Annotated in this window: 96 protein-coding genes, 2 tRNA genes and 9 pseudogenes (1 of these 107 running past the window's edge); 51 read left to right on the top strand and 56 right to left on the bottom strand. The window is 36.0% G+C overall.

What is annotated here, in order from left to right; genetic code table 11:
• From K3248_RS04115 to K3248_RS04095, 5 genes are all read left to right on the top strand, one after another.
• Nucleotides 1-1,059, top strand: partial view of a lipoprotein-releasing ABC transporter permease subunit gene (locus K3248_RS04115; RefSeq protein WP_220717097.1) — the 3' portion only. The gene continues 210 nt to the left of window position 1, outside the view; 1,059 of the gene's 1,269 nt are visible here — the last part of the coding sequence; the start codon falls outside the window, past its left edge; the stop codon is at nt 1,057-1,059.
• Nucleotides 1,059-1,739, top strand: coding sequence for an ABC transporter ATP-binding protein (locus K3248_RS04110; RefSeq protein WP_220717095.1), 681 nt, complete (start codon nt 1,059-1,061; stop codon nt 1,737-1,739). The genes K3248_RS04115 and K3248_RS04110 overlap by 1 nt, the downstream gene beginning before the upstream one ends.
• Nucleotides 1,740-1,816: 77 nt before the next feature.
• On the top strand, nt 1,817-2,125 hold the full coding sequence (locus tag K3248_RS04105; RefSeq protein ID WP_220717094.1) for an FAD assembly factor SdhE: 309 nt from the start codon (nt 1,817-1,819) through the stop codon (nt 2,123-2,125).
• Complete coding sequence (mfd, locus tag K3248_RS04100; protein ID WP_220717090.1) at nt 2,113-5,613, top strand: transcription-repair coupling factor; 3,501 nt, start codon at nt 2,113-2,115, stop codon at nt 5,611-5,613. Before K3248_RS04105 ends, mfd begins: the two co-directional genes overlap by 13 nt.
• 832 nt (nt 5,614-6,445) lie before the next feature.
• Nucleotides 6,446-7,057: an invasion associated locus B family protein gene (locus K3248_RS04095; protein ID WP_220717088.1), complete on the top strand. Its 612-nt coding sequence runs from the start codon at nt 6,446-6,448 to the stop codon at nt 7,055-7,057.
• Between the two features lie 63 nt (nt 7,058-7,120).
• Here the strand turns inward: K3248_RS04095 and K3248_RS04090 are convergent, their stop codons facing one another.
• Complete coding sequence (locus K3248_RS04090) at nt 7,121-9,751, bottom strand: Rne/Rng family ribonuclease (protein ID WP_220717087.1); 2,631 nt, start codon at nt 9,749-9,751, stop codon at nt 7,121-7,123.
• Between the two features lie 606 nt (nt 9,752-10,357).
• Between K3248_RS04090 and K3248_RS04085 the strand changes: the two genes are divergently transcribed.
• The 3 genes from K3248_RS04085 (at nt 10,358) to prfB (ending at nt 15,542) form a co-directional block, all read left to right on the top strand.
• Complete coding sequence (locus K3248_RS04085) at nt 10,358-11,587, top strand: N-acetylmuramoyl-L-alanine amidase (RefSeq protein ID WP_220717085.1); 1,230 nt, start codon at nt 10,358-10,360, stop codon at nt 11,585-11,587.
• A gap of 178 nt (nt 11,588-11,765) precedes the next feature.
• Nucleotides 11,766-14,249: a penicillin-binding protein 1A gene (locus K3248_RS04080; protein WP_220717084.1), complete on the top strand. Its 2,484-nt coding sequence runs from the start codon at nt 11,766-11,768 to the stop codon at nt 14,247-14,249.
• Nucleotides 14,250-14,413: 164 nt separating this feature from the next.
• A protein-coding gene (gene prfB, locus K3248_RS04075; protein WP_220717082.1) for a peptide chain release factor 2 occupies nt 14,414-15,542 on the top strand; the annotation gives its coding sequence in 2 pieces (ribosomal slippage) (nt 14,414-14,482 and nt 14,484-15,542; 1,128 coding nt in all).
• Nucleotides 15,543-15,676: 134 nt separating this feature from the next.
• Here prfB and K3248_RS04070 read toward each other — a convergent pair.
• The 3 genes from K3248_RS04070 to K3248_RS04060 form a co-directional block, all read right to left on the bottom strand.
• The gene (locus K3248_RS04070) at nt 15,677-16,165 is read right to left on the bottom strand and encodes a peroxiredoxin (RefSeq protein WP_220717080.1); all 489 of its coding nucleotides are present in this window, start codon (nt 16,163-16,165) and stop codon (nt 15,677-15,679) included.
• Between the two features lie 367 nt (nt 16,166-16,532).
• On the bottom strand, nt 16,533-17,786 hold the full coding sequence (gene tyrS, locus K3248_RS04065; protein ID WP_220717078.1) for a tyrosine--tRNA ligase: 1,254 nt from the start codon (nt 17,784-17,786) through the stop codon (nt 16,533-16,535).
• A gap of 247 nt (nt 17,787-18,033) precedes the next feature.
• Nucleotides 18,034-18,714: an alpha/beta hydrolase gene (locus K3248_RS04060; protein ID WP_220717076.1), complete on the bottom strand. Its 681-nt coding sequence runs from the start codon at nt 18,712-18,714 to the stop codon at nt 18,034-18,036.
• 167 nt (nt 18,715-18,881) lie between these two features.
• Between K3248_RS04060 and K3248_RS04055 the strand changes: the two genes are divergently transcribed.
• The 11 genes from K3248_RS04055 (at nt 18,882) to K3248_RS04005 (ending at nt 34,258) form a co-directional block, all read left to right on the top strand.
• Nucleotides 18,882-20,027 (top strand): cysteine desulfurase family protein, encoded by a 1,146-nt coding sequence (locus K3248_RS04055; RefSeq protein WP_220717074.1) that lies wholly within the window; start codon nt 18,882-18,884, stop codon nt 20,025-20,027.
• A 143-nt stretch (nt 20,028-20,170) separates the two neighbouring features.
• Nucleotides 20,171-21,682: a Fe-S cluster assembly protein SufB gene (sufB, locus tag K3248_RS04050; RefSeq protein WP_220717073.1), complete on the top strand. Its 1,512-nt coding sequence runs from the start codon at nt 20,171-20,173 to the stop codon at nt 21,680-21,682.
• A gap of 53 nt (nt 21,683-21,735) precedes the next feature.
• A complete protein-coding gene (gene sufC / locus K3248_RS04045; protein WP_220717072.1) occupies nt 21,736-22,491 on the top strand; it encodes a Fe-S cluster assembly ATPase SufC in 756 nt (251 codons plus the stop codon).
• Nucleotides 22,492-22,502: 11 nt separating this feature from the next.
• Nucleotides 22,503-23,771 carry a Fe-S cluster assembly protein SufD gene (gene sufD, locus K3248_RS04040; RefSeq protein ID WP_220717071.1) on the top strand — a complete coding sequence of 423 codons (1,269 nt, stop codon included), beginning with the start codon at nt 22,503-22,505 and terminating at the stop codon, nt 23,769-23,771.
• Between the two features lie 10 nt (nt 23,772-23,781).
• Nucleotides 23,782-25,026: a cysteine desulfurase gene (locus K3248_RS04035; protein ID WP_220717168.1), complete on the top strand. Its 1,245-nt coding sequence runs from the start codon at nt 23,782-23,784 to the stop codon at nt 25,024-25,026.
• Nucleotides 25,019-25,420, top strand: coding sequence for an SUF system Fe-S cluster assembly protein (locus K3248_RS04030; protein ID WP_220717070.1), 402 nt, complete (start codon nt 25,019-25,021; stop codon nt 25,418-25,420). The genes K3248_RS04035 and K3248_RS04030 overlap by 8 nt, the downstream gene beginning before the upstream one ends.
• 84 nt (nt 25,421-25,504) lie before the next feature.
• The gene (locus K3248_RS04025; protein ID WP_220717069.1) at nt 25,505-27,142 is read left to right on the top strand and encodes a site-specific DNA-methyltransferase; all 1,638 of its coding nucleotides are present in this window, start codon (nt 25,505-25,507) and stop codon (nt 27,140-27,142) included.
• Between the two features lie 18 nt (nt 27,143-27,160).
• A complete protein-coding gene (locus K3248_RS04020) occupies nt 27,161-28,804 on the top strand; it encodes a site-specific DNA-methyltransferase (protein WP_220717067.1) in 1,644 nt (547 codons plus the stop codon).
• Nucleotides 28,805-28,827: 23 nt separating this feature from the next.
• A complete protein-coding gene (locus K3248_RS04015; RefSeq protein ID WP_220717065.1) occupies nt 28,828-30,468 on the top strand; it encodes a site-specific DNA-methyltransferase in 1,641 nt (546 codons plus the stop codon).
• A 22-nt stretch (nt 30,469-30,490) separates the two neighbouring features.
• A complete protein-coding gene (locus K3248_RS04010) occupies nt 30,491-33,220 on the top strand; it encodes a DEAD/DEAH box helicase (RefSeq protein WP_220717063.1) in 2,730 nt (909 codons plus the stop codon).
• Nucleotides 33,221-33,325: 105 nt separating this feature from the next.
• Entirely contained in the window at nt 33,326-34,258 is a 933-nt protein-coding gene (locus K3248_RS04005) for a COG2958 family protein (RefSeq protein WP_220717062.1), read from the top strand.
• Between the two features lie 124 nt (nt 34,259-34,382).
• Here K3248_RS04005 and K3248_RS04000 read toward each other — a convergent pair whose 3' ends face one another.
• The 4 genes from K3248_RS04000 to K3248_RS03985 form a co-directional block, all read right to left on the bottom strand.
• Complete coding sequence (locus K3248_RS04000) at nt 34,383-34,907, bottom strand: superoxide dismutase family protein (protein ID WP_246588267.1); 525 nt, start codon at nt 34,905-34,907, stop codon at nt 34,383-34,385.
• 486 nt (nt 34,908-35,393) lie between these two features.
• Nucleotides 35,394-35,720 carry a hypothetical protein gene (locus tag K3248_RS03995; protein ID WP_220717061.1) on the bottom strand — a complete coding sequence of 109 codons (327 nt, stop codon included), beginning with the start codon at nt 35,718-35,720 and terminating at the stop codon, nt 35,394-35,396.
• Nucleotides 35,698-36,042 carry a hypothetical protein gene (locus K3248_RS03990; protein WP_220717060.1) on the bottom strand — a complete coding sequence of 115 codons (345 nt, stop codon included), beginning with the start codon at nt 36,040-36,042 and terminating at the stop codon, nt 35,698-35,700. The genes K3248_RS03995 and K3248_RS03990 overlap by 23 nt, the downstream gene beginning before the upstream one ends.
• A 294-nt stretch (nt 36,043-36,336) precedes the next feature.
• Nucleotides 36,337-37,521 (bottom strand): UbiH/UbiF family hydroxylase, encoded by a 1,185-nt coding sequence (locus tag K3248_RS03985; RefSeq protein ID WP_220717058.1) that lies wholly within the window; start codon nt 37,519-37,521, stop codon nt 36,337-36,339.
• 211 nt (nt 37,522-37,732) lie between these two features.
• On the opposite strand from K3248_RS03985, the gene pcsA reads away from it, so the two are divergent.
• From pcsA to K3248_RS03970, 3 genes are read left to right on the top strand one after another with little or no spacing between them, the layout of a single operon-like run.
• On the top strand, nt 37,733-38,515 hold the full coding sequence (pcsA, locus tag K3248_RS03980; RefSeq protein ID WP_281421930.1) for a phosphatidylcholine synthase: 783 nt from the start codon (nt 37,733-37,735) through the stop codon (nt 38,513-38,515).
• A gap of 11 nt (nt 38,516-38,526) precedes the next feature.
• Entirely contained in the window at nt 38,527-39,573 is a 1,047-nt protein-coding gene (locus K3248_RS03975) for an enoyl-CoA hydratase/isomerase family protein (protein ID WP_220717056.1), read from the top strand.
• A complete protein-coding gene (locus K3248_RS03970; RefSeq protein WP_220717054.1) occupies nt 39,570-39,989 on the top strand; it encodes a DUF6163 family protein in 420 nt (139 codons plus the stop codon). Before K3248_RS03975 ends, K3248_RS03970 begins: the two co-directional genes overlap by 4 nt.
• A gap of 767 nt (nt 39,990-40,756) precedes the next feature.
• Here K3248_RS03970 and K3248_RS03965 read toward each other — a convergent pair.
• The 8 genes from K3248_RS03965 to K3248_RS03930 all read right to left on the bottom strand — a co-directional run bounded on the left by K3248_RS03965 (nt 40,757) and on the right by K3248_RS03930 (nt 48,828).
• Nucleotides 40,757-41,566 carry an MBL fold metallo-hydrolase gene (locus tag K3248_RS03965; RefSeq protein WP_220717052.1) on the bottom strand — a complete coding sequence of 270 codons (810 nt, stop codon included), beginning with the start codon at nt 41,564-41,566 and terminating at the stop codon, nt 40,757-40,759.
• An 11-nt stretch (nt 41,567-41,577) separates the two neighbouring features.
• On the bottom strand, nt 41,578-42,351 hold the full coding sequence (locus K3248_RS03960; RefSeq protein ID WP_220717051.1) for a TatD family hydrolase: 774 nt from the start codon (nt 42,349-42,351) through the stop codon (nt 41,578-41,580).
• Nucleotides 42,341-43,900, bottom strand: a complete 1,560-nt coding sequence (metG, locus tag K3248_RS03955; RefSeq protein ID WP_220717049.1) for a methionine--tRNA ligase — start codon at nt 43,898-43,900, stop codon at nt 42,341-42,343. The genes K3248_RS03960 and metG overlap by 11 nt, the downstream gene beginning before the upstream one ends.
• A 60-nt stretch (nt 43,901-43,960) precedes the next feature.
• Nucleotides 43,961-45,013: a DNA polymerase III subunit delta' gene (locus K3248_RS03950; RefSeq protein WP_220717047.1), complete on the bottom strand. Its 1,053-nt coding sequence runs from the start codon at nt 45,011-45,013 to the stop codon at nt 43,961-43,963.
• On the bottom strand, nt 45,010-45,654 hold the full coding sequence (gene tmk, locus K3248_RS03945; protein ID WP_220717046.1) for a dTMP kinase: 645 nt from the start codon (nt 45,652-45,654) through the stop codon (nt 45,010-45,012). The genes K3248_RS03950 and tmk overlap by 4 nt, the downstream gene beginning before the upstream one ends.
• 31 nt (nt 45,655-45,685) lie before the next feature.
• Nucleotides 45,686-46,846, bottom strand: coding sequence for a D-alanyl-D-alanine carboxypeptidase family protein (locus K3248_RS03940; protein WP_220717045.1), 1,161 nt, complete (start codon nt 46,844-46,846; stop codon nt 45,686-45,688).
• A 149-nt stretch (nt 46,847-46,995) separates the two neighbouring features.
• Entirely contained in the window at nt 46,996-47,910 is a 915-nt protein-coding gene (locus tag K3248_RS03935; protein WP_220717044.1) for a septal ring lytic transglycosylase RlpA family protein, read from the bottom strand.
• Nucleotides 47,911-48,752: 842 nt separating this feature from the next.
• A tRNA-Lys gene (locus K3248_RS03930) sits at nt 48,753-48,828 on the bottom strand.
• 369 nt (nt 48,829-49,197) lie between these two features.
• Between K3248_RS03930 and lexA the strand changes: the two genes are divergently transcribed.
• Nucleotides 49,198-49,902 (top strand): transcriptional repressor LexA, encoded by a 705-nt coding sequence (gene lexA / locus K3248_RS03925; protein WP_220717043.1) that lies wholly within the window; start codon nt 49,198-49,200, stop codon nt 49,900-49,902.
• A gap of 193 nt (nt 49,903-50,095) precedes the next feature.
• Here lexA and ttcA read toward each other — a convergent pair whose 3' ends face one another.
• The 4 genes from ttcA to K3248_RS03905 form a co-directional block, all read right to left on the bottom strand.
• Entirely contained in the window at nt 50,096-50,974 is an 879-nt protein-coding gene (gene ttcA, locus K3248_RS03920; protein WP_220717042.1) for a tRNA 2-thiocytidine(32) synthetase TtcA, read from the bottom strand.
• Nucleotides 50,975-51,240: 266 nt separating this feature from the next.
• Nucleotides 51,241-51,858, bottom strand: coding sequence for a 30S ribosomal protein S4 (gene rpsD / locus K3248_RS03915; RefSeq protein WP_220717041.1), 618 nt, complete (start codon nt 51,856-51,858; stop codon nt 51,241-51,243).
• 170 nt (nt 51,859-52,028) lie between these two features.
• Nucleotides 52,029-52,850 carry a glutamate racemase gene (gene murI / locus K3248_RS03910; RefSeq protein WP_220717040.1) on the bottom strand — a complete coding sequence of 274 codons (822 nt, stop codon included), beginning with the start codon at nt 52,848-52,850 and terminating at the stop codon, nt 52,029-52,031.
• On the bottom strand, nt 52,843-53,679 hold the full coding sequence (locus K3248_RS03905) for an RNA methyltransferase (protein WP_220717039.1): 837 nt from the start codon (nt 53,677-53,679) through the stop codon (nt 52,843-52,845). The genes murI and K3248_RS03905 overlap by 8 nt, the downstream gene beginning before the upstream one ends.
• Before the next feature lie 240 nt (nt 53,680-53,919).
• Between K3248_RS03905 and sfsA the strand changes: the two genes are divergently transcribed.
• From sfsA to radC, 3 genes are read left to right on the top strand one after another with little or no spacing between them, the layout of a single operon-like run.
• A complete protein-coding gene (gene sfsA / locus K3248_RS03900) occupies nt 53,920-54,636 on the top strand; it encodes a DNA/RNA nuclease SfsA (protein ID WP_220717038.1) in 717 nt (238 codons plus the stop codon).
• A complete protein-coding gene (gene map / locus K3248_RS03895; protein WP_220717037.1) occupies nt 54,629-55,465 on the top strand; it encodes a type I methionyl aminopeptidase in 837 nt (278 codons plus the stop codon). Before sfsA ends, map begins: the two co-directional genes overlap by 8 nt.
• A 12-nt stretch (nt 55,466-55,477) precedes the next feature.
• Nucleotides 55,478-56,272: a RadC family protein gene (radC, locus tag K3248_RS03890; RefSeq protein WP_220717036.1), complete on the top strand. Its 795-nt coding sequence runs from the start codon at nt 55,478-55,480 to the stop codon at nt 56,270-56,272.
• Nucleotides 56,273-56,313: 41 nt separating this feature from the next.
• Here radC and K3248_RS03885 read toward each other — a convergent pair whose 3' ends face one another.
• From K3248_RS03885 to K3248_RS03870, 4 genes are all read right to left on the bottom strand, one after another.
• A complete protein-coding gene (locus K3248_RS03885; RefSeq protein ID WP_220717035.1) occupies nt 56,314-56,526 on the bottom strand; it encodes a DUF3126 family protein in 213 nt (70 codons plus the stop codon).
• Nucleotides 56,527-57,102: 576 nt separating this feature from the next.
• A complete protein-coding gene (locus K3248_RS03880; RefSeq protein WP_220717034.1) occupies nt 57,103-57,876 on the bottom strand; it encodes an alpha/beta fold hydrolase in 774 nt (257 codons plus the stop codon).
• A complete protein-coding gene (locus K3248_RS03875) occupies nt 57,866-58,339 on the bottom strand; it encodes a DUF192 domain-containing protein (protein WP_246588265.1) in 474 nt (157 codons plus the stop codon). The genes K3248_RS03880 and K3248_RS03875 overlap by 11 nt, the downstream gene beginning before the upstream one ends.
• A 287-nt stretch (nt 58,340-58,626) precedes the next feature.
• A complete protein-coding gene (locus K3248_RS03870) occupies nt 58,627-59,205 on the bottom strand; it encodes a cold-shock protein (RefSeq protein WP_220717032.1) in 579 nt (192 codons plus the stop codon).
• Between the two features lie 302 nt (nt 59,206-59,507).
• On the opposite strand from K3248_RS03870, the gene K3248_RS03865 reads away from it, so the two are divergent.
• From K3248_RS03865 to K3248_RS03845, 5 genes are all read left to right on the top strand, one after another.
• Nucleotides 59,508-60,641: an ABC transporter substrate-binding protein gene (locus K3248_RS03865; RefSeq protein WP_220717030.1), complete on the top strand. Its 1,134-nt coding sequence runs from the start codon at nt 59,508-59,510 to the stop codon at nt 60,639-60,641.
• Between the two features lie 118 nt (nt 60,642-60,759).
• On the top strand, nt 60,760-61,836 hold the full coding sequence (locus K3248_RS03860) for a branched-chain amino acid ABC transporter permease (RefSeq protein WP_220717029.1): 1,077 nt from the start codon (nt 60,760-60,762) through the stop codon (nt 61,834-61,836).
• The gene (locus K3248_RS03855; protein ID WP_220717027.1) at nt 61,836-62,894 is read left to right on the top strand and encodes a branched-chain amino acid ABC transporter permease; all 1,059 of its coding nucleotides are present in this window, start codon (nt 61,836-61,838) and stop codon (nt 62,892-62,894) included. Before K3248_RS03860 ends, K3248_RS03855 begins: the two co-directional genes overlap by 1 nt.
• Nucleotides 62,891-63,673 (top strand): ABC transporter ATP-binding protein, encoded by a 783-nt coding sequence (locus tag K3248_RS03850; protein WP_220717025.1) that lies wholly within the window; start codon nt 62,891-62,893, stop codon nt 63,671-63,673. The genes K3248_RS03855 and K3248_RS03850 overlap by 4 nt, the downstream gene beginning before the upstream one ends.
• Nucleotides 63,660-64,370, top strand: coding sequence for an ABC transporter ATP-binding protein (locus tag K3248_RS03845; RefSeq protein WP_220717024.1), 711 nt, complete (start codon nt 63,660-63,662; stop codon nt 64,368-64,370). Before K3248_RS03850 ends, K3248_RS03845 begins: the two co-directional genes overlap by 14 nt.
• Before the next feature lie 101 nt (nt 64,371-64,471).
• On the opposite strand, the gene gatA is transcribed toward K3248_RS03845, so the two are convergent.
• Together gatA and gatC are read right to left on the bottom strand one after the other, a co-directional pair.
• Complete coding sequence (gene gatA, locus K3248_RS03840; RefSeq protein WP_220717023.1) at nt 64,472-65,956, bottom strand: Asp-tRNA(Asn)/Glu-tRNA(Gln) amidotransferase subunit GatA; 1,485 nt, start codon at nt 65,954-65,956, stop codon at nt 64,472-64,474.
• Nucleotides 65,957-65,987: 31 nt separating this feature from the next.
• Complete coding sequence (gatC, locus tag K3248_RS03835; RefSeq protein ID WP_220717022.1) at nt 65,988-66,275, bottom strand: Asp-tRNA(Asn)/Glu-tRNA(Gln) amidotransferase subunit GatC; 288 nt, start codon at nt 66,273-66,275, stop codon at nt 65,988-65,990.
• A 142-nt stretch (nt 66,276-66,417) separates the two neighbouring features.
• Between gatC and ruvX the strand changes: the two genes are divergently transcribed.
• Complete coding sequence (ruvX, locus tag K3248_RS03830) at nt 66,418-66,897, top strand: Holliday junction resolvase RuvX (RefSeq protein WP_220717021.1); 480 nt, start codon at nt 66,418-66,420, stop codon at nt 66,895-66,897.
• Here ruvX and K3248_RS03825 read toward each other — a convergent pair.
• Entirely contained in the window at nt 66,882-68,510 is a 1,629-nt protein-coding gene (locus K3248_RS03825; protein WP_220717020.1) for an acyl-CoA dehydrogenase family protein, read from the bottom strand. The genes ruvX and K3248_RS03825 overlap by 16 nt on opposite strands.
• A 125-nt stretch (nt 68,511-68,635) precedes the next feature.
• On the opposite strand from K3248_RS03825, the gene K3248_RS03820 reads away from it, so the two are divergent.
• From K3248_RS03820 to dprA, 4 genes are read left to right on the top strand one after another with little or no spacing between them, the layout of a single operon-like run.
• Nucleotides 68,636-69,601 (top strand): aspartate carbamoyltransferase catalytic subunit, encoded by a 966-nt coding sequence (locus K3248_RS03820; RefSeq protein WP_220717019.1) that lies wholly within the window; start codon nt 68,636-68,638, stop codon nt 69,599-69,601.
• Nucleotides 69,598-70,893 (top strand): dihydroorotase, encoded by a 1,296-nt coding sequence (locus tag K3248_RS03815; protein WP_220717018.1) that lies wholly within the window; start codon nt 69,598-69,600, stop codon nt 70,891-70,893. Before K3248_RS03820 ends, K3248_RS03815 begins: the two co-directional genes overlap by 4 nt.
• A 17-nt stretch (nt 70,894-70,910) precedes the next feature.
• The gene (gene plsY, locus K3248_RS03810) at nt 70,911-71,531 is read left to right on the top strand and encodes a glycerol-3-phosphate 1-O-acyltransferase PlsY (RefSeq protein WP_220717017.1); all 621 of its coding nucleotides are present in this window, start codon (nt 70,911-70,913) and stop codon (nt 71,529-71,531) included.
• Nucleotides 71,521-72,735, top strand: a complete 1,215-nt coding sequence (dprA, locus tag K3248_RS03805) for a DNA-processing protein DprA (protein ID WP_220717016.1) — start codon at nt 71,521-71,523, stop codon at nt 72,733-72,735. The genes plsY and dprA overlap by 11 nt, the downstream gene beginning before the upstream one ends.
• Here dprA and K3248_RS08710 read toward each other — a convergent pair.
• Nucleotides 72,665-72,871 (bottom strand): hypothetical protein, encoded by a 207-nt coding sequence (locus K3248_RS08710; protein ID WP_246588264.1) that lies wholly within the window; start codon nt 72,869-72,871, stop codon nt 72,665-72,667. The two genes, dprA and K3248_RS08710, sit on opposite strands and share 71 nt — an antisense overlap.
• A 241-nt stretch (nt 72,872-73,112) precedes the next feature.
• Between K3248_RS08710 and topA the strand changes: the two genes are divergently transcribed.
• The 7 genes from topA (at nt 73,113) to K3248_RS03770 (ending at nt 81,762) form a co-directional block, all read left to right on the top strand.
• Nucleotides 73,113-75,674, top strand: a complete 2,562-nt coding sequence (topA, locus tag K3248_RS03800) for a type I DNA topoisomerase (RefSeq protein WP_220717014.1) — start codon at nt 73,113-73,115, stop codon at nt 75,672-75,674.
• A 3-nt stretch (nt 75,675-75,677) separates the two neighbouring features.
• Nucleotides 75,678-77,960, top strand: coding sequence for a ribonuclease R (gene rnr / locus K3248_RS03795; RefSeq protein WP_220717013.1), 2,283 nt, complete (start codon nt 75,678-75,680; stop codon nt 77,958-77,960).
• A 271-nt stretch (nt 77,961-78,231) separates the two neighbouring features.
• Nucleotides 78,232-79,404 carry an MFS transporter gene (locus K3248_RS03790; protein WP_220717012.1) on the top strand — a complete coding sequence of 391 codons (1,173 nt, stop codon included), beginning with the start codon at nt 78,232-78,234 and terminating at the stop codon, nt 79,402-79,404.
• Nucleotides 79,405-79,510: 106 nt separating this feature from the next.
• Entirely contained in the window at nt 79,511-79,678 is a 168-nt protein-coding gene (gene rpmG / locus K3248_RS03785; protein ID WP_220717009.1) for a 50S ribosomal protein L33, read from the top strand.
• A gap of 339 nt (nt 79,679-80,017) precedes the next feature.
• Nucleotides 80,018-80,566, top strand: coding sequence for a thermonuclease family protein (locus K3248_RS03780; RefSeq protein WP_220717008.1), 549 nt, complete (start codon nt 80,018-80,020; stop codon nt 80,564-80,566).
• A 45-nt stretch (nt 80,567-80,611) separates the two neighbouring features.
• Entirely contained in the window at nt 80,612-81,247 is a 636-nt protein-coding gene (locus K3248_RS03775) for a uracil-DNA glycosylase family protein (RefSeq protein ID WP_220717007.1), read from the top strand.
• Nucleotides 81,248-81,270: 23 nt separating this feature from the next.
• Nucleotides 81,271-81,762, top strand: a complete 492-nt coding sequence (locus K3248_RS03770) for an Lrp/AsnC family transcriptional regulator (RefSeq protein ID WP_220717006.1) — start codon at nt 81,271-81,273, stop codon at nt 81,760-81,762.
• 42 nt (nt 81,763-81,804) lie between these two features.
• Here the strand turns inward: K3248_RS03770 and cobT are convergent, their stop codons facing one another.
• The 3 genes from cobT to glpD form a co-directional block, all read right to left on the bottom strand.
• Nucleotides 81,805-82,791 (bottom strand): nicotinate-nucleotide--dimethylbenzimidazole phosphoribosyltransferase, encoded by a 987-nt coding sequence (cobT, locus tag K3248_RS03765; RefSeq protein WP_220717005.1) that lies wholly within the window; start codon nt 82,789-82,791, stop codon nt 81,805-81,807.
• A gap of 396 nt (nt 82,792-83,187) precedes the next feature.
• Complete coding sequence (gene dusA, locus K3248_RS03760; RefSeq protein WP_220717004.1) at nt 83,188-84,168, bottom strand: tRNA dihydrouridine(20/20a) synthase DusA; 981 nt, start codon at nt 84,166-84,168, stop codon at nt 83,188-83,190.
• 319 nt (nt 84,169-84,487) lie between these two features.
• Nucleotides 84,488-86,005, bottom strand: a complete 1,518-nt coding sequence (glpD, locus tag K3248_RS03755; protein ID WP_220717003.1) for a glycerol-3-phosphate dehydrogenase — start codon at nt 86,003-86,005, stop codon at nt 84,488-84,490.
• A 291-nt stretch (nt 86,006-86,296) separates the two neighbouring features.
• On the opposite strand from glpD, the gene K3248_RS03750 reads away from it, so the two are divergent.
• From K3248_RS03750 to K3248_RS03735, 4 genes are all read left to right on the top strand, one after another.
• Nucleotides 86,297-87,145, top strand: coding sequence for a DsbA family protein (locus K3248_RS03750; protein WP_220717002.1), 849 nt, complete (start codon nt 86,297-86,299; stop codon nt 87,143-87,145).
• A 254-nt stretch (nt 87,146-87,399) separates the two neighbouring features.
• On the top strand, nt 87,400-87,894 hold the full coding sequence (gene accB / locus K3248_RS03745) for an acetyl-CoA carboxylase biotin carboxyl carrier protein (protein ID WP_220717001.1): 495 nt from the start codon (nt 87,400-87,402) through the stop codon (nt 87,892-87,894).
• Between the two features lie 14 nt (nt 87,895-87,908).
• A complete protein-coding gene (accC, locus tag K3248_RS03740; protein ID WP_220716999.1) occupies nt 87,909-89,261 on the top strand; it encodes an acetyl-CoA carboxylase biotin carboxylase subunit in 1,353 nt (450 codons plus the stop codon).
• 148 nt (nt 89,262-89,409) lie between these two features.
• Nucleotides 89,410-89,485, top strand: a tRNA-Thr gene (locus K3248_RS03735).
• 84 nt (nt 89,486-89,569) lie between these two features.
• Here the strand turns inward: K3248_RS03735 and K3248_RS08705 are convergent.
• The 3 genes and pseudogenes from K3248_RS08705 to K3248_RS03725 all read right to left on the bottom strand — a co-directional run bounded on the left by K3248_RS08705 (nt 89,570) and on the right by K3248_RS03725 (nt 90,873).
• Nucleotides 89,570-89,774, bottom strand: a pseudogene (locus K3248_RS08705) (helix-turn-helix transcriptional regulator).
• Nucleotides 89,775-89,796: 22 nt separating this feature from the next.
• Nucleotides 89,797-90,224: pseudogene (locus K3248_RS03730) on the bottom strand (YqaJ viral recombinase family protein); the annotation flags it as partial.
• Between the two features lie 331 nt (nt 90,225-90,555).
• Entirely contained in the window at nt 90,556-90,873 is a 318-nt protein-coding gene (locus K3248_RS03725; protein WP_246588263.1) for a type II toxin-antitoxin system HicB family antitoxin, read from the bottom strand.
• Nucleotides 90,874-91,204: 331 nt separating this feature from the next.
• On the opposite strand from K3248_RS03725, the pseudogene K3248_RS08700 reads away from it, so the two are divergent.
• Nucleotides 91,205-91,475, top strand: a pseudogene (locus tag K3248_RS08700) (late control protein); the annotation flags it as partial.
• A gap of 83 nt (nt 91,476-91,558) precedes the next feature.
• On the opposite strand, the gene K3248_RS03720 reads toward K3248_RS08700, so the two are convergent.
• The 4 genes and pseudogenes from K3248_RS03720 to K3248_RS03705 form a co-directional block, all read right to left on the bottom strand.
• Nucleotides 91,559-91,879: an addiction module antidote protein gene (locus K3248_RS03720; protein WP_220716998.1), complete on the bottom strand. Its 321-nt coding sequence runs from the start codon at nt 91,877-91,879 to the stop codon at nt 91,559-91,561.
• Nucleotides 91,866-92,048 (bottom strand): annotated as a pseudogene (locus tag K3248_RS03715) (type II toxin-antitoxin system RelE/ParE family toxin); the annotation flags it as partial. The pseudogene K3248_RS03715 and the gene K3248_RS03720, both read right to left, overlap by 14 nt.
• Nucleotides 92,045-92,368 carry a type II toxin-antitoxin system PemK/MazF family toxin gene (locus K3248_RS03710; protein WP_220717161.1) on the bottom strand — a complete coding sequence of 108 codons (324 nt, stop codon included), beginning with the start codon at nt 92,366-92,368 and terminating at the stop codon, nt 92,045-92,047. The gene K3248_RS03710 and the pseudogene K3248_RS03715, both read right to left, overlap by 4 nt.
• Entirely contained in the window at nt 92,368-92,592 is a 225-nt protein-coding gene (locus tag K3248_RS03705; RefSeq protein WP_220716996.1) for an antitoxin MazE family protein, read from the bottom strand. Before K3248_RS03705 ends, K3248_RS03710 begins: the two co-directional genes overlap by 1 nt.
• 142 nt (nt 92,593-92,734) lie before the next feature.
• On the opposite strand from K3248_RS03705, the pseudogene bgtA (K3248_RS08695) reads away from it, so the two are divergent.
• From bgtA (K3248_RS08695) to K3248_RS03685, 3 pseudogenes are all read left to right on the top strand, one after another.
• Nucleotides 92,735-93,375 (top strand): annotated as a pseudogene (gene bgtA / locus K3248_RS08695) (gene transfer agent endolysin BgtA).
• A pseudogene (locus K3248_RS03690) lies at nt 93,372-93,596 on the top strand (hypothetical protein). Before bgtA (K3248_RS08695) ends, K3248_RS03690 begins: the two co-directional pseudogenes overlap by 4 nt.
• A 128-nt stretch (nt 93,597-93,724) precedes the next feature.
• Nucleotides 93,725-93,937 (top strand): annotated as a pseudogene (locus K3248_RS03685) (hypothetical protein).
• A gap of 121 nt (nt 93,938-94,058) precedes the next feature.
• On the opposite strand, the pseudogene K3248_RS03680 reads toward K3248_RS03685, so the two are convergent.
• From K3248_RS03680 to K3248_RS03595, 18 genes and pseudogenes are all read right to left on the bottom strand, one after another.
• Nucleotides 94,059-94,949: pseudogene (locus tag K3248_RS03680) on the bottom strand (tyrosine-type recombinase/integrase).
• A gap of 394 nt (nt 94,950-95,343) precedes the next feature.
• Nucleotides 95,344-95,841: a hypothetical protein gene (locus tag K3248_RS03675; RefSeq protein ID WP_220716994.1), complete on the bottom strand. Its 498-nt coding sequence runs from the start codon at nt 95,839-95,841 to the stop codon at nt 95,344-95,346.
• 125 nt (nt 95,842-95,966) lie between these two features.
• The gene (locus K3248_RS03670) at nt 95,967-97,151 is read right to left on the bottom strand and encodes an alpha/beta hydrolase (protein ID WP_220716993.1); all 1,185 of its coding nucleotides are present in this window, start codon (nt 97,149-97,151) and stop codon (nt 95,967-95,969) included.
• A gap of 323 nt (nt 97,152-97,474) precedes the next feature.
• Nucleotides 97,475-98,257, bottom strand: a complete 783-nt coding sequence (locus tag K3248_RS03665) for a DNA adenine methylase (RefSeq protein WP_220716992.1) — start codon at nt 98,255-98,257, stop codon at nt 97,475-97,477.
• Between the two features lie 27 nt (nt 98,258-98,284).
• Entirely contained in the window at nt 98,285-98,515 is a 231-nt protein-coding gene (locus K3248_RS03660) for a hypothetical protein (RefSeq protein WP_220716844.1), read from the bottom strand.
• A gap of 116 nt (nt 98,516-98,631) precedes the next feature.
• Complete coding sequence (locus tag K3248_RS03655) at nt 98,632-98,859, bottom strand: hypothetical protein (RefSeq protein ID WP_220716843.1); 228 nt, start codon at nt 98,857-98,859, stop codon at nt 98,632-98,634.
• Entirely contained in the window at nt 98,856-99,518 is a 663-nt protein-coding gene (gene bgtA / locus K3248_RS03650; RefSeq protein ID WP_220716842.1) for a gene transfer agent endolysin BgtA, read from the bottom strand. The genes K3248_RS03655 and bgtA (K3248_RS03650) overlap by 4 nt, the downstream gene beginning before the upstream one ends.
• A 74-nt stretch (nt 99,519-99,592) precedes the next feature.
• The gene (locus K3248_RS08680) at nt 99,593-105,100 is read right to left on the bottom strand and encodes a phage major tropism determinant (protein ID WP_246588260.1); all 5,508 of its coding nucleotides are present in this window, start codon (nt 105,098-105,100) and stop codon (nt 99,593-99,595) included.
• Nucleotides 105,101-105,134: 34 nt separating this feature from the next.
• Nucleotides 105,135-105,356, bottom strand: a complete 222-nt coding sequence (locus tag K3248_RS03640) for a hypothetical protein (protein ID WP_220716841.1) — start codon at nt 105,354-105,356, stop codon at nt 105,135-105,137.
• Nucleotides 105,357-105,365: 9 nt separating this feature from the next.
• Complete coding sequence (bgtC, locus tag K3248_RS03635; protein WP_220716991.1) at nt 105,366-106,505, bottom strand: gene transfer agent tail collar protein BgtC; 1,140 nt, start codon at nt 106,503-106,505, stop codon at nt 105,366-105,368.
• 8 nt (nt 106,506-106,513) lie between these two features.
• On the bottom strand, nt 106,514-107,527 hold the full coding sequence (bgtC, locus tag K3248_RS03630; RefSeq protein WP_220716926.1) for a gene transfer agent tail collar protein BgtC: 1,014 nt from the start codon (nt 107,525-107,527) through the stop codon (nt 106,514-106,516).
• 7 nt (nt 107,528-107,534) lie between these two features.
• A complete protein-coding gene (gene bgtC, locus K3248_RS03625) occupies nt 107,535-108,542 on the bottom strand; it encodes a gene transfer agent tail collar protein BgtC (protein ID WP_220716925.1) in 1,008 nt (335 codons plus the stop codon).
• Between the two features lie 11 nt (nt 108,543-108,553).
• Nucleotides 108,554-109,210, bottom strand: coding sequence for a transglycosylase SLT domain-containing protein (locus tag K3248_RS03620; RefSeq protein ID WP_220716989.1), 657 nt, complete (start codon nt 109,208-109,210; stop codon nt 108,554-108,556).
• Between the two features lie 14 nt (nt 109,211-109,224).
• Complete coding sequence (locus K3248_RS03615; RefSeq protein WP_246588259.1) at nt 109,225-111,534, bottom strand: hypothetical protein; 2,310 nt, start codon at nt 111,532-111,534, stop codon at nt 109,225-109,227.
• Nucleotides 111,531-113,024, bottom strand: coding sequence for a hypothetical protein (locus K3248_RS03610; protein WP_220716987.1), 1,494 nt, complete (start codon nt 113,022-113,024; stop codon nt 111,531-111,533). The genes K3248_RS03615 and K3248_RS03610 overlap by 4 nt, the downstream gene beginning before the upstream one ends.
• A 24-nt stretch (nt 113,025-113,048) precedes the next feature.
• Nucleotides 113,049-113,987, bottom strand: a complete 939-nt coding sequence (bgtD, locus tag K3248_RS03605) for a BaGTA-type gene transfer agent maturation protease BgtD (protein ID WP_220716986.1) — start codon at nt 113,985-113,987, stop codon at nt 113,049-113,051.
• Nucleotides 113,977-114,414, bottom strand: coding sequence for a hypothetical protein (locus K3248_RS03600; protein ID WP_220716920.1), 438 nt, complete (start codon nt 114,412-114,414; stop codon nt 113,977-113,979). The genes bgtD and K3248_RS03600 overlap by 11 nt, the downstream gene beginning before the upstream one ends.
• A pseudogene (locus tag K3248_RS03595) lies at nt 114,414-115,343 on the bottom strand (hypothetical protein); the annotation flags it as partial. The pseudogene K3248_RS03595 and the gene K3248_RS03600, both read right to left, overlap by 1 nt.

Raw genomic sequence — 115,343 nt, 5'->3', positions numbered from 1 at the left:
GGTCATCTTATTGTTCAAACAGTTAATTCTGGTTTTTCTGATTATGAAACTCTTATTTCCTCTTTAGAATCCGTGAAGGGTGTGAAATTTGCTTTACCTGTTATTGAAGGCCAAGCACTTGTGCAGGGACAACTACAAGGAGGATCAGGTGCTTTGGTTCGTGGTATGCGTAAACAAGATTTAGAGAAACTTAAAACAGTATCCCAAAATATTAAATTAGGATCTCTTTCACATTTTGATAAAGAAGAAGGGGTAGCAATTGGAAGTGGCTTAGCTGCAAAGTTAGGCCTGTCAATTGGGAGTGATCTTCGTATTGTTACTCCAGATGGTGATGAGACTCCTTTTGGGATTACACCACGTGTTAAAGCTTATAAAGTATCTGCTATTTTTGAAGTTGGTATGTCTGAATATGATTCAATATTTGTTTTTATGCCTCTTCATGAAGCACAAATGTTTTTTAATTTGGGGAATAAGGTTCAGTCTTTAGAGCTCTTTCTCAATGATCCAGATTCGGTTGATCTAATAAAACCAATGATAGAAAAAGCTATTGAACAACAGGTTTATTTAATTGATTGGCGTGCGCGCAATCAAGCTTTTTTCTCAGCTTTACAAATTGAACGAAATGTTATGTTTTTTATTCTTTCGCTAATTGTTCTCGTTGCTGCTTTAAATATTATTTCAGGACTGATTATGCTTGTAAAAGACAAAAGCCATGATATTGCAATTTTACGTACAATGGGTGCACAACAAAGTGCAATTTTGCGTATATTTATTATTACTGGTATGATGATTGGGTTTATTGGAACAATATTAGGCTTAATTTTTGGTATCATAGCAACTGCGAATATCAATCATATTCAAAATTTTATCTCTTGGTTGTTTAATGTTGATGTTTTTAATCCTCAACTTTATTTTTTAACAAAATTGCCTGCACAAATTGAGTGGGGAGAGACTGTTATGGTTGCTGTGATGGCTTTAGCTTTGTCATTTTTTGCTGCAATTATTCCGGCATGGCGTGCAGCTAAGCTAGATCCTGTGCAAGCTTTGAGGTATGAATAATGACAGCAATTTTAGAGCTTGTAGAGATTGAACGGCATTTTTTTGAAAGTAATAAACCTCTCATTATTTTGGATAAAGCAAATTTTATCCTTAATCGTGGAGAGCTTGTTGCACTTGTCGCACCATCTGGTGCTGGAAAATCAACTCTTCTTCATATTGCGGGATTATTGGAAAAACCTACAGCTGGTGATGTCATGTTAAGAGGGATTTCTTGTGCAAAGCGTTCTGATGATGAACGAACTGCTATCAGACGAAATGATATAGGCTTTGTGTATCAATTTCATCATTTGCTTCCAGAGTTTACAGCTTTAGAAAATATCATGATACCACAAATGATAGCGGGGTTTAAAAAATCTGTAGCAGAAGATCGTGCATTTAAGCTTTTGAAATATTTACGTGTTTCTCATCGCGCAAACCATCGTCCATCGGAATTATCTGGTGGCGAACAACAACGTGTTGCTATTGCACGTGCAGTAGCTAATGCCCCTTCAGTTCTTTTGGCCGATGAACCTACAGGAAATCTTGATCCTGTCACTTCAGCTTATGTTTTTCAAGCTTTATCAGCGCTTGTTCGTCAATCTGGTCTTGCTGCTCTTATTGCAACACATAATTATGCTTTAGCCAAACAAATGCATCGTAGAATTACGCTTAAAGAAAAAAAGATTATTGAACTTCCCTAAGGATAAGCTACAAAGTTTATTCCAAATATTAAAAAAGTATAAATATATCACTTTTCAGTGAATTCAAGGAGATTTTTATGGCAGTTTTTGTCGTTAACAAAAATCAATTGGATGCGCGTCGTCGCCGATTGCTTTTTCGTGCATGGCACCGCGGTATTCGTGAAATGGATTTTATTTTTGGACATTATGTAGATGCCCATATTACTGAAATGAGTGATGAAACAGTTTCTGAATTTGAATATATTATGTCTTTTAATGATCGGGATTTATTGAAATGGATTACTGGAGAAATTTTACCACCCTCTGAAGTTGATAGCTTACTTTTTCGTGATATTGCCAATTATTATGCTCGTTTAAAATTTAATGAATTCCGATGCCTATATTAAAAAAAATTACTGTCCCCAAAAATATTTCTACTCATATGATTTTTGATGGGATTCCTGAAGGCTTTGAAGCTTTTGCACTTGCAAAAGTGCGTTCAGAAATTGCACAGGATACCCCTTTGATTTATGTCGTTCGCGATGGGACAAAACTTGCTCATTTAAAGCAAGTCTTGAGTTTTATTGAGCCCAGTTTGCCTGTACTTCAATTTCCTGCATGGGATTGTTTGCCTTATGATCGCGTGTCACCTGGAATTGCTATTGTGGCACATCGTTTATCAACTTTAGCGCATATAGCGAGTTTGCGTAAGAATCCACATACTGCAATTATATTAACAACAGCCAATGCAGTGATGCAGAAATTACCTCCTCGTGAAATCATTGAAGATCAAATTATTCATGTACGCGTTGGACAATCTATTCGTATGGAGCATTTAATTAAGTCTCTAGAATGCAATGGTTTTGAACGTGTTACAGTGGTCCGTGACGTTGGTGAATTTGCAGTGAGAGGAGGAATCCTCGATATTTTTTCTCCTATGGATATTAAACCTTTGCGTCTTGATTTTTTTGGAGAGACCCTAGAAAGCATCCGCGTTTTTGATCCAGAAACCCAAAGAACAACAGAGCAAAAAACAGATTTTTTATTACACGCTATGAGTGAAGTTGTTCTGACACCGGAACGCATAAGTCGCTTTAAAAGCAACTATATTCGCACATTTGGTGTATCACAAAAAAATAACATGCTGTATGAGGCAATTTCCCAAGGACGGCGTTTTGCTGGTATGGAACATTGGCTTCCATTTTTTTATGAAAAGCTTGATAATTTTTTTGACTATTGTGGTAACTTACCTGTTGTTTTTGAGCATCTCACAGAAGAAATATTCATTGAACGTTATCGTCTTATAGAAGATTATTATAATGCACGCAAAGAGCGTGAAAATGATAAAGAAATTTCTGTTCCTTATCATCCAATAGAGCCTAATCTTCTTTATTTAACTCCAGAGCATGTTTTAGAATGTGCGCAAAAATCTAAGAAACATATTGATTTTATACCTTTTCATGCTCCACCAACTCTTGAGAAAACTATTATCCATGCGAATGTTAATGCAGGATATGATTTTGTAACAGAGCGTAATGCACAAGAGAGGAATGTTTTTTCAAGTGTTATTCATCATATTGCTTCATTACGCGCTTCTGGTAAGAAGGTCCTTTTAGCCTGTTGGAGCGAAGGGGCTCTCAATCGTTTGATACAGGTTCTTGACGAATACGGGTTAAAAAAAATAAATGTTGTAAAGTCATTGCAAACTGTCAGTGCAATGCCACGTGATCATGTATCAGCAGCTGTTATAAGGATAGAACACGGTTTTGAAACTGAAGATTTTGCTCTTATCGCAGAGCAAGATATTCTTGGTGATCGATTAAAGAGAACAGTAAAACGACGTAAGAATAATACAAATTTTATTTCTGAAATTTCTGCTTTAAATTCTGGCGATATTGTTGTGCATATCGATCATGGTATTGGAAAATTCATAGGTCTTAAAACCATTACTACAACAGGAATTTTACGAGATTGTCTCGAAATTAAGTATGCTGGAGGTGATAGGCTGTTTCTTCCTGTTGAAAATATTGAACTTCTTTCACGTTATGGGTCAGAAGGAACAGATATTACATTAGACAAACTAGGTGGTGTTGCTTGGCAAGCACGCAAAACACGGCTTAAAAAACATTTATTGGAAATGGCTGGTCAATTAATCCGTATAGCCGCAGAACGTGCTACACGTTCTGCACCTGCTCTCGTTCCACCAATTGGACCATTTGATGAGTTTATTGCATGCTTTCCTTATGAAGAAACGGAAGATCAATTAGATGCTATTGATGCTGTTATAGACGATTTAGCATCAGGTAAACCGATGGATCGTTTGATATGTGGCGATGTTGGTTTTGGAAAAACAGAAGTTGCTATTAGGAGTGCTTTTGTTGCTGCATTAAATGGATATCAGGTTGCTGTTGTTGTACCAACAACTTTACTTTCACGACAACATTATAAGACTTTTAGTTCACGGTTTCAAGGATTACCTGTTAAGATTGCTCATGCTTCAAGGCTTGTCAAAGCTAAGAAACTCGCACAAGTTAAAAAAGGTATTGCTGATGGTACAATTGATATTGTTATTGGAACGCATGCACTCTTAAGCAATGCAGTTAATTTTTTACGGTTAGGGCTTCTTGTTATTGATGAGGAGCAGCATTTCGGTGTAAAACACAAAGAGCGCTTAAAAGAGCTTAAAAGTGATATTCATGTTCTTACGCTTTCAGCAACCCCCATACCACGTACTTTGGGGTTAGCATTATCAGGGATACGTGAGCTTTCATTGATAACAACTCCACCTATCGATAGAATGGCGGTGCGTACTTTTATTTCACCTTTTGATGCGCTTGTTATACGAGAGACATTGCTTCGAGAATATTATCGTGGTGGACAAAGTTTTTATGTATGTCCTCGTATTTCTGATCTTGGTGTTGTAGAAGAATATCTTAAGACACATGTACCAGAACTCAAGTTTGTTATCGCGCATGGACAAATGCCAGCTGGACAACTTGATGATATTATGAATGCATTTTATGATGGCCAATATGATGTTTTGTTATCAACAAGCATCATTGAGTCAGGGCTTGATATTCCAACAGCCAATACTTTAATCGTGCATCGTGCTGAGATGTTTGGTCTTTCTGCTCTTTATCAATTACGAGGGAGGGTAGGGCGCTCTAAACAACGTGCTTATGCACTTTTTACTTATCCTTCAGGTAAGATTTTAACCCCTGCTGCCGACCGTCGTCTTAAAGTTTTACAATCCCTTGATACATTAGGGGCAGGCTTTCAATTAGCAAGTCATGACATGGATATTCGGGGTTCAGGTAATTTTTTAGGTGAAGAGCAATCTGGGCATATTAAAGAAGTTGGATTTGAGCTCTATCAAAAAATGCTTGAGGAAGCTGTTGCTGAATTAAAAGAGGGAGAAAAAAGTGAAGATAAGCAATGGTCACCTCAAATTTCACTTGGTATAACCATAATGATACCAGAAAGTTTTGTGCCTGATCTATCATTACGAATGGGACTTTATCGTCGTTTGACAGAACTTGATGATTTAGAACAAATTAATGAATTTGGGGCTGAATTAATTGATCGATTTGGTCCTTTACCTCTCGAAGTCCAGCATCTTCTTAAAGTGTTTTATATTAAAATATTATGTCGGAAAGCACATGTAGAAAAATTGGATTCTGGACCAAAAGGTGTTGTTATACAATTTCGTAATAATTATTTTGCAAATAGTGTTGCTCTTGTCCAGTGGGTTGGAAAACAAGGTTCAATGGCAAAAATTCGATCGGATCAGAGTATTGCTCTTATTCGAAATTGGGCTACTGTAGATGAAAGACTTGTTGGAGCGGCAACGATTATGACACAGCTTGTAGAAATGGCAGAACAACATTCTGTTTGATTTACTCTATGATTTAATAGCTATCATTTACTTTGTAAGGTTATTATCTAAAGTTATTTTAAATAAATGCATATTAATATAATAAAAAATATTCTAAATGATAGCAGTCATAAAATGCTAAGCTGAATAATTTTTATGGTTTTTTTCAATATAAAAATGCATGTTATGACTATGGTTTCATTATTAGAAATAGCTTATCTGCGAAGTGCAACACTGGATTTTTAAAAAATCAATCCAGTGGATTCATTGTTGCGTGAATAAGACCAGAAAATTATTTACTAGAGACAAGCTTCTTTGAAAGTTGTTTCAAAATTATAGATGATAAAAGAAATTTAATCCATAAATTGTTCCAATGATACGATAAGTAGCTTTATTTTCTCTCTTTTTAGCAGAAGATGGAATAAGGAAAATGTTCAAATTTTTCTGATCATTGGGAAATAGCATGCATTGTATGCTTGTTGCAAGAAGACTGCGGTTGAAAAGGAAAAATGCAAATGTAAAAAAATGAAAATAATCAAAATTATAGCATAGGTACACATTAATTTTAATTAATCTTGCAATATTAATTCGTTTATGTAATTTTACCTTCTCTAATTATACTGAGGTATTTTATGGATTAATTTCATCAAATGCCTAGATGATGGAGAGGGGATGCCATATATGAATATAAAAGTTTTATTGGCTATTTATGTTTTTTCTTTATATTGAAGTAAAAACATAAAAGTAAATGGTATTCTATGAGATTTAAGCTAATACATTTGGCTTTAAACTGTATTTAATCTTCCCAATGTAGGGGTTATTTAAAAAGCGCGTTGAAAGGATTAACTTAATCATGTCGCACAAAAATATTTATTCTGCTGTTGTAGCATTCGTTGGAGCCGCTGCTCTTTTTTTCATAGTTGGTCTTCCTGCAAATGCACAGACTGTATCTCAAGGTTGGTACAAGGTTTGTAGTAAGCAGCATGATGTTGATATTTGTAATACAATGAATACTGTTTTATCAAACACTGGACAGCCTTTGACAGCTTTTAATATTGTTGAAATAAAAGGAAAACAAAATGAAAGCCGCATAGGCATTCAAGTACCTACAGGTCGTTTTTTGCCAGAAGGTATTCATATTCAAATAGGAAATGAGTATTCTAAAAAAGTGCCTTACATTATTTGTAATGGACCAAGCTGCATTGCCAATGATGTTTTAGATGATAAGCTTGTAGCGGCTATGAAAAATGGTACAAAAATGGTTGTAACTACAGTTAATTTCCGTGGTTCAGCGAATCCTATTGAGTTTTCTCTTAATGGGTTCACAGCTGCATACACAGGTCCTGGTATGGAAGAAAAAGATTTTCAACAAGAACAAATCAAGTTGCAACAATCCATTCAGGAAAAGCAAAAAGAAATCGAAGACCGTATGCGGGCTGAGCAAGAAAAAGCAAAGCAAAACTAATAAAGCTAAGGCATAAAATGTTTAAAAAACCGCTACAAATATTTTGTAGCGGTTTTTTAATATTTAATTTTTAGAAAGTGTTCTGCGTTTCCACCAACCAATACGTTCAGTTTTTGGGGTATCACTAGGTGCTGATGATATAACAATAGGCTGATCAACTATTTCTTCAATTTTTGAGGGAGTTGATTTTATAGCTTTCTTTTCTATAGTTTTTTTCTCTGATTCCTCTTGTATTTGAGTGATTTCTTTAGAGACTGATTTTTTCCGTGTTCTACGTGTTGTTTTTTTATTATCTTCAGACGTTTTTTCTACCACTTTATCAGCGATTTCATTTATCTTTCTTGTTGTTATTTTATTTTTTGGCCTGATTGTAGATTTTTCTTTAAGTGTTTCTTGTGTTTCTACACTCTGATCATTTTCAAGAGAAGGCTGATTTTGTATGGCTTTGGCAGAACGTGTTTTACGCTTTTTAGGTTTTACAATTGTATCAACTTTTACTACTTCATTTTGTTGAGTATCTAAGTACTGTTCAGTATTGCTTTTTATTTCTTCGGGTTCAGCAAGTTGAGCACTTGAAACACGATTTTGATGCCGTGTTGTTTTAATTTCTGCTAAAATTTGCTCAGCGAAGTCACCTACTGGTTCTGCATAAGGAACTCGAATTTGGAAAAAGTTATTATCTTGATTACGTCGACCACCACGACGTCCACGACGACGTCCACGACGACGAGAGTCATCATTAGATGTATCATCTTTTTTCTGAAGAGTCGCAGAAGAATTATTATTTATTTCATTTTGATGATTTTTCCGCCGACGTTTCTGCTTCTTTTCAGTGGAGGGACTATCTTGAATAGATTGCCCCTCTATTAAGAGAGATGGAACAATTTCTTCTTTATTTTCATCTTCCACGATTAATGATGGTTTAGAAGACGCCTCAGCTATTGAGCCTTTAGAAATAATAAGATGTTGCGTTCCTATGCTATCATCAGCTTCAATGCTAATATTCAGTTTAAAGCGTGTTTCTAAGTTAACAAGAATATTACGTTTGTGGTTTAATACATAAAGTGCCGTTGTTACAGGTGTGCGTACAATAATGTTATATTGTGGATTATGAAGAAGATATTCTTCAATTGAGCGCATAACGTGTAAAGCAATGGATGATTCAGAACGTATATTTCCTGTTCCAGCGCAATGTGGACAAGGTCGTGTTGTACTTTCTAAAACAGATATACGAATACGCTGACGGCTCATTTCTAGAAGGCCAAAGTGCGAAATATGGCCAACTTGAATACGGGCGCGATCATTTTTTAAGCACTCTTTCAACTTTTTTTCGACGAGTTTTATATTACGCTCTTCAAGCATATCGATAAAATCAATTACAATCAATCCAGCAAGATCACGCAAGCGTAATTGACGCGCTATTTCTTCTGCAGCTTCAAGATTTGTTTGTAAAGCTGTTTTTTCAACGGAGAATTCTTTGGTAGAGCGTCCAGAATTCACATCAATGGCAACAAGTGCTTCTGTTTGATTAATAACAAGATAACCACCAGATTTTAAAGAAACTTGTGGGTGCAACATTTTATCAAGTTGAATTTCAATATTATTTTGTGCGAAAATAGGGATAGGATCGCGATAAGGTTGTACAACTTTTGCATGACTTGGCATAAGCATGCGCATAAAGTCTTTTGCTTCACGGTAACCTTGATCTCCGGAAACAAGGATTTCATTGATATTTTTATTATAAAGATCTCGTATAGAACGCTTTATGAGATTACTTTCTTCATGGACAAGGCATGGAGCCGTTGATTTGAGTGTCAAAGTACGAATAGTATCCCATAATCGCATGAGATATTCGTAATCGCGTTTAATTTCAGCTTTTGTTCTATTTGCTCCAGCTGTTCGTAAAATAACGCCCATACCCTTTGGAACAGCTAATTCTTTTACAATTTCTTTAAGACGCTTACGATCTTGTACATTCGTAATTTTTCGTGAAATACCACCACCACGTGCTGTGTTAGGCATTAAAACAGAATAACGACCAGCTAGTGATAGATATGTCGTGAGAGCTGCACCTTTATTGCCACGCTCTTCTTTGATAACTTGCACCAATAAAATTTGACGCCGTTTAATGACTTCTTGAATTTTATACTGACGTCCTTGTTTCCTCTGATAAGTTGGAAGTTCTTCACGTACATCTTCTGCACCAACCATTTCTATCTCATCATGAGAAACATCTGAATCAAAGACTTCATCTGCATCATCAGCTATTATTGCATCCGATGTGACGTCATTTGCAATATCTGCTGCTATGGTACGATTTTTTTTATCTTTTTTTGTTTTTCGAGAGCGTTTTCTATTTTTATTGGTTTCCTCAGTGAGATCATCTGAATGATTTTCTTTCACGGCTGCCTTTTCTTCTTCTTCAAGGAGGGCAAGGCGATCAGCAATAGGAATTTGATAATAATCAGGATGAATTTCAGAAAATGTCAAAAAACCATGGCGGTTTCCACCATATTCAACAAAAGCAGCTTGAAGCGAAGGCTCGACACGCGTAATACGTGCTAAATAAATATTCCCTTTGAGTTGTTTTTTGTGTTCTGATTCAAAATCAAGTTCTTCAATTTTATTGCCGTGAATAACGACAACACGTGTTTCCTCCGGATGAGAGGCATCTATAAGCATTTTGTTTGACATAAGTTAAAATCCTGAAGGCGACATGCGCAATTTTATTCAAAAGAATAGTATGACTATTCGCAGACATAAAGGGCGGTCTGCCATAAAAGGGGAATACCAGCAAAACAGAATAAGACACTCCATGCAGGTGCATGACTACATGTGTAGTATTTCTCATCATCATCTCTATCTGTTTTGTATGACTCATACTTTTTAAAAGTCTCCGGTAAAATAATCTTTAAACAGTTCGACTATTCGAACCAGCGAATCTTAAATACCGCAATCTTAGCTTTTATAACATAAAGGCTTTTCATCAATCAAAAGCCTCAATATATAACATTGCAAAAAACCCTCTAAAGATAACATAATATGCATTACAGATAATTTAGACGGTAACTATTAGCTAGAAAGCGTAAATGTTCTTTTATGTTGATATCATATTTTTGGCAAGTAACAATATAAATATGAAAGCACTATAACATTCTCTTGCTTTAATGTACAATGTATTGGAATGTTTAAGGCTGAAAGATTCATCGTTTGTTGAAAAATAAAGAGTAAATTTGATGTATTTCTTTATCTACGAATAAAATAAATTATTATTGACAGAGAATATAGAGTGTTTTGCTTATGAGAAAAGGAGTTTCTATCAAAAAGTCAAAAGCAGCTTATTGGAATGTTTTTTTATATTTCATATACTGTTTATCGTTTTTTTTTATATTCCAAACAAATATTCAAGCTACAGAGATATTAAAACTTGTTGATTTACGAACTATAGGCGATAATGCGCACACACGTATTATTGCTGTTTTTAATGCTGAGCCTAATGTTCGTTTACAGGTTTTAGATAAACCAGCGCGTTTGATTATTAATTTACCTACAGTTGATTTTTCAATACAAAATAGATCTGTAAAAAAGCAATATAAATTATCAAGAATGCTTTCAGATGTGCGTTATAGCTTTTTTGATATACGAACTTCACGCATTATTGTGACAAGTAAGGTTTCTTTCACTGTTGAAAAGAATAAAGTACAAAAATTAGAGAATGGTTTATGGCAATTGCTTATTGATATAAGTAAAACAACACAAAAAAAATTTGATGAAGTTATAAAACAGCAACAAATAACCAATCTTTATACAAAGATACAGCCAATACCGGTCAATAATTTCCGTGTTGTTCTTGATCCTGGTCATGGTGGAATTGATGGTGGTGCACAGGGTGTTAATGGAGTTTTAGAAAAAAATATTACATTAGCTTTTGCACGTGCATTACGGGATGAATTAAAAAAAGACTCTCACATCGCGGTTTCTTTAACACGTGATTCCAATATATTTCTAAGGTTAAGTGAAAGAGTAAAAAAAGCGCAAGAATTTGATGCTGATCTTTTCATATCCATTCATGCAGATACCATTAATGTGCATTCTTTGCGTGGAGCTACAGTATATACTATATCAGACAAAGCATCTGATGCAATTGCAAAATCTTTAGCTGAAAGTGAAAATAAGGTTGATTTGCTTGATGGTTTACCGGCAGATGAAACCCTTGAGGTTACAGATATTTTAAACGATCTTATTCGACGTGAAACACATGCATTTTCTGTTTATTTTGCAAATAATGTTATTTCAAATTTATCAAAGGATCATATCCACTTAATAAATAATCCTCATAGATATGCTAATTTTCAAGTTTTAAAGGCTGCAGATATACCCTCTATTTTAATAGAGATAGGTTATTTATCAAACAAAGAGGATGAAAAATTACTAAATAGTCCCCAATGGCGAAAAAAAATGGCGCGCTCTCTTGCTTACTCTATTCGCCAATTTGCAAACTATAGGAAGAAAATCATGCAGCCTCTTTAAATTTATGAGAAAATAGAGTATCAGTGTAAACTTCTAATATTATTTTGTATAAAGAATGAAAGAATAAAAATATTTTTTTCTTTTCTCAGTTTCATGGTAAAAGCTGCTTAATGCAGGTGAGATGATATATCTTTATCTTTAATCAATTTTGAAAAAAGCGAAAGCGATAGCTGTTTCGATGATAATTTTTTTTAGGTATCTTTTTAGTTTTTTTGCGACCATTGGGATTTTTGGAGCAATAATGTGGAGTATCATAATGAAGAGTCAGGCAAGTGGTCTTCCTGACTATGAGGTTCTTTCACTTTATGAACCTGCTGTGATGACGCGCGTCCATGCGTCAAATGGTAGTCTTATGGCAGAGTTTGCAACAAAACATCGCCTTTATTTACCAATTCAATCAATACCAGAGCTTATTAAAAATGCTTTTATTTCAGCTGAAGATAAAAATTTTTATCACCATTTTGGTTTAGATCCTGAAGGACTTCTGAGAGCCTTAATTAATAATATTCGTAATATTGGTTCTGGAAAACGTCCAGAAGGAGCATCAACCATTACACAACAAGTTGCTAAAAATTTTCTTTTAAGTTCAGAAGCAACGTTAGAGCGTAAGTTTAAAGAAGCTATCTTGGCAATGCGTATTGAAAAGACCTATTCAAAAGATCATATTCTTGAGCTTTATCTCAATGAAATTTATCTTGGTCGTGGTGCATATGGTATTGCGGCAGCGTCATTGACCTATTTCAATAAATCTGTCAAGGATCTCACTTTAGAGCAATGTGCTTATTTGGCTGCTCTTCCAAAAGGTCCAGGGAATTACGATCCATTTAAAAATACACAACGTGCTATTAATCGGCGCAATTGGGTTATAGATAGGATGGTTGCGAATGGATATGTAACCTATGAACAAGGTGAAAAAGCGAAAAAAAAGCCTTTGGGCATTACAATGCGTGGGAAAGATAGCTACGTTTTTGCTGCTGACTATTTTACTGAAGAAGTCCGTCGCCGCTTAATACGTCGCTATGGAGCTAAAACACTCTATGAAGGTGGACTTTCTATCCGCACAACTCTTGATCCGCATTTACAGCTTATTGCTCGACGCGCTTTGCAAAATGGATTGATTAAATTTGATCATTCACAAGGATGGCGTGGTGCTTATGCGCACATTGATAAGAAAAAGGGGGATTGGGATAAAAGAGGAGATTGGGGAGTAGAGCTTGCAAAAATAACGGGATTAAGCGATGTACCTGAATGGCGTTTAGCAGTTGTTCTTTCGGCGACAGCTCATAAAGTGGAGATCGGTTTACAGCCACAGCGGGAAGATTCGGGATCATTATCAAAAAAACGAGAAATTGCTATTTTATCTGAAGCGGATTCAAAATGGGCATTACATGTTGTTAAAGAAAATGGTCATAGAAAAACGGTCCAGAATTTATCTCATGTTTTGCAGGTTGGAGATGTTGTTTTTGTTGAAAAAATATCAACGACGAGCAATACTTACCGTTTACAACAAATCCCAAAGGTTGAAGGTGCTATTGTTGCTATGGATCCTCATACAGGGCGTGTTCTCGCAATGGTTGGGGGGTTTTCTTTTGCAGAATCTGAATTTAATCGTGCAACACAAGCGTATCGCCAGCCCGGGTCTGCTTTCAAACCTTTTGTATATGCTGCAGCACTTGATAATGGATATACACCATCATCTGTTATTTTGGATGGTCCTATTGAAATTCGCCAATATAACGGTGAGGTTTGGCACCCTAAGAATTATGGTGGTACATTTTCGGGTCCAGCAACACTACGCTATGGTATTGAACATTCTCGTAATCTTATGACAGTACGGCTCGCTTATGATATGGGAATGCCTATTGTTTCTGAATATGCAGAACGTTTCGGTGTTGTTGATAAATTGCCGCCTTATCTTTCCATGGCTTTGGGAGCAGCTGAAACAACAGTTTTACGGATGGTTACAGCTTATTCAGTGATTGCAAATGGGGGGCGTTCTATTCATCCTTCTTTAATAGATAGAATTCAAGATCGTTATGGAAAAACGATTTACCGTCATGATGATCGTATTTGTGAAAATTGTAATACACAGTCATGGGATAATCAACGTGAGCCTAAATTGATTGATGAACGAGATCAAGTTCTTGATCCTATGACAGCTTATCAAATTACATCAATGATGGAGGGAGTTATTCAGCGTGGTACTGGTGTACGTTTACGCTATCTCAATCGACATATTGCCGGAAAAACAGGAACAACAAATGATTCTAAAGACGTATGGTTTATGGGATTTACGCCTAATCTCGTAGTTGGTGTTTTTGTTGGTTATGATCAGCCTGCACCTTTAGGATATGGAACAGGTAGTTCATTGGCAGCACCTATTTTTGGTGAGTTTATGGAAGAAGCTCTTAAAGACAAACCAGATATACCATTTAAAATGCCAGAGGGTATGATTTTAATGCCAATTAATCGTAAAACAGGTATGCTCGCAGAGAGGGGAGATCATGACGTTATTATAGAAGCATTTAAACCAGGTACTGGACCTTCTGATATCTATCAGGTAATTGGTAGTACAAATTCTTTTCAAGAAGGTGTTCCTACAATGACGACTTCACCGCAAGTTAATAAAGCTCTTGAAAGTGGTACAGGTGGGCTGTATTAATCAAAAAGAAATCTTTTTATCTGAGTTATTTTAGAAAAGATTCTTTTCTGTGCTTATAATAGCTATAATTTAAAAGTTGATGTAGTTATGTTATCTAATTGTTGCATTTATTAGATATCTCTAGAATATTGAAAGTATAAAAAATAAAAACTACGGTGTTCATTATGCGAGCAGAAATAGAAACATTAGTTGATGAAATTCAAAAGGCAATTCAGTTGCTAAGGGGGCATCTTTGACTGGGATAACTCACTAAAACGCCTTGAGTATCTCAATCAGAAAGCAGAAGAGCCGTCGTTTTGGAATGATGCACAACAAGCGCAAGATATGATGCGTGAACGGCAGCGTCTTGATGATTCAATTAATAGTATTTTTTCATTTTCCAGAACACTGGAAGAGTGTATTGAACTTATCGCAATAGGTGAAGAAGAAAGTGATGTAGAAATTGTCACTGATGCAGAGAATTCAATACGTAATCTTAAGAATGAAATAGATAAAAGACAAATTGATGTGCTCCTTTCAGGAGAAGCAGATCCAAATGATGCTTATCTAGAGGTTCATGCTGGTGCCGGGGGTACAGAAAGCCAAGATTGGGCTTCTATGCTTTTGCGCATGTATATGCGCTGGGCTGAACAACATAAAATGAAGGTTGAAATATTAGAAGTTCATGATGGAGAAGAAGCTGGGATAAAGTCAGCAACTCTTCTTATAAAAGGGCATAATGCTTATGGATTGTTAAAAACAGAATCAGGTGTTCATCGTTTGGTACGCATTTCTCCATTTGATTCAAATGCAAAGCGTCATACTTCTTTTGCAAGTATTTGGGTTTATCCTGTTATTGATGATAATATTGAAGTTGATGTTTCAGAAGCCGATGTTCGCATTGATACATATCGTGCATCAGGAGCAGGAGGGCAACATGTTAATACGACAGATTCTGCAGTTCGTATCACACATATAAAAACAGGTATTGTTGTTCAATGTCAAACAGAACGTTCACAACATAAAAATCGTGCAACAGCTTGGTCTATGTTGCGTGCACGACTTTATGAGGAAGAGCTCAAAAAAAGAGAAGAAGAAACAAATGCCGTTGAATCCTCCAAAACAGACATTGGATGGGGGCACCAAATTAGATCTTATGTTCTTCAACCCTATCAGCTTGTAAAAGATTTACGCACAGATATAGAAAATACTGATCCGCAATCCGTACTTAATGGAGATTTAGATGCGTTTATAGAAGGAGCATTGGCTCAACGCATTTACGGAAAAGAACCCAAAAGAAAAGATATGAACTGACAGCATAATATTTTAAAATTCCGTTAAATTTATTTTAGGAATGTTAATTCCACCTTATCATGCTTAAATGTGTCATTTAGAAAAGTAGATTTTTTTGAAAAGAATGGTATTCTTTTTCAGCTATATTACACTATTTACTTTTTTGATTCATTATGTTGGAAAAGTGTCGCGGCAGCTAAAACATTTTCAGCATGTCCAGATATACTTACTTTGCGCCATTCTTCTACTATTATCCCAGTTGAATCAATCAAAAAAGTGCTTCGTTCAACTCCCATATATTTGCGCCCATACATGCTTTTTTCAATCCAAACGCCATAAGCTTCAAGCGTTGTTTTTTCTTCATCAGAAATAAGAATGATATCAAGTTCATGTTTTGTTTTGAATTTATCATGTTTATGAACACTGTCTGGAGACATTCCAATAATGACAACTCCAATTTCATCAAATTTTGTCTTCAATTTAGTAAAGTCAACCGCTTCATTTGTACACCCACTGGTATCATCCTTTGGATAAAAATATAAAACAACTGTTTTTCCTTGAAGATCAGAAAGACGTAATGTACCTCCTCCATCGCGTGGTAAATTAAAGTCAGGAGCGATAATCCCTTTCATTGATTTTGTCATGATTATATCTTTCTTTTTGTTTGAATATTAAGCATTAGAGTACAGAGAAAAAATAAAGATTCAACTCTTGAATATTTCAGAGAATTTTTATTTGCTGTACAGAGTTATAAAAGACATCTATTTTAGAAAATACGGTGGGCAATAAGCTATAAATGCGGAGAAAGAGTTCTACGGATAGAAGTCCACTTTTGTAGAGTTTTTTGCTTCATAGTAATGCATAAAAAGGCAAAGAATTTCCCTCGTAAAATAACCGGCAATGCCTTTATATAGTAATTAAACTAGAAAAATAATATCAAAATAAAGAGCATAAACATGATATTTCATAAAAAATCTTAAAATCATAGAATGAAAAAACAACATTAATAAACTACAGAGGTTTTATCAAAACATGTTTTTTCTTACCTAAAGAAAGTTTGATAATTCCTACTTTGTTGATATCTTTTTCAGTAATAAGGTATGTTTCATTCTTAACAATTTGATCATTGATACGTACACCCCCACCTTGAATATGGCGTCGTGCCTCACTATTAGATTTTGCAAGTTCTGCTTGTACTAAAAGAGTTAATAATCCTACACCTGTTTTTAATTCTAAAATATTTATTTCAATAGTTGGAAGATTTTCTCCCAGTGTTTTTTCTTCAAAGGTTTTTCGAGCAGTTTCTGCAGCTGAATTTGCAAGATTATGCCCATGTAACATTGCTGTAATTTCTGTGGCAAGAATTTTTTTTGCTTCGTTAATTTCATTTCCTTTTAACGCAGAAAGCTTGAGAATCTCATCCATTGGCAATGTGGTATAAAGCTTTAAAAATCGTATCACATCAGCATCTTCTGTGTTACGCCAATATTGCCAAAATTGGTAAGGTGAAAGTAGATCTGCATTAAGCCATACAGCTCCATTCAGTGATTTACCCATTTTAGCACCGGAAGAAGTTGTAAGAAGTGGGGATGTTAATGCATATAACTGGGCTGTTCCTAAGCGATGTCCCAATTCTATTCCATTGATAATATTACCCCATTGGTCAGACCCCCCCATTTGCATACGTAGCCCATAACGCTTATAAAGTTCAACAAAATCATAAGCTTGCAAAATCATATAATTAAATTCAAGAAATGATAAAGAATGTTCACGTTCCAGCCTGAGTCGGACAGAATCAAATGATAGCATGCGATTGACAGAAAAATGTCTTCCAATATCACGTAAGAACTCTAAGTAGTTTAAATCACACAACCACTCAGCATTATTAACAATATATGCATCAGTGCTTTTATCACCAAAGGTTAAATAGCGAGAAAAGATTTTTTTAATACTAGCAATATTTGTAGCAATATCTTCTTGTGTTAGAAGGAGGCGAGCTTCATCTTTGAAGGAGGGATCACCAATTAATCCTGTTCCTCCTCCCATTAAAGCGATAGGTTTGTGACCTGTTTTTTGCAACCAATAAAGCATCATAATTTGAAGAAGGCTTCCAGCATGCAGACTGGAAGCTGTAGGATCAAAGCCAATATAAGCGGTTACAACTTCTTTTAAAAAAAGAGCATCTAAACCTTCTTTATCCGAAATTTGGTGAATAAAGCCACGTTCGCTCATAATGTGTAAAAAATCAGATTTAAAGGCAGACACAGATTTTATTTCCTAATTCATATAGTATTTTATATAATAAGGTGCTTTCTCTAGCACAAAAAATGCTTGTCTCACAAGAGAACGAAAAATATTACAGCAATGAATAACACTATAGATGTTATTTTTCTAAAATATTCTGCACATGAAAAAATGAGGAATAATCTTTATTTCCAAACATAGATGGATAGTAGAACGCTTAAAAAGGGTAAAAAAGGATTTTATTATTTGTAATAAATTATTGGTGGCTTTAGGTAAGTGAGAGTATTTCAGTAGGAGGGATAAGAAATTCATTGGTAATATGATTATCCAAATATTGTGCACATTTTTCAATAAGCTCTTCATTACATCCACTAAAAAAGTGGTTAGCACCCTCTAATATTTCTTGTGTAATTGTAATACCTTTTTGTGTTTTTAACTTATCTACAAGAGTCTGAACATCTTTTGGAGGAGCAACTTTGTCGATAGCACCATGAATTATAAGTCCAGAGGACGGACAAGGCGCAAGGAATGAAAAATCGTAAACATTGGGCTGAGGAGAAACGGATATAAACCCTTCAATTTCCGGACGGCGCATTAAAAGTTGCATACCAATCCAAGCACCAAATGAATATCCAGCTACCCAGCAATTTTTGGAATCAGGGTGCTGTGTTTGTACCCAATCGAGTGCGGCCGCAGCATCTGAAAGCTCTCCTATTCCATAATCAAATTCACCTTGACTACGACCAATACCGCGAAAATTAAAGCGTAATGTGGTAAAACCACGTTGTTGGAACATATAAAAGAGGTCATAAACAATTTTATTGTTCATTGTTCCACCAAATTGGGGATGAGGATGCAATATAATTGCAATTGGCGCATTTCTCTGTTGTGAAGGTTGATAACGTCCTTCGAGCCGCCCTGCGGGACCATTAAAAATAATTTCTGGCATTAAATGCTCCTTAAAATGCTATAAAGACTCTCATTGACCTTGGACGGCTTTTACCATAGAATCCTATAGTTAATCATTAGATATTCTTTTTTAAATGCATTTTTTAAGAAAATTGCACTATTTTTTCAAATAAATTCATATGATGTAATAACTGATTGCGATGTACAATGGTTATAAAGCGCCGATATTTTGATCATAATGCCACAACACCACTTAAAAAACGTGCACGAATGGCATTATTGGAATCTTTAGAGATCTTTGGTAATCCATCATCAGTTCATACGGAAGGTCGTGCTGCAAAAGCTTTATTGCAAAAAGCGCGTCGGCAAATCGCTGAAAAACTCAATACAGATCCAGATCATGTTGTGTTTACCTCTGGCGCAAGTGAAGCAGCGATGACGTTATTAACTCCCTTTTACGATATGGGGAATGCAAAAATTCAATTTTCTCATCTTTATATTGGAGCGACTGAACATCCATCTGTTGCAGAAGGGGGACGTTTTTCTAAAGAACTGATAAGTGTAGTTGCTGTTGATAAAAATGGGCTGATTCAACAAGATAAATTACGTTCTCTCTTAAAGCTTCACGATAATACAAAAGGTTTACCTCTTATTGCTATTCAAGCAGCAAATAGTGAAACTGGTGTGATTCAGCCAATAAAAGATATAGCTTCTATTGTTCGAAGTTTTGGAGGCACTCTTATTGTTGATTTGACGCAATATGTAGATAAAACATTTGTTGATATTCATCAGATGGGAGGAGATTTTTTTATACTATCTGCACATAAAATTGGTGGTCCTAAAGGAATTGGTGCTTTTGTTTCATGCGGTAACCTTCTTACACCACATCCTCTTATTATTGGGGGTGGACAAGAAAGAGGTTTGCGTGGAGGAACAGAAGCATTGCCGTTAATTGCGGCTTTTGGAGCAGCTATCTCTGATTGTTTTACTCAAGAAGAAATAAAACAATTAATGTATTTACGCAATAAATTAGAAGATGGATTACAGAAAATAACCCAAGATGTTGAAATTTTTGGACAAAAAGTTCCACGTTTATCAAATACAACATACTTTACTGTACAAAATATAAAAGCTGAGACTATGCAAATTGCTTTTGATTTAGCAGGTTTTTCAGTATCAGCAGGTTCTGCTTGTTCTTCCGGAAAAGTGAAACACAGCAAAGTCTTGGAGGCAATGGGCTATCATACCTCCAACGGTGCAATTCGTATTTCAATAGGACGTGGCATAACGTCAAAAGATATCGATGATTTTTTATTGTTTTTTTCTGAAATTATGAGTAATACTAAAAGGTAGCAGTTATTATTTTTAAAATAAAAGAATTTTGATTAAAATTTTCCTATTTTACCTATACTATAGAAATTGCTTTGCTTGCTTAATCTTATAAAAAACAAGATCTTTAATCTCAAGTTTTTGATGAGAAAGAATGGAGAAAATCGATGCCGGCAGTACAGGAAACAATACGCCAGGTACGTGAAATAGATGTTGATCAATATAAATATGGTTTTGAAACCAAGATTGAAATGGATAAAGCTCCTAAAGGGCTTAATGAAGATATTATTCGATTAATTTCTGCAAAAAAACATGAACCTGAGTGGATGTTAACATGGCGTTTACAAGCTTTTCAGCGCTGGTTGACAATGCAAGAGCCTAATTGGGCGCGTATTAAATATCCTAAAATTAATTTTCAGGAACTATATTATTACGCTGCTCCTAAAAGTCATACAGGACCGAAATCTTTAGATGAAGTTGATCCTGAGTTATTGGCAACTTATGAAAAACTTGGCATTCCTCTTAAAGAGCAAGAAATTTTAGCGGGTGTAAGAAAACAGTCTGATCCTTCTACTGTTGATGATAATTTTTATGGTTCAGGACAAGTAGCTGTTGATGCAGTTTTCGACTCTGTTTCTGTTATAACAACATTTAAAAAAGAGTTAGCACGTGCTGGTGTTATTTTTTGTTCTATTTCAGAAGCAATCATCGAACATCCTACTCTTATTAAAGAGTATCTGGGAACCGTTGTACCAGTAAGTGATAATTATTATGCTGCCTTAAATGCAGCTGTCTTTACAGATGGTTCATTTGTTTATATTCCCAAAGGTGTTCGTTGTCCTATGGAACTTTCCACGTATTTTAGGATCAATGAGCGCAATACAGGCCAATTTGAGCGCACATTAATTATTGCAGAGGACGATTCTTATGTTTCTTATCTTGAGGGATGTACTGCCCCACAACGAGATGAAAACCAACTTCATGCTGCTGTTGTTGAGCTTATTGCACTCAAAAATGCAGAAATAAAATATTCTACAGTACAAAATTGGTATCCTGGTGACAAAGAGGGGAAGGGAGGGGTCTATAATTTTGTAACAAAACGTGGAGATTGTCGGGGCGATAATTCTAAAATTTCATGGACACAGGTGGAAACTGGTTCTGCAATTACTTGGAAGTACCCATCTTGTTTATTGCGTGGTAATAATACACGTGGAGAATTTTATTCTATAGCTGTTGCCAATGGGCATCAACAGATTGATTCTGGTACAAAAATGATCCATTTAGGCAAAAATACATCTAGCCGTATTGTTTCCAAAGGTATTTCTGCTGGTTTTTCAAATAATACTTATCGAGGGCAAGTTGCTGCATATAAAAAAGCCCAAAATGCGCGTAATTTTACCCAATGTGATAGTTTGTTAATTGGTAATGATTGTGGAGCTCACACAGTACCTTATATTGAAGCAAAAAATGCAACAGCACAATTTGAACATGAAGCGACAACATCCAAAATTTCGGATGATCAGCTTTTTTATGTTATGCAACGGGGAATTCCTGAGGAAGAAGCTATCGCATTAATTGTGAATGGTTTTGTAAAAGAGGTTATTCAAAAGCTTCCAATGGAATTTGCGGTTGAAGCACAAAAGCTTATTGGTATTAGTCTTGAAGGTAGTGTGGGATAACTTTTAAAGTAAAGAACACGCTTAATGTAGAACAGCTAAAACAGGATTAAATGATGTTAGAGATAAAAAATTTACGTGCCCGTATTGCAGGAACCGATACAGAAGTTATTCGCGGTCTAGATTTAACAATTCAAGATGGTGAAGTTGCTGCTATCATGGGACAAAATGGAGCAGGAAAATCTACTTTGTCTTATTTGCTTGCTGGACGTGATGATTATGAAGTGATAGAAGGTGATATACTTTATAATGGACAATCACTTTTAGAAATGGATCCAGCAGAACGTGCTGCCTATGGTGTTTTTCTTGCTTTTCAATATCCAATGGAAATACCTGGAGTAGCAACGATGGAATTTTTAAAAGTTGCGATGAATTCTCAACGCAAAGCACGCGGTCATGAAGAGCTTAAAATTCCTGAATTTCTAAAATATGTTAAAGAAGCTTCTACTAAACTTGAAATAGATATGGATATGTTAAAACGTCCATTAAATGTAGGTTTTTCAGGTGGAGAAAAAAAACGAGCTGAAATTTTACAAATGGCACTTCTTGAACCTAAACTTTGTATTTTAGATGAAACAGATTCTGGTTTAGATATTGATGCGCTAAAAATTGTTGCAGATGGTGTTAATAAACTTCGTGATTCAAAGCGTTCTTTTTTAGTTATCACTCATTATCAGCGTTTGCTTAATTATATTGTTCCTGACACAGTACATGTTCTTTATAAAGGACGTATTATTAAAAGTGGAGATAAATCATTAGCGCTTTATTTAGAGCAAAATGGATATGCTGATATTATCAGTGAAGCAGCTTGAGGTCATTGAGTATGAAAGTAAACGCACAGCAAGAATTATTAACAATTGAGAAAGATATACTCAATAATTTCAATCAATGTCTAAGTAATTTACCAGGCAATCAGTCAGTGCGAGAAATGCGGGAAAAAGCTATTGAATTATTTCAGGCTAGACGACTTCCTTCTCGTAAAATTGAAAATTGGCACTATACTAACCTACGCACTTTATTAAAGTCTGTAAGTGATTTTTCAAAAGAAAACGATGAGCAGTTTGTTCATCCCTTGCTTTCTGAAAATATTGTTTTTTCTGTTAAAAATGGAAAAGCATCTAGGCAATCAGCAGGAGAGAATATTACAGCAACATGTTTGGCAGATGCGCTAAAAGAAAATTCTATAAAGATAGATAAAGTTATTTCTGATGAAGATTTTATCGGACAACTCAATACAGCTTTTGTTACGGATGGATGGCTTTTACACATTCTTGAAAATACAAAACTAAAACATCCTATTGAATTGCAAAATATTCAAATGGGTGGGCAATCCCATACCTTTTCAGATGTAAAAATTGATGAAAATAGCCAAGCTGTATTTATTGAACGTCAGATTGGTAATGATAAAGATACCTTTGTAAGTTCAATATATTCATTAAATGTTGCTGATAATAGTGATGTGACATGGATTCTTCTTCGAGATCGTGGTTTTAACTCTACACAATTTGGTAGATTTCGTGCTGTTCTTGGACAAGGTGCTAAATTATCGCTTTATGTAATCAATATTGGCAGTCAACTTAATCGCCAAGAAATTGATGTTAAATTACAAGGAGAAGATTCTGATTTTCAATTACGAGCAATAAACTTATTATCGGGGCAAACACATAGTGATATTACAATGAATGTCCGTCACCTTGAAGAGAATTCAACTTCAACTGAAATTATACGCAATGTAGTTACGGATAAGGCAGTTGGTGTTTTTCAAGGAATGATAGGTGTGGATAAAAAAGCCCAAAAAACAGATGCACGCATGGCTTGTAATAGTCTCATTCTTTCCGATGATGCAGAATTTAATGCAAAGCCTGAATTAGAAATTTTTGCTGATGATGTTGCATGTGGTCATGGTGCAACAGTGGCTAGTATTCATCATGATCATCTTTTTTACCTTATGGCGCGTGGTATTCCTTTTAAAATTGCACGTGCACTTTTAATTAGAGGTTTTGTTACTGAGCTTATTGATGATATCAAGCAGGATGATATTCAAAATATTTTAAGTAATATCATTATGAAATGGTTAGAGAGAAATGTTTGAAATAGGAAAGATGGAAAATAACGTACGTAGATTAAATTATAATGTAGAATTAATTCGACGTGATTTTCCTCTTTTACATCATAATGTTTATGGAAAACGATTAGCTTATCTTGACAGCGGTGCTTCTGCCCAAAAACCACAATTAGTACTTGATACAATGAATAGTTGTTATCAAGGCAGTTATGCTAATGTGCATAGAGGAATGTATTTTCTAGCAAATACAGCTACACAATCCTATGAAAATGCTCGTGAAACAGTTCGTACTTTTTTAAATGCTTCAATGGCAAAGGAAATCGTTTTCACGAAAAATGCAACAGAATCTATTAATGCTGTTGCATATGGTTGGGCTATGTCTAGATTAAAAGAAGGTGATGAGATTGTTCTTACAATTATGGAACATCATTCAAATATTATTCCTTGGCACTTTCTTCGTGAACAAAAAGGGGTTAAGCTTATTTTTGTTCCTGTTGATGAAATGGGTGTCCTCCATATTGAAGATTTCGAAAAAGCTTTAAGTGAAAGAACACGGCTTGTTGCGATAACACATATGTCTAATATATTGGGAACAATACCTCCTGTAAAAGAGATTATTAAACGAGCGCATCAAAATGCTATTCCTGTTCTTGTTGACGGTTCTCAAGGCGCAATACATTTAACGGTTGATGTACAAGATCTTGATTGTGATTGGTATGTTTTTACCGGACATAAACTTTATGGTCCTACAGGTATTGGGGTGCTTTATGGTAAAGAACATAGGCTAGAGGAAATGCGTCCTTTTCAAGGGGGAGGGGAAATGATTGAGGACGTAACAACTGATCAAGTATCTTATAATGCCCCCCCCTATCGCTTTGAAGCGGGAACACCTCCTATTGTTGAAGCTATTGGATTGGCTGCAGCTATTGATTATATACAAGAAAAAGATCGCAATATGATTCATGCTCATGAAATGGCACTTTTAGCTTATGCACATAAAAAACTTGAAACAGTTGAATCATTACGTATTTATGGTCATGCTCCCAATAAAGGTGCTATTATATCATTCACAATTGAAGGTATTCATGCTCATGATATTGCTATGTTTATTGATAGAAAAGGGGTTGCTATACGTGCAGGGACACATTGTGCACAGCCTTTATTACAACGCTTTGGTTTAACATCTATTTGTCGTGCATCGTTAGCAATGTATAATACTCAAGAAGATATTGATCAATTAGTAGAAGCATTGAAAGAAACAAGGACATTTTTTAATGGCTGAATTAATTGAAGAGCAGCATTCTGAGAAAACCATTGATACTGAAACCGAAAATAAAAAACCCTACGTTTCAGCAATTCCAGCAAGTGAAATTGATCGTATGACCAATGATATTATTGCTGCTCTCAAAACAGTTTATGATCCAGAGATTCCTGCTGATATTTATGAGCTAGGATTGATTTATCGTATTGATATTGAAGATGATCGTTCAGTAAAAATTGAAATGACTCTTACGGCGCCTGGATGTCCAGTTGCGGGTGAAATGCCAGGTTGGGTAGAAAATGCTGTAAGCGCAGTTGAAGGTGTTTCACATGTTGAAGTTACCATGACATTTGATCCACCATGGACACCTGATTGTATGTCAGAAGAAGCACAAATTGCTGTTGGGTGGTACTAAATCCAGTTAGGAGAATTTTAAATTAAACGTATTTATAAATGCGGTTATTGACTTTTTGTAAGCATTGAAGTTTTAGGACATTAAATGGGTTATAATAAACAAAAATTAGAACTCACTTGGATTGGAAAAGAAAGGCGCTCAAAACTAGAACCGCGTATCTTATTAGAAGATTTTGAAAATTCTTATCATGCTCCACATCAAATATCAGCTAAGGATATTTTTGATAATAAACTTATTTTTGGTGATAATTTGCTCGCACTCAAAGCACTTGAGCAAGAATATACAGGAAAAGTAAAATGTATCTATATCGATCCACCTTATAATACAGGCAATGCCTTTGAACATTATGAAGACGGTTTAGAGCATTCCATATGGCTCAGCCTTATGAGAGATAGATTAGAACTGTTATATCGTTTATTGGCAGATGATGGTAGTATCTGGATATCGATTGATGATGATGAACAAGCCTATCTTAAAGTGATGATGGATGAAATTTTTGGTCGCTCAAATTTTATTAATAATATTATTTGGCAAAAGAAATATGCTCCACAAAATGATACCAAGTGGCTTTCCGATAACCATGATTTTATAATAGTTTATGCCAAAAATAAGACAATTTGGCGCCCTAATTTGCTTCCGCGTTCAATCGATATGGATGCGCGCTATAAAAACCCTGATAATGATCCCCGTGGACCATGGCAATCTGGGGATTTATCCGTAAAAAGGCTAACACCTAAAGATATTTATGAAATTATCACACCTTCTGGACGTAAGGTCATACCTCCTGCAGGAACTAGCTGGCGCATTAGCAAGAAAAAATTTTCTGAATTGCTAAAAGATAATCGTATATGGTTTGGATCAGATAAAGGAGGAGTACCACGCATTAAGCGTTTTGTTTCTGAAGTCAAGAGGGGGATAACTAGTATGACGATTTGGCCTTATACGGAAGTGGGGCACAATCAAGATGCCAAAAGAGAAGTCAAAGCCTTTAATTCTGATGATGTCTTTACAACTCCTAAACCTGAACGGTTGATGGAGCGCATCATTCAACTTGCTACCGAACCTGGTGATCTTGTATTGGATTCCTTTGCTGGATCAGGCACTACCGGTGCTGTTGCTCATAAAATGGGACGCAAATGGATTATGATTGAACTTGGTGAACATTGTCATACCCATATTATTCCTCGTTTAAAACAGGTAATTGATGGAACTGATCAAGGTGGTATTTCTCAGAGTGTTAATTGGCAAGGGGGCGGTGGATTTCGTTATTATCGTCTTGCGCCTTCTCTGTTAGAAAAAGATCCATGGGGACAATGGATTATTAGTCGTCAATATAATGCTGCTATGCTTTCAGAAGCGATGTGCAAACATATGGGATTTACCTACGCACCTGATGAAAATCATTATTGGATGCAAGGATATTCAACCGAAACAGATTATATTTATGTGACAACAAACGCTATGACACATGGACAGTTACGTGCTATCAGCGATGAAGTTGGCTCTCATCGGACTCTGCTCATTTGTTGTGCAGCTTTTGATACAAAAGCAGAGTCTTTTGATAATTTAACACTTACTAAAATACCTCGTGCTGTATTAGAAAAGTGTGAATGGGGGAGGGATGATTACAGTTTAAATGTAGCGAATCTTGAACCAATGGCTGTAGTAAAAGAACATCCAAAAGATGAAGATATACAAGAAGAATTAGATTTATTTGGATGAATAGTAAAGAAATGAATTATGAATGAGTTGCACAACAAAAAATTAGAACTCAATTGGATTGGAAAAGAGAGACGCCCAAAACTAGAACCGCGTATCTTATTAGAAGATTTTGAAAATTCTTATCATGCCTCACATCAAATATCAGCTAAGGATATTTTTGATAATAAACTTATTTTTGGTGATAATTTGCTCGCACTCAAAGCACTTGAGCAAGAATATACAGGAAAAGTAAAATGTATCTATATCGATCCACCTTATAATACAGGCAATGCCTTTGAACATTATGAAGACGGTTTAGAGCATTCCATATGGCTCAGCCTTATGAGAGATAGATTAGAACTGTTATATCGTTTATTGGCAGATGATGGTAGTATCTGGATATCGATTGATGATGATGAACAAGCCTATCTTAAAGTGATGATGGATGAAATTTTTGGTCGCTCAAATTTTATTAATAATATTATTTGGCAAAAGAAATATGCTCCACAAAATGATACCAAGTGGCTTTCCGATAACCATGATTTTATAATGGTTTATGCCAAAAATAAGACAATTTGGCGCCCTTACTTACTTCCTCGCTCAACGGGTATGGATGCGCGCTATAAAAACCCTGATAATGATCCTCGGGGCCCTTGGAAATCTGGAGATTTATCTGTAAAAAGGGTGACACCTAAAGATATTTATGAAATCATCACACCTTCTGGACGTAGAGTAATGCCTCCCAATGGTAGAAGTTGGGCTATTAGTGAAAAGAAATTTTCTGAATTACTAAAAGAGAATCGTATTTGGTTTGGTCCAACAGGAAGCAATGTTCCTTCTTTAAAGCGTTTTTTATCAGAAGTAAAAAATGGTATGGTTTCGATGACGATTTGGCCTTATACGGAAGTGGGGCACAATCAAGATGCCAAAAGAGAAGTCAAAGCCTTTAATTCTGATGATGTCTTTACAACTCCTAAACCTGAACGGTTGATGGAGCGCATCATTCAACTTGCTACCGAACCTGGTGATCTTGTATTGGATTCCTTTGCTGGATCAGGCACTACCGGTGCTGTTGCTCATAAAATGGGACGCAAATGGATTATGATTGAACTTGGTGAACATTGTCATACCCATATTATTCCTCGTTTAAAACAGGTAATTGATGGAACTGATCAAGGTGGTATTTCTCAGAGTGTTAATTGGCAAGGGGGCGGTGGATTTCGTTATTATCGTCTTGCGCCTTCTCTGTTAGAAAAAGATCCATGGGGACAATGGATTATTAGTCGTCAATATAATGCTGCTATGCTTTCAGAAGCGATGTGCAAACATATGGGATTTACCTACGCACCTGATGAAAATCATTATTGGATGCAAGGATATTCAACCGAAACAGATTATATTTATGTGACAACAAACGCTATGACACATGGACAGTTACGTGCTATCAGCGATGAAGTTGGCTCTCATCGGACTCTGCTCATTTGTTGTGCAGCTTTTGATACAAAAGCAGAGTCTTTTGATAATCTAACACTTACTAAAATACCTCGTGCTGTATTAGAAAAGTGTGAATGGGGGAGGGATGATTACAGTTTAAATATAGCCAATCTTGAACCAATGGTTGTGGTAAAAGAGAGCAACAAAGATATAGATAATGCGCAAGCAAAATTAGATTTATTTGAATAATATATAAACGAGGTAGGTTAGGAATGAGCCGTAATAAACAAAAATTAGAACTTACCTGGATTGGAAAAGAAAAACGCCCCAAACTGGAGCCTCGTATCTTATTAGAAGATCTTGAAAAGTCTTATCATGCCTCGCATCAAATATCATCTCAAGATATTTTTGATAATAAACTTATTTTTGGTGATAATTTGCTCGCACTTAAAGCACTTGAGCAAGAATATACAGGAAAAGTAAAATGTATCTATATCGATCCACCTTATAATACAGGCAATGCCTTTGAATATTATGAAGACGGTTTAGAGCACTCCATATGGCTTAGCCTTATGAGAGATAGATTAGAATTGTTACATCACTTATTGGCAGATGATGGTAGTATCTGGATTAACCTTGATGATAATGAGGCACATTATGCTAAAGTCATATGTGATGAGATTTTTGGTAGAAAGAATTTCATTGCAAATGTTATATGGCAAAAAAAACATACACGTTCTAATGATAGTCAGTGGCTTTCCGATAATCACGATCACATATTAATTTTCGCTAAAAATAGAGATTTTTGGAAAAGAAATCTTCTGCCACGCGATGATAATAATAGCAAAAATTATAAAAATCCTGATAATGATCCACGTGGTATTTGGGCGTCGGGACCTTGTCATGTGAAAACTCCAAATATAAAGGATATATATGAGATTATTACTCCATCTGGTCGTAAAGTTATGCCTCCAACTGGAACAAGTTGGCGCTTTAGTAAGAAAAAAATGGAAGAATTAATTACTGATAATAGAATTTATTTTGGCCCAAATGGTGATAATATTCCACGCTATAAGCGTTTTAAGACAGAAGTACAAGATGGATTGGTGCCAATTACGGTTTGGCTAAAGGAAGAAGTGGGACACAATCAAGATGCCAAAAAAGAAGTTAAACAATTTAATCCTAAAGATGTTTTTTCAACACCTAAACCGGAACGGTTAGTAGAGAGAATTTTAACTATTTCTACAAACCCCGGTGATCTTGTCCTAGATTCTTTTGCAGGTTCTGGTACGACCGGTGCCGTTGCTCATAAAATGGGACGCAAGTGGATTATGATTGAACTTGGTGAACATTGTCATACCCATATTATTCCTCGTTTAAAACAGGTAATCGATGGAACGGATCAAGGAGGAATTTCCCAAAGTGTCAATTGGCAAGGTGGTGGTGGATTCCGTTATTATCGTCTTGCACCTTCTCTGTTAGAAAAAGATCCATGGGGACAATGGATTATTAGTCGCAAATATAATGCTGCAATGCTTTCAGAAGCAATGTGTAAACATATGGGATTTACCTATGCGCCGGATGAAAATCATTATTGGATGCAAGGCTATTCAACCGAAACAGATTATATTTATGTGACAACAAGTGCTATGACCCATGACCAACTCCGTCTTATGAGCGAAGAGGTAGGTTCCCATCGCACATTGCTGATTTGTTGTACCGCCTTTGATACAAAAGAAACATTCTTTGAAAATTTGACACTGACCAAAATTCCTCGTGCAATATTGGAAAAATGTGAATGGGGGAGGGATGGTTATAGTTTAAATATAGCCAATCTTGAACCAATGGTTGTGGTAAAAGAAAGCAACAAAGATATAGATAATGTGCAAGCAGAATTAGATTTATTTGAATAATATATAAAAAGCGGAGTTTCTCATGAACACTGTTGAAAAAAGGATTTCTGCTCGCCTGTCCTTGCGTGATCCTCAGCGTGAATCTTTAAATATTTTGGTAAACATCTTAGAAAAATTAGAACTTTCTAAAAATGCTGATTTGGTTACAGAATTAGAAGTGATAAAAAATCTTTATCCTTCTGTACAAGACTTTGAACGAAACTTTCCTTCTTTTTGTTTTGCCTTAGCAACGGGTGTTGGGAAAACACGACTTATGGGCGCTTTTATCAGCTATCTTTATTTAACAGGTCGTAGTCGTCATTTTTTTGTATTGGCGCCAAATTTGACTATTTATGAAAAATTAAAACAGGATTTTAGTCCCCAAAGTTCAAAGTATGTTTTCAATGGAATAAGTGAATTCATTGCAAATAGACCCGTTATTATTACAGGTGAAGACTATGAAACTGGTAAAGGTATTCGTGCTGATGAACACCATTATCACGGACAACAGCGTTTGTTTGAAAATAGGGATACAGCCTTTATCAATATTTTTAATATTTCTAAAATTAATACAATAGATCATAAAAAAGGGGCACTAAAGTCTAGTGTTCCACGGATTAAACGCTTACAAGAGACGATTGGTGAAAGTTATTTTGATTATCTTGCCAATCTTCCTGATTTAGTTTTGTTAATGGATGAAGCACATCGTTATCGTGCTTCTGCTGGTGCGACGGCAATCAATGAGTTAAAACCTATATTAGGAATAGAGCTTACAGCAACACCAAAAACAATAGGGGCAAAACCTGTAAATTTTAAAAATGTTGTTTATCATTATTCACTTGCAGAGGCTATAAGGGATGGTTTTGTAAAAGAGCCTGCAGTTGCTACACGTAAAGACTTTCAACCTCAGAATTATACATCTGAGCAGTTAGAACATATTAAATTACAAGATGCAATTCATGCTCATGAAAATGTGAAAGCAGATTTAGTGGCTTATGCCAAAGATTATAACAAAAAGTTCGTTAAGCCTTTTATTTTAGTTGTAGCTCAAGATACAAATCATGCACAGAAATTGCGTGATTTATTGGAATCAGATGATTTTTTTGCAGGAGCTTATAAGGGAAAAGTTGTAGAGATTCATACAAAGCAATCAAATATAGAAGAAGATCAAAATATTCAAAAACTTATTGCGATTGAGGATCCTCATGAGCCAACAGAAATTGTTATTCACGTTAATAAATTAAAAGAGGGGTGGGATGTTACTAATCTCTATACAATTGTACCATTGCGTGCATCGGCTTCAGAAATTTTAACAGAGCAAACTATTGGGCGTGGATTGCGTTTGCCTTATGGTTATAGAACAGGTGTGGAAGCCATTGATCGTTTAACAATCATTGCGCATGATCGTTTTCAGGATATTATTGATCGTGCAAATGATCCACACTCAATTATAAAAAAGCATATTGAAATCGGAATAGGAGGAGATATTCCTTCTGAAAAGACAGATATAGTAACGGTTCCAAGTCAAGCAGAAGCGTTATTGATACAAACAGTGGTAACGCGTCATTCTGATATAAATGGAGCATCTGATTTACAAGATATGATGTTACGGAATACAAATTCCTCTGTATTAACGCCTGAAGAGCAAGAAATTGCTGCTATCGCGTGGAATCTTATCAAAGAGAATGATAATTTACCAAGTTCTCAGATGCTTTGTTCTACGCCGATACAAGAAAAAATGAGCAATCGAATTATGAGCACTATGCCGCTAGCACAAAAGAATCTTGTGTCAAAAGTGGTTACAATTATGACAAAACGATTACCAGAATTGATCATAGATATTCCCAATATTGTACTTATTCCTTCGCGTGATGTTACTTATGGTTTTTCTGATTTTGATTTGGAAAATTTAGAAAGCTTAAATTTGCAACCTGTTAGTAAAGAGCTTTTAATTCGAGAATTGCGGACACATAAAAGCATTTTTCTCACTTCTAAGAATGAATATGTTAAAGAGCCTCATCTTGAAAATTATATCATTCGTGATTTAATTGATAATGATTTTATCGATTATGATAGCCATACGCTGTTATTACGAAAATTGGCTTGTCAGATGGTCGAGCATTTACGATCTTATTTACCCAATGATGCGGACGTTGAGAATGTATTAATTCATTATCAGCATAAACTTAATAATTTTATTGTTACACAATTAAGAGAACATCAATGGGAAACGCAAAAAGATTATGAGGTTAAAGTAACACGAGGTTTTACAACTTTAACACCTATCCATTATGTATTGCCACAAGGGACATCTCCTGTTGATTTTCGGAGTATTCCAACCATTAAAAGCAATATTAAAAAACTTGTATTCAGCGGCTTTAGAAAATGCTGTTATCCTTTACAAAAATTTGATTCAGTAGAGGGAGAATTACGATTTGCCCAAATATTAGAGGATGATGTACATGTATTAAAATGGATGAAACCTGCGCGAGGATTTTTTAAAATAGAATATGATAAGGGATCGACCTATGAACCAGATTTTGTTGTAGAAACTAAAGATGCAAAATATCTTTGTGAACCTAAAAGAGCGTCTGAAATGCAAAATTCTATTGTTTTGAAAAAAAGACAAGCAGCCGTTCAATGGTGTCGTCATGCAACGCATTATGCTATCCTTCATGACGGAAAACCATGGCATTATGTTCTTATTCCACATGATGCTATTAAAGTAAACAGCAGTTTTGAAGGTTTGTGTGCAGAGTTCACTATTTCATAAGTTATTTAAGAAGAGATAATTTTTAAGTTCTAATGGTATTTTCCTTGTAAAGTTTAAAAGCAATTGAATAAATATAACAGAAGACAAAAATGGATAAATTGACGTATGACTTTGGATTTAACTAATACGACTTTCAATTTTTTAAAACAGAACCCAACAAAAAAGTTTACCGCTCGTGAAATTGCTCAATGGATATTTGAAAATTATACAGAGGCCTGCCGTAAAAAGCAAAAGCGTTCAACAGCAATAGTTACGCCTCTTAATAGTGATACGGCTCTTATTCAGCAAATTGTCGCTGAAATAGGATCTAAGCGCCCACATTTGCAAAAGCGTCATCCCGAAATTAAAACCACTGAAGGACGTCCGCGGCAGTATTATTTCACGCAATCAACAGATAGTGATGAAATTGATGAAGTAGAGAATAATATGTTGAATGGGGTAGGTGATGGTGTTAAAGAATGTGATCTGTATCCATTATTATCTAAATTTTTATGGTCAGAGCTTAAAGTTTACAGCAAACGGATTAACGAAAAACATTCTCATAATAGACACGGTTATGGTGGAAATAAATGGCTTTATCCAGATCTTGTGGGAATACAGGATTTAAGTGAGGAATGGCATCGTGAAATTAAAGATTCTGTTCTACAATATTTTGATAAAAAAACAAAACTTTGGTCTTTTGAAGTAAAGATTCTTATTAACCGTTCGAATGTACGACAGGCATTTTTCCAAACGGTTAGCAATTCTTCATGGGCTAATTTTAGTTATTTAGTTGCTAGTGAGATATCAGGTATTGATACATTAAAAGAACTTCGGATGCTTGCAAATTTACACGGAATTGGATTTATAAGACTTGATAAAGAAAATTTCTCCGAAAGCCAAATTATGATTTCAGCAAAAGAGCGTAATGAAATTAATTGGGATACGGCTAACAGATTACTTAAGGAAAACAAAGATTTCTATCACTATATTAAACTTATTCGTCAATTTTATCAAACTGGTGAGATTCGTCAGTCAGACTGGGATCATGTTTCATAAATTATATTTTGGGGGAATGCATCTTTTAAAATATCCAGAAAATAGAAGTTTTATTAACTTTATTTTTTAAAGTATAAACTTAATATCAAGATAGGAAGAATTTTAGATTTTATTATCAAATTTATTATTTTATAATACCACATGCTAAGCGTGCTCCCCCTCCGCCAAGTGGCAATGGATGATCTGATTGATTATCGCCTCCTAAATGAATGATTAACGAGCGCTCTTTAATTTCAGCAAGCTTTTTAATTTTTGGAGCAAGAACACTCATCATCGCTTTTCCATTATCATCCACATAAAGTTCTGGTAAATCACCAAGATGTCCATGAATATTATAAGGCCCAAGATGTTTTTTAGTATGATCTGGATCATAATGTCCACCTGCTGCGCCACCAATTACGCCATCTTTCATATCACATGAAGGATATTCATGCACATGAAAACCATGCAAACCTACAGGTAAGGAAAATAAATGAGGTACAAAAATTAAACCATAAGGGCTTTCTTCAATTTTTATTGTACCAATGGGCTTTTTTATACTATTTTTTTTAAGCGCATAAATTTTTATTTGCATTGACGTTGTTAATGCTAAAGCATCATAGCTTAAAAATGATAATGAAACTAAGAAAGGAAAAATAAACTTATTCAAAAATCACCTTTTATATTTAAGCGAGTTTTAAAGTTTATACAAAAATTATAATAATATTATTATAACTTAAGTAAAAATAAAATATATATCATCATAAACAGCATTTTATATTTAATATAAGTTTTTTATTGACTTAAATAAAGAGAAAAATACTATAAATATGAAAACAGTAATATAAATCTTCTTATGCTTTTAAAGCATATCTAAAACACTCTCTCGTATCCATAAAACAATACAATCTTTATGGATTGATAATTATATTGCTTTATCATTTCTTCAAGAGATAATGGAAAAAAATTTATCGCTAAGCTAGTAACTTTACCTATCATAGAGTCTGTGCTTAGGTAAATATCTATCATACAACATTCAATTTTCATGCATTAGTCTATTCGAAATAATAATGAAAACGGATTGGTATTTTATCCGTAAGCTAATCTTTTTAGGTATTTTCTGAGCTAAAAATATAAAATAAAATTAAAAAAAGCATTATCGTAATGTATACAAATTTTCTATAAAAGTACAAAATATACCTACTAAAATGCCGATACAGGTTCCTATTATTGCACCAATAATTGTTCCCGTAGAAAGCGCTATAATAATGCCCTTTGCGATAATTGGACCAAATCCTGGAAGAGCAATATAACCATAAGCTGAAAGAATTGCAGCGATTGCTCCTGATAGGCTACCATTTAAACTTCCAATAAAAGCCGGTTCTTTAAGAAAATGAAAAATCTTTTTAAACATTTCTTTGGCATAGCTATAACAATAAATGCTACTATAGTTTTTAAAATCAATCATATTTTTTTCTTTCATTTTGAATACTGATGCTTCCAGAATAATCTACAGAAACAAGAAAATGATGCTTTTTAAATTTTACTAAAGCTCGCCAAATACCTTTATCGTCTAAACGTAATCGTTTAATATTATTAAAGCCATTTTGTGTAAGATAGTTTTGAATTTGTGAAGCAGTAAATGAATTCTGTCCTGATTTAGTAATATCTTGGGTAAAATTATATGCAGAGGCTCGATAATAGGAAGTATAAAAAACTTCACTTATTGATGCTGTAACTATAGAAGAAATACATAGAATTATTATAAAAAAAATACTTAATTGAAAAGTTTTACTAAATCTCATTTTGTAACCTTCCACCGAACAATACTTTATTAACATTTGTATTGCTAACAGGTTCCCAAGGCTGTTTTATTTTTGAGATTATACTTAATAACATAAATTAAAAAACTTATATTAATAAATAAAACCATTCCTTAAATAACGAATATGAAAAAATATTTGGGATAGGTTTTACATATATTTTAAGAGATATGCTGCGCATAAAAATATTTTAACAGCTATATAAAATTGATGTGCTATTTTCTCGGCAAAAAACATATTTATAGTTCTTAAATAATTTAACTGAAAATGGTGATATTACTTCTTAAATCCATAACCAGGAGAGATTCCTTCTCGCATAAAAAAATTACGTAACGGTGAACAATGACGGAGTAATCCAAGTCCAAAACTTCGCATAATATGAAAAGGCAACATATTAGAAAGTAAGGCAGAATTCAGCATATGAACGGATCCGCTACGGATTAATATATCAGATTTTCTGCATTGATGATAAGCAGTAACAATTTTTTTTGCATTAAAATCAGATATTGGATTGGGTAAGATATTGATTAAAGTTTGGACATCACGAAATCCTAAATTTAGTCCTTGTGCTCCAATAGGAGGAAAAACATGAGCAGCTTCACCTACTAAAATCGTCTTATTAGCGGCAAAACGATGAGAAATAAGTCCTGAAAGTGGCCATGCTTGAATGGGGGATTCTACAGTTAGCTTGCCAAGCATTGATTGCATTTTATTTTCAATCGTTTGTGCAATTTCTTTTTCTTTCATATTTAATAATATATCAACATGTGAAGGATGAACAACCCATACAAGACTGGACCTATGTCCTAGTAATGGAACTTGTGTAAATGGACCACTTTCTGTATGAAACTCAGTCGATGTATTTTGATGAGAAAAGTCGTGAGAAAAATTAAGAACGAGTGCAGTTTGTGGATAGTTCCACTTCTTGACGTCTATACCGGCTGCTATTCGTGTTAAAGAATTACGTCCATCAGCAGCAACAATAAGTGGGGCTTGAACCACTCTATCATCTGAAAGAGTAATGTGAATATGATTTTGTTGATGTTGAAAAGATTTTGCCGAAGAAAAAAATCTTATGATCTTAGGCGTATGCATAACAGAATTACTTAAAACACTATTTAACTTGGTATTTGGTATATTATAACCAAAAGCCTCTTCACCAATTTCAGTAGAAGAAAAATTCACAGTAGGAGCACGCACAATCCTAGAGGTTATATCTATGATTCTGATAAAAGATAACGCAGCGGCATGACATTTTAGAGCATCCCAAAGATTAAGATCTTTAAGTATGCGAACAGCTGGAATCATAAGAGCCGTTGTTCGTAACTCATCTACAGAAGCGGGTGGCCCAATAAGAAAAACAGAGTAGCCTTTATGTGCAAGATAAAGTGCTGCTAACATACCGACAGGGCCTGCGCCAATGACGGCAATTTCTTTATGCATATTTTTTTTAAATGTCACAACAACTTGGGCCTTTCCTATTGACCAAATATTTTAACATTTCTAAGTGAATGGTCTCTTTTTATTGTATGAATCTTTTCTATTATATTATGTAATAAATAATGCGATATAAAAAAGTAACCTTTTTATGATTTTTATCATGCTAAATCGTATTATTGGGTGAAAATAGCGTATAGATAGATCAAGACTTTAGAAACGAGGATAGAAAACCTTGAGACGGAAGCTAACAAAAAAAATCAAAACAAATGCTGATTTATTATGCCATAAAAAAGTAACTATGCCACAAGCAAAAGCTTTTTCTGTCCATTTACTAACAGCTTCAGGTTCATTTTTAGCATTTCTGTCTCTTATATCAGCATCTCAAAAAGAATGGAATGCTATGTTCTGTTGGCTCGGATTTGCACTTCTTGTTGATGGTATAGATGGACCAATTGCGCGCAAACTTGATGTTAAATATGTACTTCCGACATGGTCTGGAGAATTATTAGATAATATCATTGATTATGTGACTTATGTCTTAATTCCAGCTTTTGCACTTTATCAAAGTGGTTTTATGAGTTCAGGATTATCATTTTTATTAAGTGCTATTATTGTTATTTCATCTGCTATTTATTACGCAGATACTGGAATGAAAACTAAAGAAAACTTTTTTAAAGGGTTTCCCGTTGTTTGGAATATGATGGTTTTTATGCTTTTTGTTGTAAGACCAGGGGAGTGGGCCACTTTTATTATAATTACTGTATCGGCAATCATATCTTTTCTGCCAATTTATTTTATACATCCAGTAAGAGTTATCCGTTTACGTAGAATTAATTTTCCAATTTTTCTCTTATGGTGCTTCTTTGGCGTTGCCGCATTCTTTTACCAGCTGAATGCTCCATTTTGGATTAAAGTAGGAATTTCAGTAACAGGTATTTATATTTATTGTATTGGTGCTATAATGCAAATATTTCCTCAATTAGGAGTAAAGAAACATAAGATAGACCAGTCTTGAAAGGGGATAAGATGAAAATTGACTTTGGGGCAGGTAATGACATTTCTTTTATAAAAGAAGGGCATGCTGGTATTATAAAGCTCACGCGTCCTTCAGCATTAAATGCTTTGAATCAACAAATGGTTTTTGCTTTTAAAAAAGCTCTTAGTGAATGGGAAGTAGATGATGATGTTTCTTGTGTTTTAGTTGAGGGAGAGGGGCGTGCTTTTTGTGCTGGTGGAGATGTGGTAGAGATTTATCATATGGGAAAAATAGCTGCTTCTTACCAATATTTTCGTGATGAATATCTTTTAAATGCTTCTATTAAATATTTTCCAAAACCTTATATTTCTTTTTTGAATGGTATTTGGATGGGAGGAGGGGTAGGCATTTCTCTATACGGTTCTCATCGAATTGTTACAGAAAATACACTTTTTGCTATGCCAGAAAGTGCTATTGGATTTTTCCCTGATGTCGGTGCAAGCTTTTTTTTACCATCTCTTCCTGATCACTTTGGTATTTATCTTGCATTAACCGGCGCATGTATAAAATGGGGTGATTGCTTAAACTTAAAATTAGCAACACATGCTGTTCCTGAAATTGAATTAGAATGCATTAGAAAAGCGATTATTGAACAAGGAGATCCTAACTTAGTTTTAGACGAGCGAGCAATCACAAAAGATTATGAAACAAGTCATGAAATACGTTGCGTTATCAGCACATGCTTTAGTGCTCATACGTTGGAGGAATGTCTTGAATTACTTCAAAAGAAAAGCAATGAAGGTATTGTATTTGCTAAAGAGTGTTATGATATTTTACAGATACGTTCCCCAACAAGTTTAAAAGTTATTTGGAAACAAATGAAACAAAATCCAGCTAAAACTTTAGAAGATGCTATGGAAATTGAAAATCGTATTGCATATCATATGGTCTATTCCCATGACTTCTATGAAGGAATACGTGCAATGCTCATTGACAAGGACAAAACACCCAAATGGCAGCCAAACAAACTTTCAAATGTAGCAGATGAAATGATAGATTCTTACTTTCAACCTATTAAAAAAGAATTATTATTTTGAAAACACAGCTTCAAAAACAACAGATTTTAAAAATCAACTTAATTTACAAATGTTATTTGCGATTTTTAGCGCTTGTTTGCTTAAGTTTAAGTATTTTTTATTGGATATGTCTTGTTGGTGTATTTCCAAGCACTTTATGGCGTTTTGATCTTATGCCATGGCACTGGCAGTTTGCATCTGCTACATTAGCCATTATTTATCCTATCGCCTTAATTGGGCTTTGGATGTATTCACTATGGGGAATTGTTTTATGGTGCATTGCAGCTTTTACTGAAATATTAACGATGTATTATTCTGCTTCTATTGATCAATCTTTCGTACTGCTATTCCATGGAATATTATTTCTTATTTTTATGATACTAAAAATAACGATGATGTTTTTGAAAAGAAAAAGAAATTGTACAAAAGACGATTAGATTAATTAAGTTTTTGGACCAGGATAACTGGTCCAATTTTGAAGCACAAAGATCATAATTTTCTTTACGTAAAAAATACCCACCATAATTGCCAAGCAGTAGTATAACTTTTTATTGAAAATATCCATATAATGGTTGACAATGCTCCCCAAGCTGATGCTACCAACATTTATAACCCTCTATTTAAAATTAAAAGTTCCATAATAAATGTTATGCAACAAATAAATGTAGAATAAAAGAAAGGTTTTAATCTTGAAATAAACCCACTTTAGTAACATTTTTGTCACATAATGAATTTATAAAACACAATTATGGCAACAATTTGTCATAATTATTTATTATTATATAAAATTATTTCTTTTAAAGAATTCACTTTAAAACCGTTAATACATACTGTTTAAAGTTAAATAATCATGATACTATTGATGGAAGAAATTCATTAGGATTACTGTAATAATATTTAATTATGATTTTGATATGATTTGAAAGAGTAAGTTCTTTTAAAATAGTATTACAATTATTGAATGATAAAATATATTACTTTTACTCAATTTATGATCTATAAAACCTAAAACAGAAAAAATATAAAACTTATTAATTATTAAAGCAGCTATAACGCGCCCTACATACAATTATAGTATTAAGATAGCAATTATTAGAAAATAACTCTCGTTCAATACTGAAAAAATTCAATATAATATTGTCATTATTAGTGCTCTAAATATGTTTGAAATATAAAAACTAATATTTCTATTTTTTTACAAGATTTATATATCTATTTCAAAAGTAAGCCCTTGGTATGCTGGCTTAACATATGATGGAACATAGTTTATAACCTTATTATAATCAAGCGATCTATCCATATGTGTGAGTAAAGCTTTTTTAGGTTTTAAATATTCTATCCATTGTAATGCCTGATCAACAGAAAGATGACTTGGGTGTGTTTCAAATTGAAGAGCCTCAATAATGAGAACATCCAAATTCATGAGTTTTAGCAATGTTTTTTCAGGAAATTTACTAACATCTGTACAATAAGCAACATCACCAATACGAAAACCTAGAGAATGAATATTACCGTGACATTGCAAGTGCGTCTTGACAGCTATCTCTCCACCCTGCCCTTGAATGATAAATTGACTATCTTCATCGATGAGATGTGCTTTTAAAATAGGTAAATAAGAGGAATCTTTCGGTGTTTGAAAGCAATATCCAAAAGAATTTTTAAGATGTTCCAGTGTAAAGGCATCTGCATAAATATCAATTAAACATTTTTGTGCAAGTGCATAACTGCGTAAATCATCAATACCATGAATATGATCTGCGTGAGAATGCGTATAAAGTGCAGCATCAAGATGATTTACGCGCGCATCAATCATTTGTGAACGAAAATCCGGACCAGTATCAATAACAACGGTTGTTTTTTTTCCTGATGATTTAATGCGTTCAACTAATAAAGAGCTTCTATAGCGTTTATTTTTAGAGTTATTGGGATCACAATCTCCCCAATCACCATTAGGGCGTGGCACTCCTGGAGAAGGACCACAGCCTAATATTATAAATCGGTATCGATCAAACATACCCTTTTACCTTATTTCATTTTGCTAAATAAACGCAAAGCATTTTCTGTCGTTATCTGAGCAGTTTCTTCAATAGTTAAACCAATAGTTTCAGCTAAAAGAGCTGCTGTATAACGTACAAAAGATGGTTCATTTATTTTTCCGCGATGAGGAACTGGCGCTAAAAATGGGGCATCTGTTTCAATTAATAAATGCTGGTAAGGAACAATTTTTGCAATTTCACGAATTTCAAGCGCATTTTTAAAAGTAAGAATACCTGAAAAAGAGATATAACCACCAAGTTCAAGACCAGCACGAGCAAGTTGCATACCTGACGAATAGCAATGAAGAATAAAAGGAAAAGTTCCTTCTTTTGTTTGCTCACGTAATATTTGTTCCATATCTATATCAGCATTGCGTGAATGTATAACAAGAGGGAGTTGTGTTTCTCGAGAAGCAATAATATGCTCTTGGAAAGTCTTTTTTTGTTCTTTTGGTGAAGAATAGTCATAATGATAGTCAAGACCAACTTCTCCAAACGCAACAATTTTAGGATGCTTCGATAGCTGAATAAGATCTTCGGCTGTAATATTTTGTTCTTCATGAGCATAATTGGGATGTGTACCAACAGAACAAAATACTTGATCATAGGTTTGGGTAATTTCTAAAAGCCTATCCAATTTATGAACATGTGTTGAAATTGTTATCATACGTTTAACATCAGCATCTAGAGCCCGCTGGATAACATCATCCAAATTTTGTGACAAACCTTCAAAATCAAGATGGCAATGTGTATCAATCAACATGATGAATATCGCCTTTCTTCACTATATAACGGGGAAAAATTGGTTCAGGTGGCGGAAGGTCAAGACCTTCTTGAATTTTTACATGGCCTATATGGTAGAATAAGCGATCTTTCTTAGAAATTGCAAGGCTATCAAGAAGCTTATCAGCTGATTGTGGCATGAAAGGTAAAAGCATAATACCTATTCTTCGCAAAATTTCTACAGTTACGTAAAGAACAGTATAAAATCGTTCAGGATTATTTTTTCGTAAACTCCAAGGTTGTTCATTAGCAAAATAGCGATTAGCATCTGCTACGATTGAAAAAATAGCTGAGAGAGCTAAATGTATTTCTAAAGAAGACATAGATTGTCGTACAGTTTTAAATATTTGAAGAGATTGTTCTAAAAGCTGTTCATCTTGAACAAAAAAATTAACTGGTGTGGGAACTTTTGCATTACAGTTTTTAGCAATCATAGATAAAGAGCGTTGTGCTAAATTACCAAGATCGTTAGCAAGATCCGCATTGATACGATTCACAAGACTCTCGTGACTATAACTGCCATCTTGGCCAAACGGTACTTCACGGAGAAGAAAATAACGAACCTGATCAAGACCATAATGATCAACCATTTCAAATGGATTAACTACATTTCCAATAGATTTTGACATTTTTGTACCGCGATTGAGTAAGAAACCGTGTGCAAAAATATGTTGCGGCAATTCAATTCCAGCAGACATTAAAAATGCTGGCCAATAGACAGCATGAAAACGAATAATATCTTTACCAATAATATGCGTATTGACAGGCCAAAAATTACGCTTTTTTGAATTTTCATCAAAAAAGCCAATAGCTGACAAATAGTTTGTAAGTGCATCAACCCAAACATACATCACATGTTTTTTATTGCCTGGAACACTAACACCCCAATTAAAACTCGTACGTGAAATAGAAATATCTTTTAAACCCGATTTGATAAAACTTATAATTTCATTACGCCGTTCAACTGGCGCAATGAAATTAGGATATTTTTCATAATGTTCAAGAAGGGCTTTTTCATAACGAGACAGTCTAAAAAAATAGCTTTCTTCTTCATTCCATTCAACTGGAGAGCCTAATTCCTTTTCACGGCGGATATTATCTTCTCCAACCTCAGTATCTTTTTCTTCATAATACGCTTCCTGACGTACTGAATACCAGCCTGTATAACGGTCAAGATAAATATCGCCATGTGCTTCCATTTTTTTCCAAATTTCTTGACAAGCTTGATAATGGCGCTCTTCTGTTGTACGAATGAAATCATCATTAGAACAATTCAAAGCAGTGAGCATTTTTTGGAACACGGAACTATTACGATCAGCGAGCTGTTTAGGTGTCATACCTAACGATGCTGCAGTTTGTTGCATTTTTAAACCATGTTCATCCGTACCAGAAAGAAAAAGGACATTTTGTCCATCTAATCGTTGAAAACGGGCTAAAACATCGCTTGCAATCGCACTATAGGCATGTCCGATATGTGGAGTGCCATTGGGATAAAAAATGGGAGTTGTTATGTAATATGTGTCACGCATGTCATACTCGTTGTAAAACGCAATAAAGATATAATGACATAACGCCTGTTAATCATATTGTCACGGAAAAAACGCACCCTCATGAACAGTCTTATGAACTCTTAAAAGCAAATTAATTATGAATTGCTTTTTATCGAGATTAAATGATTGCATTTCCCCTATTTCTTGAAGAATCTCCTGCCATATTTGTGCATATTTCTTTGAAAGAGGTAAATTTCCTCTTTCAGCTAGTATGATAGCTCTTTTATAAATTTTATCAAGAATTTCATCACAAAATTGTTGAAATTGTACACTTGCAGAAAGAGAAGAAAGTGTTTGTGCAAGAGTATGTACAATAGCTAAGTTACAAACAGATTGCTCCAAGAAAGTATCAATATTTTTAATTATTTCTAGTCCACCATGATCAAGAAGTAAGGCTGCTTTTCGAGGGTTTCCTTTAGATCTTTGAATAATTACATCGATAGTTTTATCATGGATATCTTGATTACGAAAAGCATGTGTAATGACTTTTTTCATCTCATTATCATTTAATGCTCGTAAAGAAATTTGTTGGCATCGAGAACGAATTGTTGGAAGCAATTTTCCTAAAGAATGCGTAATGATAATGAATAATGTTTTTGCAGGAGGTTCTTCAAGTATTTTAAGAATTGCATTTGCAGCATTTTTATTCATATCATCAGCAGGATCAATGATAATAATACGCCATCCATTTTCCTGCGATGTTTGGTTTAAAAAATGCATAATATCACGGATATCATCAATAAGTACACCATTTTTAAATTTTTGCGTTTTGGCATCAAAACGACGTGAAATATACAAAAGACCAGAATGGCTTCCTTGCGTGATTTGCCTCCATGTGACAGAATTATGCTCTGGTTGTAAAAAAACATCTTTTTGAGAACTTAAAATATTCCAAGCAAGATGAAATGCCAATGTAGCCTTTCCAATTCCATGCTCTCCTTCAAATAACAATGCATGATGCAACCGCCCCTCTTTACGCATTCGTGCTAAAAAATGACGAGCATCCTCATGACCAAAGATAACGTTATTCTGTGATGGTGATAAAACTGTATTGATATCATCATAATGGCGTAAAATATTTATATCACTCATGAATGTTGATCCAATATTATTTGCTGACAAATATTTTGTATTTGCTGTGCAATAATTTCGACTTCACCTGTAGCATCAATAACACGAAATCTATGAGGCTCTTGTTTTGCTAATCGAAGAAAAGCTTCACGCCTTTGCTCTTGAATTTTGAGTTCATCTTTTTCAAAGTAGTCAATTCTTTCTACCTTTTTTCTTCGCAAATTTGCACGCTTCATACCACATCTAGCTGATATATCTAATAAAAATGTTAGATGAGGCATGAGCCCATTGAGTGCTATAGATTCCAAAACAGAAAGCGTAGAAGGACTCACTTTATCATTGAGACCTTGATAAACACGTGTAGAATCAATAAAGCGATCACATAAAACGATTTTTCCTTCTTGCAAAGAAGGAGCAATCACTTGGCTAACATGATCACTGCGTGCGGCTGTAAATAAAACTGCTTCAATTAAAGGTCCATAGTGTTGTACTTTGCCCGACAGTAAAATATGGCGTATCGCCTCTGCACCAGCAGTTCCTCCTGGTTCTCGCGTCGTCAAAACATTATACCCTTTGTTGCGGAGATATTGAGAAAGCAAAGAAATTTGCGTCGTTTTCCCTACCCCCTCCCCTCCTTCGAATGTGATAAAATAACCTGACACGTATAAACCTTAGTTTTTATATTAACACATATTATAAATATTTCCGTAACCATCCGATTGTTATTTCATAGAATGCATCTTTTACTTTTGTAAAGAAACTTCCTTCTCTAACATTGTTTCCAGCAAAAACTGGTTTTTCTACAAGAATCTTTTTATTTCCTAGGATCTGAATTATACCAATTTGTTGTCCTAAAATGATAGGAGCTTTTAATGGGCCATGATATTTAATTTTTGCTTTGACATTCACTTTTTTTTCATTTGAAAGCATAAAACTTATGGGGTTTTTAATAATAAGTGGAACAGATTTTTTTTCTCCACCATACACAGAAGCATGGCCCACTGTTTCTCCTTTTGAGAAAACCGTTTTAAGATCAAAAGCTGTGATTCCCCATTGAAGAATACGCTCTACTTCTTTTGTATGCCCTTTACCATCATGCAAACCATTTATTGCTAAAAAAAGATGTCGATGATTTTTATAAAGGGTAATAACCATTGAAAGACCTTCCTTTTCACTATAACCAAAGCCAAATCCTTCAATACCCCTTTCTTTAAAAATAAGAGGATTTTTATTCCGTTGAAAAATCTTATTCCAAGTAAAATTAGGTTCACGGTAAAGCATATAATAATCAGGATACTCATGAGCAATATGACGCGCTAACGTAATCATATCGCGTAATGTCACAAACTGTCCCTTTTCAGGAAGTCCTGTTGCATTAACAAAATGGCTATGTGATAACCCAAGAACTTTTGCTCGCTCATTCATAAGTTTTGCAAAATCAGATTCACTACCAGATATTCCTTCAGCTAGAGTAATTGCTGCATCATTCCCATTGACAACAATTAAACCATGTAAAAGATCAGAAACACTAATTTCTGTCTTCACTTTTGCAAACATAGTGGTTGTACCTGAAGGCGCTCCACCTTTTCGCCAAGCATGTTCACTCACCGTGAATGTTTGTGCGCTACTTAATAATCCTTTTTTTAATTGATGAAATATGACTTCAGCCGTCATCAATTTTACTAATGAAGCAGGAAAAAAACGGATATCACTTTGTTTTTCAAAAAGTACTGTATTTGTATCACCATCTAATAAGAGCAGTTGGGATGCAGAAGTTTGAAAATCTTGCGCTCTCCCCCCATTCAATGTTAATATTCCCAATAAGATAAACAAAATCCTTAACGACACACGCACAACCAATTCTCCTAATATCTAAAGAATCAGCATAGAGAATACTCTTTCAGAAAAAAAGATTTGTTTATAGAGAATTCAACTTTCAATTTTTCAAATACATACAACATTCCTAAAATTTTTACTTATTGAGCAACATACAATCATATTCTTTAAAAAAGTTGCAATTCCTTTATCTTAAATAACTGCAGCTGATTTATTTTCATTTTTATGTTTTCCTCACTTACAGAGGCTACTTGGTCAAATAACTCTGGCTTTTCAATAAGAACAGGACCAATTTTCGGTAATTTTACTGGAATAGCTTTATCTACTTTTTCATGGTCAACAACTGTTTGAATTAATTGCTCTGTAGGAACTTTATTTTCTTTCAATATAACGTGTTCTCTTTTTTCAAAATTATTCACTGATGCTAATAAATGGGAATTAGAGTTCCCAGGAACATAAGAGGATGTCAAATAAGCAGCATCATAATAGCCAATGGGCGCTTCAGCAAGATATTCTACTTTTACATTCGTGACACCTGCATTTACATAACCAAGAATTGTTGCAGCTTTTTTTGATAAGTCAATGATTCTATCTTTCATAAAAGGACCGCGATCATTTACTCTTACAACAATAGAAGATCCATTTTTTAAATTAGTAACGCGGGCATAACTAGGTAAGGGCATTGTAGGATGCGCAGCTGTTAAAAGATTCATATCATAGATTTCACCATTTGCTGTTAAACGCCCATGAAAGTCTGAACCATACCATGATGCTTGCCCTACACGTTGATAGGATGGATCATGTTGAGGATAATACCATTTTCCTTTTATTTGGTAAGGCTTCCCCACAATAGCCCGCCGTCTCTTTTTTTCGTTTGATTGATTTTTCTCATTTAATTTTTTTTGAGCTAAAACAGCAGCTTTTGTACAATCTTCCTTATTCCAACAGAAGTTTTTCATAGAAAATTGAGCTGTTTGACTTGAACAACAAGCAACCAATAGTTGAGAAACAATTACGACAGAAAAAAATTGCCATGTTGATTTAGAAGTGAAAGTAAATTTTTTTTTGCTATTTAAAAGCATTTTTTAGCCCGCTTATTTCTATAGAGTATTTACTATAATATAAAAAGACCATTTCGCATTTTCTGTATGCGCTAGGAAAATTTACATTTTAAAACGATTCCCCACGTGCGCCCCTAGTATCCTTAAAATTAACCTTTTATCAAGAAATTAATGTATTTATTAATATTTTTATGATTCTATATACAAATAAAAGCACTTCAATAAACATTAGAATCAATTAAAGTTAAAATAAATCAATATGTTAATTGAAATATCCCTATTAATAAATAAAATTGTGAATAAATACAATTATTCTCTATAAGATGACGTAAAATAACAAATTAATAGGAAAAGCAATCGTGTATTAGTGTAAAAATATTGAAAGATATCATATTTTTGATTCTGCAGATAAAAGATGAAACACTTTTTTAGCAGAAACGTATTTCTTAACGAGTTTGATAGCCTTTTTAATTGGACTGTTAATGATATCTTGTAAATAGAAGTCTTATTTTTACTCTTCTTGTAGCGTGGGACTTTTGCCATAGACAGCAAAAAACATTAAAAAGTACAACTTGATATTTCTTATATTTTAAAACAAAAAAAGTTAATTTAAAATCGATGTTCTTCCATTTTACTGGAATTAGCCATAACACGCCGCTGCTAATACAAAGCGTTTTACAAATGACAATGCTTTTAGGTTGGATAAAAGATAGAATGTTATCCTTTTGTTATAAGTAGCTGGCAAAAAACGACTCATAACAAAATAAATTCAAAAAGTTTAGGAGACATAGAAAAACAAACTAATAGAAAAAAGGAATATAAGCTTCCAAACTTTTATATAATCTATTGATATCATAAAAAGCTGGTGAGCGCGCAGGGATTCGAACCCTGGACCTACTGATTAAAAGTCAGTTGCTCTACCAGCTGAGCTACGCGCTCTCATACAAACAAGTTCGCTTGCAGAAAGTAAATGGAACATACGGTTGACTTTCCATTTGGTCAATACTTTTTCAAAAAAAAATGATTATTCATTTTAGTTATCAATATTTTTTTCTTCCTCTTTCTTATTTTAGTTTTGAGAAATAAATGTTTTAATATAGTAAAATAAATAATAAATATTATCCTTATTTCAGATAACAAATTTAAATGTGAAAAAAGTATATTTATTAATATATATAAAGTTATAAATTAAATAATATTTTCTTTTTAAAACAAATATAATTATATATTATTATAAATAAATTTTAATATACGAAATATATGCTTAAAATAAAAACATAAAGAAGATATTTTTGATTGGAATATTGAATGCTGACATGTAAACAATATGAGCTATTGTTGTTCATTCACAATCACATGAAAGAAACTGGTATTTCCCCTTCCTTTGATGAAATGAAAATTGCATTAGGGCTTTCATCAAAATCGGGCATTCATAAACTTATTATAGCCCTAGAAAAACGAGGCTTTATACATCGTTTACCTCATCGTGCGCGTGCAGTAGATGTCATTCGGCTACCCAATAAAATAACATTTGATCTTTCTTCAGCTCGTAAAATTTATCCTAAAGCAATAGAAAAAAAGAGCAATAAAATATCACAAAGCTTTGATAATTTTGATAATGAAAACAAACGAAATATCACTATTCCGATTATGGGCCGCATTGCTACAGGAATACCTACCTCTGCGGTATTACAACAAACAGATATCCTCTCTTTACCACAAGAGATGTTTGGGGTGGGAGAACACTATGCTTTAGAAGTCAAAGATGATTCTATGATTGAGGCAGGAATTTTAAATAAAGATACTATAATTGTTAAACGCCAAAATATAGCAGAATCAGGTGACATTATCGTCGCATTCATTGATAAAAAAGAAGCAACTCTGAAACGTTATCGACGCAAAGGAGCATCTATTGCATTAGAATCTGCAAACCTCCACTATGAAACACGCATATATGGATCCGAACGTGTACAAATACAAGGTAAACTTATTGGACTTATTCGCAAATACTAAAAACTAGTATATAAATGAAGATTTTAAAATGTAGTTTACGTGTTTTCTCAGAAGTAAGGCATTCTATATAATATCATTACGATAAGCATTACTTATAAAATTTTTTTCATTAAAATCAGCAATGCGTCCTCATGTTTTTCAGAGTATTGTAATCAAAAGTATAATTTTAAATTAGGTATGATAAAAAGTTCTTCTATAAGAAAGTTTTAAAATCAAAAAGTTTTTTATCAAGTAAATGACTTGGACGTACATTTGTTAAAGCACGAATCATAGTATCTTTTCGTCCTGGCATTCTTTTTTCGATATCTCTAAGCATTTTCTTCATTGCATTGCGTTGTAAGCCGTCTTGGCTACCACAAAGATTACAAGGAATAATCGGAAACTTCATAGCTTGAGAGAATTTATCCATATCTTCTTCAGCTACATAAACAAGAGGACGTAAAACAAAAAGATCACCTTCATCATTTATAAGCTTTCCGGGCATAGCTGCTAATCGACCACCATGAAACAAATTCATGAAAAATGTTTCTAAAACATCATCACGATGATGCCCAAGAACTAATGCCGAACATTTTTCTTCACGCGCAATACGATATAAATTACCACGACGTAATCTAGAACAAAGAGAACAATACGTTTGTGTATTTGCCAATTTATCTGTAACAATTGAGTAAGTATCTTGATACTCAATACGATATGGAATGTGATAAGAACTTAAAAAATTTGGAAGAATATGTTTAGGAAATTCTGGTTGTCCTTGATCAAGATTACATACCAAAATTTCAACTGGTAAAAGACCACGCCATTTTAAATCGAGAAGAAGTGCGAGTAAACCATAGGAGTCTTTTCCACCAGACAAAGCAACAAGCCATTTTTCTCCTGAAGAAAGCATAGAAAAATCATTCAAAGCTTGCCGTACATGTCGCAAAAGCCGTTTGCGTAATTTATTAAACTCTACTGTTGAAGGAGCATCTCGAAAAATTGGATGATAATCATTTGTTTCTCTCAATAAAGGATCACTTTTCTTAAATCTTCCTTCTATTGTTTGATATTCAATGAAGGTATCATCCATAATATCATAATCCTGCACTATAAATAGTTTGTTCCACAAGAATGACAGATACCACAATCGGAACGTAGTTTAAACTTATGTCCCACTGATTTTATAAAAGGATATATTTCAAAAGGAATAAAACTATGCAAAGTTTATTAAAAATAAACTAATAATCAATTCGATACAGCATACCTATACAAAAGCTCTCTCCTGTATTTTAAAGAGTATAAAATAACAGAACCATTTAGCGTAACAAAAAAGAGAAATACGCTTCTATAAAAAATTTAGCGAGAATAAAACTCAACAACCAAATTAGGTTCCATTTGCACAGCATAAGGAACATCTGAGAAAGCAGGAATACGTGCAAATGTCGCTTTCATATGTTTATGATCTGCTTCAATATATTCAGGTACATCCCGTTCTGCCAATTGCACAGACTCTAAAACCAAAACAAGCTGCTTAGACTTTTCACGGACTTCAATAATATCACCTGGCTTACAACGGTATGATTGAATATTTGTACGCCGACCATTTACATTAACGTGACCATGATTAATAAACTGACGAGAAGCAAAAATAGTAGGCACAAATTTCGCACGATAGATAACAGCGTCCAAACGCGATTCTAAAAGTCCAATAAGATTTTCACCTGTATCCCCCCGTCTACGAGCAGCTTCTTCATAGATTTTACGGAATTGTTTTTCTGAAATATCACCATAAAACCCTTTTAATTTCTGCTTAGCACGCAACTGTACACCATAATCTGAAAGCTTTCCTTTACGGCGCTGCCCATGCTGGCCTGGACCATAATCACGGCGATTAACAGGAGATTTTGGACGCCCCCAAATATTCTCTCCCATACGGCGGTCAATTTTATATTTCGTTGTTTCGCGTTTACTCATCGCATTTCCTTCAAAATAGAACACAAGATCACAATAAGATCTCAAGGAAACGCACCCTCCTCTGCCTTTAAATATTAAAGACTGACAGGACTCCTTATACATAAATGTAAAGTTACCCACGGGACACGTCAATAAAGACCATTTCCTTATAGAAAACAGCTTGAACATCATTATTGATCTTGTATTCTAAAGTCAACTCTTTTCATAAGATTTAAGTCAAATTGTTTTAACAAGCGCTCTGTTGAAGAAGTTATATTGGGTGATGTAAACAGGGCAAAATCTTTATGCTTTTTTATACCCTTGTGATACATATTTTTAGGTAATAACGCTCTTGTATGTTTAGCTACGGCTTTTGCTGAATCAATCCATTTTACTGGCCATAAAGCTTGTTCATGAAAGAAATGAAGTAAGAAAGGATAATGTGTACAAGCTAAAACAATAATATCAGTATATTTGCCATTTTTTTCAAAAAAACATGGAAGAATTTCGTTGCGTAATTCTTTCAAATTGAGAGACTTGCCCCGTAAATAATCTTCAGCAAATCCAGCAAGCTTTGCGCTTCCTACAAGCTGAACGTGACAGTGTTTTGCAAAAGAATTGATTAACGCATGTGTATAAGAACGTTGCACCGTTCCAGGTGTGGCTAATACTGAAATAAAACCAGATTTTGTTTGTTCAGCTGCTGTTTTAATAGCAGGGACTGTTCCTACAAAAAGAATATGAGGAAAGTTTTGCCGTAAATCTGCCATCATGAGTGTAGAAACAGTATTGCAAGCAATTACGCATAAGACAGGATTATAAAGTGTTAGAAGATTCGAAAAAATCTTTAAAATACGCTTTTTTAAAATATTTTCTTCCCAATCACCATAAGGAAATGCTATATCATCAGCAACATAAATAAATTGTGCTTCAGGGATAAGAATACGCACTTCCTTTAACACTGTTAAACCGCCAATACCACTATCAAAAAAAAGAACAGGCCGCTCATCCATCAGTCTTCACATTTGTTTTTAATTTTTTATGATCACGATTTGTAGATGTTCTGCTTCCTCGTGGAAACTGGGGAGAAAAATGATCTAGAGAAGAAATAATTCCCCGTAACAAATGAACTTCAGACTCGCTAAAATTAGCGCGTGTAAAAACAGAACGCAAATTTGTAAGCATTACTTCTTTACGTTCTTTAGGTCTAAAATATCCACGAATATCCAAGGCATTTTCTAATTGAGATAAAAAACCATGAAATGTTACTTTATTTGCTGGTTCCATCTCTACTGCACGAAAAGCTGTATCACTCGCATTCCTCAAACCAGATTTCATCCATTCATAAGACATAAGTAAAACCGCTTGTGCAATATTAAGTGATGCAAAAGCAGGATTAACAGGAAAAGTAATGATTTCATCAACAAGACTAATTTCAGCATTTTCTAGTCCCCACCGTTCTCTTCCAAAAACAATTCCCGTCTTTTGCCCCCAATTTTCACGCTGACGTAATACACTTGCAGCTTCAACAGCACTTTTTACAGTTTTAAAACCAGACCTTTCACGTGCTGTTGTGGCAAAAACATAATGCAAATCTTCAATTGAAGCGCGTAGTGTATCAAAAATTATAGCATTGTTAATAACATGATCAGCTTTACTTGCAGCAGCTTTGGTTTTTTCATTTGGAAATTCTTCTCGAGGTCTAACTAGTCGAAGCTTACAAAGCCCAAAATTTGCCATTGCCCTTGCAACCATACCAATATTTTCAGGTAACTGTGGTTCAACTAAAATAATAATTGGACCATTTGTTAAATTTTTAAGTTTCTTATTAGTTCCAGCCATTACTCCTACCTCATGTCATATATTATACTCCGATCATTATTTTTTTGAACGCAATTATCTTAATAAAACACTATAGGTAATATTCTCTTTTCGTTCAGAAAGAATGAAGTATTGTTTTTATAACAATTTATAAGCTATCTCAGCCTTTTTATATCAACGTTGGTTCATTTAATATAGCCGCAAGCATTTTAAATTATAATATGGAGTTGAAATATAAAAATATAAATTTTAAAAAAGACTATGCTCTTTATTCCCCAACTTTTTCCTGCAAAACTGATCCGCCGTTATAAACGTTTTCTTGCTGATGTTAAACAGAATGACCAGCAGGCTTTTACCGTATCGGTTCCTAATACAGGATCGATGCTTGGATTAACAACTTCTAACTCTAATATATGGCTTTCATATAATAATAACCCCAAACGAAAATACGCATATCAATTAGAAATTGTCGAAGCAAATAATACTTTAGTGGGAATCAATACAACTTTACCTAACAAATTGGCATTAGAAGCAATACAAAATGGATTACTACCAGAATTAAGCGAATATAAAACAATCTTAAAGGAACAACGCTACGGAACACATTCACGCATTGACTTTCTTTTGCATGATGACCTTCTCCCAGATTGTTATTTAGAAGTCAAAAATGTTCATTTCATTCGTCAAAAAGGATTGGCAGAATTTCCTGACACCGAAACGAAACGTGGTGCACGACATCTTGAAGAGCTAATAAAAATTGTACAACAAGGAAAACGAGCTGTTATGCTTTATATAATTCAACGAGAAGATTGCTCAGCTTTCACAATTTGTCATGATCTTGATCCCATCTATGGACGTAAATTTGATTTAGCATTAAAATCAGGGGTAGAATTTTATGCTATAAAGTGTCACGTAAGTGTAGAAGGTATTTTTCCGATTCAGCGCGTGAATATAGAAAATAGAAAAAACAATGATTGAATATATTGAGTATAATAAAACACCCTTACAGTTTAACGGACAAATTCGTATTTTTGATGATTATGCTTTTGCTAAAATGCGTGAAGTTGGTCGTATTGCTGCGGAATGTCTTGATGCACTTGCAGATATCATTAAACCTGGACTGACTACACAAGAAATTGATGATTTTGTTTTCACTTTTGGAGCAAGACGAGGTGCTCTTCCTGCTGATCTTAATTATCATGGATACAGCCATTCATGCTGTACATCCATCAACCACGTCGTATGCCATGGTATACCTAATAAAAGACCTCTACAAGAAGGCGACATCGTTAATGTTGATGTAACTTTCATTCTAGATGGTTGGCATGGGGATTCGAGCCGCATGTATCCTGTTGGAAAAATTAGACGTGCTGCAGAACGTCTCCTAAAAATAACCTATGAAAGTCTTATGAAAGGAATTTCTGTCGTTAAACCTGGAGCAACCACAGGTGATATTGGAGCTGCTATACAGCAATATGCAGAATCTGAACGATGCTCAGTTGTACGAGATTTTTGTGGACATGGAATTGGGCAGCTTTTTCATGATGCTCCCAATATTCTTCATTATGGAAACCTTGGAGAAGGAGTAGAATTAAAACAAGGTATGATGTTTACCATTGAGCCGATGATTAACCTTGGAAAACCACAAGTTAAAATTTTATCTGATGGTTGGACTGCTGTTACACGTGATCGCTCTCTCACTGCACAATATGAACATACACTCGGTGTTACAAGTGAAGGATATGAAATATTTACGCAATCTCCTAAAGATATTTTTTATATTCCAAATTCAGATAGTAAAATATAATGTAGAAATATGATGGATAAAAAATTAAATAAAAAGGGAGAGATACAAAGCAATCATTTTGCATTAACATCAAGTTCTCCACCTACTCCAATACAAGAAGGAGAAAGTGGAAAGCTTAAAAAATATTCACAAAACCATAAACATTATCAAGGACATCGTGAACGTCTTCGGAAACGTTATTTAAAATCAAAAGGAAATGCAATTGAAGATTATGAATATCTTGAATTGTTGCTTTTTCGTACGATACCTCGAGCAAATACAAAACCAATAGCTAAAAATTTAATAGCACATTTTGGTTCGTTAGCAGATGTATTAGGCGCTGATATTCACCGACTGCAAGAGATTGAAGGATGTGGGCCAGCGACTGCAATTGATTTGAAAATTATTGCAGATGTTGCTGGGCGTCTTGCTCGTGCAGAATTATTTAAACGTGATATTTTTTCCTCATGGGATAAGGTATTAGCTTATTGCAAAGCTGTCATGGCTCATGAAACACGAGAACAGTTTCGTATTTTATTTCTTGATAAGAAAAACGGTTTGCTTGCTGATGAAGTGCAACAAACTGGAACTATTGATCATACCCCTGTTTATCCTCGTGAAGTTATTATGCGTGCTTTAGAATTATCCGCATCAGGACTTATCTTAGTTCATAATCATCCTTCTGGAGATTCTACACCATCTAATGCTGATATAACAATGACACATCGAATAAAAGACGCGGCCAATGCATTAGGTATTACCATTCATGATCATCTTATTATTGCACGAAACAACCACACCAGCTTTAAAGCATTAAAACTTATATGAATTCTTTTGGATAAATAAAAATTATAATTATTCATAGCGAATCAATTTTCTAAATCAATATCTAATATAGCCATCGAGAAATTATATGATAATTCACCTTCTTCTTCATCTCGATAGATAACACCTAAAAACTCTTCTCCAATATAAACCTCACAAGAATCATCCTTTTTAGGTCGTGCTCTTACTTGTAATGCTGAATTTTGGAATGTTTTTTTTAAAAAATTATCAAGTTTTCTTATCTCATCAACATTCACTCTGCTCTCCTATCCTATTTATTAAGATTCTTAGCGTAATTTCTTTTTTACTAAATAAGAAACGCCTCATAATTCTATACAAAACTTTACTCTTAAATCTTTGTTTATGTGATCTTTTCTTTAAAAAGCATTTTTTCTTAGCATCTTTAGCAAGAATCTTCTACTAAACGAGTCTATTTTTATTTAACACACCGTATAGCTTAAAAAGTAAAAAAACAGCTATAAAACTATAAGCTTTTAATAATTATCACTTTATTTTCAATTTTAGTGTTTGCGCTTACAAACATATTTCGACAAAATATTGATCAATTATTTATAGTTTGTCTCTTTTTTAAAAGCAGAATGTTATAACATAAAGGATTTTCCTTTATGTTTTCTTTTTAATCACCAAGACTAAAAGATAATTCTTCCCCCAATTACTATTATAATATATTTATGCAAATGACAAAAAACGCTCTCCTTAAGCAATATATAAAATAAATTTATGAAAGCCTTACTACCCCCGTTTATCTTTGTGCAAAATTTACATCATAAAAATATTGGATCTTTTTGCCAACTTAAAAAACGACCATTACTTTATACAATAGGATATCGAGAAAGAAAATCGATAACCCCTTTTTTATAAACCTTATCCCCTACAGCAAGCATATGATCTCGATCTGGAATTGATAAGGATTCTCCACAGGGCAATAGTGCTGCTAATGGTTCTGCTTCACCACCAATTTCATCTAGTGAACCAACCGCAACAAGTGCAGGTTGTTTAATTTTATAAATCTCAGATGCTGTTAATTCTTGTTTTGATGTTATGATACAAGCTGCGAGAGCACGTCTATCACTTTTCGTTTGCTCAGCAAATTTACGAAACATCAAACCACGTGGGTTGGTAATAGTAGAAATATCTTTTGCTAAAAGAGCTTCAGCAACGGGTTCCCAACTTCCTGCTCCTGTTACCATACCAATGCCTAAACCACCAAAAATAACGCTATGTACAAAAGTTGGATAAAAAAGAGCCATAAATGCACTAATCCGAGCTCCCATAGAATATCCCATAACATGAACTTTGGATAATTCTAAATGCTGTAATAATTTCACCGCATCTTCAGCCATAGCTTTCGGCTTATAAAAACAAGGATCGTAACTTTTTACCGAATCTCCATGTCCACGATTATCAAGAGCAATCACTCGATATCCTGCTTCAGTAAGGGTACGAAACCAACTTGTTGCATACCAATTTACTCGCGCAGAAGATCCAAAACCATGAATCAATAAAATAGGCGGCCCCTGCCCTTCTTCTCGATAAGCAAATCGCAAACCATCATATTCAAAAAAACGAAGATCTTCAGCTGTCATTTTTACTCTCTTTACACTCTCCACAGAGTGTAGGATGAATAACACGTTGTCCTTTTTCTATCTGTTTTCCAGAAACTTCACCAGCATTAATTTCAAGCACAAAGCTTGCTGGGACTTCTGATGAAATGGTGTCCGTTGAAAATGGCGAGGTATTTTCAACAATCGAAACAACAACTCCCTCAGAATTTAAAAAAACCATATCTAAAGGTAAAGATGTATTTGCCATCCACATAAACATTTTTTTCTTATCATTGATTCCATTGTTTGCCTGTTGTTTAAAAAGCATTGCATAGTCACGCGGAAAATATGTGCGATACATTAGACCAGCTTTTGCTTGAGATGGCGTGAAAGCAAGCTCTACCTTATAAAAAAACGTCCCCTTCTTTGTTTGTATTTTTAAAGGGACCGGATCAATAGGAAGTTCCATAGGCTTTTGTGCTACAGCGAGATTAAATTTTAACATAAAAAACAGCACAAATAGGATAATATACCTCTTTTTGAAAAGTATTTTTATCTTCATACATAAATCACTCTTGAAAGCTTTATTGCTAAAATAAAAAATAAAATCGTTGCTTTTTATCACTTTTTGCAAATGTAAAATCTCATTATCTTATGAGTTTTCTTGACTATTTTATAGATATATTCTCTCTTGTACATAATTTGTTTTATAAGCTATTATGCTTGATAGCTCTACAAATATTATTCTTTTTTAAAAGAAGATTTAAAAAGATATTGTATCAATAAGGAAATTTAATGCGTGGAAGAAAATGGAATCCCTATATCAGGATAGATCTCGGCTGTCATTAAACCTTTTTCTCCTTTACCAAAACGTACAAGAACAACTTGACCAGAACGAAGCTCTGCTAAACCAAAGCGACGCAATGTTTCCATATGAATAAAAATATCTTCTGTTCCTTGCCCACGACTAAGAAAACCAAAACCTTTATCACGATTAAACCACTTAACAATTGCGCGTTCTAAACCACTCTCTGGAGTAACCACGACATGTGTACGTACAGGAACCTCAGAGGGATGAACAGCTGATGAATAATCTATAGATTTCACCTGAACACACTTTAACCCTCGCTCAGTTTTTTCAACAATACAAACGACTTTAGCACCCTCTAAAGCTGTTTGAAAGCCATCCCTGCGCATCACTGTTACATGTAATAATATATCAGGTAAATTAGGTAAATCAGGTACAATAAATCCGTACCCTTTACTTCCATCAAACCACTTAATGACACCACTGATTTCAATAATTTCACCACAAGCACCTATACTGTCTTCAGACAGGGAATAATCCTTTAATGTATCCTTACTTGCCATAATAAAATGTAATCCTGTAGGTCTAAATTGCACGATATTGATTCTAAGCCCCAAGTAAACATTGCTCTTATATCAACACGCAAGCCCCAAGATTAAGATTTCCCCATATTGTCGCATTTTTTGTGTTAATATCATCTTTTATTAGTATTTGGTCGTCAGCTTGATATATTTTACAACATTACTCGCAATGACAAAATGTTTTACACATAATGATATTTTTATTCATCTTAAAACTTGCATGATAAGAAAGTTCAAGATAATCTGAAAAAATGACAACAGTAAATAATGAAGGAAGGTATGTAATGCGATTAAGGAAATTCCTAGCTACACTCGTAGCTATAATGGCTCTTGTAACAAATGTTTGTGCAAGTGAGCCTATCAAAATCGGTGTTTACCTTCCGCTAAGTGGTCAGAATGCATTTGGGGGGCAACTTGAAATTAGAGGCATACAGTTAGCACATAAAAAAGTTCCAGAAATATTAGGACGTAAAGTAGAGCTTATTGTTATTGATAACAAATCTGATAAAGTGGAAGCTGCTAATGCTGTGATGCGCTTAACGGCAAGCGATAAAGTAAATGGAATCATAGGGAGTTATGGTTCCTCCCTCTCTTTAGCGGGTGGAGAAATATCTGAAAAAGAAAAGACTCCCACTATTGCAACCTCCTCAACAAATCCACTTGTTACACAAAATAAAAAATATTACTTCCGTGCTTGCTTTATTGATTCTTACCAAGGTGTAGGAATTGCAACTTACGCAATTCAAACTTTACACGCAAAAAAGGCCGCTATACTCAAAGATATCTCATCTGATTACGCGATCGGTCTTGCAAGTTATTTTGCACGTGCTTTTAAAAAATTAGGTGGTGAAGTTATCTCAAATTTAAACTATAATTCTGGAGATCAAGATTTTTCAGCTGTTCTCACACAAATTATAGCACAAAAACCTGATATTTTATTCATTCCTGCCTATTTTTCTGAAGGAGCTATTATCATGAAACAAGCCCATGAATTAGGTGCAAAGTTTCAAATTATAGGAGGAGATGCAATGGATAATCCAGAAACGATTACAATTGCAGGAAAAGCTGCAGAAGGCTTTTTACACACAACACTTCCCTATAGTGAAGATATGCCTAATATGTCAAAAGCAGCGCAAGAGTTCACAAAAGAATGGAGAGAAGCTTATCCAGATAAAGAACCAAATATCAATTCTGTTTTAGGCTATACAAGTTATATGATGTTTATGAAAGCTATTGAAAATGCTGGTAGCGCTGATCGTGAAAAAATTACTATAGAGCTCAGCAAATTAAAAGATTTTCAAACCCCCTTTGGTGAGATGACTATGGATAAAAACCATAATCCTGAAATTCCTATTGGTATAATTCAAATACAAGGTGGAAAGCGCGTCTATTTAGATGAAGTAAAACCTGCTTTTTAAAAAAAACAAATTTTGCTAATCAAATGCACAAAAAATTGGTTGAGATTATTTTATCAACTAAAATATAAAAGTTTTTTATTTCATCTTACATAAATAAGCAGATTGGGAAGGATAAGAGATGAGCAATGAAATGTTCATCCAGTATTTTTTTAATGCACTGGCACTGGGATCTCTTTATGGACTTATCGCTATTGGTTATACCATGGTCTATGGTATATTAAGGCTCATTAATTTTGCTCATGGTGATATCTTTATGCTGGGGGCATATTTCGTTTTCTTTTCCACAATTAGCTTTATGCCTGCTTGGGCTGCTATTCTTCTCATATTACTGGCTATTCTTATTTATTACTCAGTTTTTATAGGGTTTAAAAAACGACCTAAAGCTTATTGGATTATTGTTTTTTTTAGTCTTGTGTTGGGATTTTTCTATTATTTTAAAATTTCTCCTCAAGATTTTATGCCAAGTTGGATTCTAGCTCTCCTTTTTTCAATTTTTATTACAAGTGCGGTTGGCATTACAGTTGATCAACTAGCCTATAAGCCTTTACGGCATGCTCCACGTATATCTGCGCTTATCGGTGCAATAGGTGTTTCTTTTTTCATTGAAAATCTTTCTACTGTGCTTTTTAGTGGCGTCCCTAAAGGTGTTAAACAACCAGACTTTCTTGTAATACCGTTCCTATGGCATTTAGAATCAGGAGCGGAAAGAGTTATTAGAATTACTCCCATGTCTTTGATTGTTCCCACAGTTTCCTTTATTCTTATTGTATTATTGTTGTGGATTATTCATAAAACAAAGCCTGGTCTTGCTATGCGTGCGATTTCACACGACATTGAAACAACGCGTTTAATGGGGGTTTCTGTCAATAAAGTCATTGCATTTACATTTGGTATAGGTTCAGCGCTCGCTGCTATTGCAGGTATTATGTGGTCTCTACGCTATCCACAAATTCACCCTTACATGGGGATTTTGCCAGGATTAAAAGCATTTATTGCTGCTGTTATTGGGGGGATTGGCTCAATTCCAGGAGCAATGTTGGGAGGCTTATTATTAGGATTTATTGAAATTATGATGGTTGCATTTTTTCCTGCTTTATCCGGATATCGAGATGCCTTTGCTTTTGTTCTATTGATTCTGATTTTATTGGTGATGCCTACCGGTTTAATGGGCAAGAAAAATCAGGAGAAAATTTAATGCCAAAGTCAGTGACAACTTTTCTATCGTGTATCAGTATTTTAGCTCTTATTAGTTTTTTATTTTATGCTGATAATCACTTCAATGATTATACACTTCGTATTATTAACCTTATTGCGATTAATGCAATCTTAGCAATTTCTCTTAATTTAATTTATGGTTTTACAGGTATGTTTTCTCTTGGACATGCTGGTTTTATGGCTATTGGTGCTTATGTATGTGCCATTTTACTTCTTTCACCTGAACAAAAAGAAATGATGTGGATTCTCGAGCCTATAGCTGAGCCATTGCTCCATTTGCAATTACCTTTTTTTGTATCTGTTATTATAAGTGGGCTGTGTGCTGCAATTGTAGGTCTATTGATTGCCATCCCAATATTACGTCTTGGTGGTGATTACCTTGGAATTGCAACATTAGGTTTTGCAGAAATTATTCGCATTATTATTACAAACGCGACATCTCTCACAAATGGTTCTTTAGGAATCAAAGGTATTCCACAAAGTGCTACATTATGGTGGAACTATGGTTGGTTGGCCTTTACAGTTATCTTCATTATTCTCTTATTGCAAAGCAATACTGGAAACGTACTGCGTGCTGTTCGAGATGATGAAATTGCTGCAAAAACAATGGGTATTAACGCTTTTTTCTACCGCAGCTTTTCTTTTACAGTCGGGGCCTTTTTTGCAGGTGTAGGAGGAGCGTTAATGGCTGCTCTTATTTCAACGATTGATCCAAAAATGTTTAATTTTCTTCTCACCTTTAACATTTTAATGATTGTTGTTGCTGGCGGTCTTGGATCGATTACAGGAAGTATCATTGGAAGCATTATTATTACAGTTATGCTTGAATGGCTTCGTATTATTGAAAGCCCATTTAACTTAGGTTCTATCTCTGTTCCAGAGATACCAGGGCTCCGTATGGTTGTTTTTTCTCTGTTATTGCTTTTCATTATCTTATTTTGGAGAAAAGGGTTAATGGGACAACGTGAATTTTCATGGAATTGTATTTATCGTTTTGTGACACGAAAAAAGCTTTCTAATACTGAGGGCAAGCTATGAACGACATCATTCTTTCACTCAATAATATTGTGATGCGTTTTGGCGGATTGACTGCTGTAAATAATATCAATATGACAATTAAACGGGGAACAATTACTGGATTAATTGGTCCCAATGGTGCTGGAAAGACAACAGTTTTTAATATGATTTCTGGATTTTATGCTCCTACAAGCGGAACCATTCTTTTTGATGAGCAAAGAGTTTCTGGAGAAGCTCCTTATCTTATCTGTCGACGTCATATTGCACGGACATTTCAAAATATTCGCCTTTTTTCAGGTTTGACAGTTCTACAAAATGTTATGGTAGGAGCACATGTGCGCCAAAAATATCCATGGTTTTCTTCTGCTCTATTTTTGCCAAAAGCAATGAAAGAAAAAAAAGAGATTCATAAGAGTGCAATGGAACTTCTTGAGAGATTACAACTTGCTCATCTTGCTCATCAATCTGCAACATCTCTGCCCTATGGTGTACAACGACGTTTAGAAATTGCACGTGCTCTTGCAACAAAACCTAAATTGCTGCTTCTTGATGAGCCTGTTGCTGGTATGAATCCACAAGAAAGCGAAGATCTTAGAAAATTCATAGCAAAAGTACAAAAAGATTTTAACCTTACAATTCTGCTGATAGAACATGATATGAAAGTTGTTATGAGGCTTTGCCAATATATTTGGGTAATGGAATATGGTTGTTGTATTGCTAATGGTACACCCAGTGAAGTTCGTAATAATCCTAAAGTGATTGAAGCTTATCTTGGCGGAGATGTTTATGAATATTCTTAAAATTAAAAACCTTTACGTTTATTATGGTGCCATTAAAGCTGTGCAAAACCTTTCTATGTCTATAAAAAAAGGAAGTATTGTCACTTTAATTGGTGCCAATGGAGCTGGAAAAAGCAGTATTGTACGGTCTATTACAGGGCTTAATCGATCTATTTCTGGGGATATTATTTATAAAGGGGAATCAATTATTAAAAAATCACCAGAGCAGATTTTACGATTAGGTATTGCACTAAGCCCAGAGGGACGGCATATTATGCCTCATTTCACTGTTTTAGAAAATCTTCATCTAGGCGCTTATATTCGTGGTGATAAGTCAGGCATTCGTCGTGATATTGAATGGGTATTTGATCTTTTTCCACGCTTGCGTGAAAGAGCAAAACAGTTAGGAGGGACAATGTCAGGTGGCGAGCAACAAATGCTCGCGGTAGGTCGCGCGCTTATGAGTAATCCTGATATGGTTATATTAGATGAACCATCTCTGGGATTAGCACCACTTCTTGTAAAAGAAATTTTTTCTATTATCCAAAAAATTAATGATATGGGAAAAACTGTTCTTCTTATTGAACAAAATGCATTTGCAGCACTTTCTATTGCAAATTATGCTTATATTCTTGAGGTTGGGCATATTTTATTTCATGGTGAAGGAAAAGCTATGCTTTCTGATCCACGTGTTAAAGAAGCATATCTTGGTGGTTAAAACTATTCTGTTTATTGGAAAGCAAAAATTTTTTCTCTTATTTTAAATAAGAAATACTTTTAAAAGTAGATTACTTTTATAAAAATTTGAGCTTTTTATTATTACACCCACCATTTTTCTGCATTAAAAATACCCGCTTCTTGTTCTATAACATGTGCTATCTGAAAAATAACATCTTCAGAAAAAGGTTTACCAATCAATTGCAATCCCAGTGGTAAGCCATTTTCTGAAAGTCCCGCAGGAACAGAGATTCCTGGTAAGCCTGCCATATTCACGGGCACGGTAAAAATATCATTCAGATACATTGCCATAGTATCATTTTTTATTTTTTTATCAGCAATACCAAAAGCAGATGTTGGTGTTGCTGGTGTAAGGATAGCATCAATACCAGAAGAAAAACATTGGTCAAAATCACGCTTTACAAGTGTACGTACTTTTTGAGCTTTTAAATAATAAGCATCATAATAGCCTGATGAAAGCACATAAGTACCAATTAAAATACGCCGTTTAACTTCATCACCAAAACCAGCCGCACGGGTATTTTCATACATTTCGATGCTATCTTTTCCCGGTATACGCAGACCAAATCGAACACCATCATAACGTGCTAAATTAGAAGATGCTTCTGCAGGAGCAATAATATAGTAAGCAGATAAAGCATATTTTGTATGGGGCAAAGAAACTTCACTTATTTTAGCGCCTGCTTCTTTTAGCCAATTTATTCCTTTTTGCCAAAGTTCCACAATTTCAGAAGACATTCCTTCAAGGTAATATTCTTTTGGAATACCAATTTTCATTCCTTTTATGGATTTCCCAAGAAAATTTTCATAATGAGGAACTGGTACATCAACTGATGTGGAATCTTTTTCATCAAAAGAAGCCATTGATTTAAGTAAAATAGCGCAATCGCGAACGTCTCTAGCAATAGGTCCAGCTTGATCAAGTGAGGAAGCAAAAGCAACAACACCCCACCGTGAACAACGTCCATAAGTTGGTTTTATTCCGACAGTCCCAGTAAATGCTGCTGGTTGACGTATTGAACCACCTGTATCTGTCGCTGTTGCACCAGCACAAATCTGTGCTCCAACAGCAGCTGCAGAACCACCTGAAGAACCACCTGGCACAAGTTTTTCATGAGAACCTTTTTTTCGCCATGGATTTATAACAGAACCATAATATGACGTTTCATTAGAAGATCCCATAGCAAATTCATCCATGTTAAGTTTTCCTAACATAACAGCTCCGTTTTGCCATAAATTACTGGTTACAGTGGATTCATAGTGTGGTTTAAAGCCATCAAGAATACGTGAGCAGGCTTGAGTATGAATACCATATGTCGCAAAAAGATCCTTAATTCCTAGTGGGATTCCTTCTAAGGATCTTCCCTGCCCTTTAGATAAAAGACAATCGGATTCAGCAGCCATTTTTCTTGCTTGTTCTGCTGTTATTGTTACATAAGCATTTAAAATTGGATTGGCCACCTCAATTGCTTTTAAATAAGCTTCCGTTAATTCAGTTGCTTTAATTTCTTTTTTTGTGAGGGCATTGCGTGCTTGTGCAATTGTAAGAGTTGTTAAATCAGTCATAATTGATTCTCAAATTTTTAAAATTTAAAAGTTATTCAATAATTTTTGAGACAAGAAAAAAATTTTCTTCCGTAACAGGTGCATTTGCTACGATATCTGCTGCTTTGTCACCATCTGTGATTTTATCTTCACGCATTCGCAAAGTCATGGGAATCACAGATGTTAATGGTTCAATTTCACTGACATCAATTTCATTTAACTGTTCTGCAAAATCTAAAATGACATTTAGTTCTTTCGTCATATGTTCCACTTCATCATCATGAATAGCAATACGTGCTAAATGTGCAACCTGCTTGACTGTTTTTTGATCAACAGACATACTATGCCTTTCTGCTCTTAAATATTCATTTATTCATATTTTGAATGTACAAAGCCGTGTTTGCAAGCGTAAAAATACGCACAATATAAATAAAAAATCTAGCTTATAAACCTAAAACACTAAAACTTAAATTATAAATACTATGACTATTATTCATATAAATGAAGTTATTAACCATCTTTTACCAAAGCAAACAATAGCAGGTTTAGATTTGGGAACCAAAACAATTGGAATTGCTATTTCTGATAGAGGGCTGACCTTTTCAAATCCACGTCCTGTACTTCAACGAAAAAAGTTTATGATCGATTCTCGCACACTTATACAAATTTTTGATCGTGAAAATGTAGGAGGGATTATCATTGGCTTACCTCTTAACATGAATGGAAGCAGTGGTCCTCGTGTGCAAGCAACGAGAACTTTTGTAAGTAATATGGAAAAATATACAGCAATTCCCTTTGTTTTCTGGGATGAACGTTTATCGACGATTGCAGCAGAACGTTCTCTTTTAGAAATGGATGTATCACGTGCAAAAAGAGTAAGACGTATTGATTCGGCTGCTGCTGCTTTCATATTACAAGGCGCTCTTAACAGGATTCAAAGCCTTCATCATATAGAAGGATAAAGAACATTGAGCAAATGACCTGCATTATAGCGCGCAATCAGCATACCATAGGAAGATCTCCATTGTCCTCCAAGACGACTTTCCATATAAGCATTTGTAACATGTTCCATATCTGTAGAATGAAGTGATGCAGCCGCAGCAGCGTATGCTACTTGTTCTAGGAAGAATCTTCCAGCCCCCTCATTTGCTGATGCCATTTCCCCAGCAGATTTAATAATTTCAATTGTTCTTGGACCTGCAGGCCCAATATCACGAGCAATTTTTTCTAATAACTTCTGAAATAATCCTGGGGCTTTTTCAGCAATAAGAATTGCATCTTTTACCAATTGATTTGCAGAACTATTTCTTACAATTCGCGCAGGCGCATTACACAACATTTGCGATAATGGATTATCCTCTACAAAACTTTCGATTCCAACCTGTGAAATAACTTCACCAACAATGGGTACAACCAATTGGCTCACGTGATAAGCGATAATGGGGGTCATGATTCGTGCAAAAGCTGCTTCAGAACGATCATTTGCAGCATTATCAAATGCGCGCGCTAAACGTAAAACAAGAGCTTGTGCAGCAGCAATATCCAATGCAATATCTGCAAAAATTCGCTCTGTCAGTGGTGGTAAAGGCTGATTGAGCATTTTTTTTCGAAAAAAATCTATACCAAATTGAAGAGCAGCTCGCAAAACACCAGCTGATATAACAGATTGATCAAAACGCATCATTGTTTCGATATCTTTAATGATTTTAAGCCCCTCCCCAGCATTTCCCAAAAGCCAACCATAACTTCCTTGAAAGGCAACAACCCCTTCTGGCGTTAAGGTTTCTCCAGAACGCTGCACTAAATGGCGAATAGATATGCTTCCATTTAATGCACCATTTTCTTGTATGCGTGGAACTAAAAAGCAACTTAAATGACCATCTAATTCTGCACTAACAAGATATCCATCCACTATAGGATTAATAACATTTGTTTTTACGACATTTAAACGATAAAGATCACGCCCCATTTTTTCATCAAAAGAAATCTTTTGAACACTTGAAGCATTGGAAAAATATTTTTCACATTTCTCAACATCGTCAAAAGCACAAGTAAGCGAAGCTGCTTTTTTATTATTAACAGGCTTAGATGATAAATCATATTGACGTGATAAGAGCACATTTTGCCACTTTTTAAAGAGGTCAATATCACTGATTAAGACAGCAATTGCTGCGCTTGTCATAATAACCTCATTCAAATGTCCTGTTTCTAAACTCGCTGATAAAGCCAAGCGAATAGCACGCGCTTGATAACGGACACCATTTTCTGAAGTAGTATTTTCCCAAAGGGAAGTAACCAAGCCGACCTTTCTGGAATATTGTTGAAGTGCTTGATAAGAAGAATGTATCTCTAGTTTTTCTATTGGCTTCCCCCATTTGTCGTTGTAGCGCAATATTGGTCGATAGCGATTCGCTGCAGAGGAAAGCTCCCATGCTTCATAACTTGCCACAAAATCTCCTATTTCTTCAAAACTTGTTAGTAAAAACTTAGGCAGAGTAGAGGCAATACGAAACATAAGCGTATCACTAAGAAATGCATTTTTTCGACGAACATTTTGCGCAGATATGGCACTCATAAGTATCTTCCATTATTTAAATCATTCATATAATAGACTATTTGTCTTTTTGCAGTTAAAAAACCTTTATCATATTCAAACAAATGCTTGTCTAATCTGTTTAGAGAGAGATAAAAAAGAATGCTATGACTCAAGATACTTTTTTTCCGCTTTTCCCCCACCAACATCTTTTAAGTATAAAAGATTTGAGTGTACAAGATCTTACCACATTGCTTGATCGTGCAGATAGCAATATTATTCTTTCTCAAAAAATTGATAAAGTAAAATCTACACTGCATGGGCGCACCCAAATTAATCTCTTCTTTGAAGCTTCCACACGAACACAATCCTCTTTTGAATTAGCCGGTAAACGGTTAGGAGCAAATGTGATCAGTCTGGCTATCAATAATTCATCTGTAAAAAAAGGTGAAACATTAATTGACACGGCTATGACTCTCAATGCAATGAAGCCAGATATACTGGTTATTCGCCATAGCTGTGCCGGAGCTGTTGCTTTATTAGCACAAAAAGTTAATTGTTGTGTCATTAATGCTGGAGATGGTGCCCATGAACATCCAACACAAGCTTTATTAGATGCTCTGACCATTAAAAAGGCTAAAGGCCGTATTGAAGGATTAACAGTTGCAATTTGTGGGGATATCCTACACTCACGTGTGGCACGTTCAAATATTCTCAGTCTTAATGCTTTGGGAGCACGTGTTCGTGCTGTAGCTCCTTCAACACTTTTGCCTACAAGAATAGCCGATATGAGTGTAGAAGTTTTTAACACAATGAAAGAAGGCATTAAAGATGCAGATGTCATCATGATGCTACGCTTACAACATGAACGTATGACAGGTTCCTTTATTCCCTCCATTCGTGAATATTTTCATTACTTCGGTTTACATAAAGACAATTTGGTTTATGCCAAAAACGATTGCATTATTCTACATCCTGGACCAATTAACCGTGGTATAGAAATCGCATCTGACATAGCAGACGGACCACAAAGTATGATTCATACACAAGTAGAAATGGGAATCGCTGTCCGTATGGCTGTCATGGAAGCTTTAATGGATTCACGTTTTCAAACCCGTGGAGAGAAAAAATGACAAAACCTTGTGTTTTTCAAAATGCTCGTATCATTGACCCTTCACGTGCAATTGATGAAATCGGTACAGTTATTATTGAAAATGGTTTGATTATGGCCACTGGAAAAGAGGCTTTAAATCAAGGAATCCCTGAAGGAGCAGAAGTTATTAATGCACAAAACAAAGCAATTCTTCCTGGTCTTGTTGATGCCCGCGTTTTTGTGGGAGAACTAGGAAATGAACAGCGTGAAACTTTTGCTTCAGCAAGCCAATCAGCAGCAGCAGGTGGTATTACATCCTTCCTTATGATGCCGAATACAAATTCAATTATTGATAACGTAACACTTGTTCAATTCATCACGCATATAGCAAAAGAAATCTCATCTGTTAATGTTTATCCTGTTGCTGCAATCACTCAAGGTTTCAATGGACAAACAATAGCTGAATTTGGCTTACTCAAAGAAGCAGGAGCAGTTGCTTTTAGTGAAGGAAAAAACACACTTCAAAATTCATCTGTTATGCGGCGTGCAATGACTTATGCACGCGATTTTGATGCTCTATTGATGCATGAAACACAAGATAAAGACCTTACAGAAAAAGGTGTTATGAATGAAGGTTTACTGGCAAGTTGGCTTGGTCTTTCTGGAATTCCTCGTGAAGCAGAAGTCATTCCACTTGAAAGAGATTTGCGACTAGCAGCTTTAACACAAACACGCTATCATGCTGCTCAAATATCAACAGCAATGTCTGTAGAAGCCCTCCGTTTAGGAAAACAACGAAGTACCAAGATTTCAGCAGGTGTATCTATTAATCACTTATCTCTTAATGAAAATGATATTGCTCAATATCGCACTTCCTTTCATCTCATGCCTCCATTACGCTCAGAAGAAGATCGTATAGCAATGATTGAAGCAGTAAAAGATGGAACGGTGGATATTATTGTTTCTTCTCATGATCCTCAAAGTATGGATACAAAAAATTTACCATTTAATGACGCACCAGCAGGTGCTATTGGTATGGAAACCTTATTGAGTGCTGCTTTACGCCTTTATCATAATGGAGCTATATCTCTTTTACGACTTACTGAGCTTTTATCAACGACACCTGCAAAACTTTTTGGACTCAATGCAGGAACACTTAAGAAAGGTGCTCCAGCAGACCTGATCTTAGTTGATCTTGATGAACCATGGATTGTATCGACAGAAAAGCTGTATTCACGTTCAAAAAATACACCTTTTGAAAATGCACGCTTTCAGGGACGTGTTCTCCAAACCTTTGTTAAAGGAGAAGTCGTTTTTAAACTTAATCCATAAACTTAATGAGCTTCTTGATGCATGAAAATGAAATACTTTTTCAGTTCTCTATATGGCTGACTTTTCTGATATCTTATCTTATTGGTTCTATACCATTTGGTCTGATTTTTACACGATTAGCCAAACTTGGTGATGTAAGAACAATTGGGTCAGGAAATATTGGAGCTACAAATGTTTTACGAACAGGAAATAAAAAAATTGCTGCTTTCACACTTCTTTGCGATATATTAAAAGGAACTTTTGTTGTTTTCAGTGTAAGATTTCTAAGTGCTCCAACAGAAAATAGTATCATTATTTTTCTAGCTGGTTTTTTTGCCTTTTTGGGGCATCTCTTTCCTATATGGCTTAAATTTAAAGGTGGTAAAGGTGTTGCAACTTATTTAGGTGTATGCTTGGGGTTTTACTGGCCAGCAGCTGTTGTCTTTATTATTACGTGGATAGCATTTTTTTTACTGGCCCGCTATTCTTCCTTATCTGCACTTATGTCTGTAATTATAGTTCCAATATTTGTTTATTTTTCCTATCCTTCTTTTTATGCTCATTGTATGTTAATCATAATGAGCATACTGGTGATTATAAAACATCATGAAAATATTAGTAGATTATTAGTTGGGAAAGAAGGCAAGATTGGTACTTAAAACGGGGAAAAATAAAGGAATTTTGCTCACGGATCGTCAACGCTTAAACTGGTTACGATTATTGCGAAGTGAAAATATTGGAGCAGTGGGTTTTCGTGATCTTATTGATCATTATAAAACAGCAGAAAGCGCCCTAGAAGCACTTCCTGAACTTAGTAAAAAAGGTGGTCTTTCTACATCTATAAGAATAGCAAGTTTAGAGGACGCTGAAAAAGAAATGCTAGAAGCAGAAAAGTTAGGCATTCGGTTTGTTGGTATAGGAGAACCAGATTATCCAGCTTTCCTAAAAATTACAGAAGCATCACCACCACTTATTGCTATAAAAGGCAATGTATTAGCTTTTCAGAAACCATCGGTTGGAATTGTAGGATCTCGCAATGCTTCAGCTGCAGGTAAAAAGCTTACGGCTCAATTTGCATATTTTCTTGGAGATTCTGGTTTTACAATTATCTCGGGGTTAGCGCGTGGAATTGATAGTATTGCACATCAAGCAAGTCTAAAAACAGGTACAGTTGCAGTTATGGCTGGTGGAATTGATCACATCTATCCTCCTGAAAATAAGAAATTGCATGAAGATATAATCAGTAACGGCGGAGCAATTATTAGCGAAATGCCTATCGCTTGGAAACCTCGCGCTATCGATTTTCCAAGAAGAAATCGTATTATTGCGGGTCTTTCACTTGGACTTCTTGTGGTAGAAGCTGCCATGCGATCTGGATCTCTTATTACTGCACGTCAAGCAGCAGAAATGGGACGATTAATCTTTGCAATTCCGGGTTCTCCACTTGATCCACGATCCGTTGGTACGAACAACCTTATAAAGGACGGTGCTCTTCTAACCACACATCCATCCGATATTGTAGAAGCATTGACACCACTAACACCACCCACTGTCAATATCCAACCGAATTTATTTGAAGAACCATCGTCTCTTCAATTAGAAGGAGAAAGTTGCCATTCATCTAATAAAAAAAATGACAATCCTTCTTCCTTTGGAGATAATGCAGAGCGTGCAGCTGTTCTCTCAGCTCTCTCAACAACTCCAATCGACTTAGATACACTCAGTAATCACTCAGGTGTTTCATTACAAAACCTTTATCTTTTGCTGATGGAACTCGATCTAGCTGGAAAACTTACTCGACACTGTGGTGGTTATGTGTCATTGTCGAGTTCGAATCTTCCCCCAGAGTCTCAGCACTATTAATAATGCTTTGCCCTTCTTTAGCTGCCATATCCAAAAGTAGCGCTAAAAGAGGGCTTCGCGCTTGACGTGCCATCTGGTTCATTTGTTTTGACATATCTGTAATATATTGGATAACTTTTAAATGATTTATAAACATAATCTTCTATCCTTGAGTATTCTCCCCACCTCTCAATAGACGTTACCTTAGTACTCCGCCGTACACTCTTGTATTAACCGTGGAAAATAAAACGTGTAATTTCATATAGGGTATGTTTTAATAATAACAATCACAAGTTGTATAATATCAATTTTTTTATGTGCTCTTAATCAATTGCCATTAGCTATTCCTGTGAAAGGCGTTTATAAAAAAATTTTTATTTCAACATTCGGGTAAAATTATGAATATCGTTATCGTTGAATCTCCAGCAAAAGCAAAAACAATTAATAAATATCTTGGATCTCAATATAAAGTAGTGGCTTCATTCGGACATGTCCGTGATTTGCCTGCAAAAGATGGTTCTGTCTTACCTGATCAAGATTTTTCTATGAAATGGGATATAGATTCTGCCGCTGCGAAACGCTTAAATGAAATAGCAAAAGCAGTTAAAGAAGCTGATAGCCTTATCTTAGCAACTGACCCTGATCGTGAAGGAGAAGCTATTTCGTGGCATATTCTAGATGTTCTTCGTCAAAAAAAAGTTTTAAAGGATAAACCTGTTAAACGAGTTGTATTCAATGCTATTACGAAAAAATCTGTGCTTGATGCGATGAATAATCCACGTGATATTGATATATCACTTGTCGATGCCTACCTGGCACGTCGTGCTCTTGATTATCTCGTTGGTTTTACACTTTCCCCTGTTTTATGGCGAAAACTTCCTGGTGCACGCTCAGCTGGTCGCGTCCAATCCGTTGCTTTGCGTATTATTTGTGACCGTGAATCAGAAATAGAACACTTTATTAAAGAGGATTATTGGTCCATTACAACACACTTAAAAACCATACGAGATGATAGTTTCCAGGCTAGATTAACAATGTTTAATCAAAAAAAGATTGGAAGACTTGATATTCAATCTCAAGAGCAAGCAGATCAGATTCGCTTTATGTTAGAGAAAGCAAAATACCGTACACTCAGTGTTGAAGCAAAACCCGCAAAGAGAAATCCTTTTCCTCCATTTACAACATCCACTTTACAGCAAGCAGCTTCTTCAAAACTTGGTTTTTCTGCTTCTCGGACTATGCAAGTTGCACAAAAACTTTATGAAGGTATTGAAATTAATGGTGAAATGGCAGGGCTTATTACTTATATGCGTACCGATGGTGTTCAAATAGCACCAGAAGCCATTGATTCTGCACGAAAAGTTATTCATGAATCTTTTGGTAAGGAGTATATTCCTGAAAAACCACGTTTTTATTCTACAAAAGCAAAAAACGCACAGGAAGCACATGAAGCTATCCGTCCAACAGATTTTCAACGAATTCCGAATCACGTTCGCAATTTTCTCGATAGTGATCAAGCAAAGCTATATGAGCTTATATGGAAGCGCGCAATTGCCAGCCAAATGCGTTCAGCTGAAATTGAACGTACAACTGTTGAAATTGAAGCACAACAAGGAGAAAACCACGCAAATTTACGCGCTACAGGTTCTGTTATGCGCTTTGATGGTTTTATTTCTGTATATACAGATCAACGAGAAGATGAAAATAATGAAGAAAATGAAACTTTACGTTTACCGGAAATAAATACGAATGAAGTCCTTACAAAAGAAAAAGTTGAATCTGTACAACACAGCACAGAGCCCCCTTCCCGTTATTCTGAAGCTTCTTTAATTAAAAAACTGGAAGAATTAGGAATAGGTCGTCCTTCAACTTATGCATCAACATTAGCTACGCTTTGTGATCGTGGATATATTGTAATTGACAAAAAAAAGCTTATTCCTGACGCAAAAGGACGTATTGTTACAGCTTTTCTTGGAAATTTTTTTAATCGCTATGTTGAATATGATTTTACAGCAAACCTTGAAGAAAAATTAGACCTTATATCAGATGGAAAACTTTTTTGGAAAGATGTGTTGCGCGACTTTTGGGATGGATTTAACGCATCTATTAACAATATCCAAGAACTTCGTATATCTAATGTATTGGACGTTTTAAATGTTGCACTAGCACCTCTTGCCTTTCCTGCCCGTGACGACGGAAGTGATGTTCGTTCCTGTCCTCTTTGTAGTAACGGCCAGTTATCATTAAAATTAGGCCGTTATGGAGCATTTGTTGGCTGTTCTAATTATCCTGAATGTAAATACACACGCCAACTTGGTACAGAAATGGGAGAAGAAAATGAAAATATACGAAATGATGATCCCATTATACTTGGTATTGATCCTCAAACAGAAAAAGAAGTTTCTCTTCGCAACGGTCGTTTTGGACCTTATATTCAAGTTGGTGAAAATAAAGGAGCAAAACGTGTAGGGCTACCAAAAGAATGGGCAACAAAAGATATGACTCTTGAGAAGGCTTTAACTTTAATATCTTTACCTCGTGAAATTGGCCTTCATCCTGAAACAGGAAAAATAATTACGGCTACAATTGGGAGATATGGTCCCTATCTTAGTCATGATGGAAAATCTGCACCTCTTCCCCATATAGATGACGTTTTTGATATCGGTATTAATCGTGCTGTTACAGTACTTGCTGAAAAACAAGAAAATAACAAAAAACGAGGAAGAGCAACACCAGCGGCATTGGCAACATTAGGTGATCATCCAGAGGGAGGAGCTGTGACTGTACGTAATGGACGTTATGGCCCATATGTTAATTGGGGTAAAATTAATGCAACATTGCCGAAAGATAAAGATCCAATGCATGTAGTACTTTCAGAAGCCTTAGAACTTATATCGGCTAAAATATCCGGTAAAAAGAAAACCTCAAAAATAACTTCTTCCTCAAAAAAAGAGACATGAATTTTGGCAAAAAATGAAAAAAAAACAAAATATTTACAGTCATTGGATATGGAAAAGCTACCCAATAAGAAGGAAATTCTTGCCTTTATTAATGAGAATCCTGACTTATCAAGCAAACGTGAAATCGCCAGAGCTTTTAATTTAAAAAGCAATTCTCGTATTTGGTTAAAAAATATATTACGTGAATTAAAGGATGAAAATCTTATATCTACAAAGCGTAAAAAGGCGATAAGCAAAGAAAAGTTACCGCCGATTGTTTTAGTAAAAATTAATGAGCGCGATAAAGATGGTGGATTAATTGCACAACCTCTTGAATGGAAAAATGATTCAAAACCCAATATTATAATAAACCATTTTTACCGCACAAAAGGGATAAATATCGGTGTTGGAGACCATATTCTTGTAAAAATTTTTCGCAATAAAACGTCTAAAGTTTTTCCTTATACAGGACGAATTATTCGCAAGATTGACCTTCCCCCTAAAAGTATATTTGGTATTGTACAAAAATTAGAAAATGGTCAATGGAGACTTGAGCCCATAGATCGTAAAATAAATGAACTAACTCTTGAAACATTATCAGAAATGAAGATAAAATCTGGTGATCTTGTTGAAGTTGAAATTAAAAAACATACTGGTTATGGATTTAAAAGTGCACAGATAAAAAATGTTTTAGGACATATTAATAATGAAAAATCATTGTCAATGATTGCTCTTCTTTCAAAAGGAATTCCCTATATTTTTCCTGAAGATGTTCTGGAGCAAGTAAAACATATAAAACCTGCTAGCATAGATGATCGCGAAGATTGGCGGCAATTACCTCTTGTTACAATCGATCCACCAGATGCAAAAGACCATGATGATGCAGTTTATGCAACAAAGGATGAAAATCCTGAAAATCTTGGTGGGTGGATCGTTATCGTCGCAATTGCAGATGTTTCTTACTATATAAAAGTAGGAAGTGCTTTAGATAAAGAAGCATTAAAACGGGGAAATTCTGTGTATTTTCCTGATACTGTTGTGCCGATGTTGCCGGAACGCATTTCTAATAATTTATGTTCTTTATGCGAAGGAAAAGATCGACCTGCTTTAGCAGTTCGTATGGTTTTTGATGCAAATGGTAATAAACGAAACCATAGTTTTCATCGAGTTATGGTGCGTGTGGTAGCAAAGTTTTCTTATCAAGAAATCCAATCAGCAATTGAAGGACAAATTAATAAAAAAATAGAGCCCTTTTTTGAAAATATTGTGCAACCATTATGGAAAGCATATAAGAGCCTTAAAATTGCGCGGAATCTTAGACAGCCACTGGAATTAGAAATAGCAGAAAAAAAGATTATCCTTGATAAAAATGGATGTATCAAAAATGTTGTGAATGAACCACATCTAGAAGCACATCGTTTGATTGAAGAGTTGATGATACAAGCAAATATTGCAGCTTCTGAAACATTAAAAAAGCATCATCAACCCCTCCTCTATCGTGTTCATGATACTCCCTCTCTTGCAAAACAGGAAGTATTACGGACTTTTCTGCAAAGTTTAGGGCTGTCACTTTCACGCGGTGCTGAATTAACATCAGCACGCCTTAACAATATTCTAGCAAAAGTCGCAAATACTCAACAACAAGAATTAGTTAATCAAGTTATTCTGCGTTCACAATCTCAAGCAGAATATAACCCTCAAAATATTGGTCACTTTGGTTTAAATTTGCATAACTATACACATTTTACATCACCAATCCGTCGTTATGCTGATCTTATTGTTCATCGTGCACTCATTAAAGCCCTAAAATTAGGAAAGGATAAATTAACAGATAAACAAGAACACGATCTTGCAGAAATTGCTACAAAAATTTCTTTATATGAACGGCGTGCAATGATAGCTGAAAGAGAAACTGTTGATCGGCTTGTCGCACACTATTTAGCCAATAAAATTGGTTATACTTTTAAAGGTCGCATTTCTGGAGTTACAAAAGCAGGTCTTTTTGTCTCACTTGATAAACTCAATACAGATGGTTTTGTACATATTTCTACACTTAAAAATGATTATTATCATTTTGATGAAGCACAACATACTCTAATAGGACAGCAAAATCATAAAGGGTATCAATTAACGGATAGCGTAGAAGTAAAACTCATAACAGTACAACCTTTTGCTGGAGCTTTATGTTTTGAACTTTTAACTGAGCCTCGTCCAATAGCTTTTTCATCTACCTCTTATCATAAAAGGAAGTTTATCGAGAAAAAACGAAAGCGCACTCTTTATAAAAAGAAAAAATACATAAAATAATAAAAATTTTAATATAAATAAATTATTGTACTATCCTCTCCTTAAATGAAATTTTGAGGATAAAAACAAAAAAGTAGTAAATTTATACCAACAAATGATCTATAATATATCATTGTTATATTATTTTAACATATTTCTTTCGCATATAAGGTTATATATTTCATCTGTCTCAATAAATAAGCATAGTAAAAAATAAAACGGATAAACTTGCCTTTTTTCATTCCAAATTTACTTTTCATAATTAGATGAATAACAGAAATAATTAATTCCTATGATAAAAAAAACTTTACCTTCTCCCAATAATTCTTTGCGTGCAATTATTGCCGCTATTACAACCATTGGCACCGTTGGAGCAGCATTGGGAATGGGAACGCAACTTGTTTCACTTTTAATGGCTAAAAAGGGAATTTCAAATAGTGCCATCGGTTACAGTGGAACAGTTGGTGGAATTGCCACAATTATTGCCGCAGTTTTTACTGCTCGAATCGCCATGTATTTAGGTATTGCTAAAACAATATTATTGATGATGGCTATAGGATATTTGAGTTTTTTAGGATTTTATTTTTTTGAACACATAGGGGTTTGGTTTATTTTAAGGTTTATATTACATTTCACTATGACAGTTATGTTTATTCTTTCAGAGTTTTGGATTAACAGTTATGCTCCCCCTAAAAAACGTGGTTTGGTACTTTCTATTTATGCAATTGTATTAGGATTAGGGTTTGCTATAGGACCAACCCTTCTTGCAAAAGTAGGTACTCAAGGATTTTTACCTTTTGCCACAGGCTGTATCCTTATTTTACTTGCTGCTATACCAATTATTGCAGCTTGGAAATTAAGTCCAGAATTTAAAGAAAATCAGCCTACACCATTTTTTCCTTATATTTTGCACGTTCCAAGTGCAATGATGGCAGTATTTGTTTACGGTGCTATTCAAATGGGAGCCTTAACTCTTATAACACCTTTTAGTTTATCCATTGGATATAGCGAAAAAGAGGCTGCACATTTTATGGCAACCCTCGCACTTGGCAATGTTTTTCTTTTAATTCCTATAAGTATTATAAGTGATTATGCAAAAGACAGGCGCTATCTTCTTATAAGCTGTGCTCTCTTAGGTTTTATTGGAACTTTTATGATACCATGGGTCATTCAATATCCATGGATTTTAATGTCTGATCTTTTTCTTCTTGGTGGTGTATCTGCTGGTCTTTATACAATTGGTCTTGCACATCTAGGTGCACGCCTTCAAGGACATGAACTTGCTATTGCAAATTCTGCTTTTATCTTTTGCTATGGGATTGGTATGCTTATTGGTCCAACCATTATCGGACAATCTATGGATCTATTTAAACCTTTTGGTTTTTCAGTAGCAATATCTTGTTTTTTGGGTTTATATAGTATTTTAGTATTTGTTCAGCTTATAAGAAAACGAAACAGCCCTTGACTTTTTTTTGAACATCCGTAGTGTTGCCGCAAAGTCTGATTAGATTTAAAATAGCTTTTGATAAGAAGATAATATCATTATTCAAAATAAATAGGATACCTCAATTATGGCTAAGGCAGCAACCATCAAAATTAAGCTTTTATCAACGGCAGATACTGGTTTTTTCTATGTTACAAAGAAAAACAGCCGTACAACTACAGACAAAATGAGTAAACGTAAGTATGATCCAGTTGTAAGAAAACACGTTGAATTTAAAGAAACAAAAATAAAATAATAGGTTAGAGAGTTTAACTTGTATCTTTTGCAAAAGAAGCGAAAGGTATTTTTTCCTTTCGAATTACCTGAAAAATGTTTTTTTATAAAAAGTAAAGCGTGTGGATAATATAAAAGTGAGTTGGTTTGTTTTTTGAGCGCTTATTTAGATTTTAATTATAAAATCTATTATAATATGATAACCATGCAATTGTGCATATAAACCGAATATGCCAGTTTATAAAATATAATGAGATTAATTCATTCAATACTTATTAAGAGCAAAAGAGTGAAATTATATCCTGCAAATTATAAATGCTTGTATTAAATTAAGCATGTTGGTGATAATAATTTTTATGCCATGAAAAAAAAATATTTTCATCTAAGCAACTTGAGCTTAAAAATTATTAGTTTTAGCATTATTAGCTTTCTTCTTATTATGACAGTGTATTTTAAACAAATACAGACAGCCCCTAAAGGGACTGCTTTTGTTTCTAAATCATCTATCAAAGGAAATGCAGTCGTCATTGATGGTGATTCGATCATGATTTCTTCCATTATGATTCGGCTTATAGGGATTGACGCTCCTGAGCTTCAACAATTTTGTGGTAATAAGGAAGCGCGCTATCCGTGTGGACTTGAGGCGAAAAAATATTTAGAGCATCTCATAGCCAATCAACCTGTTACATGTCATTGGCATAAAAAAGATAAATATCGTCGTATCCTTGCAACATGTAACACAAAACAAATTAGCAATATTAATGCAACGCTTGTACGTGATGGCTGGGCTTTAAGTTACTATGATTATCCCAAAGAAGAACAAGAGGCTAGAAAGAAAAAAGAAGGAATATGGCAATCAAGTTTCCAAAAACCAAAAAAATGGCGAAAAAGACATCCTCGAACAGAATAGAGGAAATATTTTTTTCAGAAAAAGTTTTCTAATTTTTATTTTTCGATGAAGCAAGAACATTATAATCAAATTGCCAAACTTGAAAAGGAAATTTATTCTTGTCGTATTTGTAGGCAGGACCCTCATTATCTTCCTCCTCTTCCCCATGAACCAAATCCTGTAGTTTATTTATCTGATACGGCCTCAATTGCAATTGCAGGCCAAGCACCAGGATTGCGTGTCCATGAAAGTTCTATCCCTTTTAATGACCGTTCTGGTGAAAAATTGCGTCATTGGCTAAATGTAACAAAAGATGAGTTTTATAACAGATCCCTGTTTGCTATTGTTCCAATGGGGTTTTGTTTTCCAGGTTATGATTCCAATAAATCTGATTTACCACCAAGACGGGAATGTCAAAAAATATGGCATGAAAAAGTATTCCAAGCTATGCCTCAAATAAAACTTGTTCTTGCTATTGGAAGTTATGCTCAAAAATGGCATATTACAGAGCTACAACATAAAACCGTATCCGCTACTGTTTATGATTGGAAAAACATTCTTTCCATACGTCAACCTCGAGGCTATAATGTTATGCCTTTGCCTCATCCGTCATGGAGAAATACTTTTTGGTTACAGAAGAATCCATGGTTTAATGATGAACTTATTGTCTACCTTCGCAATTTAATACGTAAACTTTTATAAAATGAATATTGAGAAAGAAAAGTATGGATCGGCTTGATCGAAAAATTTTGTATCTTTTACAAGAAAATGCAACACTCTCCGTTGCTGATATAGCCAAAAGAGTAGGACTCTCTACAACACCCTGTTGGCGCAGAATTCAAAAGCTTGAAGAAGATGGTGTTATTCAGCGTCGTGTTGCTGTTCTTTCTCCAGAGAAAGTGAATGCGCACGTTACTGTTTTTGTTTCTATTCGAACAAATACACATAGCCATGAGTGGTTTAAACGCTTTTCAAAAATTGTACAAGAATTTCGCGAAGTTATAGAATTTTATCGTATGAGTGGGGATATTGATTATTTATTACGTGTTGTAGTTCCTGATATTGAAGCTTATGATCTTTTTTACAAAAAATTAATTGCCCAAATTGATATTCGTGATGTCTCGTCTTCTTTCGCAATGGAACAGATTAAATATACAACGGAACTTCCACTTAATTATATAAAACTACATGAAAAAACGAATGAACAAAATTCTTAAAACTCTTTTATGAGATAATCGTTTTTTGAATAAATAATTTTTTTATAATATAGCCATTTGTGCATGTGTTAAAATAGCAGCCTTGACAATTCCAGCTGCTATGGCTGCTCCTGTTCCTTCTCCAAGACGCATTTCCAAATTTAAAAGCGGTTTTTTACCAATTTTTTCTAAAAGTTTATGGTGTACCAACTCAGAAGAAACATGCCCAACAAGAGTATGATCAAGAGCCGTTGGATTCATTTTATAAAGGACTGCTGCTGCTGCTGTTGCCACAAAACCATCTAAAATAACTGGCACTTTTTCCATTCTTGCAGCTAAAATAGCTCCAACCATGGCAGCAATTTCACGTCCTCCTAAGCGACGCATTATTTCTAAAGGATCATTAAAGTGATTTTTATGTAAAGCAATCGCTTTTTTAATTGCTGCTATTTTACGTTGATAAAATTCCCCTTCAGATCCCATACCACTCCCAGTCCATTCCTCAACATCTCCTCCAAACAAGGCTAAGCATAATGCTGAAGCTATTGTGGTATTTCCAATTCCCATTTCGCCTATACACAAAAGATCTGTCCCTCCAGCGATGGATTCCATTCCAAATGCCATAGTAGCAGCTGCACTACGTTCATCCATTGCTGCATCTTTAGTAATATTCATTGTGGGATATTCCAATGCCAAATCGAATATTTTTAACCCAAGATCATACGCTATGCAAATCTGATTGATAGCAGCACCACCAGATGAAAAGTTTTCTACCATTTTTTGTGTCATTGATTGCGGGAATGGTGTAACATTTTCTTCCGTAATACCATGATTTCCAGAAAAAATGGCGACCAAAGGTCGTGTTATAAGAGGTTTTTCTGTCCCTCTCCACCCCGCATACCAAACAGCAATATCTCCTAACTTTCCTAGTGCTCCTTGTGCTTTTGTTAGACTTTTTTGCCGTTTTTTTGCCAAAATTATAGAAAATTCATCAGCAACAGGTAAATTTTTAAGTAAAGCACGAAAATCATCAAATGGGCTGATGGGCATAGAGACACCTTTTAAAATTTACAATATGTAATGAGAATCTTATTATATACAGAGGATATGAATAATTTATTGGTTTTTTTTAAGAAAAATATAAAGCCTGTAAAATAACATAACCCAAATGATTTGTGCAGGTTATTTTTTGCTAATTGATTGTTTTTCAAAATTTATGAATAAACATATATTATCAATATGTTATCTTCTTTTTATATAGATATTTTATCTTACTTTATCTTGTAAAAAGTATTGATACATGCTGTAACTATGTTACTAATACTTTTTTTAAGATATAAAGTGATGATCTGATGAAATTAAAAATTTAAATTTTTCCTCAATTTTCATAAAAAGTAAAATTTTAGAACATCTGAGCTATAACATATACCAATTACAAAAACATAGTTAAGTGAGAGCAGAAAAAGCTTTTTTTAAAACATGTATGCCAGCATCAGTTTTTGTTGCATCATTTGATAATATTTTTCGCCACTGCCGCACTCCATCTCGTCCATGAAATAAACCAATCATATGGCGTGTCACATGAGAAAGCTTTCCTCCTAATGCAATATGCTGAGCAGCATAATCACACATGGCTTCGATAAGATCACTCTCACTTAGATCATTCTGTGGTTCACCATATATTTCGAAATCAATATATTTTAATAACGTTGGATCATGATAAATTTGGCGACCAATCATAGTCGCATCACATAAATTTAAGTGTTTTTTTATTTCATAAATTGATTTAATTCCACCATTTATAGCAATGAATTTATTAGAGTACTTACGCTTTAACTTATAAACTCGTTCATAATTAAGTGGAGGAATATCGCGATTCTTTTTGGGACTTAATCCTTGTAACCATGCTTTGCGTGCATGTACCCAAAGTGCATCACATCCTGCATTCCAAACTTGATTTGCCAAAACATCCAAAGCGGTTTCTTCATCTTGTTTATCTACACCAATCCGACATTTAACAGTTACAGGTATCTTAACCACTTTTTTCATCGCTTCTACTGCATTTGCTACAATATCAGGATGTAACATTAAACAAGCACCAAAAGCACCTGCCTGAACACGATTTGATGGACAACCAACATTGAGATTTATTTCATTATAACCATAATCTTCTGCAATGCGCGCGGCTTCAACCAACTTTTGTGGATCAGATCCTCCTAATTGCAATGCAATTGGATGTTCTTTAGAATCAAAAGTTAACAACTGTTTACGCATACCATAAATGACAGCATCGGCTACAATCATTTCAGTATAAAGGAGTGCCTTTTTTGTAAAAAGACGATAAAAAAATCTACAATGCCGATCTGTCCAACCTAACATTGGTGCCACAGCAAATTTCACTGGTGCTGGAAGGCAATAAGATATCATAAAAGTATTACTTTCACATCTTCATTTAGAACTTTGTTATTACACGCATCAATTTTCTATTTATTTTTTTGCATAAGATTTTTACCAATTTTTCTTAATTAATCAAAACTTTATTCAAAGTAAATAAAGAAGAAATCTAAAATAGAACACCTCTCATCCAATAAGTTATGCTATAGGATTATGTAATTGATTTTATAAGGATTTTAAAATTTGTAATTTCAAAAAATATTCGAATAGTTTCTCAGTCATACAAACTCTCTTTTAAAAGTATTTTCTATATTTTAAGCTCTTTATAAGCGTGAGTTATGATTCATTTTGCTTAATCTTTTTTTTGATTTTTCATATAAGCGGCAAGAAGATCACTTTCTTGTTTATTAAATAAAAGCCCAAGTTTTGAACGACGCCATAAAACATCTTCATATGTTTGAGCCCATTCCTTTTCCATTAACCATTTTACTTCTACTTCATAAAGTCCATGTCCAAAATTTTGTCCTTTATCTGCTTTACCATTCTCAAATATCATCAATGCTTCTGAGCCATAAGATCTTGCTAATCTGCGCTGTGTAAAAGAGTCTAAATCTGGAAGAAAAAAAGCAATTTCATTTTCAATGATATCTAAATTATTATATGGAAAATCTCCCCCCGGAAGTATCGAATTGGCTGTCCACTCCTCTCCTTTTACACCAAGCGCTTTTTCAACGAATTTCATCGCATCTTCAGCCAATTTGCGATAAGTCGTAATTTTTCCTCCATAAAGATTAAGAAGTCTTGGTGCACTTTCTGCTCCCATTTCTTTCAAAACATAATTTCGCGTAATTTCCTGTGCTTTTGAAGCTCCATCATCATAGAGAGGACGCACACCAGAGTAACTCCAGACAATGTTTTCACGCAATACAGGTTTTATGAAATATTCACTTGCTGCTGTACAGAGATAGTCAATCTCTGTACTTGTAATATGAACATCAGCAGGATCTCCTTGATAATCACAGTCTGTTGTTCCAAGTAATGTAAACTCTTCTTGATATGGGATAGAAAATATAATACGCTTATCTTTGTTTTGAAAAATGTAAGCACGATCATGATCATAAAGCTTAGGAACTAAAATATGAGAGCCTCTAACAAGCCGTACTGGCGGATGCTTTTTACAATCTAGTACATCGACTAAAATATGATTAATCCAAGGACCCGTCATATTTGCAACGTAAGAAGCTGTGACACAATATTCTTTTTTACTTAATTTATCTCGAAGCATCATAAGCCACTTTTTATGTTCTCTCTTTAAAGAGAGAACTTCTGTACGTACTTTTATATCAGCGCCTCGATTTTCTGCGTCACGGGCATTAGCAATAACCAAACGGGCATCATCTACTCTTGCATCAGAATATTCAAATCCCTTATGATATTCTTCCTTAAGTATGGAGCAAAATTTTTTTGAAAAATTCACTGTTTTACTGCGCCACAATTTCTGATTCCAGCTTCCTAAATAATCATAGATAAAAAGTCCTAAACGTAATATCCAAGCAGGGCGTAACTCTTTATGATAAGGAAGGATAAAACGTAAAGGACGTACAATATGTGGAGCCATACGCCAAATAATTTCTCGCTCTTTTAGCGCCTCGCGAACGAGTCTAAACTCATAGTGTTCAAGATAACGAAGACCACCATGGATAAGCTTTGTTGAGGCACTGGATGTTCCTGATGCCAGATCATTCATTTCAGCTAATCCCACTCTAAATCCGCGTCCAGCTGCATCTCTTGCTAATCCACATCCGTTTATTCCTCCTCCAATAATAAACAGATCATAATGCGTTGTAGTTTTTATCATTTCGCTTTTCATATTGAATATGAGTGCTCTTTATTTGATGATTAATATATTTTTTTCCATAGAAAATATGGATAAGAGTTTAATATTCCTATAAGTAAAATAGCATTTAATAAATTTTTAAATCACAAAAATCTAGTATCATCCCTCAATATGAGCTACATAAAATGTTCATCTAGAAAAGGAAAAAACAGATATTTTATTTATATTTACCAAATTTATATTATATTTAGATACTTTATTACACAAAATTGATATCTTTATATAGTTTAAGCAATATCATAATTTAAAAATGAAGGTATACAGATGACCTACAGGCTTCAATACGCAAAAACGGCGTTTATTATAAAATTTTTAACAACAGTTATACTGAATATTCTAATCTGTTCTCCTTCTTTAGCAAATGAAAAACCATTAAATTCTTTAAGCTCAGACGAGATTAAAATACAACTTCTTGAAGATCCTACTTTTTTATCTAAACTTAAAGACAAAATTACACCACATATTGATACACATAATATTCAAAAAATTGTACGAGATTATTTACTTACGAATCCAGAAATTCTGATTGAAATGCAGTTTATACTCCAAGAAAAGCTGGAAAAACAAAACGAACAACAAGCTTCTGTTATCCATTCATTAAAAAAAGAAATTTTCCAATCACCCTATGATGCTGTTTTAGGTAATCCAAATGGTAAAAGAGTGCTAGTTGATTTCTTTGATTATAATTGTGGATATTGTAAAATATCTTATCCATATATAGAAAATTTGATAAAAGAGAACGCAGATCTGCGGGTAATCATTAAGGATTTACCCATTTTGGGACATGATTCTGTAGCTGCACACACTGTTGCCTATGCATTTCGAAAACAATTTCCTAAAAAATATCCTCAGTTTCATAAAGCACTTTTAACGAATCAAAACCGTGCAAATGAAGCTAAAGCCATTAAAATAGCAATTTCATTAGGAGCAGATGAAAAAAAACTCCGAAATGCAATGAAAGATCCCGACATCCAAAACATCTTTAAAGAAAATATTCAAATTGCTTCTCAGCTTAATATTATGGGAACCCCTTCTTATATCATTGGTAATAAAGTATTTAGAGGAGCATTGAATCAGGACATTCTAAAAGAAGCTATTGAAAAAATACAATGAACATTTCTTCTTTATCTCGTTAATTTTATAAAAGAGTACCGTAAACAAGATCATTTTATGCTTTCTCTTTTGTTGTAACCGGCTTATAAGTAGAGCTCCATAGATCGCATACTGATTCAAATTACAAAGTATCATTTAAAAAAATTAAGAACTTTTAAGAGAAGCCTCTAAAAAAAACCATCCCTAGTCTAGAGATATTTAGTCATAACAATTAAATAATGACGAACTTCATTGATCAAGGAGTTATAAATAAAATGGCAACAAAAAAAATAGATGCGGCAAAACATACCGCAATTAATACAAAAGTTATTCGTGATCTTGCTGAAATTTTAAATGATACAAATTTAACAAATATTGAAGTTGAACAAGGTGGTCTTCGTATTTGTGTCTCAAGACAAAATAACGCAGTTACTCCCGAGCAGACAATTTATGCCCCCATTTCCCCCCCTTCTATTCCTATGACTTCTCTTTCATCTCAAAAAGCAGAACAATCTCCAATACAAGAAGATAAATCAAAAAATGCGATAACATCTCCTATGGTTGGAACAGCCTATCTTGCGCCTTCGCCAGGCGCACAACCTTTCGTAGAGATAGGACAAAATGTTTCTGAAGGAGAAACATTACTTATTATTGAAGCAATGAAAACAATGAATCAAATTCCTTCACCACGTTCTGGAATAGTCACTACTGTTTTTGTTAAAGATGGCCAACCCGTAGAGTTTGGTGAACCACTTATTGTTGTTGAATAAAGCTAGGAGAAACTATGATTCGAAAAGTTCTCATTGCTAATCGAGGAGAAATTGCTCTTCGCGTTTTGCGTGCCTGCAAAGAGCTTGGAATAAAAACTGTAGCTGTCCACTCAACCGCTGATGCTGATGCAATGCATGTTCGTCTTGCCGATGAAAGTGTTTGTATTGGCCCTCCTCCAGCACGTGATTCTTATTTAAGTATTCAACAAATTATTGCCGCATGTGAGATTACAGGAGCTGATGCTGTTCATCCTGGCTATGGTTTTCTTTCTGAGAATGCAAAATTTGCAGATGTTCTAGAAGCACATAATATTACATTTATAGGTCCATCAGCGACACATATTCGAATGATGGGTGACAAAATCGAAGCAAAGAAAACCGCTCAAAAACTTGGAATTCCTGTAGTACCTGGTTCAAGTGGAGCTGTTAGTGAAGAAGCAGAAGCGCTACGTATTGCCAATGAAATTGGTTATCCTGTTATTATTAAAGCAGCAGCCGGTGGTGGTGGGCGCGGTATGAAAGTGGTATATTCTGAACAAGAGTTTTCTCTTGCTCTTCAAACAACTCGTTCAGAAGCAGGAGCAGCTTTTGGTGATGATTCAGTTTATATTGAAAAATATTTAGAAAAACCACGTCATATAGAAATTCAAATTATCGGTGATGGGATGGGAAATGCAATCCATTTAGGTGAACGTGATTGTTCACTTCAACGTCGCCATCAAAAAATATGGGAAGAAGCAACTTCACCTGCTCTTAATGAAACTGAACGAAAAAAAATTGGTGATATTGTTGCGAATGCTTGTGCCAGCCTTGCATATCGTGGAGCCGGTACAATTGAATTTCTTTATGAAAATGGCGCTTTCTACTTCATTGAAATGAATACGCGTTTACAAGTGGAACATCCTATAACTGAAGCGATTACAGGTATAGATTTAGTCCATGAACAAATTCATATAGCGTCTGGTAGCAAACTTTCATTTTCGCAAGAAGATATATGCTTTTCTGGCCATGCTATTGAATGTCGTATTAATGCGGAAGATCCTCTCAACTTTACACCATCACCTGGAACTATTACACATTTTCATACACCTGGAGGACTAGGAATTCGTGTTGATTCAGGTGCTTATTCAGGTTACCGCATTCCACCATATTATGATAGCATGATTGGAAAACTTATTGTTCATGGCCGAACACGTTTAGAATGTATGATGCGTTTACGACGTGCTTTAGATGAATTTGTGGTTGATGGAATAAAGACCACATTACCTCTCTTTCGAGATCTCATTAATAATCAAGATATTGCAGATGGTAATTACAATATTCATTGGCTAGAAAAATATCTTTCTCATCAATCGGACCTCTCCTAATTCATAATCCGATAAAATTAGTGAAGTCCATAAATAAAAAATAATTAATCATTTTATTATTTATAATAGGATTTTAAAAAATATATATCAAAATTGATAATTTTCTATTTTCCTTTTTATAAGTTTATGCTACTTCCTTCATGGTCATGCCCTTATAGCTCAGTTGGTAGAGCACCTGATTTGTAATCAGGGGGTCGGGAGTTCGAGTCTCTCTGGGGGCACCATTTTTTGTCTTCGACATATTAAAATATATAGTTTTTTCTTTAATTTTGTTTTTAGTCCACCTTCCACGGTTTATACAATTTTACCTAATTTGTTGTTACTTGTTCCTTATTTTTCTTTGGAATAAAGACTAAGATCTCTTTTTTTTCTCCATCTCACTGCTCTCCCTAGCTTATATGGTTTTGGAAAGACACCTTGAAAAACCCAATTGCGAATCGTTGTTGTCGATACGCTAAAAAGCTCTGCGCATTCACGGGTTGTTACATATCTATCGGCATCATTAAATATTATCTCATTATCTTTCTTTTTTATGTTAAATAAATGGGCGAAGGTACTGGGAAGAGGAGCTCCCCATAACATCAAGCAGCTTGTGCAAGATCTGTTTCATATCTTGCTCTATTTCCTCCGAGAATATCTCCACTGCTTGATTGATCTGTTTAATTTGTTCTTCATCATGGTTAACGCGTTTAATTTTCATATGCAAGTGAGATAATCTGCCTACAAAATGCGGATCAAAGCTAATGAAATGATACCACTTGCGTCCAGTGCACGCCATTTGGAATTGCATTTGTGCGTGATATTCAGGTTTTATCTCACTATTCATAAAAAAGCGTAGATGATTGATTGCGGACATTTAACCTCCACTAAACTATCTTCACTAATTAGCCTATCAGGACTTGCGCCGGCCATTTTCATTGTGGGATGTTGGATAAATCCGCACCTTATAACATCTGTATCATAGCTGATTGTTTTGTGATGAGATATACGTTTAAATCGATAGAAAAGCACCGTAAAAAGCGATTATATAATTTTTTGATTAAGCAACTATAAAATGCTTTATACGGTTAAATTTAAGATAAATAGACTACCTAGATTTTTTCAAAAACGTGTCATTCTATATGATTCACAAAAACTATCAATGAAACTTAAAAGGCAGAAGGCAAACAAAGCACTACAATTATGGTAGATATAACTACCATTGATACCATATATACAACATCCAATATTTCTGGACCTGTCATTTCTCTTCTCTCCTATAATAATTGCTTAGTAATTTATAAGTAAATAAGTTTTAAGCGGCATCTTGGATACTAATGGTAATCCCTTTTCCAAGAGTAATAAGAGTGGATTCTAAAGAGTCTAAGTTTGTTGCGTGATTTAAATCCAACAATCGGTCAATTTGTATTGGATTGAGTTTTAAAAGACGCGTAAGATCTGCTTTGCGTAAATTCTTTTCAACCATAGCGTTATGTATTGCAATTCTTAAAGTGACCAAAGAAGATACTTTAACAAAAGGATAAGTAGGATCACGAGCTCCAAAAGGGATAATTTCTCGACCTTGGAAACGCCCCATAATAAATGCTAAAAGCGCATTTTTAGCGTGCTCCAAAGCTTCTTTTTCATCATTACCATAGCTAATAAATTCCTGAAAACTTTGGAAACGACAAGAAGAGTATCATTATCATCCTTGATAAATTTAAGTGCATATTTCATTTACATTTCCACATGCAAACTTACTTAAGCCAAGATCTTTAAGAATTTTCTGCACTAATCCTGTTCCTAATTTCGCGTACCATACATAGGTCAAATGGATTTTTTAGAACCACAAATAGCCGCCTTTTCCTGAGATAAAAAACTGCAACCACGTTTTTTAATATATCTTTTTAATTCTTAACTGGCCGTAAATATAACATAACATCTAAAATGTTTAAATACAATGTGAGGCAGAAGCAAAGCTTATTCAAGAAACCCCTTTCCGCCGCTATACTCCAGCAGAATGGCGTATCAAAAACGTCAAACATAAGCTTGATAAAACGGGTGGATATACCACAAAAATAGACTGAGAAATTTTTAATAAAGCCCCAAAAAATGCTACAAAAAACCTCGCAAACACCATAGAAGACAAAGACGATACCCTTGACCAAAACGCTTTCCCGATTCTTCATATGCGAAGAATACGGCGTCATCCATGTGGATGAGGAAGATACATGAGAGGTTATAAATCAGATTTAGAGCTCTTATTAAAAAGGTTGTTTAAGTACCTCCCTTCTCTATCTTTAAAGGTGAGGAGAAGGTCAAGATACTTCTTCTAAAGCTGTCCCTTTCTTACAATTATTTTTCCTAGGTATTAAACTCATTTGCAAATCTAATGCACTTAAAACACTAAGAAAAGTAGAAAGGCGTGGATCACCTTTATCGCTTAAAGAACGATAAAGAGACTCTCTTGATAGCCCTGTATTTTGAGCGATTTTACTCATTCCTTGGTTTTTCGCTATGATGCCAAGAGCATGGGCAAGATACTTACTATCTTTGCTTTCAAGAGCATCTTCTAAAAGAATCCTTTGTGTCTCAGGTGTCTTGAAATATTCACTTGTGTCAAATTTAGTAATTTCCATGTTTTATTTCCTTTACCAATTGAAGAGCTTTTTCAATATCCCTTTGTTGGGTAGATTTATTACCCGCATTTAATAATAAAATGATTTGTTTACCTTGTTTGACAAAATAGATTCTATAACCAAGATCATGATGTATTTTAAATTCTCCAATTCTATAGAAAAATTTTATTTTACTATTCCCAAAAATACAGCTAAACACCGTTTAATTTCTACCATTTTATCTGTATGAATGAAACCAAAAGCTGGGCTAACTGTTTCACATTTTACTGTCATAATCTTATCAATCATTATTTGAGAGGGCTTTTGTAAACCATTTTTGCTGTCTGGTTGGACAGTAATACGCAGTAATGGCGCATCAACAAGTGTACTTGTAATTGGTAAAACCGTCACGCTTGTATGTTCATTAAATTGATTAGCTTGAATGATCAACGCGGGTCTTGGTTTACCAAAATCACCTTGTATTATTATTGTTACCAGAGAACCACGCATTATTCTATCCATCCATCAATATCCATTAAAGATTGATCCATAAATAACTGTATAGATGCATTGGCTTTATCCACTTTTGCCACTAAGCGGGTTTGACGGCGGCACTCTTCTGCAAAACTCGGCTGGCGTGTATCTGGAACCCAAATTTGCATTAAACGCAGACCTGCTTTTCTTTGTGCATTACGGTGTTTCTGAACCCGTTCATTAACGTGCATTGTACCCATAACAAAATCTCCTCTTGTTTCATGTAACGTATAACACAGAAAAAAGTTACATGAAACGAGATTTTTAATAAAACGCAATAATCACAATTTTTAACATTTACTCAGCCTCACCTTGTGTGGGGCTTTTTTTATGGAGAATTTTATGCGAAAAATATCACAAGAAGGGCTTGCTCTCATCAAACAATGGGAAGGCTTGCGTTTAAACGACTATAAAGATGCCACCGGTGTATGGACAATTGATTATGGACATACCAGTGCTGCTGGAAAACCTTTTGTACACAAGGGCATGACAATCACTGAAAAACAAGATAAAAAATTTCTTTGTTAAGACAATTTGAAAATACTTTTGCACGAGCTGTTATTGTCTCTTTGAATTCTCGGCAATTTGCAGCATTAGTATCCTTTTGCTATGAGTAGGAACAACAGCTTTTTACAACTCTACCTCAATATAGTGATTATGAAGCGGTATCAGCCGAATTACAAAAATGGACTAAAGCAGGTGGTAAGCGTTTGTAAGGTCTTGTACACTGGCGTGTGGCTGAAGCAGGATTGTGGTCAAAAGGCTCTTATGTTTCCTCGAACTACCAAACCGTGGAAACCAAAGAAGCAACAGGACGCTTTAAGGCTGAAGCCCTTGCCCCTATTATTGATTCTTTCTCAGGTCTTGGAGGCTTACTGGCAGGCAATGGTCCAGTGCAATGGGCTCTTGCTACCATCATGGTTTTAGCAGCAGGTGTCGCTATGTTCTTTGTCGCTAAATGCTTTCAGGAGCACTGCCTATGATCTTATGGGTGAAAAAATCTTCTTCTAACAAGTGCGGCTCTAACCGCTTTTTTATGGTTTTAGCCAAAGCTTTCACTCTTGGCAAAAAAGCAGAACAGCAAAAGCAAACAGAAAAAACGCTGAAGGCAGCAACAAAACGTCTGGAGGTGGAAAATGAAATTAATCAAAAAAGAGATGCTGATGTACGCGCTGCTCTCTCTCGTTGGCTACGGAGCAAATAAGTATGTTTCTTGTGTTGGTTGGTTACCCATTTATTTAAACAAAAGAGATGTTAACGTCATCAGTTCAAGCTTAGCAAAAGATATCTTAAAACATAACACCCTAGATGAACGTTTGTGTGGCTGGAAACATGGCTAGAAGAAAAATAAAAGATGATATAGAACTTACAGAAGCAGAAAAAGAAGTCCTTCAGGAAATCATTATGAGTTATAAAAGTGTAAAAGTGATATCACGTTATACCAAATGAATTGTACTCATTATACTCTTATGAGCACTTGACTTTTCACATATCCTAGATGCATTAGAAAGTATTTTTACACAAAAACTAAATTTTCGACTCTAAATATATTCCAAGACGTGCAAAATTCTTTAACCAATAAATCCTCAATTTTACACATCTCATGGAAGCAATCAATAATGTCTTTGCACATATGAAACAGTGGTTTACAAAACATTTATTCCATTCAAGTCGCTTCTGCTATAAATGCAGCCCACTTTTCCAAGAGAGCATGGCGTTGTTCTAAAAAATCTGTTCGCATATAAGCTTTTGTCACTGGACTCCCAACTGAATGGGCAAAAACAGTTTCGGCAATTTCAAAGGGTATTGACGTTGTTTCCGTTATCCTGTCACGAAGGCTAGATCTACAGCCATGAGGTCTATAATTCTTTTTTTTCATGAGTTAAAAAAGTATTACGTCAGATATAGGCTTTCCAAAACTCCCTGCAAATAAAAAAATATTTTTTTCAAAGGAGAGAGATTTTTCAATCACTTTCAAAGCTTTATGACTTAATGGCACACGAAAATTTGAAACTTTTACCACAATACCTTTTATATTTTCTTTCGGTATTATCCATATATCCTTATTTACTTGCTCAAGACGTAAATATCGCAATAGATATGACCGTACTCCGGTCAAAATCAAGAGCTTTAATAGTAAATTTGAAAGAATCTTATCATCTAAATTCTGATAGAAAGCCGGAACTTCTTGCCATGGCATAGCTAGAATATTTGTTGATGTAGCACGAGGCTTCCCTAAAAGGGCATGTGCTTTTATAGAAGCCTGTAGATCAATATCCAAACAAGAGCCGCAGTATATTTTAAGAGAATGTTAATATGATTAAGTGCTTTTCACGCTGTATATATTTTTCATACCAAAGAGTGCCAGAACATTGCGAATGATATTGACCGTTAAATTTTTTATAAATAGGCTACCTGTCTACGGAATAACGTACAATCCTAGTGAAGAAAACCAAGAACCTGTATTGTCTTTTCAAACATTCAATCATAGTCTTGGCCCATCACAATATTTCCCTTGAGGAGATGCCTTTACGAATGCTATTGATAACCTATGAATAGCCCTCTCTTAACTTACCTTCTCGTCCACCTCTGCATGCATCACCCATCATCTTTTAGGTTATCTTAAATTTTTGATTTGAGATTTTTTCTTTAATTCTTAATTCTTTTATTGGAACATAAAAAACTATACACATCAATACGCTTTTACACATATTTATATACTTTGAATCTTGTTGCTAAGCCTCAACTTGTTCTCTGGGAGCGTACCTTAACTTAAGGTTACAAATAAATTTTTGTTTTCTCATATCTTTTTAAAAGTATGAAATTCGTAAATAAAGATATGGAAATAAAATTTAAAAATATATGTATTAATTAATACAAATCAAATACTTCTATTCATAAAATATTTTTTATCAACGTGCCCTAATTCAAAAAGAATCTTATTTTTCGTTTTAATGTTCTTTTTCAAAGAGATGAGGACTCTCAACCATAAGTTGTTTTCTTGCTTTTTGTAATTCTTTAATAACTTCATCAATTTTTGATGAAGAATATGAAGCTCCTTTTTCATTTAATAAATGTTGCCTTTCTTTCGACTCATAAAAACACTGTATCTGAGATTGAACTATTCTCATTTCTTGAAAAAAAAGACGCCCAGTTTCTTTGAAACCATTATTAAGTGAAAAAAGTTGATCAGAAATTGATATCAAAATCTGTTTTAAAAATCGCTCAGTTTCTTGACGTTTACGATATTCTAAAATAAGAGCATGACTTATCTCATCCAACTGTTTTTTTGTGGAATCAATTTGGCGCAATAAATTTGGTTTTTCCCCCATATGACCTTCTCTCACTTTCAAAAGCATAGCATGAATATCTAATAACTGAACTGCAGAATGAGATAAACAATCAATTAATCTAAGCTTATTTGTGTAGCATTTTTGTGCAAACGTCATGAACTCACCTAGTAACTGGTTTTATATTCATTCCGCCACTTATTTTTGATTTTATAAAATTATTCTAAAGAAAGTGCTAAAATATTAGTCCCAATTTATCTTGATAAGAATTCTCATTTTTGTACTTAACGTGGAGCCAGTGGAGATAAAAAGCGCATAGGTGTATAAAGTATAAGATGTGTTGTTTTCTCTAATACACTACTACCATCAGCAAGAAGTGCCTGACTGGGTGATAATTCTGTACCTTGCATAATTGTTGATGCTAAAGAACCTTCTCGAGAAAGAGCCATCAGTGTTGGTGAAGATGCAAAGACATTATGTGTCCCACCATCAACATCAGAAAAATCAAGAACAGTTATTCCATTTTTACGCAACATTTCGATATCTGAACCGTCTCCAACACGATGATGCCCACCGGTAAGACGTCCTGACACAGCAAGAGCTTTATCCGCTCGAGATACCAAAATAGCTGTTGGCTGAGGTAATTTTTTAATATCATGCAATTGACGCTCAAACACATCAACATCAATATCCGGTGCTGCCATGAGAAAACTTGTAATACGGCGAATTGGTTTATATTTTCCTTGTAATGCAAGAGTTCTAAATGCCTCCATTATAACAAAATTACCCATAGAATGTGCAATAACCGAAATTTGATCAGCTTTAGTTTCACTGATAAGTGTTAAGAGCTCTATTAGTCCGTCACGTGCAAAATTGGCACTATCACGATCATAAATATAAAGAGGTATTGAACCAGCAGAAGGCCACGAATAATGAACAGCAACGACATCTAAAGAATAATCATATGTAAACTGAGCTGTACGAAATACGCCATCCGCAAAATTGTTATCATATCCATGAATAAAGAGAAAAATTTCTCTGTTTCCTTTAGGATGTTTTTCTAAAGCAGCATTTAATTGCTGCTTAAATTGTTCCTTGCTGTCATATTTTTGCAAAGCCACTGCCGCAAAATATTTATCATGAGTAGGTTTATACGCATTTATCTCAACAACACCCTTCACATGTCGTTGCGGAATTCCTACATCAACACGGTTATAGTGCACTTTATTTGATCGCTCTGCTCCATAAGGCTGGGAATAATTATTTTGCATCATACGACTTGTTGCAACATAGACTGGAACGATAGCTTTCGGAAGAATCGGATTCTTTTCAACCTTCTTCTGTACTGCAACCATAGATGGTGTTGCATGTATCCCATGCCACAGTACTGCACGCGATTGACTACATGCTGTTAATAACAAAATGCAAACAAAAAATGTTAGACATTTCAAAATTACTATACTTTTCACCTCAATACCACCCCACTTTATCGAAAAGAGCAAACATTTCAAATCTATCGCAAAACTTCTAAAAATCTGAAATGAAATCATTATTAGGAACACACTAATAATGATACAGAAAAAAACTGCTATAATGCTCCTAACATCCCCTTTTATACAAAGCACTCTTGCTGTAAAATGCTCAAATGGTGCGGTCGAGAAGTACCATTTTCTAACGTTTTCTTAATTGTTTTCAATAGGTTAATAAAATTATTAAAAAATGAAACCACCCTTTGAACCACCCTATATATGAAATCTATAACACCATCAAATAGCATCATCATCTATATATTTCAATTGCGAATCACAATTTCTTTTCGAGGAATTTTTTTAGCCTTACCAGATGTCCAGAGGGTCTCAACTTCTAAAAAGTCAAAATCTTTAAAAATCTCTCGTACCGCATCACAATCATTCAGACTCAAGACAAACTTACCTTGGATATTTTGGAGAAGCTTTGCCATGCTCACAAAATCCTTCTCGTCAAAATTTCCTGAGCTATAACATTTCTTCTTCATAAAGTAAGGCGGATCTAGATAAAACAAACTGTCTGGAGCATCAAAAAGTTGAACAACACGCTCCCATGAATAATTTAAGATTGTTGTATCAAGCAATTTTTGCCTCACACATCTCATCCTTGCTAAAAGCTTATCGGGGTTAAAGCTTATCGTCTTTTTTCTTGCAAAGCTAAAAGAGACGTAATCTTTTTTCCCATACATCACACAACGTTGAAGAAACAAAAAGCGCGCTGCTCTTTCAACTTTGGTAAGGCTCTCTGGATCAATAGCCGCAAGTTCAAAAAACAACTGTCTTGAACAAACAAACCACTCCAATCGCTTGGCTAAAGCATCAAAGTCATTTTGAACACACTGAAATAGATTGGTGATCTCTCCATTCAGATCATTGATGACGGAATATTTCGCTGGTCGTTTGTTTAGGAAAATAACCCCTGAACCCAAAAACGGTTCAATATAGGTTTCATGGTCAATAGCATTTAAAATTGGTATAATTTTCTTCCGTAGATAATGTTTTCCACCCATCCACGCAAACAGTGTCTGTGTCAATTCTTGTTTTATCATATTTTTAAAGGAAATATTTTGTAGTCTCTAACTTTTTGTTATCCATCTTTTTAAGTGTGAGAAGCTATTTTCTATGGCATCTATGAAACGGGAAAAATCCATGACAAAGATAAAGACAGCAAAGGCCCCCCATTTCATAAGACGTGACATCATCTTTAAGCCTTGATAGGTCTCCAGCATCTCAAGGAGCAGTTGGCGTTCTTTTTCTGTTAAATCTTGTTCTTTTCTGCTTTGTTTCTTAACCATCTTGCCAACCACACACGTGAGCCCCCTGTTGATTATGCTTTAAAATATCCCTTGCGAGGTGAGAACTGATGACCTGAACATCCTGTTGATCTAAATAAATGGGCAACCAACCAACACAAGAAACTGATCTATTTGTCCCGCATCCAACGAGACAGAGCAGCACGCACACCACTATCACTTTTTTGATTAACTTCATTTTCAACCTCAAAACGTGTTGTCGCTCTCTTTAATGCTGTCTCTACCTGCTTTTGACGCTCGCTCTTCTTTCCAAGGTGAAAGGCTTTAGCCAAAGCTATAAAAAAAACGGCTATAGCCGTTAACAGAAAAGACAGATTTCTTTTAAGATATAAAATCATAACCGCTGTTCCTTAAAGCGTTTTGTGACTATAAAAACCCCTGTTACAGCAGCTAGAACCATCATCCCTGCCAAAACCCATTGGATAGGACCATTGCCTGCAAAAAGCCCTCCAAGCCCTGAACAGGACCCTATAATCGGTGCAAGCGCTTCTATCTTGAACAAACCGCTCCTCTCTTTCGTTTCTACCTTTTGATAATTGGAACAAACATAAGATCCCTTGGCCCATAACCCTGCTTCAGCGGCGCGACGATTGACTAATCCTTGAAGCGGTTTACCTCCTACCTTATTCCATTTCTGTAATTCTGTAGGAACAGCTTCATAATCCCCTTTATTGAGCTTTTTTAATAAGGTCGATTGGCAAAAGGCGGTTGTGCCTACATTATAACAAAACGACACCAATGCCGCGAATTGCGCATCCGTTAACGAAACCATGACAAACTGCTCTACCGCATGCTCAAATTGCTCTAAATCTTTACAAAGTATCTCTTCGGCTTGTTCTTTCGTAATACACATGCCCTTATGCACCAAAGGTTTGCCCGCATAACTGGTGTGACCATAACCAATCGTCCACACACATGCCTCATCTCTATAAGCCTCTAAGCGTAAACCTTCCCATTGTTTAATAAGCTCTAAACCTTCCTTCGATATCTTGCGCATTTGCTCCTCCATAAAAAAAGCCCCACAAAAGTGAGGCTGAATAAAAATGAGACTGGATCCTTCTATGAAGTTTCTCAAATAAAACGACGTGGACGACAGCATCCACGCGCTCCTACCTTCTCATCCGTAAAATTACGAGAATGCACGCTCTGACGAAAAAAACTACCGCATTCTGCTCCATCCTGCCAACTCCCACCACCAATCAAAACATGCATATCACTCTTTGAAGGATCACTTTGATTGGGAACCGGGAAAAACTCTGATAAATATTGCGAAACATAACCATAACCATCCTCACAACCAATATGCGAGATCATACGACGTTCTTGTGTATCCTTATGACCTCCTGAATGGGCTGGTGTAGGCGCTTGTTGTCCCTCAATACTGCTATTTTCATTGCTTCCATACATCGCTGAAAGAAAATCCTCATGACCCAATAACCTTTTCTTTACCTGCATCATATCCTTGGCATGATCTGTATAAGAACGATTGCTGGTGATCGGAACACCATAGGCTGATTTGGTATCTTCCCCCTTACCGGATTGAAGATAGATATCCACCCAAAGATCTCTTCTAGGATCGTAGACCATACCTTCTGGGGAACAATGCGGGCGATGATTGAGACACCAAACAGAACGGGGTAAAATATCCCCTGCTTTATAACCGGATAAAGGATGATACGCAGAATAGCCAACATCTGCACAAAGCGTATGAAAACCGCCTATCTGCTTCCAATTATATGTTGAAATGTCTGCATCACGGGGAGAACTTTTATACTCTGACACAATCAGTTTTTGGTCCTCTCTCCCCCCATTCACCAAATAGACATAATAATCCTTACCGGCTGAAAGACCTGAAGAAGGAAGCGCGACCTCTGTAGAACTGCTCGTAAAACTGACCAGCTGTATATCACTCCCATCCTTGACAGAAATATGCGTTTCTCCTTCTAAAATGAGCCGTTTGGTTATATCTGTCTTCAGAAATGGCGTGGACTGGGTAAAAACATTCCAACTTAACTTTTTGAGAAGATCAGAAGCGCTACGTTCACAAGCCGTTTTGAACTCTTGTGCTAATGTTTTTGCTTCTTCCACCTTCGTTTGGACCGTACGGATGTTATTAGAGACGTTGCTCACAGAAAGATCCATATCGTCTAGGTCTTTTTCTAATTGCTCCGTTTTTTGGAATGTCTGTGTGAGCCATCTCTTCGTACTATTATTCTCTCGTATTGCATGACTCGCGCTTTGCTTGGCTTCTTCGATTTCTTTCTTCGCTTTTGTAATTTCTTCCTTCACTTCCGCGATTTTTTCCTGCGCATTCTTGGCTTCTTCCTTCGCATTCTGCGCATTGCGATCGGCTCTATCGGCTTTTATATCCGCTGACATGGCTTTCAAGCGGGCATCATAAGCAACTGTTTGCGCATCGGACGCTATGGCCATCGCTTCATCATCTGCCGTTTCGCTTATTTCTTCATCTTCCTCAACATCTGAACCTTCTGAGGCGGCTTTGACTTCTTTGGCTATACGAAGGGCTTCAGAGGCATTCTCTTGTGCTTGCTCTGATGTCGTTTTTAATGTCTCTAAACTACTTTTTACCCCTTCTGCTGTATTCTTGGCTTCTTGTGCCAAACTCTTGGCTTGGCTTGCTTGTTGGGTCGCTTCTTCAGCCTTGTTGCTCGCTGTTTGTGACGATTGATGCGCTTGTTCTACACTTTGTTGAAGCGCATTAACCCTTTGGCGCATTTCCGATAAATTCAGGGAATTGAGCCTGCTCGTGGCTTGCTCGGCAAGTGTCTTGGCTTCATTGGAGGTGGTGTTTGCCAATTCAGCATGGCTCTTGGCATCTGTCGCTTTCGTTAACGCCTCATCTGCTGTCGACTTCGCATTCTTGCCTACTTCTTGCGCTTGACTTGCCTCTTCTTTCGCAGCTGAAGCGGCTGTTTCTGCCTTTTGCGCTGTTGACAAGGCTCCTGATGCATCCGTTTTTACCAAATCAAGTGAGGCTTTGAGCGTCTCTATAACCTGTTCAACATCATTGATTTTATGACGTGCTCCATCCGCCGATTGCTTGGCTTCTTCTGCTGTTTGCCGCGCTTGCTCTGCATCATCTTTCGCATTGGAAACGCTCTCTTTTATAGTCTTTACAGAATCTTTGGCTTCATTGGCTTCTCTCCACGCTGAACTTGCTGATTGCTTGGCTTCTTTTGCTTCCATTTCTGCCAAGCTCGCTTTTATACTCGCTCCATGTGCTGCTTCCTTGGCTTTACCCGCCTCATCTTTCGCGGCATAAGCTTGTGATAAAGAAGAACCGGCGGTTTTCTTGGCTTCTTCCGCTGCACTCTCTGCCAAGCTGGATTTTATTCTTGCTCCATTCGCTATTTCCTTGGCTTTATCTGCTTCATCTTTGGCGGCATAAGCTTGCGATAAAGTGGAGCCGGCGGTTTTCTTGGCTTCTTCTGCTGCCATTTCTGCCAAGCTCGCTTTTATACTCGCTCCATCCGCCGATTGCTTGGCTTCTTCGGCTTTATTTAAGGCTTGATAGGATAAATTCTCTGAACTTTGCGCCTTCTTTTGTGCTTGATCGGCATCATGTTTCGCATAAGAAGCCGCTTCTTTGGAGGCTGTAGCCGTTTCTTGCGCTTTTTCTGCTAATTGCTCTATCTTATCTATTTTGCTCTGTAATTTGTCTGAAACACTCTTGGCATCTTCTGCTAAACTCTTTGCTTCTGTAGCCTGTTGAGAGGCTTGATCTCCCGTGGCTTTTGCTGCATTCGCTGTCGATAATGCCAAGTCTGATGACGTTTTTAATCCTATAAGCTCTTGCTTTACTTCTTCTGATATTCTTTTTGCTGCCTCTACTTGCTCTTTTACATCCCTTGTTTCTGTAAGCGCGCTTGTCAAGGTTTCCTTGGCTTGTGTAGCCAATTGCTTTGCATCACTGCTCATACTCTTTGACGCTTCTGAGAGGGTCTTGGCTTCTTCTGCCTTACTCTTTGCATCATTCGCTGTATTTACCGCTGTTGCTGATTCACTCCTTGCATGATTAGAAGCTAGCAAGGACTGTGAAGCGCTCTCTTTTGCTTCTGAAGCTAAACTTTCTGCTGTTTCTGCTTTCTTCTTTACCTCTTCAACTAAACTTTTGAGCGCTTCTCCCCCTCGAAGGGTTTCTCCATCCGTAACAACAGCCCGTTCTGCAACTGCTTTTGCTTCTAAAGCGACCTTTGAGGCTTCTGACGCTGCCTGCTCTGCTTCATTCGCTTTCCTACGAGCAGTCTCTGAGACACTTTTCGCTTCCTCTGATAAAGCCTTGGCTTCAACAGACTTCGTCAAAGCTTCTGAAGCTTGCTTGCTTGTCTCTTCTCCTGTTTGTTTGGCCGCATTCGCTGTGGAGAGAGCTGTATCTGAAACTTCTTTGATGTCTTCTATCTTTTGTTGAACGCTTTCAAAACGCGCTTTGCTTTCTTGCGCTAAGCTCTTTGCCTCTTCCGATAGACTGTGTGCACGCTCTGCTATGCTTTTCGCATCATTGGCTGTTGTAGATGCCAAGCCTGCTGTTGCTTGCGCATCCAGAGAAGCGGTTCGTGATGCCTCCGATGCCTGTTGGGCCTCCGTAGAGACCTTGATTGCTTTATCGGATAATGCCTTAGATTCTTCACAAACACTTTTGGCCTCTTTAACGAAAACAACAGCCTCAGAAGCTTGCTGCTTCGCATCACTGGAGGCTGTAAGCGCGCTTGTCGACGCCTGCTTGGCGGCGCTTGCATCCAAAACCGCTCTATCAACCAAAGATTTTGCTTCATTCGCTATACCTGCAACCTCTTCACTTTTCTTTTGAGACGCTAGGGAAGCTGTCTTCGCATCATGGGCTGTTGTAAGCGCCTGTGAAGAATGCTCCTTGGCATCCCTAGAAGAAGTGAGGGCATTGGTGGAGGCATCCTTCGCTTCCAATGCTAGCTGTTTTGCTTCTGCTGCTTTACTCTTGCCATCTGCTGCTTCTGAAACTGCTTTATCAACACTGCTTTGTAGAGAAGTTACTGTTGCTTGCACTGTTTCACTTATCTGCTTGGCTTCTAAAGAGACTCTTGAGGCTTCACCCGATGCGGCTTCGCATTCTTCTGCTTTCGATAATGCTTTTGAAGCCGTAGCTTGTGCTTCTCCAGAAAGACTTTGGGCTCTCTCTGCAAGCGATCGTGTTTCTTGAGACAGACTAACGGCTGTCTCAACAGAGCTTGCTACCTGTTGAGCGGTCTTGGTGACCTCTGTGACTGAACTGACCGCTTGCTCTGCTAAACGCTTCGCTTCTGTCGCTACCTGCTGAGCACTGTTGCTTGAAGATTCTGCTTGATGAGAGCTCCTCAAAGCTCTTTCACTTGCCTCCTTGGCTTCATTGGCTGTACGAGATGCACCTTCTGCTACACCCTTAAAAGATTCTGCTAACTCCTTCGCTTCTGTCGCTACCTGCTGGGCTGTTTCTGCAACACTCTTGGCTCTCTGAGAAACTGTCTTAACTTCATGACATGTTGCAACGGCTGTGGCTGCGACTTGCGTCGTCTCTGTCGCTGTTTGTTCCGCTTGCATTGCTACTTTCGAAATCGACGAAACCTCTTGCTTAACTTCTCGTATGCCTTCTGTCGCTATTTTCTTGGCTTCCTCCGACAATGTCTGTGATTCAACCGACTTGCTTAAAGCTTCTAAGGCTTGCTTGCTGGCCTCTTCACTGGCCTGCTTGGCTTGTGTCGAAACCAAGAGTGATTGATCTGAAGCCGTCTTAGAAAGTTCTGACAAAGTCTTGCTTTCTTCTGAGAGAAGTTTTGCAGCATCAGCTATCTGTTTGGCTTCTAACGCTCCATTCTTTGCTATCAGAGAAGATTGTTCGGCTTCTCTAGCACTGGCTTCTGCTCGTTGTGAGACTGTCTTGCTTTCTTCTGAGGTCGACTGCGCTAATCCTGAAGCTGTTAAGGCTTGTGAGGATTCCGCCTTGGCTTCTCTTGCTATACGCAATGCACTCTCACTTTCCTGCTTGGCTTGTGTAACTGTTGCCAATCCTGAGCTTAATAAACCTTTCGCCGTATCAACTTCTGATATGTTCTTCTCAACAGCTGCTTGCGCGCTTTCCGATATTCTCTTGGCTTTTGAAGCTATCGTTTGCGTTTCTTGCGATAATCTTTCTGCTGCCTCCGATTTAAGCTTGGCTTCTGCCGAGACCAATTGTGCTTCTGCCGCTGTTGTTTTGGCTTCTGAAGCTGTCTGCTCTGCTCTTCCTGCACTCTCTTGTGCACTGTTTGCACGCGTGAGCGCATTGCCAACACTTTCAACCGTTCTTTGCACCTCTGTAAGCGCCTGCTCTGATAGTCTTTTGGACTCTTCTGCCTTTTGTTGGGCGCCATTTGCACGGGCGGTTGCCGTTTCTACTTCTTTCCTTACATCGACAACCTGTTCTAACGGCGCAAAAGTTTCATAAGAATAAAGGCAAGCCGTCCCTAACAACTTGGGAACAACAACCGTATCTTGCGAACGCCCCTCTATTATCTCTTCTTTGGTTGCCGTTGGGAGATAATATTCATGGGTATGGTGGGGTATACTCATTTCTTGCTTCCTTACATCAACTCTTCATAAAGCCTTAAAATAAACACGCTTTCAATTCTTCCACTTCATCCCTCAAAGCTTGTAATTCAGTTTCTAAACGCTTGAATGAAACGGAAAGCTCTGAGTGCAAAGCAGCTTTCAAAAGATCACTAACCCCATTTAACGGGGCGTGCACAAAGCGCTCACCGGAATACAAAACAACCCGTACTTGAGACGGGTCACTTAAAGCTGAAATCGCAAAGGGTTTTGATAACATCGCATAACCTCATGTCTTTATGCCAAATACAACCGATACATTGACTGGACGCGTTTCCTCTCCACCAAAACTGTCGATAAGAAATCTATGTTCATGAGGACCAAGACGATCCAAACCCTCTTGTAACGGCGTAGAAGAAATTAAAAAATTGGCAAATGGAGACCGAATAAACCAAGGTAAACGGGGCGGTTTATCCGATTCTGTAAACCAAAAGGGAACCTCTGGAACCGCTGGAACGCCCGCTCTCTCATCAAATTCTTGATTACACCTTTCCAAGGCATCCCCGCTCAATCCTAAACATTCCTCATCGCTATCAAGAGAACGCTTGCTTCTTTTTAAAGCATCTGAAGAAGAGACATCACGCTTCTTACGGGAGGCGAGAGAATGAGGGGCTATAGAACCGATAAAATGATCATGGGCTTTTAAAGAATGCTCTTGCTGGCTTGCAAAAGAACGCCAAGGATCAACATTGCGCCCTTCATCAAGACCCCGTAAAAACATCCCACGCAAATCTGGAACATTAAAGGTTCTTACACCATCTCCCTCCCCCCAACTCGTCCCTATCTTCGAAAAAAGAGACCTATAGTGTAAACGACTATAAGCCTGACCATCACACAACAACCAACCAGCCGGTAAATGGCGCATGGCAAAAGGACCGATTAAACCAGTCGGTAATGTTTTTGACGCTGGAACTGGATCACGGGTAGGATTGAGAACTTGCCAACCTGAAAGCGCTTCATCATACACAAGGCTATAAACACACCCTTCTTGGAACTCACCACCTGATAAAAGCGATAGCCCTTTATCTGTGGCCTTATAAACAGGCTGGCTGGTTAAAGTATTAACTGAAACACGCGTCGCGCCTCTATTGTGACCACGTGAGACAAAACGTAAATGAAGACCGTCCCTATAAGCAGGATAAGCCAACCTACTTTGCAAATGAACCGACGTTGTGCTTTGTCCTTCATCATATACAAAAACACTCTCAATAACCCCTCCCGTATCTAAGAGATACTCTTTGATCCGTTGCATCATCATACGGGCGCTGTTGTTGACTGTACTAGGAGGCTGACCCTCTGACCAATTGATCAAAGCATCCGCATTGCCATTCTCTAAGGCTTTTAAAGACCAATCATAAACCGTCGACATAAAACCCCTCACGTCTTAATTCCAAAGCGTACAGCTATATTGACAGGACGTGTTTCCCCCGAACCGGAACCCTCCAAAACAACATCATGCATATGAAGATGAGAACGGGGAAAAGCTATCTTATGGTGAACACGTATATCCTCAACCCGAACACCAAGCCGTTCTGCAAGTTTGGCTCTTTGCTGCTCATTGAACATATAGCCCCAAATAATCGTGCTATAACCATACCAACTTTCGCTATCCCCTTCGTTATTCAAAATAGAAAAACTGCTTCCTCCATGGCTATGGATCTTCATCGAATCCTTCTGTAACGTGCCTAGAATACGAAAAGGATCAATGCTACGCTCATCATCAACACAGCGTAAAAACATCCCACGCAAATCAGGAACATTAAATTTGGTCCAACTCTCACTCCCACCCCAGCGCGTGCTTATCGCTTCAAACAAAGCGCTATACTCACTGCGTAAATAGGCTTTGCCATCACACAACAACCAACCTGAGGGAAGATGTTGCATGCCAAAAGCACAAATACTGCCGGTCGCATAACGAGAAAAATCGGATAGTTTGGGTAAGGAAGCGGGGGTAGGATTGAGCAAATGCCAAACACCATCACGGTACACCAAGCTATAGATACACCCCTTTTGTATCTCTCCACCTGTTAAAGGATGCACCCCTAAAGCACTTGCTTTGTAAACCGCTTGGCTTGGCAAATCATTTAAGGAAATCCTCGTCGCGCCTACATTCTTCTCCTTCGCTTTAAAACGGAAATGGATACCATTCTTATAGGTGAAAAATTGTGATGGGCTTTGTAATTGAATAGATGTTGTCTGCTGTCTTGCATCAATTGTAAATCTATTCTCAATCATACCGCTCATGTCAAAAAGATATTCCCTTACACGTTGCATCATCATACGTGCACTGTTATTGACACTGCTGGGGGATTGTCCTTCTGACCAATTGATAGCATCATCACAACGGGCATTCTCTGATGCCGTCAAAGACCAATCGTAAATCGTCGACATAAAACCCTCATGTCTTTATGCAAAAAAGGACAGACATATTGATCGGGCGCGTTTCCCCTTCACCCGTTCTTTCAAGATTCACATCAGGACTATGATCAACCGAATAAGGTTCTATCAAATAGCCGTCAATATACTCGCTCTCTACCCCTGTAAAATTGGCGAGTACACCACCCTCAAATAAACGAAGCTTATAACCTAAAATATCCGTCGTATTCCCATCCCAATAATGTTCCTTGTCGAGAAGATGCTCGGTTGAAAGCGTTTGACCCTTATGTTGGTGCGCATGCATTAAATCCTTTTGTATGCTGGCAAAATCACGCTGCGCATCAATATTACGACCACTGTCTAAACCGCGTAAAAACACACCACGCAAATCAGGAACATGAAAGGTAGAAAAGCCATCCCCTGCTCCCCAAGCCGTTCCTATCGCTTCAAATAAGCTTCTATAAGTGATGCGTGAATAGGCTTTTCCATCACAGATCAACCAACCATCCGGAATATTGCGCATTGCAAAGGTCCCTATAAAACCGGAAGGATAAAGACTGATATCTGTAGACTCTCTCTGTACTACTGGTGTAGGATTTAACAAATGCCAAGCATCTTCTCTAAACACCAAGCTATAAAGACAATCCCTTTGGATTTCGCCTCCTGTTAAAGGAACCGCCCCTAAGGCTGTTGCCTTATAAACGGTTTTACTCCCAAGTCCATTTAATGAAACACTGGTCGAACCTACATTCTGACCGCGCGATAAAAAACGCAAATGGATACCGTTTCTATACTCTAAAAACTGACAATGCGTTTCTAACCTGATCTCTGTCTTTTGTTGCGTTGCATCAACCTCAACAATCCCTTCAAGCGCTCCACCCGTATCTAAGAGATACTCTTTGATCCGTTGCATCATAACACGTGCACTGTTGTTGACCGTACTGGGAGCTTGACCTTCTGCCCAATTAATCAAAACATCCGCATGCGTATTCTCTGACGCCTGATGCGACCAATCATAAATCGTTGACATGTTGCTCAATCCTAAATGCCGTAAAATGCCCGCATCAATTGCCCCATAAAGGGCTGTTCGTAAGCAGCAGAAGCTTCGCTCTCATCTTCTTCTGAAGGCTCTTCTTGTGAAGCCTGTGAAGCCAATAATGCCCGTAAAACCTCTAACAAATGCGTCCTATTGTCATAGCGACCTTGTACAAAAGGACTTCTATAAGATGGCTGTCCACCATACATTTGAAACACGCGATTGATAAAGTCACCAGCACGCATCGCATTGTTACCACTGTTCAAACCAACTGCATTGCTGCCAACCAATTGGGCCGCATTGGCATGAGGATTTTGTAAAAGACGCGCTGCACCCCTTGCCCCTTGTTGATGCGCTAAATACAATTCTGCCTCTGTTGGCGCTCTTCCCAACACACGGCTTAAATGATTGCGATTATCAAGGGTAAGTCTACCCATCGCATCGGCTGCTTGTACGGGATCAAAACGGTCCTGCAAACCATATTGCTTGGCTGTGCTGTCTATAAACTGATACAAACCACCAGCAGAAGAGCGTGGATTCCTTGCATTGGGATTGCCTCCACTCTCCACTTGCGCAACACGGTATAAATAACTTTCAGGGATCCCATAACGTGCCGCTGTCTGGCGGATCGCTTGATCAATTGAAGGATGATAATGGGTCATAATTTGATGCTCCCTTACTCAAATGCACTCAATACATTCAAGTCTTCTATGGAGGCTTTCCCTCCACCCCCAAACAAAGCAGCAGATAGTTTTTTCACCCATTCTTTCGTAGCATATCCCTTCTCTTGCGCTCTCACCATGCCTTGAATAAGCTCTACAATTTCCTCATTCGAAAGCTTTGTCCCACCTGTCAATAACTTAACAACATCCTTTTCAATCCGTTGACGCTCTCTAAAAGCTGCTTCTTTGAAAGGTATCCAAGAAGCTTTCAATGCTGCTTTTCCTGCTTGAAAGGCTGCATCATGTTTACTCGTTGGAACATTTACATTATGCGTAAAAGATATTTTTTCATCTGCTTTGCGATTTGGTATTCTGTTATAAAAATCCGCATAATCGGCTTCTCTCTTGATAACATTCTTAACAGCAGAAGCTTGATCTGATCCATAAATTTTTGCAAACCTATCATACAGATCATCCGTATCAAAAATCTCCTTTGCCTTGGAAACTTTATCTCCTGTTTGCCCCATACCCTCTAAAAGTTCTGCCCTTGAGCCCTTTTTAAAGTATTCTTGTTCTGCTTTTGATAATTCATCAAAAACTTTACTGAATTCATCCTTATTAATCGCCTTGCTAAGAATTTTGGAACCTTCATCCATAGCATCTACATGAGAGCTGTATTGATGATATAATGCCCGTCCCTTCTTATATTCAGAGGAGATATCATCCATAACCTCTAACAATTTTTTTTGGATGTCAACTAAGGTATGAACTTTACTATTATCTCCTATCTTTTCAGCTTCATCTTTCATAAGACCAAGTTTAACCTTCGTTTCATGGAGAACACCCATGTGGGGTTTTTCTTTAAGGAGACTAAATTTTTGAGAAGAAAATGGACCAACTTCTATGCCTTTACTCGTGAATTCCTTTAACCCTTCTTTATAAGCTTCTCTGAAATAAGGACGCTTCATTAATTCATTAAGAGCGCCATAATGGTGTTTCCCTATTGGAATCTTCTTGGCTATTTCGTAAAGATCATGAGATGCTGTCTCTCTACTCGCGATAAGATCATCTTTTAAACCTACAACATTTTGACGAGGAACAAACTGTTCATCAACGGCTTGATGAATACGCTCTCCTCCTCCCAGCGCTCTTGCCTTTGCTTTTTGGGTCAAATCAAGATAAGCCCCTTGGTTCCTTCGGGCTATATCAAAAACAAGATCTTGTAAAAAAGGACTATGATCAGCTACATAATCGGTATCAACGGCTTTACGGCCAAAAGATTCTCCTAAATCTTCAGCTCCCTCCCTGCCTAAATGTTTACTGATTTCTCTTAATGTTGCTTTTTCAACTCCTTGTTTATAAGAAGGAGAAAAAAGTCTTCTTATTCCACCGACAGTAGAACCAGCAAAATGACCTAAACCACTTCCAACCATTGTCCCTGCTGCTCCTAAACCAGCACCAGCGAATGTATTGCTAACTGTATTCCCTAATCCTTCGCCCTCTCCCATGCCATGTAATGCACCAGATGCAGCTCCTACTTTAAGCAAATGAGGCCACGTTGTTTTGTTCGTGATACCTAAAAATGGCTGTGCAAATCGGCTTCCATATACCGCCCCTACCTTAAGAAAATGAGGCATTGTGTTCGCAATCTCTGAAAATGGCTGTGCAAGTCGGCTTACACCTGACTGACCTGCTTTTAAAAAGGCTTGACCTAATTTTGAACCAAGAATGCCTAATCTTGCTGCTCCTCCTATTCCTAAAGTCGCAAGTGAAGGAAGTGCCGCCCCTAAAGCATTTCCAGCAAAAGATGTCCAATAATGCGCGTCACTCATCCTACGATAATAATCACGGATTTTTTTGACTTCTTTATCATACTTCTCTTCGTATTTCTTATCTCCAAACCAATATCTGCCAAACCCCTTTCTAAATGCATTTAGTGCATTATCATCTTCATGATCACGTCCTGCTGCTATAATCCCTGCAATCTCATCATCTAAATTAAAACTCAATCCATGTTTTAAAGAGTTCCAAAACGCTTCACTGCGCGTGATTTCGGGATGTTCTTCTTCATAAGAACGGTTATTGTATTCTGAAACAGGACCAAGATTAATGAAATTCGGACCAAGTTCTGATGGACGTCCTCCTTTAGCCATATATTCTGAAACAGGACCAAGATTAATGAAATTCGGACCAAGTTCTGATGGACGTCCTCCTTTAGCCATATATTCTGAAACAGGACCAAGGTTGATAAAATTTGGACCAAGTTCTGAGACTTTTTTATCTTGATTTCTCATAGCACCTAGAGAATTCTTATTATTAATCATTGAACTCTCCTATGAACTTTACCATTGTAAATAACCTCAACTCCAATAGGCATTTTATTAGCTTCTTCTGAACCGCTTACAATCGGCCAGTTTGCACCGCCTCCTTGCGACCTTGGTGAATCTACAAAATATTGATCAGAGATTTCTTTTGGCGTATCTAGAGGCTGACCTGTGAATGCATTGTATAGTTGAAGATCATTATACTTATTGAAAAAATTAAAGGCTGTTTGAATTATTTCGAAAGTTCTCTCCAATTCCTCTTTATTACGCCCAACATCTAAAGAACCAAACATTGATGAAAGCACCTTACTTTCAAACTCTGATATAGGACCTACCCCCGTATTTCCGCTAGCGCTCATGGATTTTAGGTTTTCAAAAACCGTCTTTAGAATACTTCCTCTAATTCCCTCCAATAATTTTTTTAATCTGTACCCTTTACTTCCTCCCAATTCTTGTGTGAGCCATCGAGTAAACCCGTTCTCTTTACCTTCTTTAAGAAGTTCAAAAGCAGCTTTCAAATCATTTAATCCAGCACGCAAATGCATCTTGGTGGCAAACATATTGTTTCTCTTTCTACTCTCCCATTCTTTATGTGCTTGTAGCTTCTGATTATACTCAAGTTCTTGTGGAGAACCTTTAATCGGTCTCTGTTCACGTTCACCTGTCTCTGGATTGGTATACCATTGAAAGCCTGCAGGGGCATCACCACCTGTTAGCAATGCACTAAGCATTTGAGGATTGCTTGCCATAACCCGCGCTTCTTCTTCGCTGTAGCCTTTGGATTTCAGATACTCGACCGTTTGATTAACTCGACCTCTTTGTTTATCACCTTCATTAAGATGCTTCACACCACTTGCAAGCGCATCCCATCCAGAACCACCGGACGGTGCTGCCGACATACCTGCAAAAAGATCTTTAAGCTTCTGGTAAGCATCTGATTGAAAAAATTTATAAGTATTGGATTGTAAAAACTTCTCTAAATCTGTGGGTTCAGGAGGAGGTGTTTGTGATGTGGGCGCTAATGGTTGTGCTTGAGGGACATCAACATGATGTTTTAGGTCTTGTGATGTTTCCTCTGGTGTGGGAATTTCCTCTAGTGCATTTGAGATAGGATCAGGATACGGCCCAGGAATAGGCGATTCTTGTTGTTGTAGGGGTGATGGCTGTTTGGGTAAATGCTTCATAAAAGATTCAACTCCTGCACCAACAAAAGGAGACAACAAAGGACTATGCTGCATTAAAGATTGTGCAACTGGAGAATCGGATATTAATTGCCCTAATCTTTGCGCTCCTTGTTGTGTTCCTGTACGCATTCCTGTAGCCATGGATCTCACTAAATTATTGGTTTGCGCTGCTGTTCGCGCTCCCGCTCGTGCTCCAAATTTCATTGCATGCGGCAAAAATCTCATGATATGTGGCAAGGTTCTCAATCCTTGCCCTGCTAATGCACTTAAATATGGGACTGCTAACATTATAGATGGAGCTGCCATCACACTCTCCTATAAAACTATTATTTACTTATTCGACTTGTTTTGTAGGTCCTTGAAGTAATCAATGGCGTCTTTCGACAATCCTGCTGCTACTGCCGCTCCTAATGGACCACCTGCCATATAACCAAAAGCCATTGGTGCCGCTTGAAGCGCTAGAGAACCTATAGTTCCTGCATTCTTCCAAGGATTATTACCTTGTATCTCAGAACCTGTGAGGTTGTTTGTTGTTGTGCCGTAATTACCTGCAAAACCATGACCGGCGTTCATTAACATGTTCAATCTATTCCAACCGCTATTGTCTTGTTCCAGCCAACGTTCGCGGTTGGCATCAACAACTCTCTGATTGTAATTATCAAGCACACCTCCACCCTGTATGGCATTAGAATAAGCATTCCCATAACCCTGTAAGAAATTATTCGAAGCACCCAACTGATTTTGGTTAGCTTGGTCAATCATTGCATTCGCTTGCATCATATTTTGTACATCTTGATTGTATTGGTTCGCTGTAGCACTTGTAGACAAAGCTCCAAGTTCATTTGCCAAAACACCCGTATGTGCACCGGACCCATAACGACCTGCTCCTGCAAAAGAGCTATGAATAGTATCTCTTGCACGGTCTAAACTCTTTTGAAGAGCAGCATTAAAAAAGGGATTTTGTCCAACCAGATCACCAGAAGCCATTCTTCCAAGATTATTTGCTGCTGATGTTGGATTGTAGACTGTATTCATCAAAGAACGATTTTGGTAATGGCTAGGAATACTCCCAAGTCCACCAATGGCATAGCGCGTCTGATCACTTAATGGCGCAACACGAGGTCCACCATAAACATTCCCACCCATCCCTGTATTATACATTTGATAAGCATCCGCACCACCACGCTTAAAGACATTCTCCATCCAAGCAGGAGGGGCGCTTGTTTGCACCTGCTTTTGTTGTGTTTCTGTTGGGCTCCTACTCCCCATGTCTCAAATCCTTCCTATAGTAAAGCATATCTATCTCATAACCCTGTTTGCTGAGTGCTCGTTTCCAACCAAAACGCCCTAAAATCTCCAGTTCTAAAGCACCATTCTCAACTGCCCAATCCTCTATAGAGTGCAAATTCTCAATAAGACCAAGAACACCCTTGCCACTACATTCACAAATCAAGGCACGCTTCTTTCCTAAAACGGTTTCTTGTATCTGGGTCGTAACTGCTGCTAAAAAGCGCTCGTCATCATCCAAAACAAGCCATAACTGTTTTTTGCCCGTGCAAATGGCTTCAATGATTTCTTGCAACGTAACTTCATGTTTGAAACGCTCTACATACGCACTCAATGACGCAAGTATCTCTTCTAGATAAGGCGCTATACGCTCCATATCCCAAGAACTGGTCAAATAGACTTTTGCCATTATCCCCTACCTAAAGGACGTAAATCCGCATTAAAGCCAGTAATCATCGTCCAAAGTTCATGTTCGGGAATACGCAATTTAAAGCGGTGATAACGATTGCGTGAGCGACCATGATAAGCGCCCGTAATATAAGAACACCCCCTCTCCTTGTGCCATGTAATCGGCGTATCATGATTACGCAATCTTCTCTCACCTATGCTTAAAAGACCTTGCGTTGTATCAACCTCTGCAAACATCTTCGTGATAAAGCTAAAACTTCCATCCGGTGCCCCCATCTCTTGCGATACAAGAGTTGCCTCCATCGGCGCTCCTGTAAACATAACAAGATGATTTTGTTCATTAAAAGCCCCAAGGATAGGTGCACCACTTTGCCAACGGGGGCTGTCTAAAGAAGCCGGCAAGGACTCAAGATTTATTGAGATCTCATCCAACTGTTCCAAAGTATAACCTGTCGTAAACACTGGAAACAACGTGAAAGGCTTGCCCTGTATCGTCGACCATTTCTGCAAACCCCAATCATAAACAAAGGTCGTTTGCTCGTTATTGCCTTTCTTTAAGGACCAGTAAATCCGGTTATCAACGGGGTCTATCACTCCTTGCATCTCATCAAGGGCAAGTTTATCAAAGTTTTTAAAAACCGTTCTATCAACCTTTTCAAAGCCTATCGGCAAAAGTTGTCCATCCAAACGCATCTGATAAAAGCCACCATCACCGGCAAAAAAAGCATCACTGCCTCGACAAGCTATAGAAGCTGCACTGCGTACTCCTCGCTTGTCTTGGATCTTTTGAAACGTAAACACTATCTTAGAACCCGCAACAAAAGTTCCTGCATAAACAGCAGAACGCATAAATATGAGCGGATTGGTAGATTCCGTTGCACCCTGTACATATTCTCCATCCGGAAAATCCTGAAAATCGCAATTTTTCTG

It is taken from the genome of Bartonella raoultii, assembly GCF_019659805.1.
GTDB classification, from domain to species: domain Bacteria; phylum Pseudomonadota; class Alphaproteobacteria; order Rhizobiales; family Rhizobiaceae; genus Bartonella; species Bartonella raoultii.
Note: the sequence above shows the minus strand (reverse complement) of the source record. Positions and strands in the feature narration are given on the sequence as shown.

Excerpts from the sequence above, each read along its gene's own strand:
- gatA (WP_220717023.1), bottom strand. The coding sequence starts at position 65,956 with ATGACTGATTTAACAACTCTTACAATTGCACAAGCACGCAATGCCCTC.
- K3248_RS03675 (WP_220716994.1), bottom strand. The coding sequence starts at position 95,841 with ATGACGTTTGCACAAAAATGCTACACAAATAAGCTTAGATTAATTGAT.
- K3248_RS03995 (WP_220717061.1), bottom strand. The coding sequence starts at position 35,720 with ATGAAAGAAAAAAATATGATTGATTTTAAAAACTATAGTAGCATTTAT.
- K3248_RS04085 (WP_220717085.1), top strand. The coding sequence starts at position 10,358 with ATGAGAAAAGGAGTTTCTATCAAAAAGTCAAAAGCAGCTTATTGGAAT.
- sufD (WP_220717071.1), top strand. The coding sequence starts at position 22,503 with ATGAAAGTAAACGCACAGCAAGAATTATTAACAATTGAGAAAGATATA.
- K3248_RS04080 (WP_220717084.1), top strand. The coding sequence starts at position 11,766 with ATGATAATTTTTTTTAGGTATCTTTTTAGTTTTTTTGCGACCATTGGG.
- radC (WP_220717036.1), top strand. The coding sequence starts at position 55,478 with ATGGATAAAAAATTAAATAAAAAGGGAGAGATACAAAGCAATCATTTT.
- K3248_RS03790 (WP_220717012.1), top strand. The coding sequence starts at position 78,232 with ATGATAAAAAAAACTTTACCTTCTCCCAATAATTCTTTGCGTGCAATT.
- K3248_RS04110 (WP_220717095.1), top strand. The coding sequence starts at position 1,059 with ATGACAGCAATTTTAGAGCTTGTAGAGATTGAACGGCATTTTTTTGAA.
- K3248_RS08680 (WP_246588260.1), bottom strand. The coding sequence starts at position 105,100 with ATGAGTATACCCCACCATACCCATGAATATTATCTCCCAACGGCAACC.
- bgtA (WP_220716842.1), bottom strand. The coding sequence starts at position 99,518 with ATGCGCAAGATATCGAAGGAAGGTTTAGAGCTTATTAAACAATGGGAA.
- K3248_RS04010 (WP_220717063.1), top strand. The coding sequence starts at position 30,491 with ATGAACACTGTTGAAAAAAGGATTTCTGCTCGCCTGTCCTTGCGTGAT.
- dusA (WP_220717004.1), bottom strand. The coding sequence starts at position 84,168 with ATGATATCTTATTGCCTTCCAGCACCAGTGAAATTTGCTGTGGCACCA.
- sfsA (WP_220717038.1), top strand. The coding sequence starts at position 53,920 with ATGCTCTTTATTCCCCAACTTTTTCCTGCAAAACTGATCCGCCGTTAT.
- bgtD (WP_220716986.1), bottom strand. The coding sequence starts at position 113,987 with ATGGGGAGTAGGAGCCCAACAGAAACACAACAAAAGCAGGTGCAAACA.
- K3248_RS03620 (WP_220716989.1), bottom strand. The coding sequence starts at position 109,210 with ATGACCCATTATCATCCTTCAATTGATCAAGCGATCCGCCAGACAGCG.
- K3248_RS03720 (WP_220716998.1), bottom strand. The coding sequence starts at position 91,879 with ATGGAAATTACTAAATTTGACACAAGTGAATATTTCAAGACACCTGAG.
- metG (WP_220717049.1), bottom strand. The coding sequence starts at position 43,900 with ATGCGTGACACATATTACATAACAACTCCCATTTTTTATCCCAATGGC.
- K3248_RS04105 (WP_220717094.1), top strand. The coding sequence starts at position 1,817 with ATGGCAGTTTTTGTCGTTAACAAAAATCAATTGGATGCGCGTCGTCGC.
- sufC (WP_220717072.1), top strand. The coding sequence starts at position 21,736 with ATGTTAGAGATAAAAAATTTACGTGCCCGTATTGCAGGAACCGATACA.
- glpD (WP_220717003.1), bottom strand. The coding sequence starts at position 86,005 with ATGAAAAGCGAAATGATAAAAACTACAACGCATTATGATCTGTTTATT.
- K3248_RS03775 (WP_220717007.1), top strand. The coding sequence starts at position 80,612 with ATGAAGCAAGAACATTATAATCAAATTGCCAAACTTGAAAAGGAAATT.
- ttcA (WP_220717042.1), bottom strand. The coding sequence starts at position 50,974 with ATGGATGATACCTTCATTGAATATCAAACAATAGAAGGAAGATTTAAG.
- K3248_RS04005 (WP_220717062.1), top strand. The coding sequence starts at position 33,326 with ATGACTTTGGATTTAACTAATACGACTTTCAATTTTTTAAAACAGAAC.
- K3248_RS03960 (WP_220717051.1), bottom strand. The coding sequence starts at position 42,351 with ATGTTGATTGATACACATTGCCATCTTGATTTTGAAGGTTTGTCACAA.
- lexA (WP_220717043.1), top strand. The coding sequence starts at position 49,198 with ATGCTGACATGTAAACAATATGAGCTATTGTTGTTCATTCACAATCAC.
- K3248_RS03905 (WP_220717039.1), bottom strand. The coding sequence starts at position 53,679 with ATGGCTGGAACTAATAAGAAACTTAAAAATTTAACAAATGGTCCAATT.
- rpmG (WP_220717009.1), top strand. The coding sequence starts at position 79,511 with ATGGCTAAGGCAGCAACCATCAAAATTAAGCTTTTATCAACGGCAGAT.
- K3248_RS04030 (WP_220717070.1), top strand. The coding sequence starts at position 25,019 with ATGGCTGAATTAATTGAAGAGCAGCATTCTGAGAAAACCATTGATACT.
- K3248_RS04035 (WP_220717168.1), top strand. The coding sequence starts at position 23,782 with ATGGAAAATAACGTACGTAGATTAAATTATAATGTAGAATTAATTCGA.
- K3248_RS03770 (WP_220717006.1), top strand. The coding sequence starts at position 81,271 with ATGGATCGGCTTGATCGAAAAATTTTGTATCTTTTACAAGAAAATGCA.
- K3248_RS03975 (WP_220717056.1), top strand. The coding sequence starts at position 38,527 with ATGAAAATTGACTTTGGGGCAGGTAATGACATTTCTTTTATAAAAGAA.
- K3248_RS03880 (WP_220717034.1), bottom strand. The coding sequence starts at position 57,876 with ATGACAGCTGAAGATCTTCGTTTTTTTGAATATGATGGTTTGCGATTT.
- K3248_RS03710 (WP_220717161.1), bottom strand. The coding sequence starts at position 92,368 with ATGCGTGGTTCTCTGGTAACAATAATAATACAAGGTGATTTTGGTAAA.
- K3248_RS04060 (WP_220717076.1), bottom strand. The coding sequence starts at position 18,714 with ATGCCAGAAATTATTTTTAATGGTCCCGCAGGGCGGCTCGAAGGACGT.
- K3248_RS03850 (WP_220717025.1), top strand. The coding sequence starts at position 62,891 with ATGAACGACATCATTCTTTCACTCAATAATATTGTGATGCGTTTTGGC.
- K3248_RS03845 (WP_220717024.1), top strand. The coding sequence starts at position 63,660 with ATGAATATTCTTAAAATTAAAAACCTTTACGTTTATTATGGTGCCATT.
- K3248_RS04025 (WP_220717069.1), top strand. The coding sequence starts at position 25,505 with ATGGGTTATAATAAACAAAAATTAGAACTCACTTGGATTGGAAAAGAA.
- K3248_RS03855 (WP_220717027.1), top strand. The coding sequence starts at position 61,836 with ATGCCAAAGTCAGTGACAACTTTTCTATCGTGTATCAGTATTTTAGCT.
- K3248_RS03600 (WP_220716920.1), bottom strand. The coding sequence starts at position 114,414 with ATGGCAAAAGTCTATTTGACCAGTTCTTGGGATATGGAGCGTATAGCG.
- K3248_RS04015 (WP_220717065.1), top strand. The coding sequence starts at position 28,828 with ATGAGCCGTAATAAACAAAAATTAGAACTTACCTGGATTGGAAAAGAA.
- K3248_RS04090 (WP_220717087.1), bottom strand. The coding sequence starts at position 9,751 with ATGTCAAACAAAATGCTTATAGATGCCTCTCATCCGGAGGAAACACGT.
- K3248_RS03965 (WP_220717052.1), bottom strand. The coding sequence starts at position 41,566 with ATGTTTGATCGATACCGATTTATAATATTAGGCTGTGGTCCTTCTCCA.
- cobT (WP_220717005.1), bottom strand. The coding sequence starts at position 82,791 with ATGCCCATCAGCCCATTTGATGATTTTCGTGCTTTACTTAAAAATTTA.
- K3248_RS03935 (WP_220717044.1), bottom strand. The coding sequence starts at position 47,910 with ATGCTTTTAAATAGCAAAAAAAAATTTACTTTCACTTCTAAATCAACA.
- K3248_RS08710 (WP_246588264.1), bottom strand. The coding sequence starts at position 72,871 with ATGTTTATAAATCATTTAAAAGTTATCCAATATATTACAGATATGTCA.
- K3248_RS03640 (WP_220716841.1), bottom strand. The coding sequence starts at position 105,356 with ATGTTATCAAAACCCTTTGCGATTTCAGCTTTAAGTGACCCGTCTCAA.
- plsY (WP_220717017.1), top strand. The coding sequence starts at position 70,911 with ATGCATGAAAATGAAATACTTTTTCAGTTCTCTATATGGCTGACTTTT.
- K3248_RS03665 (WP_220716992.1), bottom strand. The coding sequence starts at position 98,257 with ATGATAAAACAAGAATTGACACAGACACTGTTTGCGTGGATGGGTGGA.
- bgtC (WP_220716925.1), bottom strand. The coding sequence starts at position 108,542 with ATGTCAACGATTTATGATTGGTCGCATCAGGCGTCAGAGAATACGCAT.
- bgtC (WP_220716991.1), bottom strand. The coding sequence starts at position 106,505 with ATGTCGACGGTTTATGATTGGTCTTTAAAAGCCTTAGAGAATGGCAAT.
- K3248_RS03610 (WP_220716987.1), bottom strand. The coding sequence starts at position 113,024 with ATGGCAGCTCCATCTATAATGTTAGCAGTCCCATATTTAAGTGCATTA.
- accC (WP_220716999.1), top strand. The coding sequence starts at position 87,909 with ATGATTCGAAAAGTTCTCATTGCTAATCGAGGAGAAATTGCTCTTCGC.
- K3248_RS03655 (WP_220716843.1), bottom strand. The coding sequence starts at position 98,859 with ATGATTTTATATCTTAAAAGAAATCTGTCTTTTCTGTTAACGGCTATA.
- gatC (WP_220717022.1), bottom strand. The coding sequence starts at position 66,275 with ATGTCTGTTGATCAAAAAACAGTCAAGCAGGTTGCACATTTAGCACGT.
- K3248_RS03865 (WP_220717030.1), top strand. The coding sequence starts at position 59,508 with ATGCGATTAAGGAAATTCCTAGCTACACTCGTAGCTATAATGGCTCTT.
- K3248_RS03705 (WP_220716996.1), bottom strand. The coding sequence starts at position 92,592 with ATGGGTACAATGCACGTTAATGAACGGGTTCAGAAACACCGTAATGCA.
- accB (WP_220717001.1), top strand. The coding sequence starts at position 87,400 with ATGGCAACAAAAAAAATAGATGCGGCAAAACATACCGCAATTAATACA.
- murI (WP_220717040.1), bottom strand. The coding sequence starts at position 52,850 with ATGGATGAGCGGCCTGTTCTTTTTTTTGATAGTGGTATTGGCGGTTTA.
- K3248_RS03860 (WP_220717029.1), top strand. The coding sequence starts at position 60,760 with ATGAGCAATGAAATGTTCATCCAGTATTTTTTTAATGCACTGGCACTG.
- K3248_RS03780 (WP_220717008.1), top strand. The coding sequence starts at position 80,018 with ATGAAAAAAAAATATTTTCATCTAAGCAACTTGAGCTTAAAAATTATT.
- K3248_RS03820 (WP_220717019.1), top strand. The coding sequence starts at position 68,636 with ATGACTCAAGATACTTTTTTTCCGCTTTTCCCCCACCAACATCTTTTA.
- topA (WP_220717014.1), top strand. The coding sequence starts at position 73,113 with ATGAATATCGTTATCGTTGAATCTCCAGCAAAAGCAAAAACAATTAAT.
- K3248_RS03950 (WP_220717047.1), bottom strand. The coding sequence starts at position 45,013 with ATGAGTGATATAAATATTTTACGCCATTATGATGATATCAATACAGTT.
- K3248_RS04020 (WP_220717067.1), top strand. The coding sequence starts at position 27,161 with ATGAATGAGTTGCACAACAAAAAATTAGAACTCAATTGGATTGGAAAA.
- K3248_RS04095 (WP_220717088.1), top strand. The coding sequence starts at position 6,446 with ATGTCGCACAAAAATATTTATTCTGCTGTTGTAGCATTCGTTGGAGCC.
- rpsD (WP_220717041.1), bottom strand. The coding sequence starts at position 51,858 with ATGAGTAAACGCGAAACAACGAAATATAAAATTGACCGCCGTATGGGA.
- bgtC (WP_220716926.1), bottom strand. The coding sequence starts at position 107,527 with ATGTCGACGATTTACGATTGGTCTTTGACGGCATCAGAGAATGCCCGT.
- mfd (WP_220717090.1), top strand. The coding sequence starts at position 2,113 with ATGCCTATATTAAAAAAAATTACTGTCCCCAAAAATATTTCTACTCAT.
- K3248_RS03815 (WP_220717018.1), top strand. The coding sequence starts at position 69,598 with ATGACAAAACCTTGTGTTTTTCAAAATGCTCGTATCATTGACCCTTCA.
- K3248_RS03990 (WP_220717060.1), bottom strand. The coding sequence starts at position 36,042 with ATGAGATTTAGTAAAACTTTTCAATTAAGTATTTTTTTTATAATAATT.
- K3248_RS04055 (WP_220717074.1), top strand. The coding sequence starts at position 18,882 with ATGGTTATAAAGCGCCGATATTTTGATCATAATGCCACAACACCACTT.
- K3248_RS03870 (WP_220717032.1), bottom strand. The coding sequence starts at position 59,205 with ATGGCAAGTAAGGATACATTAAAGGATTATTCCCTGTCTGAAGACAGT.
- K3248_RS03615 (WP_246588259.1), bottom strand. The coding sequence starts at position 111,534 with ATGATTAATAATAAGAATTCTCTAGGTGCTATGAGAAATCAAGATAAA.
- K3248_RS03875 (WP_246588265.1), bottom strand. The coding sequence starts at position 58,339 with ATGTTAAAATTTAATCTCGCTGTAGCACAAAAGCCTATGGAACTTCCT.
- K3248_RS03825 (WP_220717020.1), bottom strand. The coding sequence starts at position 68,510 with ATGAGTGCCATATCTGCGCAAAATGTTCGTCGAAAAAATGCATTTCTT.
- ruvX (WP_220717021.1), top strand. The coding sequence starts at position 66,418 with ATGACTATTATTCATATAAATGAAGTTATTAACCATCTTTTACCAAAG.
- sufB (WP_220717073.1), top strand. The coding sequence starts at position 20,171 with ATGCCGGCAGTACAGGAAACAATACGCCAGGTACGTGAAATAGATGTT.
- K3248_RS04070 (WP_220717080.1), bottom strand. The coding sequence starts at position 16,165 with ATGACAAAATCAATGAAAGGGATTATCGCTCCTGACTTTAATTTACCA.
- K3248_RS03750 (WP_220717002.1), top strand. The coding sequence starts at position 86,297 with ATGACCTACAGGCTTCAATACGCAAAAACGGCGTTTATTATAAAATTT.
- map (WP_220717037.1), top strand. The coding sequence starts at position 54,629 with ATGATTGAATATATTGAGTATAATAAAACACCCTTACAGTTTAACGGA.